Below are 82688 nucleotides of genomic sequence, written 5' to 3' on the forward strand. Positions count from 1 at the left end.
GCCGTCGGAAAGCTGCTTCGGCATGAAGCCTTCGATGATGCCGATTTCCTCACGCTCCTGCTGGGCGAGTTCGACGCGGCCGGCGGCCTCATAGGTCTCGACCGATTCGCGGCGCTGCTTGACCATCTTGGCCAGGACTTCGAGGATCTCGGCCTCGCCGACACCGGCATCGCGCCCCTCGGTGCGGCCGGCGATGTCGCGGTCCTTCAGTGCCGCCTGAATCAGCCTGAGCGTCGACATGCGCCGCTTGTCCTGGGCCTTGGTGGCCTCGGTCAGGCCCGCCTTGATGCGGTCGCGCAAACTATCGCTCATCCGGTCGCTCCGTGGGTCGCGGCCCGCAGCACAAAGGCCGGGGTCAGAATCGGCGCCACGCTAAACCAATCGCTCCGGCAGCGCAATTCAATGATGCGTCGCCGCATGACTTATAACTTGCTGATTTTATTGTGTTATTTCGGGCGCGCCTTGCCTTGACGGAAATCCGGCGATCCCTTAGTGTCCGCCAAATTCAACGGGAAACCGAGTCTGTCGCCGGGGGCGTCCGCCCCCTGCCCGCTTGCGGGCAAGCCGAAGGCAGGCGCGTCCTCCCCTGGAGAGCCAGTATGAAGGTGTCGACGAAAGCCGCCACGGAACGGCGCGCGCCCGAGGGCCCGCAAAGTTCCGGGGAGGAGTCGGCATGAACACGCGGGCGCCCGAAGCAAAGAGCCAGACCATGAGCGACGCCGAAAAGCCGACCGCCCTCCTGATCCTGAAGGACGGGACAGTGCTTTCGGGCCGCGGCATCGGCGCCACCGGCGAAGCGGTCGGCGAGGTCTGCTTCAACACCGCGATGACCGGCTATCAGGAAATCCTGACCGACCCGTCCTATGCCGGACAGATCATCACTTTCACCTTCCCGCATATCGGCAATGTCGGCACCAATGACGACGACATCGAAACGTCGAACATGGCGTCGGCGTCCGGCGTGCGCGGCATGGTGATCCGCGCCGACATCACCAATCCGTCGAACTACCGCGCGGCGAGCCATCTCGATCAGTGGCTGAAGGTGCGCGGGATCATCGGCCTTTCCGGCATCGATACCCGCGCACTGACCCGGCGCATCCGCGAAAAGGGTTCGGTCGACGGCATCATCGCGCATGACCCTTCCGGCAATTTCGACGTGCCGGCGCTGCTCGCAAAGGCGCGCGGCTGGCCGGGGCTTGTCGGCATGGATCTGGTGAAGGACGTCACCTGCGGCCAGTCATATAAGTGGGACGAGGCGCGCTGGGTCTGGGGCGAGGGCCACAAGCAGGCAACGGGCCTGAAGCACCACGTCGTCGCCATCGATTACGGCATCAAGCGCAACATCCTGCGCTGCCTCGTCAGCGCCGGCTGCAAGGTGACGGTGGTGCCGGCCGAAACCAAAGCCGAAGACATTCTGGCACTGGCGCCCGACGGCGTCTTCCTCTCGAACGGTCCGGGCGACCCGGCCGCAACGGGCGAATATGCGGTGCCCGAAATCAGGAAGCTGGTGGCGAGCGGCAAGCCCGTTTTCGGCATCTGCCTCGGCCACCAGATGCTGGCGCTGGCGCTCGGCGCCAGGACCGAAAAGATGCATCAGGGCCATCACGGCGCCAACCATCCGGTCAAGGACCACACGACCGGCAAGGTCGAGATCACCTCGATGAACCACGGCTTTGCGGTGGCGCGCGAAAGCCTCGGAAGCGATCTCGAGGAAACCCATGTCTCGCTGTTCGACGGCTCGAATTGCGGCATCCGCCTGAAAGGCAAGCCCGTCTTCTCGGTGCAGTATCACCCCGAGGCCTCGCCCGGCCCGCAGGACTCACATTATCTCTTCGACCGCTTCGTCAAGTTGATCGAGGAGGCACGCGGTTAATCCATGCCCAAACGTACCGACATAAAAAGCATCATGATCATCGGCGCCGGGCCGATCATCATCGGTCAGGCCTGCGAGTTCGATTACTCGGGCACACAGGCCTGCAAGGCGCTGAAGGACGAGGGCTACCGGATCATTCTGGTCAACTCGAACCCCGCCACGATCATGACCGATCCGGAACTGGCCGACGCGACCTATATCGAACCGATCACGCCCGAGATCGTCGCCAAGATCATCGAGAAGGAGCGCCCCGACGCGCTGCTGCCGACCATGGGCGGGCAGACCGCGCTCAACACCGCGCTGGCGCTGGCCGATATGGGCGTGCTGGAAAAATTCGGCGTCGAGATGATCGGCGCCAAGCGCGCGGCGATCGAGATGGCCGAAGACCGCCAGCTCTTCCGCGACGCGATGGACCGCATCGGCCTTGAAAGCCCGCGCTCGCGCGTCGCCCACAATATGGAAGAGGCACTGGCGGCGCTTGAGCTTGTCGGCCTGCCGGCGATCATCCGCCCCTCCTTCACCATGGGCGGCACCGGCGGCGGCATCGCCTATAACCGCCAGGAATTCGCCGACATCATCGAAAGCGGCCTCGACGCCAGCCCCGTCAGCGAAGTGCTGGTGGAAGAAAGCGTGCTCGGCTGGAAGGAATACGAGATGGAAGTCGTCCGCGACAAGGCGGACAACTGCATCATCATCTGCTCGATCGAGAATATCGATCCGATGGGCGTGCATACGGGCGACAGCATCACCGTTGCCCCGGCGCTGACGCTGACCGACAAGGAATACCAGATCATGCGCAATGCCAGCATCGCTGTGCTGCGCGAGATCGGCGTCGAGACCGGCGGCTCCAATGTGCAGTTCGCGGTCAACCCCAAGGATGGCCGCCTCGTCGTCATCGAAATGAACCCGCGCGTCTCGCGCTCATCGGCCCTTGCCTCCAAAGCGACGGGTTTTCCGATTGCGAAAGTCGCCGCGAGGCTCGCCGTCGGCTACACGCTGGACGAATTGCAGAACGACATCACGAAAGTCACGCCGGCAAGCTTCGAGCCGACCATCGATTATGTGGTGACGAAAATCCCGCGCTTCGCCTTCGAGAAATTCGCCGGCGCCGAAAAGCTGCTCGGCACGGCGATGAAATCGGTCGGCGAGGCGATGGCGATCGGCCGCACCTTCCAGGAGTCCTTGCAGAAAGCGCTGCGCTCGATGGAAACCGGGCTAACCGGGCTCAACGAAGTCGTCGTGCCCGGCATGGGCGAAGGCGACGACAAGAACGCGATCCGTGCCGCGCTCGGCCGCCCGACGCCCGACCGCCTGCTGGTGATCGCGCAGGCGCTGCGCCACGGCATGAGCCACGAGCAGATCCATGCGGCCTGTGCCTACGATCCCTGGTTCCTCGAACAATTGCAGGGGTTGATCGACGCCGAAGCGGAGGTGCGCGCGAACGGCATGCCGAAGGCGAAAGCCGATATGCGGCGGCTGAAGGCGATGGGCTTTGCCGATGCGCGGCTTGCCGAGCTTTGCGGCATGGAAGAAGAAGCGGTGCGCGCCGCGCGCCGCGAGATGGGCGTGCGCCCCGTCTACAAGCGCATCGACACCTGCGCCGCCGAGTTCGAAAGCCTGACGCCTTATATGTATTCGACCTATGAGACCGATTTCGACGGCAAGGCCGATTGCGAAGCCGCGCCGACCGACCGCAGGAAGGCGATCATTCTGGGCGGCGGCCCGAACCGTATCGGCCAGGGCATCGAATTCGACTATTGCTGCTGCCATGCCGCTTTCGCGCTCGACGAAATCGGCATCGAAAGCATCATGGTCAATTGCAATCCGGAAACGGTGTCGACCGACTACGACACCTCGGACCGCCTCTATTTCGAACCGCTGACAGCCGAGGACGTGCTGGAGCTGATCGACCTCGAAATGTCGAAGGGGACGCTTGCCGGCGTCATCGTGCAGTTCGGCGGCCAGACACCGCTGAAACTCGCCGGCGATCTCGAACGCGCGAAAATTCCGATCCTCGGCACCTCGCCCGACGCCATCGATCTTGCCGAAGACCGCGACCGCTTCTCGGTGCTGCTCGGAAAGCTCGGCCTGAAGCAGCCGCCCAACGGCATCGCGCGCTCGGCAGACGAAGCCAAGGCGATTGCCGAACGCATCGGCTATCCGGTCGTCATCCGCCCCTCCTATGTGCTGGGCGGGCGCGGCATGGAGATCGTGCGCGACGCGGCGCATCTCGACCGCTACATCACCGAGGCCGTGATCGTCTCGGGCAAGAGCCCGGTGCTGATCGACTATTATCTGCGCGACGCCATCGAGGTCGATGTCGACGCGCTCTGCGACGGCAAGGATGTCGTCATTTGCGGCATCATGGAGCATATCGAGGAAGCGGGCGTACATTCGGGTGACAGCGCCTGCTCGCTGCCGCCCTATTCGCTGAAACCCGAAACCATCGCCGAGATCGAACGGCAGACGCGCGAGATGGCGCTGGCGCTGAATGTCGGCGGGCTGATGAATGTGCAATATGCCATTCAGGACGGCACGATCTATGTGCTGGAAGTCAATCCGCGCGCCTCGCGCACCGTGCCCTTCGTCGCCAAGGTGATCGGCGAACCTGTTGCCCGGATCGCCGCCAAGGTGATGGCCGGCAAGAGCCTCGCCAGCTTCGACCTGAAGCCGAAAGTCGAAGGCCGTGTCGCGGTCAAGGAAGCGGTCTTCCCCTTCGCGCGCTTCCCCGGCGTCGATACGATTCTCGGGCCGGAGATGCGCTCGACCGGCGAGGTGATGGGCCTCGACAAGAGCTTCGCGGTGGCGTTTGCCAAGAGCCAGCTCGGCGGCGGCACCAAGGTGCCGGTCGAAGGCACCGTCTTCGTCTCGGTCAAGGACGCCGACAAGACGAAAATCATCGCGCCGGCAAAAAAGCTGATCTCGATGGGCTTCAAGCTGGTGGCCACCGGCGGCACCCGGCGCTATCTGGCCGAACAGGGCATCGAGGTTGCCACCATCAACAAGGTGCTGGAAGGCCGTCCGCATATCGTCGACGCGATCAAGAACGGCGAGGTGGCGCTGGTTTTCAACACCACCGAAGGCGCACAGGCGCTGACCGATTCGATGTCGCTGCGCCGCGCCGCGCTGATGATGAAGGTGCCTTACTACACGACGGTTGCTGGCGCCCGCGCCGCCGTCGAAGGCATCGAGGCCATTCGCAAGGGCAAGCTGGAAGTTGCCTCGCTACAGTCCTACAATATGGGGCGAAACACCGCGAAATAATGCGCGCAGGCGGCGGTGGGCATAAAACGCATTTGACCTTTCCCGCCACGCTGACCCACAATCGGCTCCTGTCACCCGCCGCTTGGGGCGCCCTTCGGCGCCTGGCGGGATTTTTCATGATGCGGACCGCACCCGCCCGAACTGAAATTCCGGGCGGGGCAAACTTTGAGAGAGATCGTCGAGCGAGATGGAAAAGGTTCCAATGACTTCCGAGGGCTACAAGGCCCTGGAAGAAGAGATCAGGTTTCTGAAGTCCGTGGAGCGGCCGCGCATCATCAAGGCGATCTCGGAAGCGCGCGCCCATGGCGATCTCAGCGAGAATGCCGAATATCATGCGGCGAAAGAGCAGCAGGGTCTCAACGAAAGCCGTGTGGCCGAGCTCGAGGACAAGATGTCCCGCGCCGACATCATCGACGTGACGAAACTCTCCGGCGATACGGTCATGTTCGGCGCCAAGGTAAAACTCGTCGACGAGGACAATGACGAGGAATCGACCTATCAGATCGTCGGCGAGCTTGAAGCCGATGTGAAGAAGGGCCGCATCTCCATCACCTCACCGCTGGCGCGCGCGCTGATCGGCAAGTCGGTCGGCGACAGCGTGGAAGTGGTGACGCCGGGCGGCGGCAAGAGCTACGAAGTCCTGAAGATCAGCTTCGGGTAAGCGGCGCCTATTCCTCTTCCAGCGCTTCGAGCGGCACACCCGGCAGATGTTTCGACTGCCGGATGGTGAGCGAGGTGCGCACGCTGGCGACATTGGACGCCGGCGTCAGCTTCTCGGTCAGGAAGCTCTGGAAGGTGGAGAGGTCGGGCGCCACGCATTTCAATATGAAGTCGATCTCGCCGTTGAGCATGTGGCATTCGCGCACGAGCGGCCATGTCGCGACTTCGGCCTCGAAGGCCTTGAGGTCGGCTTCCGCCTGACTGTGCAGCCCCACCATGGCAAAGACCGTCACCTCGAAACCGAGCGCCCTTCCGTCGAGTTCGGCGTGATAGCCGCGAATGAGGCCCGCCTCCTCCAGCGCCCGCACGCGTCTGAGGCAGGGCGGCGCCGAGATGCCGACACGGCTGGCCAGTTCGACATTGGTCATGCGCCCGTCGGCCTGAAGCTCGGCCAGGATTTGCAAGTCGATCTTGTCGAGCTTGGCCCGCTTCATGGGACACCGGAACCTTGATGTTTCAATGGGCCTTACCTACTCTCACATCGACCCAATTTCAGCAATAAAATTACTCAACGGCGCATGAATATGACCGAAAACCCGCCTTACCCGTCTGGCGCGACGTCGCCCGGAAGGGAGGGGTTCACCTGCTGGGTGCTGACCAGCGGCATTGCGGGCTGCGAGGTGCAGACGCTCGGCGTCGCCGAAGCGCTCGGCCTCGCGCCGACGGTCAAACGGGTCGCGCCCGGTGCCCCCTACCGCTGGATTGCGCCCTGGGGACCGGCGGCGCCGGACGCCAGCATCGCCCCGCCCTGGCCGGACCTGCTGATCGCCGCCGGCCGCCAGTCCGTGCCTTACGCGCGCATGATCCGCAAGCGCGCCGGCGGCAAGACCTTCGTCGTCATGCTGCAGGACCCGCGCGTTTCGCCGACGCAATTCGATTTCGTCTGGGCACCGGCGCATGACCGCCTCGAAGGTGAGAACGTGCTGTCGACGCTGACCTCGCCGCATCGCCTGACGCGCGAAAAGCTGGCCGCGGAAGCAGCGCGCATCGCGCCCGCCGTTGCGCATCTGCCGCATCCACGCATCGCCGTCCTGCTCGGCGGTAAAAGCCGGGCCTATACCTTTTCCAAGGACGCGGCAGCCCGCATCGGCACGCAGCTCGCCGACCTTGCCGACCGCTTCCATGCCGGGCTGATGGTCACGCCATCGCGTCGCACCGGCGCCGCGCAGACCCGGATCGTGCGCGAAAAGCTCGACGGCAAGGCCGCCATCATGTGGGACGGTACGGGTGAGAACCCCTATTTCGGTTTTCTCGGACAAGCCGATGCGATCATCGTCACCAGCGATTCGGTCAACATGATCGGCGAGGCCGCCTTCACCGGAAAGCCTGTCCATGTGATCGAGCTTGAAGGCGGATCGCCGAAGTTCCGCCGCTTTCTCGACGGCATCTACGCCTCCGGCGCGGCGCGGCCCTTTGCCGGGACACTCGAAAGCCGGGCCTGCACGGCGCTGGACGCCACAAGCGAGATCGCCGACGCGATCCGGCACGCGCTGGAAACGCGACACCGATCCGCACCGCGATGATCGCCGCCGGAAGCGCCGCGCCCGCCTACAACCTGTCGAGCCGGATCGTATCCGGGTTGACGGTAGCCGCCGCCAGCAGATCGGCCGTGTAGGACATCGTGGCGTCCTTCGCCGCTTCCTGCGCCTTCATCAACCCGTAAAGCGACCAGGCATTGTTCGGGTGGCGGACCAGCGCGGCGCGGAACTGCGCCACGGCGGCTTCCGGCTCGCCCGCTTCGAGAAGCACCGCGCCGAGCGTCTGCTCGACCGGGTAGTACCAGTAAGGCGGCTCCGTATAGGCGAGGCTGTTCTGAACCGCGATCGCTTCTTCGAGCTTCGCGCGGGCGGCGTCGAGCGCGCCCTCGCGCCGGTCGATGCGGGCGCGCAGCACCAGTTCCGAAAGATACAGGATGCTGGCGGCCGGCACGCCGTCGGCCGCCAGCTCCTCCATCGCCGCATCGCCGCGAAGGGCGGCGATGGCGTCGGCATTGCCGCGCGCCGCCGCAAGATCGTCCGCATGCGCCGCGGCAACACCTTGCACGTAGTGCTGGATGCCCCGGACAAAGGGTAGATCGTCAGGCGCGGCCGGAATGGCGGCAATTTCCTCAGGTGAGCCGAAGTCGAGCAGCGCGTAATAGGGCGCGACCTTGACCGGCTGCACCAGTGCGGCCGTCTTCACCGCCTCGAAGGGAATAAGCGCGTCGAGCTTGTGCGCATATTCGAGCGCCGTCTTGCCGTCGCCCGCCATCTGCGCCGAGACCATCACGAAATGGACGTTGTGCGGATAATAGCCATAGCGGTAGAGGGGCGAGCCTTCGGTCTTCGACAGATAATCCTCGTCGACGGCCACCGCCCGCACATTGGTTTCAAGCGAGTCGAGATAGCGGCCGATGCGGAAATAGATGTGCCCCGGCATGTGAACGAGATGTCCGGCGCCGGGCATCAGATCGGCCAGACGGTCGGCGCCCGCTTCCGCCCGTTCGGGCGTGGCGGACGCTTCCATCAGGTGGATCTGCATATGAATGGCGCCGGCATGATCGGGGTTGGCGGCCAGCACGCCGTCGATGGCGGCAATCGCCTTCGCGATATGCGGCTTCGGCGTCCGGTAATCGCGCTCCCAGTAATCCCAGGGCGAGAGGTCCATCTGCGCTTCAGCAAAGAGCGTCGCGATGTCCTGGTCGTCGGGGAATTGACGATGCACGTCTTCCATCGCCGCGGCATATTGCCGGTCGAGTTCCGCCCTCTCGCCTTCGCGCGCGTAACGCAGCGCCAGCGCCTCGATCAGCGCCTGTTCCCTGGCTGACGCGGCACCGGCAAGCGCCTGCGCCTTGCCGATCGCCGCAAGTGCGGGGTCCTCGGCGTCGGCGCCCATGCGGGCATTGATGTTGGGTCCATGCGCCTTGGCTTCGCCCCAATAGCAGAGCGCGCAAGAGGGATCGAGCCGCTGCGCCTCGCGGAACGCGCGGATCGCTTCCCAATGATTGAAACCGTAAAGCAACGCGAAGCCCTGATCGAAATAGGCCTGCGCCTCGGCACTTTCGGTCGTGAGCTGAAAAGAGCGGTCGCCGAGCCCCGGCCAGAGCGGCGCGCGCTCCTTTTCGGCGGACGGCGCGGCCTGCGCCGCCGTCGCCAGCGCGAGCTGGAAGGACGGCTGGAAATAGGCGCCGCGATACTGCCCGGTACGTCCACACTGGTTTTGTGCGATCAGGCGCGGATCGAACAACATCGCAAGCTCGGCTTCGGCCGGCACGGTTTCCTGCATCGAAGCGCTCGCGAAGAACACGAAACCCGCAGCGGCGGCGGCGCCAATAGCGACGAAAGACGACATTCTGGCCATGGCTCTTCACCCCTTTTTTCTGAACGGCATTTGTCTGCGCGCTATCTGCCCGAACCGCACCCGAACGGCAATCGAGCGCACGAAACAATAACGTCATGAGCAAGAGAAAGGGATTTTCGATCAAGAGCCGGTCCCTGTCATCGGCTTAGGCGCGTTGTGTGAACCGGAGTCCTGACAACATGTCGCAGTGCAGCATTCCGCCTTGCATATGTTTTATAATGCGTCTAAATAACGGAAAAGCCGGTTCCACCGGCCGCGACCCACCGCGTGCAAAGGAGTTCCCCATGGCCGTACTCGTCGGCAAACAGGCCCCCGACTTCACCGCCGCCGCCGTGCTGCCCGATGGCGATATCGTCGAGGATTTCAACCTACGGGCCTATCTCGACGGCGCCTATGGGCTGGTTTTCTTCTACCCGCTCGATTTCACTTTCGTCTGCCCCTCCGAGATACTTGCCTATTCGAATCGCGTGCCGAAATTCGAGGCGATGGGTGTGAAGGTAATCGCCGTCAGCGTCGACAGTCAGTTCACCCATGCCGCCTGGCGCAACACCGCGCCGAACGATGGCGGTCTTGGGCCGGTAAAGTTCCCGATGGTCGCCGACATGACCAAGCAGATCGCACGCGACTACGACGTGCTGATCGAAAAGGACGGCGTGGCGCTGCGCGGCACCTTCCTGATCGACCGCGAGGGCGTCGTCCGCCACCAGCTCGTCAACGACCTGCCGCTCGGCCGCAATGCCGACGAGGCGCTCAGGATGGTCGATGCGTTGCAGTTCCACGAAGAGCATGGCGAAGTCTGCCCGGCCGGCTGGAACAAGGGCGACGAAGGCATGAAGGCCGACGCCGCCGGCGTCGCCAGATATCTCGGCGCCCACGCCGAAGCCCTCTGAAGCCCGGCCTTTTGGCGGGCCCGCCCAACCCCTATATAGTGGGGACGCGGGCCCGCCGCCCGAACCGTCAATCCCCCGAACCGATACGGAAACCACATGGCCGAAAAGAAACATGCAAAAGTCCTGATCGTCGGCGGCGGCGCGGCCGGTTACACGGCAGCAATCTATGCCGCGCGCGCGATGCTGGAACCGGTGCTGATCCAGGGCATCCAGCCGGGCGGCCAGCTCACCATCACCACCGATGTCGAAAACTATCCGGGCTTCGCCGAGGCGATCCAGGGCCCCTGGCTGATGGAACAGATGGAGGCGCAGGCGCGCCATGTCGGCACCGAGATGGTCGCCGACACCATCGTTTCGGCCGACCTGTCGAAGCGGCCCTTCACGCTGAAGGGCGACAGCGGCACGGTCTATACCACCGATGCGCTGATCATCGCGACCGGCGCACAAGCCAAATGGCTCGGCATACCCTCGGAGCAGAAATTCCAGGGCTTCGGCGTTTCGGCCTGCGCCACCTGCGACGGCTTCTTCTATCGCGGCAAGGAGGTGCTGGTCGTCGGCGGCGGCAATTCGGCCGTCGAGGAAGCATTGTTCCTGACCAACTTCGCCACCAAGGTGACCGTCATCCACCGCCGCGACAGTTTCCGCGCCGAGAAGATCATGCAGGAGCGCCTGTTCAAGCATCCGAAGATCGAGGTGATCTGGGATTCGGCGATCGACGAAATCCTCGGCACCGACAATCCGCCCGGCGTCACCGGCGCGCGCATCCGGAACGTCAAGACCGGCGAGACGCGCGAACTGAAGGCAGACGGCGTTTTCATGGCGATCGGTCATGCGCCGGCGACCGAGCTCTTCAAGGGCCAGCTCGACATGAAGCCGGGCGGCTATCTGAAGACGGTGCCGGGCACGGCGACGACCAACATCGCCGGCGTCTTCGCGGCCGGCGACGTGACCGACGACATCTACCGTCAGGCGGTAACGGCGGCCGGCATGGGCTGTATGGCAGCGCTCGAAGCCGAACGCTGGCTGGCCGCTCAGGAAGCCCACGCCGAAGCCGCCGAGTAACGTCCGGCGCGTCCGGCCAGACGCCGCGACATCAAGCCTCCAACCAGATCAACGCCACCCGGACACCGATTCGGGTGGCGTTTTCGATGCCGATTTTCACTTTTCAAAACCCTCCGCACAGGGATAGTCTTCCGCGCCACCCCTGCCGCGAGGAAACACAAATGGTCTCGGAAGTCGCCTGGCCGAAAAAAGTCCGCGAGTTGCACAGCAATCACTTTCAGTCGACGGTCTGGAATGATTTCAAATTCCGGGACGACGACATCATCATTTCGACCTATGGCAAGGCCGGCACAACCTGGACCCAACAGATTGTTGGCCAGCTGATCTTCAATGGCGCCGAAGACGTCCCGGTGAACGAATTGTCGCCATGGCTCGATTTGCGCGTACCGCCGCCCGAGATCAAGCTGCCGCTGATCGAGGCGCAAACGCACCGCCGTTTCATGAAGACGCATCTGCCTGTCGATGCGCTCGTCTATTCACCACAGGCCAAATACATCTATATCGGGCGCGATGGCCGCGACGTCCTCTGGTCGATGTATCATCACCATGCCAGTGCGAACGATGCCTTCTATGAAGCATTGAACGAAACGCCCGGGCTCGTGGGCGAAAAGCTCGGCCGCGTCACCACGGATGTGAAGACCTATTTCGACACATGGATCGAGAAGGACGGCTATCCTTTCTGGTCCTTCTGGGAAAATGTGTCGGGCTGGTGGGCGATCCGGCATCTGCCGAATATTCTCTTCGTGCATTTCGAAAATCTGAAACGAGACATGCCGTCTGAAATACAGCGGATTGCAGCATTTCTCGACATTCCGATCGATGAGGCCAGATGGCCGGCGATCCTGGAGCATTGCACCTTCGATTACATGAAGAAACACGCGGACAAGAGCGCGCCGCTCGGCGGCCTGCTTTGGGAGGGTGGCGCGACGACCTTCATCAACAAGGGCACCAACGGCCGCTGGCGCGACGTACTGAGCGCAGAAGAATGCGCCAACTACGAAGCGCTCGCACGGGAGAAGCTGGGCGAAGAATGCGCGCACTGGCTGATGACTGGCGAAGGACTGAACCTCGTCAACGCGGCTTAATCGACAGTCAGAGAATCCAGCAGGGCGCTCATATCCCAAATGACATGGGCGCCTTCGCGTTTAAGCGCCGACGCATCGGTCATGGGATCACCCGCATAGCCGATGGCGGGCATCCCCGCTGCAACCGCCGCCTGCACGCCTGGCAGGCTGTCCTCGATCACAAGGCAGTTTTCCGGCGTGTGTCCCATGCGCGCGGCGGCGTGCAAAAAAAGATCAGGCGCGGGCTTGCCGTGGCGTACTTCCTCCGCGCTGAACAGCACCTCGTCGACCAGCGGTAGGAGCCCCGTCGCCCCGAGCGTGAAGCGCATCTTCTCGAACTTGCCGGACGACGCGACGCAATAGGGAACGCTCTTCTCGCGTAAATACCGCAGCACATCTGCGGCGCCCCGCACCGGTTCCAGTCCCTCCGCGAAAGCCTTGAATGTCTCTTCGCGAATATAGGCAGGCCAGTGCTCGCCGAGCGGACGGCCTATGGCCGTTTCGACATGTGCCATCACCGCCTCCATCGTCTTGCCGACGAAGAGGCGGCGCGTTTCCTCATAGGAGGCATGAAATCCGTCTTCGGCCAATACGCGCGCCAGCAGCCGGTTCGACACTTCTTCGGTGTCGACCAGCACGCCATCGCAATCGAAAATGATAAGAGAGGGAGAAAAGGAAAACGCCATGACCGGGTTATACCCGCGATCATGGCGCTTTCGGCATCAAATTTGATGACGGGTCGTTACAGCCTTATTCGAGGATGCTGCGCAGCATCCAGGCATTCTTCTCGCTTGCCTGCATCCGTTGCACCATCAGATCGGCGGTCACTTCGTCGTCGGCCTCGCCGGCCGCCTTGAAGAGATCGCGTGCCGTCTTCGCGACCTGCTCGTGGCCCTTCACCAGATTCTTCACCATCTGGTCGGCGCTCGGTACGCTGTTGTCCTCGTGCAGCGAGGTCAGCTTGCCGAATTCGCCATAGGTACCCGGCGCATATTCACCCAGCGCCCGGATGCGCTCGGCGATCTCGTCGGTCGCCGCCCATAGCTCACGATACTGCTCCTCGAACATCAGATGCAGCGTGCGGAAATGCGGACCGGTCACGTTCCAGTGGTAATTGTGGGTCTTGAGATAGAGCGTGTAGGTGTCGGCCAGCACGTGCGAGAGCCCTTCGGCGATCTCGTTCCGATCCTTCGCTGCGATGCCTGTGTTAACTTTCACAATACGCCTCCTTTCGTTGGGTACCCATGTCATGTATTTCAATAACAACGAATTACAAGTTTTTTTATATTACTTCTAATGTGAAATCTGCCGTATTCAGGCGACATGGCCGTTAACCCTGCTCTAGAGTGTGAAACCGCCGACCCACCCCCCAGGAGGCAGCCGATGGAGACCAATTTCCGCTTTCTTGACACCAAGCCGATCGAACTCGACCGACGCCAGCTCGTGAGAGGTCTCGCCGCCGGATACGTCGTCGCGCTGACCGGCTGCGTCGACAACCAGGCGCTCGGGCGGCAGCAATTGCTGCTGGTTTCCGAAGCACAGATGAGCCAACTCTCGGCATCCGCCTGGACGCAGCTCCGCCAGCAGAAAAAAGTCTCGACCAACAAAGGGCTCAACACGCGCCTGCAGACGGTCGGACGAAAGATCGTCACCGCCGCCAACCTTCAGAACCAGCCATGGGAGTTCACGGTCTTCGAGGGCAAGGAAGCCAACGCGTTCGTCTTGCCGGGGGGCAAGGTCGGATTCTATGAAGGCATTTTCAAGAGCATGGAGAACGACGACCAGCTCGCTACCGTGATGGGTCACGAGACGGCACATGTGACGGCCCGCCATTCGGCCGAACGTTATAGCCAGCACATGGCGGCTGGTGTCGGCATGCAGGCGGCGCAGATCGGATTGCAGAGCGCCAATGTGAGCAATCCGGCCGCTATCGCCGCCATTCTCGGCGCCGGCCTGCAGTTCGGCGTGCTGTTGCCCTATTCGCGCCAGCACGAACTCGAAGCCGACCGGCTCGGAGTCGGCTACATGCAGAAGGCCGGCTACGATCCGCGCCAGTCGCTGCGCTTCTGGCAGAACATGTCCAAGCAGCGCACCGGCCAGGCGCCGCCGCCGGAACTGATGTCGACCCATCCCTCCGATGCCACACGCATGGCCGCGCTGCAGGCGCAACTGCGGCAGATGGGCTATCAGGTGTAACAAAAAAGGCCCCGCGCAAAACGCGGGGCCTTCGATTTCGGCGGCGGCAACGTCTAGCGCAGGTTGCCGCAGAAGCGCTGGATGCGTTCGCAGGCCTTGACGAGGTTTTCGGTCGAGGTCGCGTAGGATATGCGGAAGAATGGTGCGAGGCCGAAGGCTTCGCCGTGTACGACGGCAACGCCCTCTTCTTCCAACAGCGCCTCAACAAAATCCTGATCGGTCGAGATCAGTTTGCCTTTTGGCGTCGTCTTGCCAAGGCATCCTTCGCAGGATGGATAGACATAGAAGGCGCCTTCGGGCGTCGGGCATTTGATGCCCTTCGCCTGGTTGAGCATCGAGACGACGAGATCGCGCCGTTCCTTGAAGCTCTGCGCACGCTCGGCAATGAAATCCTGCGGCCCGTTGAGCGCCTCGACGGCGGCCCACTGGCTGATCGACGTCGGGTTCGATGTCGACTGGCTCTGGATCGTGGTCATCGCCTTGATCAGTTCGATCGGACCGGCGCAATAGCCGATGCGCCAGCCGGTCATCGAATAGGCTTTCGAAACGCCGTTCATCGTCAGTGTACGGTCGTAAAGCTTCGGCTCGACCTCGGCCGGCGTCGCGAATTTGAAGCCGTCATAAGTCAGATGCTCGTACATGTCGTCGCTCAGCACCCAGACATGGGGATGCCTGACCAGCACATCTGTCAGCTTCTTCAGCTCGTCCCATGTATAGGCAGCACCCGTCGGGTTCGACGGCGAGTTGAAGATCAGCCACTTGGTCTTCGGCGTGATCGCCTTTTCGAGTGCCTCCGGCTGCAGCTTGAAGCCTGTCGCCATTCCCGCTTCGGCGAAAACGGGCGTCCCGCCCGCCAGCAGCACGATGTCGGGATAGGAAACCCAATAGGGCGCCGGAATGATGACTTCGTCACCTGGGTTCAGCGTCGCCATCATCGCGTTGTAGATGATCGGCTTACCGCCGGGCGCGACGAAGCATTGAGCGGGCTTGTAGTCGAGCCCGTTCTCGCGCTTGAACTTGGCCGCGATGGCCGCCTTCAACTCGGGAATGCCGTCAACCGCCGTGTACTTCGTTTCGCCGCGCCGGATCGCCGCGATGGCCGCTTCCTTGATGTTGTCGGGCGTGTCGAAATCGGGCTCGCCCGCGCCAAGGCCGATGACGTCGACGCCGGCGGCTTTCAGGTCGCGCGCTTTCTGGGTCGCGGCAATGGTTGCCGACGGCTTGATGCGCGAAAGCGAGTCTGAAAGGAAGCCCATGACACAGTCTCCATAGGGGCGGTTGGTCCGAAAAGCGGCTGCAACCTATGCCGCTCCGGTTGCCCGCGCAACCGCCTTCCTAGGCCCGCAGCCAATAAAGCACCAGCGCGACGAGAAGCAGCGCCGAGCCCGCGACGTCGGCTGTCGCGACCTTCGAAATCCAGCGGCTCGGATCGTCCTGCAGCCGGGCGAAAGCCACGAAGGAGAGCATGCTGGCAAAGCCGAGAACGAAACCGGCCGGTTGCAGCTCGCGGCGAAACGCCGCCACGATCAAAAAGAGCCCGACCAGCCCCAGCATGACCGCGCGGTGCTGCATCAGGGTCAGCAGATTGGCGTCGGTGAAGGTGAGGCCGTAGAGCCCGCGAAGCTGCTTCGCCCCCAGCATGCCGACAGCGGGATAGGCGTTCAGCAGCCCGACAAGCACGAAGATGACGCCGATGACGATTTGGGACATTTGTTTCTCCTGCTCAGAGTTTCATGGCGGCTGCAAGTGCCGGATCGCCGCCCTCGCGGGCGAGACCGGCCACGGCACCGGCGCGGTCCGCCTCCGCCATGTGCTGGCCGAGCTTCCACTTGCCCTCAAACCGCGCCACCGGCATCTCAAAGACAACAAGCGCATTCAGCAGCTTGCCAATCTCGCGCTCCGACAGGCCGTCGACGGACCACGGCGCGGAACGCTTGCTCTCGAAGCGCCCGGTCAGCGCCGCAATCGCGGCCCGCGCGGCATTGGCATCGTCGACAATGTGCGGCACACCATAGGCATGCACGGCGATGTAGTTCCATGTCGGCACACGTCCTGGCGTCGCATACCAGGCAGGCGAGATATAGCCATGCGGCCCCTGGAACACGGCCAGTGCCTCCCGCGCGCCGTCGAACGCCTGCCAATGCGGGTTTGCGCGGGCGACATGACCGACAAGAACCGCCTCGTCGCCGCGCCGATCCAGCAGGAACGGCAGATGCGTGGCAAAAGGCGCGCCGCCGTCGCCTGACGTCACGAGCAGTCCGAACGGCTCGCGCTCGATCAGCGCAACGCATTCGCCCCGGTCTGCCTGCTCAAAACGTGGCGGCACATACATCGTTTCTTCTCCTAGGAGCTCGGAGCGACGGACATGTCGCGCACCGGTTCGCCGAAAACCATCTGCATCGGCACGACGCCGGCCCAGACCGGCAGGTCCATGTCTTCCGGATCGTCGAGCGGCCCGCCGCTGCGGACCTTGGCCGCAACCTCGATGAGCGGCAGCCGCAACACCTGCGTGGCCTTCAATTCCTGCGTATTGGCCGGCCGCGTCTCGGATGGGCGGCCCTGCCGGACACGCGCCGTGAACAGGTCCAGCGCACGCGGCTTGTCGGCCTCCGCCACCGTCTCGGCCACACCATGCGCCATCACCGAGCGATAATTCATCGAGTGGTGAAAGGCCGAACGCGCCAGCACCAGCCCGTCGATCAGCGTGACGGTCAGACAGATCGGCGCGCCGCCGCCGATCATCCGCATCAGCCGGCTCTTGCGCGATCCATGGATCAGCACGGCGTCGCCGTCGCGGACATAGACCATCGGCAGGGCGACGGGCCCGGCCTCGCCCATGAAGGCCACATGAGCGACATAGCCAGCATCGAGAATGCCGTGCACCGTTGCGCGGTCATAGGCCGCCCGCTTCGGCACCTGCCGCACCCGGTGCGCCGCCGAGGTTTCATAGTCGCTCATTGCGTGTTCCTTTCAGACGTCCAGCGTCCGCTTCGGCCGCGCCAGAAGCTCGCCACCGCAATTGGGACAGGTATGTCCCATCGTCTCGGCACAGGGCGGACAGAAGGTGCATTCGAAACTGCAGATCTCGGCCGCGCCGTCCTTCGGCGTCGGCGCCTCGCATTTCTCGCAGGCGGATTTCATGTCGAGCATCGCGTCCTCCTCTCGATTCCGGCCCGCACCATTTGCCGAAATTGGCCCTATCAAAAGGTCCATTTGGTAAAATATGATAGGTCCATTGAATCACGGAGGATCGCACGATGCCCGCAAGCCCTCTGCCCCTCGGCACGCTGGCGCTCGACAACGACGCCGAGGCCCCGCTCTATCGCCAGCTCTACGACGCGCTGCGCGACGCCATACTCGACGGGCGGCTGCATCCTGGTGCGCGACTGCCCTCGTCACGCACATTGGCTGGCGAACTCGGCGTCGGCCGCAACACGGTGCTGACCGCCTACGACCAGCTGACGGCCGAGGGCTATCTGGAGGGACAAGTGGGCGCCGGCACCCGCATCGCCGCCGTCCTGCCCGACAGCCTGTTGCAACTCGACCGGCAGGCGCGCAGACCCGAGCCGGGACGGCCCGCCCGCAACACACGCGGCCTCTCCGAGCGCGGCCGCGCGCTCTCCGCAACGCGCCGCCTCGCGCCGACCTACAAACGCGGCGAGGGCCGCCCCTACCTGCATGGGCTGCCGGCCATCGACCAGTTTCCGAACCTGCTCTGGAGCCGCCTGCTGGCCCGCCATGCCCGCGACCCGCGACGCGGCAATCTGGGTTACGAGGTCGGCATCGGCCTGCCAGCGCTGCGCGAGGCCATTGCCGCCTATGCGGGCGCGGCGCGCGGTGTCGTCTGCACGGCGGACCAGGTGATCGTGACGGTCGGCGCACAAGGCGCGCTCGATATGGCCGCCCGGATGCTGCTCGACCCCGGCGACCCGGTCTGGATCGAGGATCCGGGCTATCTCGGCGCACGCGGCGCGTTGATGGGCGCCGGCGCCACACTGGTCCCCGTGCCCGTCGATGCCGAGGGCATCGATGTCGAGGCCGGCATCGCCCGGCACGACGCGCCACGCCTGATCTATGTGACCCCGTCCCACCAGTTTCCGCTCGGCGCGACGCTGTCACTACAGCGCCGCCTCGCGCTGCTCGACCATGCGCGGCAATCCGGCGCCTGGGTGCTGGAAGACGATTATGATTCGGAATACCGCTATCAGGGCCGTCCCATCGCCTCGCTGCAGGGTCTCGACCGGGCCGGCACCGTCATCTATATGGGCACATTCGCCAAGACGATGTTTCCGGCCATCAAGATCGGCTACCTGATTGTCCCCGAACATCTGGTCGATGCCTTCGGCACCGCCATCCGCATTACCGGTCATGTGCCGCCGTCGACCATTCAGGCGGCGCTGGCCGACTTCATCGGCGAGGGCCATTACGGCAGCCATGTGCGTCACATGCGGACGCTTTATGCCGGACGGCGGGCCTTGTTGCTTGAGGCGCTGGGCAACGACCTTGTACCCTGGCTCGAAGCGGCGCCCGGCGAAGGTGGGCTGCAACTCTCGGCCTTTCTGGCCGACGGCGCCGACGATGCGGCGATGGCCCGCGCCGCCGCCGAGGCCGATATTCACGTCAGTCCGCTCTCGCTCTACAGACTGGAATCCGGACGGCCGGGCCTTTATATGGGCTACGCCTCGGTACCCGAGGCGGAGATCGGCAAGGCCGCGACGCGCCTCGCCGAGGTGCTGACAAGGGCCGGCTGCCCCCGGCGCCCCTGACGGAGAACCCCATGCGCCTCTACCAGATGCAGGACAGCGGCAATTGCTACAAGGTGCGGCTGCTGGCCCACCAGCTCGGCCTGCCGCTCGAACTTGCCGATGTCGACATCCTGAAGGGCGAGAGCCGGACCGCCGACTTCCTCGCCCGCAACCCCAACGGCCGCGTACCGACAGTGGAATTCGACGACGGGCGAACGCTGCCGGAATCGAACGCCATCCTGTTCTATCTGGCGGAAGGGACCCGCTTTCTGCCGGACGACCGCATGGCCCGCGCGCAGGCGCTGCAATGGATGTTCTTCGAGCAATACAGCCACGAGCCCTATATCGCGGTCGCCCGCTTCTGGCAGTCGATCAAGCCGGGCGGCTACGAAGAGAAGAAAGACAGCTTCCCCCTCTGGCACGAACGGGGCTATCAGGCGCTCAGCGTCATGGAACGCCACCTCGCCGATCATGACTGGTTCGCCGGCGGCCGATACTCCATCGCCGATATCGCGCTCTACGCCTACACGCATGTCGCCCATGAGGGCGGCTTCGACCTCGCGCCCTGCAAGGCAATCGGCCGCTGGATGAACCGCATACGGAGCGCGCCCGGCCACGTCCCGATGGACTGGCGGCCCTGACAAAACGGGGCCGCCACAAAATGGCCCCAAAATGGCTCGCCTCCCGTCGACTTTCCGAACCCGAACGGCCCTATTTCCCCGCGACACTTTGTCCGCCTGAGGAGGATTTGCCTCCGAACATCAGCATGTAGCGGGGAGCAAATCATGCCACACACATCGCGCCGCACCGCGTCCGCCGGATCACGGCCGGACCGGTCTCAACCATTTGCCCTGTTTCTCTTCGTCGTTTGCGTTTCTCTCTTTGTCCTTGTCAGTTTTTCCCAGCATCAGGCTCGCGCCGACAGCGCGGGCCTTGTTCGTATGGCGGATGTCGAAAGCGGCGCGCTGTTGCTGAACTCCACGGAGCCCGGGAAATATGTGCCAGCCCCGTTGCTCGCAACGGACGTGCAAATCGACGTCACCGGCCCCATCGCGCGTGCGCGGGTTACGCAGCACTTCATCAATCCGGGCGATGGTTGGGTCGAAGGCAAATATATCTTTCCGCTGCCGGAGAATGCGGCCGTCGACACACTAAAAATGGTAATCGGAAACCGCGTCATCGAGGGGCAGATCAAGGAAAAACAGGAAGCACGACAGGCCTATGAAGAGGCCCGTGCCGAAGGCCGGCGCGCCAGCCTGGTCGAACAACAGCGCCCCAACGTGTTCACCAATTCCGTCGCCAATATTGGTCCGAAGGAAACGATCGTCATCCAGATCGAGTATCAGCAGACGGTGCGTCAGGACGCCGACGCCTTCTCGCTGCGCTTCCCGATGGTCGTCGCGCCCCGTTACATACCGATGAACGCCACGCCGCAGCTTGTCGACTTCAAGCCCGGCGACGGCGGCTGGGGCGAAATATTGCCGCCCGAAGAACCGCTCGATCTCGAACAACCGCCGGTGCTTCACCCCGATATGGGAAAGATCAACCCGGTAAGCCTTGCGATTTCGCTCGACGCCGGTTTCGCGCTCGGCTCGGTCGAGAGTGCGCATCACGAAATCGCGCTGATACGCGATGGTCCGCGCAAGGCGAAATTGACGCTGGCCGAAGAACTGACGCCAGCCAACAAGGACTTCGAACTCGTGTGGAAGCCGGTTGCGGCATCCGCACCCACCGCCGCGCTCTTTCGCGAACGCGTCGGCGACGAGGACTACATCCTCGTCATGCTGACGCCGCCCGCCGGCCAGACATTGCCGAAAGCAAAGCCGCGCGAGATCATCCTGGTGATCGACAATTCCGGCTCGATGTCGGGCCCGTCGATCGTCCAGGCCAAACAGAGCCTTCTCTGGGCGCTGGACAGGCTGACGCCCGCCGACACCTTCAATGTGATCCGCTTCGATCACACGATGACGGTCCTGTTCCCGCAAGCTGTCGCGGCACATGGCGAGAACCTCGACGTGGCCCGCCGGTATGTGCGTGGGCTGTCCGCGCAGGGCGGCACCGAAATGCTGCCGGCGCTCAAGGCCTCGCTCATCGACCCCAACGCAACCGATAATTCGCGGCTCCGCCAGGTTGTGTTCCTGACCGACGGCGCGATCTATAACGAGCGCGAACTCTTCACCGAGATCACCAACAATCTCGGACGGTCGCGCATTTTCACGGTCGGCATCGGCTCGGCCCCCAACAGCTACTTCATGGCCCGCGCCGCCGAAGCCGGACGCGGTACCTTCACGCATATCGGCAGCGAGACGCAGGTCGCCGAGCGCATGAGCGTACTCTTCGAAAAACTGCAGAATCCGGTAATGACCGACATCGCGGCAAGCTGGCCCGACGGGCGCAACACGCAAAGCTGGCCGAACCCGGTGCCCGATCTCTACAAGGGCGAACCGATCGTGCTGTCGGCCCGCATGCCGAAGGCGGAGGGAACGCTGACGCTGAAGGGCGAGCTCGCCGGCGCACCCTGGGAAATACGACTACCGCTCGACGCCGGTGAAACGCGGCCCGGCATCGGCAAGCTCTGGGCACGGCGCAAGATCGAACAGCTCGAGGCCGACGCCCGCATCGAGGGCGACTGGCAGAAGCATGACGACGGCATTCTGAAAACCGCGCTCGGCCATCATCTGGTCAGCCGGCTGACGAGCCTGGTCGCGGTCGACGTGACACCGGCGCGCCCCGACGGTGAAGCGCTGACCAGGCACGACATGCCGGTCAACCTGCCGGAAGGCTGGGACTACGAAAAGGTCTTCGGCGGCGAAGCCATGCCGACGGCGAAACGCGCCGCCCTCCATGCCGCGCCGCCGCCAATGCTGGCGATGGCCGCCATGGCGCCGGCCGCCGAAACCATGGCGCCCGGCCTCGCCCTGCCGCAGACATCGACCGACGCGGCTTCCTTGATCCGTGGCGGACTGCTGGCGCTGATGCTCGCCACCTTGCTGGCCGCCATGCGCTGGCTACAGCGGCAATGGGCGCATACGGCCTTGCCGGGACGGCGGCTATGAACGCGATCTCGAAAAAAGCGGCGGCCCTGTTCTGGGCCGCCGCGATCGCGCTCTGTCTCGGCGTCGGTTTCTATCAAATCGGCCAAGGGCTTTACATCAAGGCAAAGGCCGAGGTAGCGCAGATTCTGCTGGAACGCGCCTGGCAACGGACACTGACCAATGGTCACCCGCACAAGGCATGGCCATGGGCCGACGCCTGGCCAGTCGCCAAACTTGAAGTCCCGACGCTTGGCAAAAGCCAGATCGTGCTGTCGAACGCAAGCGGCGAAGCGCTGGCATTCGGACCCGGACATTTACTCGGATCGCCCCTTCCCGGCGCTGGCGGAACCTCCGTGATCGCCGGTCACCGCGATACGCATTTTTCGTTTCTGCGCGATCTCAAACGTGACGATACCGTCACTCTCACAACCTCCGACGGCGTGACGCTGCGTTATTCCGTGGGCGGTATCGAAATCGCCGACGCGCGGCACACACAAATAGACCCGGGTGCACAAATGGGCATTGCACTTGTCACTTGTTATCCGTTCGACGAAACGGCGCGCGGACCCTTGCGTTACATCGTTTTTGCGGGGCCGAAACCTGATACGATTTAAAATCAGAAAAGTTTGATCCAATGCAGCGCGTCATCCGTATGGATGGGTTTCGAATGATGCATGTGTCCAAGGCAAGACGGCGGTTTTCCCAATTCTACTTGACCGGTGAGGTGCAATTTCGCCGTATAAGTATTGGGGGTATGCGTCGGCCGAGTATCGGCACATGGAAGGTGGATTGCGCTTGGGATTGGAAAACTATCGAAGAACGATTAGCGAAACAAAGCACGCGGCGATCCTGAATGCCGCTCGGGAAAACTTCCTCAAGGGCGGATACAGCCGCGCTGCGATGGCGGAAATCGCGCGCGATGCGGACGTCTCGACGGCAACGCTCTACAAACATTTCGCGTCCAAGGAAGCTTTGTTCACGGCGGTCGTCGAGGCCGTCTACGACAACATGAATGCGCCCACTCTCGGCAATATCGAAGGGGCGACAGCGCGCGACGCGCTGACGAAAATATGCAACGTTTATGCGGCGCAGCAGTTCGAAGGACAAATGAACGGTATGCTTCGGATCGTGATCGCCGAAGTACCGTCATCGCCAGAACTGGCACGCAAGGTTTTCGAGCGCGGTGTTTCGGCGCGGTACAAACAGTTCCAGCAGGTGCTCGATGCGCTTGTCAAGCGTGGCGACTTTAAACCTCACGACACCGAGACGGGCGTACGAATGCTCGGCGGCATGGTGAAGGAGTTCATCGTCTGGCCCGCTCTGTTCATAAGGGAGTTCCAGAGACCGAACGACATCGACAGCAAGATAGAATCCTGTGTCGACGCGTATTTCAGGATGTACGAACGAATACAGAGATAGCCGGAAACGACGGGGGAAAAGAAAATTGAGTTTGGATACGCACAGGCGAAATGTCAGCGACAAGAAGCGCGCCGCCATTCTCAAGGCTGCCCTCGATAACTTCCTTCGAAACGGATTCAGCCGCGCCGGCATGGCCGACATCGCACGCGAAGCGGATGTTTCGACGGCGACGCTCTACAAGCACTTCGATTCAAAAGAATCCCTCTTTGCGGCAGTGGTCAAGCAGGCGGCGCGAAGTGTCGGTGACTATTCCGGCCTTGTTACGCCGGACGACAGCGCCCGCGATATCCTTCGAAAGCTGTGCAAGGCCTATCTGAGCGTGCAGTTCGAGCATAATGCAAACGCACTGATGCGCATTGTAATCGCGGAGGTTCCGGGTGCACCGAAACTCGCTGCCGAGATGTATGAAGTGCTGGCAAACCGGCGCAACGACAGCGTGATGGCGGTGATGGATGCGATGATCGAGCGTGGCATGCTGAAACCACACGACGCGGCCTTCAGTGCCCGGCTGGGCAGTGGCATGTTGAAGGAACTTTTCGTCTGGCCGGCGCTTTTCGAGGCCGACTTCCAGCTTCCGCCCGACGCCGACACGAAAATCGATATGTGCGTGAACGCCTTTCTGGAACTCTACGGTGCCTGACGCGTTCTAGCGCGTCGCCAGAAAGGCATAGCGGTTGACGCTGAGAAAGAACTCGCCTCGCTCGATCAGCCGCAGTTGATCGTCATACCATTCTTGAACGTCAGCCTCCGAAAGCCCGTACTTCGCGCCATTGCCGCGCGCATAACCGTGGATCGCGCGCATGATGCCCGCCGCATAGGACACCGGCTGCCAGAAGGCGGCAAACATCGGCACGATCTCGACCCGCGCAACGGTGAAGCCCGCGCGCCGGAACAACGGCCCGAGCTTCGCCGGCAAATGCGGATCGGCAAGATGCCCGTCCCAGCAGTCGAGAATGCGGGCCATGCGCGCCTCGTCGGAAGAATGCCAGACAATGCTGCGCCAGTCGGTGTCGAGAACCAGTGCCCGTCCGCCCGGCCGCAGGACACGATGAAGTTCCGCCAGCGCCTTCGGCATGTCGGCGACATATTCATAGACCTGCGTCGACACCGCGGCATCGAAGGAACCATCCGCGAAATCGAGCGCTGTCGCCTCGCCAACGACGCATTCGGCCTGCGGCAGCGCCGCCAGCCTCGTGCGCGCCATCGTGATCATGGCCGGCGCCATGTCGAGACCGACGACCCGGCCCGTATCGCCGACCAGCCGCGCCAGATCCTGCGCCAGCAGTCCCGGCCCGACGCCGATATCGATAATTCGCTCGCCAGGCTTCGGCGACAGCATGTCGAGCACACGGGCCCGCTGCCCGACGACATCGGGCGTCAGATACATCGCCTCGACGGCCTTTGCCGCCGCTTCGTCGAATTCGATCATCTGGCTCACGTGTCGTCCTTCTCCCTGTGCGCCGTGATCGCGCGAGCCACGATTTCCGGCTGCGCGAGATCGGCGATCAAATACCGTTTTCCATCGCGGAGCGTCAGGGCCAATGCGCCGCCGCCAAAAACCCGCTGTGCAACCGCCGGTCGCACCGCCGCGCCAGCCACGTTTTGCAACGGCACCAAGAGCGCGCGGCGCCATGGAAATCCCCACTGTGCATCAAGCCGATCGCCCGCGACCGCGACGCGGAGGGTCCGCGCACGCAGGAAGGCGTGGAGGAGCAGCAAAGGCACCACCACGGCCTCGATCGCCAGCGCAATGCTGCGGATCGCGGCAAGCGGTGGCTCGCGCGTGTCGGCCCAGACATAGACGCCCGTCCAGATCGCCGCGACGACCAGCGAGGGCAGGTAAATGGTCCAATGGGCGCGGGAAAGCACCGGCGGGGCGGAGGAGTCGATCATGCCTGGCAGGATTGCAGATGGTCCAGCCGATGGGAAGCGCCGGAATCCGCGGGATTCCGAATGACCGCCGAATTGCCGGGTGGCCATGCCTCATCTGCGCTATACTTATAACTGGCCGCGACGCGAGATTTGTGCGGGCCCTCAAGACGACGCCCGCATCCCCGACGGCACAGACGACGGGAGGAAAGATGACCGGCATTGTTCGCAAGACCGACGACACGAGACAGGGTGAGACGGGACATGGCGTGCGTTATGTTCTCGGCTTCTCGCTATTCGCTGCCTGGGCGGCGCTGAGCCTGATCGTTATTTTCAGCTAGCCGGCGCTCTGGCGAATCCGCGCGCCGCGCCCCATATTGGGGTCATGGCGCGTGACAAGTTCAAATCATTCGGTCGGGGGTCTGAACGTCCCTTGCCCGCGAAAGGCTCTTCAGGCTTTGCCGAGGCGCCCGGGGCTGCGTTTGTGCCCGCGACGGCCGCGCCCGACAGCGAGACATGGGCCGGCGCGCTGCAAGGCGACCCGGCCAACTGGCCGCTTTTCGAACCGCACCGTCCGGAGCGCCCGGCAAAGTCGGAAGGCGGCCGGCCGCTGAAACTGGTGTCAGAATACGAGCCGGCCGGCGACCAGCCGACCGCCATTGTCGAGCTGGTCGAAGGCATCAAGCAGGGCGAGAACGACCAGGTGCTGCTCGGCGTCACCGGCTCCGGCAAGACCTATACGATGGCGCAGGTGATCGCCCGCACCCAGCGGCCGGCGCTTATCCTCGCGCCCAACAAGACTCTGGCCGCCCAACTTTACGGCGAGTTCAAGAGCTTTTTTCCGGAAAACGCAGTCGAGTATTTCGTTTCCTACTACGACTACTATCAGCCCGAAGCCTATGTGCCGCGCACCGACACCTATATCGAGAAGGAAAGCTCGATCAACGAGCAGATCGACCGCATGCGCCACGCCGCGACGCGGGCGCTGCTTGAACGCGATGACGTGATCATCGTCGCCTCGGTTTCCTGCATCTACGGCATCGGCTCGGTCGAGACCTATTCGGCCATGACTTTTTCGGTGAAGCGCGGCGAGCGTCTCGACCGCAAGCAGCTGATCGCCGACCTCGTGGCGCTGCAATACAAGCGTAACGACCAGTCCTTCGTCCGCGGCACCTTCCGTGTGCGCGGTGACACGATCGAAATCTTCCCCGCCCACTACGAAGACCGCGCCTGGCGCGTCTCGCTGTTCGGCGACGAGGTCGAGGAGATCGCCGAATTCGATCCACTGACCGGCCAGAAGAGCGGCAAGCTCGACGAGATCAAGCTTTACGCCAATTCACATTACGTGACGCCGCGCCCGACGCTCAATCAGGCGATGGAAGAGATCAAGCATGACCTTCAGGTCCGCCTGCAGGAACTGAAAGGCCAGGGCAAGCTGCTGGAAGCGCAGCGCCTCGAACAGCGCACGCAATTCGACATCGAGATGATGGAAGCGACCGGCAGCTGCGCCGGCATCGAGAATTATTCGCGCTACCTGACCGGCCGCAAGCCCGGCGAGCCGCCGCCCACGCTTTTCGAATATCTGCCCGACAACGCGCTGGTCTTCGCCGACGAGAGCCATGTGACCGTGCCGCAGATCGGCGGCATGTTCCGGGGCGACTACCGGCGCAAATCGACGCTGGCCGAATACGGCTTCCGCCTGCCCTCCTGCGTCGACAACCGGCCGATGCGCTTCGAGGAATGGAACGCGATGCGGCCGCAATCGGTCTTCGTGTCGGCGACGCCCGGCCCTTGGGAGATGGAACGCACCGGCGGCATCTTCGTGGAACAGGTGATCCGCCCGACCGGCCTGATCGACCCGCCGACCTTCATCCGCCCGGTCGCGACGCAAGTGGACGACCTGATCGCCGAATGTCACGAAGTGGCGGCGAAGGGTCAGCGCGTGCTGGTGACGACGCTGACCAAGCGCATGGCCGAAGACCTGACCGAATATATGCACGAGCAGGGCATCCGCGTGCGCTACATGCATTCCGACATCGACACGCTGGAACGCATCGAGATCCTGCGCGACCTGCGCCTCGGCGCCTTCGACGTGCTGATCGGCATCAACCTGCTTCGCGAAGGCCTCGACATCCCCGAATGCGCGCTGGTGGCGATCCTCGACGCCGACAAGGAAGGGTTCCTCAGGTCCGAAACCTCGCTGATCCAGACCATCGGCCGCGCGGCGCGCAACATCGACGGCCGCGTGATCCTTTATGCCGACAAGGTGACGGGCTCGATGGAACGCGCCATCGCGGAGACCAACCGCCGCCGCGAAAAGCAGACCGCCTACAATATCGAAAACAACATCACGCCGGAAAGCATTCGCCGCAATATCGGCGACATTCTCGAAAGCGTCTATGAGCGCGACCATGTGCGCGTCGATACCGGCGAGGCGGACGAAGCTTTCATCGGCCACAATCTGCGCGCCCACATCGCCGAACTCGAACGCAAGATGAAGGACGCCGCCGCCGATCTCGAATTCGAAACGGCGGCGCGCCTGCGCGATGAGATTAAACGGCTGGAAGCGACCGAACTCGCGATCGCCGACGATCCGATGGCGCGGCAATCGGCGGTCGAGGACAGCGTTGCGAGAACGACGAAACCGAAAGGTCGGTCAACGTCAGGCAAGCCGGGGACAAGGGCGGGGAAATATAAGAGGCGGTAGAGCGATGCGCCAAGAAGAACGATACTGGGACCATATCCTCGCCGTTCTCATTGTACGCGGAGGCACCGCGCCCGCAGGCGATGTTATTGCAGCGGTCGCACGGCGGGCAGGGCTGACTGCCGCAGATATGCGACCAACCAACGCCGACGGAAGGCCCAAGTACAAGTGCCACATCGAAGCCGCCAAGCAATACCTTCGACATAGTGGACTGGTGGTGAGTTCAGGTCGCGGAACATGGAGCATTACAAGCAAGGGAAAGAGTTCGTATCCGTTGTCCGGGAAACGACACATAGCGATCAAGCGATCCGGAAACGCGCACTGGTATTAGCCCTCCCTCACACCCCCATCAGATACTCCACCAGATCCTTCGCATCGAAGACCAGCGAGATGATCATCGTCGCCAGCGCCGCGACGAACCAGACGCCGTAGACGCTCTTCTTGTCGATCTGCCCCCAGCGGCGGATGAAGAGCACCGCGACTGGCGTCCAGAAGACGAGATGCGTGACGCCCCAGAGCTTGTTCCAGCCGACCGTCATGCCGAGGCCCATCGTCGCGACGATGGAAAGGAAGAAGGCCAGCAGCAGCCACCGCGCTTCGGAACGAAAAAACGAGAAAACAAGGCTGCCGACGCCGAGCACGGCCAGCATCCAGTACATCCAGTACTGCACCCATTGCGGCAGCGCCGCCACATAGGCGTCCTGCGCCGCCTGCGCGGCGATGAAGGCGTCCAGAAAACCTTCCATGACTTTCGTCCTCCGCTTGTTATCGTTCGGGGTGGCATATCGAACGCCCGGTCCGGCGGCCGCGCAAGTCAAGATTTCGTCAGCGGCCGATGCCGGAAGAGAGGCGCCGAAAGGGAGAGGCATGGAGAAACCGAAACGACGGACGCTCTCGAACCCCGAACGGGCGGCCGGCAAGTGCCGCTGCGGCGCGGTGCGCTTCGATATCCTGGTTCCCGCCCTCTGGGCCTGGCACGATCATTCCGCCGCCACCCGCGCGACAACCAGCGCCGCCGCCATGTGCTGGGTCGGCAGCTGGAAGAAACGCTTCCGTCTGCTCGAAGGCGAAGACGAGGTGACCCGCTGGGAGGAACCCGGCACCGCCCGCAGCTTCTGCGCCCGCTGCGGCACACCCCTCTTTTATGAGCGCGACCGCTCCCGCCACGTCATCAACATTCCCCGCGCTCTTTTCGAGAGCCGCGTCGGTCGCGAACCGCGTTACCATGCCGGGCTGAAAGAGATGCCCGACTGGGCCTATCTCGGCGAAGCGCTGGCACCCCTCAAGGGCTATCCGGGCATCATGGTGGAGCGGAAAAGGAAGAAAAAGCGAGCCCCTTAAGGCATGTTCTGACCTGCACGCTTTTGCCATATTCGGCCTCTATCCTGCCGCCGAGAACAAGATCACTCATGGAGACTGAATCATGCGCGCGATACTCGCGATCCTTGCACTGACGATCCCGCTGGCCGTCGCCCCGGCCTTCGCGGAGGGCGATGGCGAGCGTTCGGTCGTGGGTCAGGCGGTCGATGGCGTCAAGGAAGGCGGCCGCACCATCGGCCATGGCGCCCGCGATGCGACCAAGGCCATCGGTCATGGCACGCGCGACGCCACAAAGGCCATCGGTCACGGCACCCGCGACACAGTCCATGCGGTCGGCGACACGGCGGACGAAGTCACGACCGAGATCGGCCACGGCACGCGCGACGCCGCGAAGGAAACCGGCAACTTCTTCACCCGCATCGGCCATGCCTTCCGCGACGGCTGGAACGATCTGACGAAGTGAGCCGGCCCGTGACCACCACCCTCCTCCTTGGCGCCACCGGCATGCTGAAGGCTGCGGCAAGTCACGCCGCCTGGCAGGCGGAAGAATGTGTCCTCGTCTCGCGCAACGCCGGTGTTTTTTCCTTCGGCAACGCCGCGCTCGATGCAAGGCTCATCCGCCTGTCGCTCTCCTATGAGGACGAGCCCGCCTTCCTCGGCGCACTCGCCGACTACGCGCCGTTCGATCTTGCGCTGACATGGATCCGTCCCCGCGCCGAATTGCTGCGCGCCGCGCTCGACGCCCTCATCGCGCCGGGTGGGTTGCTGGTCGAAGTGATGGGCTCGCGTTCGATCCTGACGGGCGAGAGCGGCGCGCCCTCCATCGCGGCATTGCGCGCCGAGGTGCTGGCGCATCAGCCCGACATCACCTATGCACAGGTGATCCTCGGCTTCGTGCATGAGGGAAAAAATTCGCGCTGGCTCGATCACGAGGAAATTTCGGCCGCCGCCATCGCCCAGATGGAAATGCCCCTCCCCCGCCGCATCGCCGGCACGCTGGAACCCTGGGACGAACGTCCACACTGACGCTCAGCGCGCATACCAGCCGAACGGGCGGAAGGCGAAATGCAGCGCAACGCCCAGCCCCGCAAACAACAGCGCCACGAGAAGCCGCACCCAGATCAGGCTGAAGCCGATATGCGTCGGGAAGACATGCGTCTTCGAAACCGAAGCCTCTTTCAGATGGCGGATATTCTCAGCGTCCGGCCCGGTGATCATGTCAAGCATGTCGCGCATCGAGCGGTAACGCACGATGGCGACGAAATCCCAGGGTTCAAGCCCGGCCGGCTCGATGAAACGCGCGATCGGTCGCGACATGAAGATGGGATGCCCGGCGCGCTTGAACAGCTCCGGCAGGATGACGCGGTTATAGGCCTCGGCGGCGGCCATGTCGGCCGGGTCGTTGACCAGATTGACCATGAAGAATTCGCGCCCGTCATCGGCCCGCGCCCAGGTTTCGATGGTCTGGCGCGCGCCAAGGGAACTTTGATGGTCTGCGGCCATCGCGTCGATCTGCGCCATGAAGCGGTCGACCTCCTCAGCCGACAGCGGCCTGCCCGCGCCGCCATACCAGGCCCAGAAACCGGCATAGAGCAGCACCAATGCGAGAGAGAGAAGACGGGGACCGGTGAGACGGGGCATGGAACGGTTCCTCTTGCGACGGAGGAATCCTAGGGCCGCCCGATTAAATTGGCAATATACGTGTCAAAATATATCTAGTGCCCAGCCGGCGGCGCCGGCAGCCGCATCCGGCCGAAATGTTCCCGCACACGACCGGCAAGCGCCATCAGTCGCGGATCGTGTTTTACCCACCGCTTCAACGCCAGTCCGGCGCGCATTCCCGCCGCAGCAGCAGCGCCGGCAAGGCTCACGCCACCCACGAAATTGCGCATCTTCATCGGCACATCGCAGAAACTCTCCTTGTAGGGAAGATGACCGACCGAGAGATCGTAGACCGTGTCGCCACGCGCGATGCTCGCCTGCAGTAGCTGGAGAAGATGCAGCCGGCCCGGCGAGAGGCGAGCGTACGCACCCGCCTCGTAGGTATGCACCATCAGCGTCGTGCGGCCCTGACGGCGATGGCCGATGCTACCGGAGAGAAACGCGCCGTCGAGCCGCAATTCGGCAACATCGAGGAGCGAGCGCCCGGCCGGCAACGCGGCCAGCGCCAGATAGGCGTCGCGATAGCCGGGCTCGGTGAAGATCGAACGGATGCCCTGCGCGGCAAGCTGCGCCGCCTTGCGGCTCAGGATTTCGGCGGTCATCGCGACGCACTCCTCGGGTGTCTCCGCAAAGCGAAACGTCACCGCGCCGGACGCTTCCAGCTTGCGCATTTTCGAGCGGTCGATACGTCGCGTCTCGGGGCGGTAACGCAGCGCGAATTCGTCGAAGGTTGCCGGCAGATCGAAAACATAGGCGTCGTCGGGCGCCGCCACGCCGCCGAGTTCGACGAAAGGATTGCGCACCGGCGCAAGCGGCGTACCGAGCGCAAGGGGTTGATTGGTAAGCATCGCAAGATCATGACGCGGCAAGGCCCGGGCGATCTGCCGCCACATCGCCGGAAATTCACCGGCCGGCACACGCGCCGCGAAGTCGGGTGCCAGCAGCGGTGCTTTGTAGTCGGCCATGCGGCCGCCCATGAAGACCAGCCGTTTGAGCCCCATGAAACGCTCAATGCCGAGGGGCGCGAGCAGTAGCGGCTCGCCCTGCCGCGACACCACAACGATCGCCGGCGTCGTCCCGGCGCCCGCATGGGCATGCCAGGCTGAAAGCCAGTCAAAGCTCTGAAAGGCGGTGCCGGTGGCCGTCGCCTCGAAAGCGCGCCAGACGGGCTCGGCCGCCTCGAAACTCGTATAGACGGCGACACCCGCCACGCGCGCCAAACGCTCGGGGAAAGACGCGGCAACGCGGCGGCCACGCTGCTGAGGCAGCGCCGCGGGAACCGGTTCCGTCTGATCCGTCGCCAAAGTCATTTTCCGTCCATCGTCCGTTTTCGGCGCAGTCAGTCCCGATTCGGGACACAACTCCACACTCGGCTTGAGCCAAGCAAGCATTCGGCCAGCGCCGGCGTGCTAGGATTGGCCGCTGCAATGCCCGAAGGAGCCCCGTCCATGTTCCCTGCCCTGATGCCCTTCAGTATCGACGGTTTGGCGCCAGAGCTCGGCGCGCCAGCCCCCGAGCGACTGCTCAACGGCAAGCCTGTGAGCCGCACCTGGAACCTCTTTACGGCACCTGACGGCCGGTTCTTTTCAGGCATATGGGAGAGCGAACCCGGCGCATGGCGGATCGAATATACGGAGCATGAGTTTTGCCACATCATCGAAGGTGTCAGCCGGATCACACCCGATGGCGGCCAACCCCTGACCGTGAAGGCCGGCGATGCTTTCGCGATTCCGGCCGGTTTCCGCGGGGTCTGGGAAGTGCTCGAAAGAACCCGCAAGCACTACGCAATTTATGAAGTCTGACGCTGCGTTAACAAACCGATTCTTGTCAGGTGCAGCGTTGCCCCCTATATGCCTCCGATAGCGAAAGAAAACGGGTTCGGGGGCGGACCCGCAACGATCAAGGGGATCAAAATCGGTATCCGGTTGAAAACCCGCCGTCGCGGCGGCTCCATTAATCGTATCTCCTTCCAGGAGCATTGCACCTGATGCTGCAGGATTTTGTCTACCTGACCGGCGGTCTGGTGATCCTGCTTATTTGCGGCGACTTGCTCGTAAGGGGCGCCACCTCGCTGGCTGCGCGCTACGGCGTCTCTCCGCTTCTGATCGCCCTGACCATCGTCGCCTTCGGCACATCGGCACCCGAGTTGCTGGTTTCGGTTCGCGCCGCCCTCGCCGGTGTCCCCGGCATCGCTCTCGGCAACGTCGTCGGCAGCAACATCGCCAACATATTGCTCATTCTCGGTCTGCCGGCGCTGATCTATCCGATTGCCTGCGCCGGTCGCATCATGCCGCACAATATGCTGATCATGATGGCCGCCAGCGTGACGCTGATCGCCTTGTGCTTCATCGGGCCCCTCGGCTTCTGGCAAGGCCTGTTTCTTCTCACGCTGTTGGCGATCTATCTCGTCTATTCGGGCTGGGATGCGCGCATGAACCCGCACGAACCATCGCCTCTATTGGCATCCGCCGACGACGTGCTGCCCGTTCCTGAACATCTCGGCGACCCATTTGCTCAAGACGCGTCATTCGACGCTGCCCGCAGTCTTCCGCATGGCGATTTGCCGCCGCCGCTCCACTCCCGCCGGGTCATCGCACTCAAGATCGTCCTCGGAATTGCCGGCTTGCCGCTCGGTGCGCGCTTGGTCGTCGATGGGGGCATCGACATCGCACAGGTCTTCGGCGTGTCGGACGCCGTAATCGGCCTTTCGCTCATTGCCGTCGGCACATCGCTGCCAGAGCTCGCAACCTCGGTCATGGCTGTCTTCCGCCGCAACGACGAAATGGTGGTCGGCAACATCGTCGGCAGCAACATCATGAACATCCTGGCCATTCTCGGAATCACGGCCCTGATCGCACCGCTGCCGATTGACAAGGACTTTCTGACCTTCCATCTCTGGGTCATGCTGGGCGCGGCGGTCCTGCTGCTGCCCATGGCCATGACAGGCCACAAGATTGGCCGCATCGCGGGCGCTGTATTCCTGCTCTGCTATGGTGCTTATCTTTATGCAATGTTTGCATTTGGCCATGTGCCGCCGACCGTCGAAAACGGACTGAACGGATTCTGAGAAGGCGATCGTGACTGCAAGCAAGGGAACCGCACTCGTCACCGGCGCGGCACAGCGCATCGGCCGCGCCGTTGCACTGGCATTGGCAGAGGATGGCTGGGCCGTCGCAATCCATCATCGCAGCTCCACCGCCGAGGCCGCCGAGGTCGCACGCGAAATCGAAACGAAGGGCGGACGAGCCGGCGTGTTTGCCGCCGATCTTGCCGACATGACCCAAACGCAGGGGCTCATCGCCGTAGCTGCGGCTGCGCTCGGCCCACTGACATTGCTGGTCAACAATGCTTCGCTTTTTGAAAAAGACGAGGCGGCAACGATGACGCCCGAAAGCTGGGCAGCACACATGGACACCAATCTGCGCGCGCCGGCCTTTCTGGCTCAGGCTTTCGCCGCACAGTTGCCATCGGGTGCGGACGGCAACATCGTCAACCTGATCGACCAGCGCGTCTGGGCGCCGACACCCAAATTTCTGTCCTACACGGTCAGCAAGATGGCTTTGTGGGACCTGACTCAGGTGCTTGCCCGCGCGCTGGCGCCGCAGATCCGCGTCAACGGTATCGGCCCCGGACCGGCGATGATCAATGCCCGCCAGTCCGATGCCGATTTCGAGAGACAATGCCGGGCGACGATACTGAAAAGGGGCACGACGGCGGAGGAGATTTGCGCCGCGATCCGGTTTATTGTCGCCGCGCCCGCTATGACCGGCCAGATGATAGCGCTGGACGGCGGCCAGCACCTCGCCTGGGAAACGCCCGACGTCGCCGGCGTTCCCGAATAGAGACCTGGATATCATGACCCAGTCCGACAATGTCACCCGCCTGAAGATCGCCAATGCAGCGGAAGCCATTCGCCATGTCTTTGTCCGTGACTTGCTGCTGGACGCCCATATCGGTGCATTCCGCCACGAGCAGGGCGCGGCCCAGCCGATCCGTGTCAATGTCGACCTGACAGTGTCCGAAGCCGCGCATGGCGACGATCTGGTCAATGTCGTCTGCTACGCGACCGTCGTCGACCGGATCAAGGTGATCGTCGCCGAAGGCCACCTCAACCTCGTCGAAACGCTGGCCGAACGCATCGCCGCCGCCTGCCTGTCCGACGACCGGGTGGGTGTCGCGTTGGTGCGGGTTGAAAAACTTGCGGTGATTCCCGAAGCATCAAGCGTCGGCGTCGAAATCGAACGTGTCCGCCCACGTCCTTGACGCAAGAAGAGCACGCTCAAAAGCGGCAATGGAATCAACATGTTGGACAGTCCAAATGCCGCACACGGAGGGTTTGTGCACAGCACTCCGCTGACCGCTCCGGACGACGCAGATTATGCGCAAGAAACAGGCGCGGCGCCCACGACGCTGGAATAGGTCCAAAAACCCTATATATTCCAAAGACTTAGAAACGGGGTGGTTTTGCCCCCCTGTCACAAATCCTAATTATTACAAGAAGTTGACGTCTCCGAACGTCTCAAAACCGGAAAGAGTCAACACACTTATCCACAGGCACTGCCCGGCCGGCGAGCCCCTGTCGATGCTATACAGACCGAAATGGACGACACCGAACACAAACCCGCCAAGCAGCCCGCCAATCCCGAAACCGGTGCCGGGAGGCATGGCCGTGCCGACAGCGCCGGTGTGGCATTGATCGCGGCGAAAGTTCGGACGCTGCCCGACAGCCCCGGCGTCTACCGCATGTACGACACAGACGGCGAGCTGCTCTATGTCGGCAAGGCCCGGAGTCTGAAAAAGCGGGTCGCGAGCTACACCAAACTCGCAGGCCAGACGAACCGCATCGCCCGGATGATCGCGGCGACGGTTCAGATGGAATTCATCACCACCGCGACCGAGACCGACGCGCTGTTGCTTGAGGCCAACCTGATCAAGCGGCTGAAGCCGCGTTACAACGTGCTGATGCGGGATGACAAATCCTTCCCGCACATCCTTCTGACCGGCGACCACGAATTCCCGCAAGTGCTGAAGCATCGCGGCGCCCGAACGCGGCACGGCGACTACTACGGACCTTTCGCCAGCGCCGGCGCGGTTAATGCCACCCTCAACGCGTTGCAAAAGGCCTTTCTGCTGCGCTCCTGCACCGACAGCGTTTTCGAAAGCCGGACGCGGCCATGCCTGCTGTTTCAGATCAAACGCTGCAGCGCACCCTGCACCGGCGCCATTTCGGCCGAGGCCTATGCAGAACTTGTGGCCGAGGCGCGCGACTTCCTGAAAGGCCGTAGCCGCAAGACACAGCAGCAGCTTGTTCGGTTGATGGATGAGGCCGCCGCCAATCTTGATTACGAGGGCGCCACGGTCTTTCGTGACCGCATCCGCGCCCTGACACAAATCCAGCAACATCAGGGCATCAACCCGGAAACCGTAACCGAAGCGGATATCTTCTCGGCCTGGGCGGAAGGCGGACAGACCTGCATACAGGTCTTCTTCATCCGGGCCGGCCAGAACTGGGGCAACCGCGCCTATTTTCCCCGCCACGACCGTGAACTGCCGACCGAGGATGTCCTCGACGCCTTCCTTGCCCAGTTTTACGAAGACCGTCATCCGCCGCGCCTGGTCTTGCTGAGCCACGATGTACCGGGCAAGGCACTGCTGGCTGAAGCACTGTCGATCCGCGCCGGGCGCAAGGTGGCGGTCGGCGTGCCACGCCGTGGCGAAAAACGCGAACTGGTCGATCATGCCCTCACAAACGCCCGCGAGGCGCTCGGCCGCCGCCTCGCTGAAAGCTCGACGCAGCGCAAGCTGCTGGAAGGTGTGGCCGAGGTCTTCGGGCTCGAACAGGCGCCGGAGCGCATCGAGGTCTATGACAACAGCCACATCCAGGGCACGAAAGCGGTTGGCGGCATGATCGTGGCCGGGCCGGAAGGCTTCATGAAGTCACAATACCGAAAATTCAACATCAAGGGCGCCGACATGGCCGCCGGCGACGACTACGCGATGATGCGCGAGGTCCTGACGCGCCGATTCACAAGATTGATGAAGGAAAATGCCGGCGACGGTTTCGAAGATGACGGACCGGAAGAAACACGCCCGGAAGCCGCATGGCCCGATCTCATTCTGATCGACGGCGGTGCGGGCCAACTGAAGGTCGCGCTTGAAGTGCTGCACGAACTCGGCATCGATCGCGTGACGGCGGTGGGTGTCGCCAAGGGTCCGGAGCGCGACGCGGGACGCGAACGCTTCTTCATGGCAGACCGTCGCGACTTCATGCTCGAACCGCGTAACCCGGTCCTCTACTACCTGCAGCGGTTGCGCGACGAGGCGCATCGCTTCGCCATCGGCAGTCATCGGGCGCGGCGCTCGAAGGCCATCATCGTCAATCCGCTGGATGAGGTCCCTGGCGTCGGCCCGGGGCGGAAACGCGCCTTGTTGAAACATTTCGGGTCGGCGCGCGCCGTCGCCCGTGCGGGCCTCGCAGATCTCGAATCGGTGGAGGGTATCAGCACCGTGGTCGCCCGCGCCGTCTATGACCATTTCCACGGAAATCCTGACGGGACTGCTTGAAAATTGATCACCGGCCCGCGACATTGGCCGTGGGAATGCTAGACTGCGTGCCTCACGAAGTATGGATCCCGAAATGGCGACAAACCTGCCGAACCTGCTTACCTATTTCCGCATCGCGCTGGTACCGGCTGTCGTTGCCTGTTTCTACATACCTGGCGACGCCGGCCACTGGGCCGCGCTGACGCTCTTCATCGTCGCCGGTGCGACCGACTTCTTTGACGGTTATCTGGCCCGCGCATGGGAGCAGCAATCGAATCTTGGGCGGATGCTCGATCCGATCGCCGACAAGCTGCTGGTCGCCGTCGTGCTGATCGCGCTGACGTGGCAGGACGTCATTTCCGGCTTTTCCCTCTGGGCGGCAATCATCATTCTCTGCCGCGAAATACTGGTGTCGGGCCTGCGCGAGTTTCTGGCCGAGCTGCGCGTCAGCGTCCCCGTAACGCAACTTGCAAAATGGAAAACGGCGATCCAGATGGTCGCCCTGGGCTTCCTGCTGGCCGGACCGGCGGGGGACAAGATATTCCCGGGCATCACCGAAATGGGCATCACCCTGCTCTGGGCAGCCGCCATACTGACGCTCTATACGGGCTACGACTATTTCCGCGCCGGCATCCACCATCTGACCGACGAAACCCCGAAGCGGCGTGAGCCGCCAGCCATGACCAAAACGGCGGCCGAACAGGACGGACCGGCGTGAAGCTGCTCTATTTCGCATGGGTGAAACAGAAGGCCGGCACGGGCGAGGAAGAAGTCTCGCTGCCCGCCAATATCCGTGACGTCAATGGCCTGATCGCCTGGCTGAAAACACGCGGCGAAGGCTATGAAGCGGCCTTCGCCGATCTCGGCATCATCCGCTGCGCCGTCGATCAGGCGCATGGCGATTTCGACACGTCGATCGCGGGGGCGACGGAAGTGGCGTTCTTTCCGCCGGTGACAGGCGGCTGAAACCATGATCCGCGTACAGGCCGAGGATTTCGATATCGGCGCGGAGGTGGCGGCGTTGACCGCCGGCCGCACCGACATCGGCGCGGTCGTAACCTTCTCCGGTCTCGTTCGCGACGCCAGCGGTAACGCGCCGGTCACATCGATGGAACTCGAACACTATCCGGGCATGACCGAAAAGGAACTCGCCCGCATCGAGACCGAAGCCCATGAACGCTGGCCGCTGCAGGCGACGCTGATCGTGCATCGCGTCGGCAGGCTGGCGCCCGGCGACAACATCGTCCTCGTCGTCGCCGCCTCGGCCCATCGCGAGGCCGCCTTCGAGGCCGCGTCCTTTCTGATGGACTATCTGAAGACCCGCGCGCCCTTCTGGAAGCGAGAAGAGGGACAGGGCGAGGCGCGCTGGGTGGACGCACGCGAGAGCGATGACCAGGCGGCAACGCGCTGGAAACGGTAGACCTCTTGCGAAAATCGCCTGTTCCATGCTTCCCAGAAGTATATAGACTGGTCTAATTCAAAATTGACCGGGAAGCATCGCCATGACCAGCACCGAACACGCCACCGAGGCCGCGTCCACCCCGCCCCACGGGTTCACCCGCCACTATCGCCGGAGCCCGCTTACCGATCCCTGGGAGCCGCTCTACTCGCGAAACACCGGCGATGCGGTCTTTTTCGGCCTGCATGTCGCCGCCCCGCATACCAACTCGCGCGGCTTCGCGCATGGCGGGTTGATCTCGGCGCTGGCCGACAATGCAATGGGGCTTTCCTGCGGTCTGAAGCTCGAAAACATCGCCGGGTTGGTGACGGTCGGCCTCACGGTCGATTTTCTGAGTACGGCGCGGATCGGACAGTGGCTCGAAATACGCCCTGAAGTCGTGAAAACCGGCTCGACGCTCTGCTTCGCTCAATGCCTGGTGACAGCCGACGACAAACCCTGCGCACGCGGCAACGCCACCTTCAGCATCGCGAAGCGTTGAACAAAAAAGGGCGGCACGCGCCGCCCTTTTTCAAACCGCGATGCGGGCGTTCAGGCGGTCGCGGCCCGGGCTGCAACCTTCGGATTGACGGCCGCCATATAGTCCTCGAAGAGCGTCGCTGAAATGACACCCGGCGTGAACCGATGCGGGCCGATCTCGCCGACCGGTGTCACTTCGGCCGCCGTACCGGTGATGAAGCATTCGCTGAAGCTCGACAGTTCGTCCGGCATGATGTGGCGCTCGACGATTTCGTAGCCGCGCCCCTTGGCGAGCGCGATCACGGTCTGCCGTGTAATGCCATCAAGGAAGCAATCGGGCTTCGGTGTGTGGATAACGCCATCCTTGACGAAAAAGATATTTGCGCCCGTCGCCTCGGCAACATAGCCGCGATAGTCGTACATCAGCGCGTCCGCATAACCCTTGTTCTCCGCCGCGTGCTTCGAGATCGTACAGATCATGTAGAGGCCGGCAGCCTTCGCCATCGACGGCGCGGTCTCCGGTGAGGGGCGCTTGTATTTTGCGATGTCGAGGCGAATGCCGACCTTGCGCTGTTCCGGATCGAAATAGGACGGCCACTCCCACGCAGCGACGGCGAAATTGATGCGGTTCTTCTGCGCGCTGACGCCCATCATCTCGCTGCCCCGCCACGCAACAGGCCGGACATAGCCGTCAACCAGTTTCTGCGCCCGGAGCGCCGAACGGCAGGCCTCGTCGATCTCGTCGATTGAGTAGGGAATTTTAAATCCGAGAATTTCGGCCGACTTGATCAGACGTTCGGAATGTTCGCGCAGTTTGAAAATCTCACCGCCATAGGCACGACAACCTTCGAACACGCTGCTCGCATAGTGCAGGCCGTGGGTCAGCACATGCACTTTCGCATCAGCCCAGGGAACAAGTTCGCCGTTGAACCAGATGAAGCCGTCGCGTTTGTCGAAAGGAATATCTGCCATGACCTGATTTCCTGGTGTTTCCGCATCGCGCGGGCCTTCGCCGTTACCGACCTTCACCCTGCCCTTGCGTCCCCGCATTCCGGGATTTGCCGGAGACAGATTTACGCGGCAATCGTCTAGTATAGTGACGCGAAGATTCGAGGCTTCCAGCCTTGCGTCCATTCTGTCTCAAGCCGTCCGCAACAGGTAGCACTCCGGATAAAATATGTCAACATCACTGACATAAAATGATGGCAACGGTAAAACCCATGGGAAAACCACAGACAAAGCGCCCATCTGCCCCCGAAGGCGGCGCTTCGGCCGCCCCCGGCAGCGGCTCTGCGGACCATCTGACCGAGGCGATCGAACTGCTTTTTTTCGCGTACCGCGATTTTATCAGCGACCCCGACGAAATCCTGATCGAATACGGCTTCGGTCGTGCCCACCACCGTGTGGTGCATTTCGTGGGTCGCAACCCCGGCATTACCGTTGCCGAACTGCTGGATATCCTGCGCATCACCAAACAAAGCCTTGCCCGGGTGCTGAAACAATTGATCGAGCGGGGTTTCATTGAGCAGGAAACAGGAAAGCAGGACCGCCGCCAGCGAATGCTGTTCCTGACCGCGACCGGCCGCGAAATAGAACAGCGTCTGGCGGCGCCGCAAAGGTCACGCGTCGCCAAGGCATTGGAGAAGGCCGGCCCCGACGCGGATCTCGCCTGGCGCACCGTCCTGCTGGCGCTGGTGAACGAGGATGACCGGCCGGAAGTCGAATCCTTGATCGCAAAGACACCCGCACGCTGAGCGGAAACGCCGGGAAGGTTTTCAGGTGACAACGGAAGCGACGACAGACGCCCAGACAAAGGCGGTCGGAAAAACCGGCCCGTCGGACGACGCACCCCATATTCTGGTCGTCGATGACGATCGCCGCATCCGTGAGTTGCTGAAGCGCTACCTTTCCGACAACGGCTATCGTGTAACCGCGGCCGAGAACGCGGCCGAGGCACGCGCGCGGCTGGCAGGTCTGTCATTCGACCTGCTGGTGCTCGACGTCATGATGCCTGGCGAAAGCGGCCTCGATCTGACGCGCGACCTGCGCCGCAATTCGACCGTGCCGATCCTGATGCTGACTGCGCGCGGCGAGGCCAGCGATCGTATCGACGGGCTGGAGCGCGGCGCCGACGATTATCTGGCCAAACCTTTCGAGCCACGCGAACTTCTGCTGCGCATCGGCACAATCCTGCGACGCGCGCAGGCGCCAGGTGCAATGCGGCATGACGAAGTTTCTCTGGGGTCGTGTCGCTTCAACACGACACGAGGCGAGCTTTGGAACGGCGACAGGCAAATCCGGCTGACAACGCGCGAGATTCAGTTGCTGCGCATCTTCGCGGCCAATCCGGGCAAACCCTTGTCGCGCATGGACCTGTGCGACAATGAGGCCGCTGAGCGCTCGATCGACGTTCAGATCAACCGCCTGCGGCGCAAACTCGAAACCGACCCCCGAAACCCGGTATATTTGCAGACCGTGCGTGGCGAAGGCTACGCGCTGATGCCTGACTGACAGCGATCGACATGCAAACCGAGGTTCAGATGAACGCGCAGTCCGAGCGCACAAAAATAGCGCCCATGACATGGCACCCGTTTCAGATAATGAAGAGACTGATGCCGCGCGGTCTTTACGGCCGCTCGCTGATCATCATCATTACTCCAATGGTGTTGCTGCAGTTCGTCGTAACCTACGTTTTTCTGGAACGTCATTGGCAACTGGTAACGCAGCGATTGTCGGCCAAGACCGTTGCGGAGATTGCGCTGATACTCGCCGAGTTCGAAGAAAATCAGACACCTCAGCAGGCCGCCAGGATCGCCGCAAGGGCAAACGCGCATATCGGTTTGCCGATCGCGTTCCTCGATGGCGAAGTCCTGCCCGAAACGCCATCTTCGACAGGCAGTCTGCTGGACAATTCGCTCAACGACGAATTGCGTCTGCGCATTGCACGGCCTTTCTGGATCAATACGTTACAATACGACAAATATGTCGATATCCGCATTGCCTACAATGGCGGTGTCATGCGCATCCTGACACCAGCTTCACATGTTTACGCGTCGAACTGGCATATCTTTCTGGTCTGGATGTTCGGTACGTCGGTCGTGCTGATCATCGTGGCGATGGTCTTCCTGCGAAACCAGATACGCCCCATCGAGCGGCTGGCCGAAGCCGCGGAGTCTTTCGGAATGGGCCGCGACGTGCCGAGCTTCCGGCCGCAAGGTGCGACCGAAGTGAGAAGCGCCGCCCAGGCCTTCCTCGACATGCGCGCGCGCATCCAGCGTCAGATCGAGCAGCGCACTGCAATGCTGGCCGGCGTCAGCCACGATCTCAGAACGCCTTTGACCCGCTTCAAACTGCAGCTTGCAATGCTGGGCGAAGGACCCGAAATCGAGGACTTGCGCGCCGACATCGCCGAGATGGAGCGCATGCTGGAAGACTACCTCGAATTCGCCCGCGGGCACCATGGCGAGACGTCGGAAGAAACCGACCTTGCCGAACTCATCGAGGAAGTGCGGACCGACGCGCAGCGCAAAGGCCACGACCTGCGGCTCGACCTGCATGGCGATCTCGTCTTGCCGCTCCGGCGCAACGCCTTCAAACGCTGCCTCACCAACATCGTCGACAATGCCTGCAGGCACGCCGCGCATGTCTGGGTAACGGCGATCCGCGACACCGATGACGCCGGTGATGGCGGCGGCATCGATATATTTGTCGACGACGACGGCGTCGGCATTCCCGAGGATCAGCTTGAAGAGGTTTTCCGCCCGTTCTACCGGCTTGATGCCGCGCGCAATCTGGAAGACGGCGGCTCCGGCCTGGGGCTCGCAATTGCCCGCGACATCGCGCGCGGCCATGGCGGCGACATTACGCTGGCCCGCAGCCCGATGGGCGGATTGCGCGCCGTCATCCACGTGCCCGTCTGAGAGCGCCGTTTCCAATCGAAACCATCCCAAATTAAGTCAGCATTGTTGACTTATTTTAGGGTGGCCTGTAAATAGTTGTGGCGCTGGAAACTCAATTGAATTGCAGACGGAGTCGGCTCAATGACACTCCCGGACATGGTCGTTCGATGGCAGGCGGCGTGGCAAAGCCTCGATCCGGCTCACATTGAGACCATCTATGCGCCAGACGCCACTCATATGAGTTCGGTCGTCGTCGAGCGGATGAACATCGCCGACGGGACCTTGCGCGGGCACTCGGAGATTCGCGCCTATGCCGAGGTGTCGGCCGGGCGGCTCAGGAGTTTCAAGGCCGAGATTCTCGGTGCGATTTCGGATGAGAAAGACGGCGCCGGCCGTGCCTCAATCGAGTACTGGCGCGTTCTCAATGGTGACGAAAAGGGCCGCAAACGCGTGGTCGAAATGCTCGAATGGAAAGACGAACATATCACCGCCTGCCGTGTGTTTCATTTCTGATGACTCACGCCGCCGCGCCGGCCCCGCGTTCACGCCGGCCGAGGCCGTGCAGCCGTTCGATAAACGCTTCGCCACGTCGCAACCTGCGATCAAGATCGGCCATCGTCTGGGCCTGATCGTCGTCATCTTCAAGCCAGACCCGGAACACGGCACCCCAGACCAACGCAAGCCCCCGCACACGCAAGGCACCCCCCAGGCCTGAACTGTCGATATCGGCCGCTTCAAGCATCCAGCCCAATGATTGCAGCATCGGCCGCATCAGGCCCGCAGCCGCCACCGGATCACGCCCAATATCCCGGGCTATCCGCTTCAGCGCCGGTTTGTAGGCTGTGAGCGCATCGAAGCGCATCATCAGCACATCGAACAACCTGTCCCGTGCTGCCTCGCCCGCGAGATCTTCCTCCGACGCCAATTGCAGCACTTCGGCATCAATGCGCCGGCTGAAAGCGGCGAGAATCTCGCCCTTCGAGCCAAATATCCCGTAAAGCGCCGGCAGGCCGACGCGCGCCGATTTGGCAATCTCGGCCAGCGACAGACCCGTCCAGCCGCGCGACGCCGCAAGCTTGAATGCGGCATCGATGATCTTCTCCTCGGGATCGCGTTTGGCGGCCATTTCGTCGTTCCCTGGAAACACAAGGTGATGTGAAACGAAGATAGGGCGTCGTGCCACGCTTGACGAGACGGCAAAGGCCTATTTGCCGAGGGCACGCGCCCGGTCGCGCGCCGCGAGCGCCGCGCGCCGCAGAAGCGGCGACAAACCGCCCTCGCCCATCAGGACGTCAAGCGCGGCGGCCGTCGTGCCACCCGGCGAGGTCACATTGGCCCGAAGTTGGGACGCCGCCTCCGGCGAACGACGCAGCATTTCGCCGGAGCCGCTCACCGTTTCGCGCGCCAGCTTCATCGCCATCGCCGGTTCGAGGCCCAGCGCCTCCCCCGCCGCCGCAAGGCATTCGACCATGTAGAACACATAGGCCGGGCCGCTGCCGGAAATCGCCGTCACGGCGTCGATATGCGCTTCGCTCTCGACCCAACCAACTTCACCAACTGCGGCGAGAAGCTGTTGTGCCATCTCCCTCTGTGCCGGTGTCGCCCGCTCGTTGGCGCAGGCGATGGTGATACCGCGTCCGATTGCGGCGGGCGTATTGGGCATTGCGCGCACCGCATGCACCTCGGCACCAAGCAGTTCCTTGAGCCGGTGGAGGCCGGTACCCGCGGCAATCGAGATAAACAGCGTTTCGGGATGCACGAGAAGTGAAAGCGCAGGCAGCACCTCGCCCATGGCCTGCGGCTTGACCGCGATCAGCACCACGGCAGGCCGTGCGGCGGCGATGTCGCGTACCGACGCGTTGAGCGTAATATTCCTGGCGGCCACAAGTTGTTCGATCTCGGATGCGGGTGTGGGCTCAAGTACAAAAACCTGCGACGGCGAAAGCCCATGCTCAAGCCAGCCGGAAAGAAGCGCGCCGCCCATCTTGCCCGCGCCCACCAGAACCAGCGGGCGCTCGAGAGAAAGTGTCATGGCAGAAACCGTCATTTGATTGAAGTCGCCGGAACCGGACGAACCGGATCAGGCCCGGCCTTGTGTCTCGAACATGGCCGCGGCGATGGCTTCTTCGGCCGATTTGCCCGCCCACATGACGAATTGCATGGCGGGATAATAGCGCTCGCAGGCCTCGACCGCGAGACGCAGCAACGCCTCACATTGCTCCGGCGTGGCCGCCGCGCCGCCGCACAAGAGCAGACTGTTGCGAAACAGCACAACGCCGTCATCCGACCAGATGTCGAAATGACCGGACCATAGCTGCTCGTTGATCAGTGTCAGAAGATGGCGGATCACCGGCCGCTTTTCGGGCGGTACGCGCAGATCGAGCGCGCAGGCGACATGGAGGCCGGAAAGGTCGTCACGCCAGTTGAGCGAGATCTGATAGTCGCGCCAATCACCTGCCACACAGATATTCAGTTCGTCTTCGTGGCTTCGTTCGAAAAACCAGTCGCGGACGGACGCCACCTGCTCAAGAAGATCGAGGGGATTGCCGTCGAATTCCGCAGTCTCGGCGACTGTGCCTTTCATTCGTTCCCCCGCATCGGATGCCACTGAACGAGGCCGAAACCCCATATCTAGTAGGCGCTCCTGCCTCTACACACGATACCTAACGTGCATGATGCGTTGAGTCGGCGCAACCCTGAGGGACCATTGCCGGGCCGAAATCGAGACAAAAGCTGTGGGAAACCATGGACGCAATCAGACGCCATCGCCAACGGCGCCGCTGGCGGAGAGCTTCGTGGGCTTGGCTTTCTTTGCCGCAAGCGCCGCTTCCAGCACGTCGAGCCGGGCCTTGAGCGCCTCGTTTTCCTCCCGGGCAAGTTGGGCCATCGCCCGCACGGCGTCGAACTCTTCCCGGCCGACCAGATCCATATCGGCAACCAGCCGCTCGGCCTGAGCCCGGATCAGCGTCTCGACTTCGGTACGGACACCCTGTGCTGCACCGGCGGCGTTGGTGAAAAGCCGGCCGAGCTCGTCGAGAATACGATTCTGCGTCTGGGTCATGGGCAGGTCTCCGGTTATGCCTTCGCCCGGAAAGATAACGCCTTGCGGCGCGAATGCGAACCGGACCGAACGACGCGGGCTGCACAAGGCGGTTTCCTTGACATGAAGGGGCCCGGAGGCAAACTAGCGCGCCATCGCCCATCGCAGGGGCCACACCGAGGCCGAATCCCATGCCCTTCCCCGAAATCGACCCGGTGCTGATCCAGATCGGTCCCTTCGCCATCCGCTGGTACGCTCTGGCCTATATCGCCGGCCTCATTCTGGGCTGGCGCTATATCGTCGCCCTGGCTGAAGCGCCGCGCCTTTGGCCCGGCAAATCGCCGGTCACACGGCTCGACGTCGACGACGCGCTCCTTTGGGCGGCACTCGGCGTCATTCTCGGCGGTCGTCTCGGTTATGTGCTGGTCTACAACCCGGGATACTTCTTTCAACACCCGCTCGAAATTCTCTATGTCTGGCAAGGCGGCATGAGCTTCCATGGCGGCGCCTTCGGCGTTCTCGTCGCGATGTTCTGGTTTGCCCGCAAGCGCGGCTTCCCTGCCTTGACGATGATGGACCTGGTGAGTGCGGCCGCGCCCATCGGTCTCTTTTTCGGCCGCATTGCCAACTTCATCAATGCCGAACTCTGGGGCCGTATCACCGATGCGCCTTGGGGCGTGATTTTCCCGGGCGCCGGTCCATTTCCACGTCATCCGAGCCAGCTCTACGAGGCCGCCCTTGAAGGTATTGTGCTCTTCTTCGTGCTGCGCCTGCTGACACATCGCTTCGGCATGCTGCAAAAACCGGGCGTCGTGATGGGTGGCTTCATCGCCGGCTATGGCGTCGCACGCACCATTGTCGAGTTTTTCCGTGAGCCCGATGCGCAGATCGGCTTCCTGTTCGGCCATTGGCTGACAATGGGCATGATACTGTCGATTCCGATGGTACTTGTCGGCGCCGCCATCATCTGGAAATCGGCGACAAGCAAGGCCCCGACACCGAAGCCCAAACGGAAATGAACGCGGGCCACACAGCGCTCGCACGTCATATCGTCCGGCTGATCGAAGAAACGGGGCCGATCCCGCTCTCGCACTATATGGCGATCGCACTCGGCCACCCCGAGCACGGCTATTACATGACGCGCGACCCATTGGGCCCGCGCGGCGATTTTGTCACCGCACCCGAAGTCAGCCAGATGTTCGGCGAGCTGGTCGGCCTCTGGCTGGCCGATGCCTGGGTAGCACAAGCCGCACCTGCGTCCTTCGTTTTGGCCGAACTCGGTCCCGGTCGCGGCACATTGATGGCCGACGCCCTTCGCGCCATGCGCGCCGTCCCCGGAATGACCGAAGCCGCGGAAGTGCATTTCGTCGAAACGAGCCCCGTATTGCGCCAGGCCCAGAAGAAGCGCGTCCCGCAAGCGACATGGCACGAACGCATCGACACATTGCCCGATCAACCACTTTTCCTGATCGCCAACGAATTCTTCGACGCCCTGCCGATTGTCCAGTACCAGCGCACCGGGCGCGGCTGGTGCGAGCGCTATGTGGGTCTTGCGGAAGGTCGATTGGCGCCCGTGCTCGCGCCCGTCCCGCTCGCAAACGACAAGGCGCTGCCCGCCGCCATGCGAGACGCCCCGGAGGGTGCCTTCGTCGAAACCTCTCCCGCATCACTCGCAATTGCCGAAGGCATATCGGCACGCATCGCCGCGCGCGGCGGCGCGGCATTGATCGTCGACTACGGCCATGTCCGAAGCGCTCCCGGCGACACGTTGCAGGCCCTGCGCGGCCATGAATATGCCAACCCCTTCGATGCACCGGGCGAGGCGGATCTGACGGCACATGTCGATTTTGAAAGCCTCGCGCTTGCTGTTGTCGCAGGCGGTGCCGCGGCATACGGGCCGGTCGAGCAAGGCGCCTTTCTGAGGGCACTCGGCATCGAAGCGCGCGCCGCAGCCCTGCGCAAGCAAGCGACCGAGGCACAAGCCCGCGACATCAATTCAGGACTGCAGCGATTGACCGCGCCCGATGAGATGGGCAGCCTGTTCAAGGTGCTCGGTATTGCCCCCCGCGGTACGATACCGCCGCCCGGATTTTTTTGAGGTTGCGCCGATGCTGACCGCGAAACCCCTCGACGTCATCGCCCATATCCGGCACGGTTTTTTCACGCGTGAAGGCGGCGGGTCCAAAGGCATCTATGCTTCGCTCAATTGCGGTCTCGGCTCCGGCGACGACAAGGAGACGGTGCGAAAAAATCGCGCCACCGTTGCCCAGGCGCTGGGCGTCGAACCGGACAATCTGGTCACCGTCCACCAGATTCACAGCGCCGACGTGATCGACGTGACGGCGCCATGGACCTGGGAAAACGCGCCGCAAGCCGATGCGATGGTAACGGCCGCCGCTGGTATTGTGCTGGGCGTTCTGGCCGCCGATTGCGCGCCGGTGCTCTTCGCCGACAAGAATGCCCGCATCATCGGCGCGGCGCATGCAGGCTGGAAGGGGGCGTTGACCGGCGTCATGGAGGCCACCATCGAGGCGATGGAACGGCTTGGTGCAACGCGCGGCCACATCGCGGCAGCGATCGGCCCCTGTATCTCCAGGGAAGCCTATGAGGTTGGCCCTGAGTTCCGAACGCGATTCGTCGAGGCCGATGCCGTCAACGCCAAATGGTTCACGGCCTCCGAAAAGCCCGGCCACTTCATGTTCGACCTGCCCGGCTATGTCGAAGCACGGCTGACCGCTGCCGAAATTGGCGCCGTTTCGATGCTCGGCCACTGCACCTATGCCGACCGCGCCCGATTTTTTTCCTATCGCCGCGCGACTCACCGCAACGAACCAGATTACGGCCGGCAAATATCGGCGATCATGCTGCGACCCGAATAAATGACAGTCCGGTAACGACGGTCCGAATCGGACTAGACTGTCCTCCAGCAGGCGCCCACCATCCGGGCAAGGCATTGGGGCATCCGGCGGTGCTGACGAAAACGCAACCCGAATTCGCGAAAGACGCTTCGGACTGGAAACGGACCGGTGCGCACCGGCTTCGTATCGGCGTTGCCATCGCCATTTTCGCGATGGCGGCCTGCGCAGATGATGCGGCCTCGGACCGCAACGCACGGCCTGCCGAAGCGGCAGCGACAACGGCTGCCCAGTCCAGCCATGGACCCGGCATCGCCATTGCCGCCCTGAGTGGCGCGCCAATGGCGGAGGCGGCCATCTTTGCCGCGCTGCTGAAAGAGGAAGCGGCCAAAGCGCGGCTTCCGGTCGCCGATGGCGAGGCGAGCACCTACGAAATATCGGGCGCAATGGATGCCGGAGAGAATGCCGAGGGTGCCTATGTCGTCACCGTGATCGACGTGCGCGATGCAACGGGCGCGCGGGTCCACCGTGTCGTCAACGAAGAAACCCTGCCGCTCCGCGCCGGAAACGGCGACCCCTGGGCCCATATCGCCCGGGCCGACCTGCGCCGCATCGCCGGTGACGCAGCGGCACGGCTGGCCGTCTGGTATGCAAGCGAAATCGATGCGCAAAGCGGCGCGATGACGAAAGCCGGAAGCGGTGACCGCATCGTCACCGGCAGCATTGCCGCCAGCGCCGCGCAAAGACCGCAGGACCAAGACCGCCTCCCCTTCGACATCATTGTCGGTGCGGCGCCCGGCGACGGCAATGCGGCGCTGACGCGGGCCCTCGACAGCGCACTGGCCCGCCGCGTCCCGACCGCAACTTGGCTGCGCAACGAGGGATACAAGATCGAGGGCAGCATCTTCACTGCCTCGCGCAATGACGGCCGCACCGAAGTTTCAATCCACTGGATCGTGACATCGCTGAGCGGCGAAACGCTGGGCGAAGTGAAACAGCGAAACGCACTCGATGCGGCGAGCATCGCGGGGAACTGGGGCAAGCTCGCCGAGAACGCCGCGGAGGCCGCCGCCGAAGGGGTGATGGCGCTGCTGGCGCCGTCGCCCGGTCGGTCCTGATTGCGCGCGAATGGCCTGAAAACAGGCAGTTTCGGGCCAAAAGTTTGCGTGTTTACAGGGTCGGATCGCCTTGTTACAACGCGCTCGCGCCGTCACCGACCTGTCATCTTTCCGGCAGGGCTGTTGCGGCGATTTGAAGTTCAGGGGCGAAGCGCGGGGATCACGGCATGAAACTGGTCGCAGGCAATTCAAACCGGGCGCTTGCCGAAGCCATCGCCGCCTATCTGAACCTGCCGCTCACCAAATCGGTCGTCCGCCGCTTCGCGGACATGGAAATCTTCGTCGAGATTCAGGAGAACGTCCGCGGCGAGGACGTCTTCGTGATCCAGTCGACTTCCTATCCCGCCAACGACCATCTGATGGAAACGCTGATCATCATGGACGCGCTCAGGCGCGCCTCGGCGCGGCGCATCACCGCGGTGATCCCCTATTTCGGTTATGCGCGGCAGGACCGCAAGCCCGGCGCGCGCACGCCGATCTCGGCAAAGCTCGTCGCCAATCTGGTGACGACGGCAGGCGCCGACCGCGTGCTGACGCTCGATCTCCATGCGGGACAGATACAGGGCTTTTTCGACATCCCGACCGACAATCTTTTCGCCGCGCCGGTGCTGACGCGCGACATCGAGCAGCACTACGCGGCCAATGGCAATGTGATGATCGTCTCGCCCGACGTCGGCGGCGTGGTTCGGGCCCGCGCGATCGCCAAGCGCATCGGCGCCGACCTTGCGATCGTCGACAAGCGCCGCGAGCGCGCCGGCGAATCCGAAGTCATGAACATCATCGGCGATGTGAAGGGCCGCTCCTGCATCCTGGTCGACGACATCGTCGACTCGGCCGGCACGCTCTGCAACGCCGCCGAAGCGCTGCTGAAACAGGGCGCGACCGAAGTTTCTGCCTATGTGACGCACGGCGTTCTCTCCGGCGGCGCGGTCGCCCGCGTCTCGGCTTCGCAACTGAAAGAGCTCGTCATCACGGATTCGATCCAGGCGACCGAAGCCGTCCGCGTCAGCCACAATATCCGGGTCGTCTCGATCGCCCCGCTGATCGGCGAAGCGATGCGCCGGACCGCCGAGGAACGCTCGGTTTCGAGCCTGTTCGACTGACCCGAGCCACACCGGCCCCCTTCCCGCCCCGGTTGAGTTTTGCCCGATTGGCGGCTATAAGGCCCGCAATCCCGCACTTCCACACCCCTGGAGGAGACTTGCGGGTCATCGCGTGGGCCGCTAAGGCCCCGTTTTTATTGGAGAATTTGTCATGGCCGAGACTCTGACGCTCAAGGCCGAGACGCGCGAGAAAGGCAGCAAGGGGGCTGTCCGCTCGCTCCGTCGCGAAGGCCGCGTTCCCGCCGTCATCTATGGCGACAAGAAATCGCCCGAACTGATTGCCATCAGCTACAAGGACGTCACCGCCCTCTACCAGAAGGGCACGTTCATGAGCCACGTGCTCGACGTCGACGTCAATGGCAAGACCGAGCGCGTGATCCCGCGCGACGTGCAGTTCGAACCGGTGCGCGACTTCATCATCCATATCGACTTTCTGCGCCTCGGCAAGAACGCGACCGTCACCGTCGACGTGCCGGTGCACTTCCACAACCACGAAGCCTCGCCCGGTCTGAAAGCCGGCGGTGTGCTGAACATCGTGCGCCACGAAGTCGAACTGGTCTGCCCGGCCGACGCGATCCCGGAACAGCTCGACATCGATCTCACCGGCTACGAGATGGGAACGTCGATTCATATTTCGGCCGTCAAGCTGGCGGACAATGTGAAGCCGACCATCGCCGACCGCGACTTCACCATCGCAACGATTGCCGCCCCTGCCGCCGTCGTCTCGGCCGGCGCCGGCGCCGGTGAGGAAGCCAAGGCTGAGGAAGCGACGGACGCGGCAAAGCCTGCCACCAAAGACGCCTGATCCGCGTGACCTGAAAGGAGCCGGCGATGATCCTGCTCGTCGGTCTCGGCAACCCGGGCGAGAAATACGCCCGCAACCGCCACAATATCGGTTTCATGGCGGCGGACGCGATTGTCCGCCGCCATTCCTTTTCGCCGCTGCGCGCCCGCTTTCAGGGCCTGGTGTCGGAAGGGACGCTCGATGGCGCGAAGGCCATCGTGCTGAAGCCGACCACCTACATGAACGAAAGCGGCCGCGCCGTCGGCGAGGCGCTGCGCTTCTACAAGCTGACGGAAGCCGATGTGATCGTCTTCCACGACGAACTCGACCTCGCCCCGGCCAAGCTGCGGATCAAGACCGGCGGCGGCGCCGCGGGGCATAACGGCATCCGCTCGATCGCCGCCCATATCGGACCCGATTTCCGCCGTGTACGGATCGGCATCGGTCATCCGGGCGAGAAGGATCGCGTGCTGAACGCGGTGCTCGGCGATTTTTCGAAGGCGGAGATGACCGGCTGGGTCGAACCGCTGATCGAGGCGATTGCCGATGCCGCGCCGCTGCTCGCCGAAGGCAAGGACGCGACATTCGCCAACAAGGTCCATCTGGCGCTCAACCCCGAGCCGCCGAAGAAAAAGACCGATGAGACAAAGAACGGAGACGCCTGAGCCATGGGTTTCAAATGCGGCATTGTCGGACTGCCCAATGTCGGCAAGTCGACGCTCTTCAACGCGCTGACGCAGACCGCCGCCGCGCAGGCCGCCAACTATCCCTTCTGCACCATCGAACCGAATGTCGGCGAAGTGGCGGTGCCGGACCCGCGGCTTGAACAGCTCTGCGCCATCGCCAAGAGCAAGGAAATCATTCCGACGCGACTGACCTTTGTCGACATTGCCGGTCTCGTGAAGGGCGCCTCGAAGGGCGAAGGCCTTGGCAACCAGTTCCTCGCGACGATCCGCGAGGTCGACGCGATTGCCTATGTGCTGCGCTGCTTCGTCGATGACGACATCACCCATGTCGAGAACCGCATCGACCCGCTGGCCGATGCCGAAATCGTCGAGACGGAGCTGATGCTGGCCGATCTCGAAAGCCTCGAAAAGCGCGCGACGGCGGCCGAAAAAAAAGCGAAGACAGGCGACAAGGAAGCAAAGCAGCTTTTCGATCTGATGCATGTGGCGCTTGAACTTCTGCGCGAAGGCAAGCCCGCGCGGATGGCGACGGCGCAGGGCAAGATCGCCGACGAGGACATCAAGGCCTGGGAAGGCCTGAACCTGCTGACCTCGAAGCCGGTGCTCTATGTCTGCAACGTCGAGGAAGCGTCCGCCGCGACCGGCAACGAATATTCGAAAGCCGTCGAGACGCGCGCCAAAGCCGAAGGCGCGCAGGCCGTCGTCATCTCGGCGCGCATCGAGGAAGAGATCGCGCAACTGCCGGCCGGCGACCGCACCGAATATCTCGAAACGCTGGGCCTTTCCGAGCCCGGCCTCGCGCGTCTGATCCGCTCCGGCTATGCACTTCTCGATCTGATCACCTATTTCACCGTGGGTCCGAAAGAGACGCGCGCCTGGACGATCACCCGCGGCACGCGCGCGCCGGCAGCGGCCGGCGTCATCCATACCGACTTCGAAAAGGGTTTCATCCGTGCCGAGACGATCGCCTATGACGAATATGTGAAACTGGGCGGCGAACAAGGCGCGAAGGATGCCGGCAAGATGCGTCTTGAGGGCAAGGAGTATGTGGTGCAGGACGGCGATGTGATGCATTTCCGCTTTGCCAATTAGGAACCGGAAACGGCATTTTCGCACGCCCCCGAAGGGCGGGGATAACCCGGTTTGTGACAGCGAAAATCGACTGCAGACCCCCCTCTGTCACAAAACTGTCAAAAAACTGTCACAAATGGAAAATGACGGGGCGACAAAAAAAGTAATCCCCGGTTTCGGACGGCGGTGAAAATCGCGCCGAGACGATTCTGGAGGCGGGAACGAAAAACTTATCCCCGGGGGCCAGCATGGCGGCATGCGCGCCGCGCGATTCGGCGGGTGAAAAAAACTTACCCCCGGGGGTCGCCGTCGACGCCCAAGCCCTCCAGGGGCAGGTGGGAACACAAACCAGCGCCGCGCAAGAATATGTTCCGTATAAAGACAACAGGCATCCCATGACCCAACCGAAATATTACTGGGAGGACTTCCGCCTCGGCGAGACGGTCGAGTTCGGCGAGAAGCATGTGACGAAGGAAGAGATCGTCGAATTCGCCAGCGAGTTCGACGCGCAGCCCTTCCATCTTGACGAGGAAGCGGCGAAGGCGTCGATCCTGGGCGGGCTCTGCGCCAGCGGATGGCACAGCTGCGCGATGATGATGCGGATGATGTGCGACGGCTACATTCTCGAAAGCGCCTCGCTGGGCGCGCCGGGCGTCGACGAGGTGCGCTGGAAGAAGCCGGTCTATGTCGGCGATGTGCTCCGTGTGCGGCGGACCTGCGTCGAACGCCGCGCCTCGAAAAGCCGCCCGGAAATGGGCCTGACCAAATTCCATATCGAAATGCTGAACCAGAAGGACGAGGTGGTACTGACCTCGGACGGCTGGGCGATGTATGGCCGCCGTCATCCGGGCGCGCCTGTCGAGGGGAGCGCCTGATGCCCTGGTTCGAAGACATCGCGATCGGCGCCCGGCTCGACCTCGGCGCCTATACATTCACCGAAGCGGAAATCATCCGCTTCGCGACCAAATACGATCCGCAATATTTTCACATCGACGCGGAAGCGGCGAAGGCCGGCCCCTTTGGCGGGCTAACGGCGAGCGGCTGGCACACGACCGCGACCTGGATGAAAATGATGATCGCCGCGCGGACCGGCCGCGAGGAACAGCCCGACGAGACGGGCCGCAAGCCCGCCGGCGGCCCCTCGCCCGGCTTTCTCGAGATGAAATGGCCGAACCCGGTGCGCGCGGGCGACACGATCACCTATTCGTCAACGGTCGTCGAAAAAATCGAAATGAAATCGCGGCCAGCTTGGGGCATCATCCGGAGCCGGAATGTCGGCACCAACCAGCGCGGTGAAACCGTGCTCGACTTCATCGGACAGGGCATGGCCGAACGCCGCGGCGACGCGGGTTGAGAACAGAAAATTCAAGGGAGGCAGCAATGGCACGCAAGGGCAAGACGATCACGCTGAAGAGCGGCGACGGCGCCGAAATTCTTTGCTACCACGCCAAGGCCGAAGGCACGCGTAAAGGCGGGCTGGTGCTGATCATGGAAATCTTCGGCGTCACCGCGCATATCAAGGATCTCTGCGACGAGTATGCGGCGCGCGGCTATGACGTGCTGTCGCCGCAGCTTTACGACCGCCAGGTGAAGGATTTTCAGGCGAGCTACGCCCAGGAAGACATCCAGAAGTCGCTGGAACTGCGCGCCAACAATCCTTACGAGAACACCGTGCTCGATGCGCAGATGTGCATCGACAAATTGCGCGCCGACGGCAGCGCCAAGGTCTTCATCACCGGCTATTGCTATGGCGGCACGGTGAGCTGGGTCGCCGCCTGCCGCGCCGAGGGGCTCGATGCGGCGTCCTGCTATTACGGCGGCGCGATCAAGGACTATATCGACGAGACGCCGAAATGCCCGACCATTTGCCATTTCGGCGAGAAGGACAAGGGCATCCCGATGGACGACGTGCGCCGCATCGAGGCCGCGCATCCGCAAGTGAAGGTCTATGTCTACGACGCCGACCACGGCTTCAATTCCGACCGCCGCAACAATTACGACAAGGCGTCGGCCGAACTGGCGCTGAAGCGGACGCTGGAATTGTTCGAGCGGGTGTGAGGGGGGCGGACGCTTTTGGGTTTGCCGGACGCAACTTATTTCAGGTCGTCATTGCGAGGAGCGCAGCGACGAAGCAATCCAGAAGCCGCAAGCGCAGCATTTGCCGCGCCTGGATTGCTTCGCTACGCTCGCAATGACGAGTTAGGGGGGATGGAATGCGTTATTCAGCTTTTGTCCTGCTTGCGGCCTTTGCCATCGGATGCACCGACGCACGCGCGGCCAATCCCTATGAGGTTTTCCGGTTAGGGATGAGCGAGGCGGACGTCGTTGCGGCCGCCGAGGCACATGGCGGCAGCGTCGTCGACCCAACCAAGATCGTCCCGCAAGACGCCGGCAGGAAGCCGCCAGACTTCGGCAGTTTTCAGATGCTCGTCGGCGGCATTCCGACAGGCACTATGGGCTTGGGAATGTTCGTGCTCGAGAACGGCGAGTTGAAATCAATCATGTTCGACTACAATTTCAAGTCGCCGAAGCCCCGGATTTCTCAGGACACATGCGACACGATGTTCGCGCATATCCGTCAGACCATCGCGATGGCCCATGGGCAACCCGCCTCCGATGAGGTCGAGGTAGAGGATGACATACGCGGACACCTGCTGACCTGGCAGCTCGAAGAAGGCACGCTCTGGGCCTATCAGCGCATGCATGGCACGGCGGCCCCGGAAAAAGACCCCTATTGCAGCGACGTCGTGACGACGGCTTTCGCCGGTACGGACGAGGCATGCGAAGAATTTTACGCGCGGTTCTTGAACGCCATGGGCCTTCCGGCCGATAGCCTGGTGACAGCGGCACCCATCCGGCAATGACGATGTGGAGAAACACCCTGCACACCGTCGCCCTCACTCTTTTCGCCATCGGCTCGGCCAGCGCTCATGCCGCCAATCCCTATGAGGTTTTCCGACTGGGGATGACGGCGGACGAGGTCAGAAGCATTTTTGCCGAGCATGACGGAGAGATAATCGAGGAGAGCAACGACAACGAACTCATGCTTGGCCGCATGCCCTCACGCGAACCGGCAGCTGCGACCACCCTCGTTTTCAGAGATGGGCGTCTCCGCCTCGTCATTGCCAATTATGACCCCGTGATCCGTTTCGACGAACCCAAGATGACGACCGGGTGGTGCGAGGAGAATTTCGTGTCGATTCGCGCCGGGATGGAAACGGTATTCGGAAAGTCGGAACCGCTCGTCTGGGACGAGTCTGACGCCGATGTCCGGTCCGCGGTTGTGAAATGGAAAAGCGCCCGGGGCTTCGTAATGGCCGTCATGTCGCTCAATAACGAAAGCTGCGTGGATTTGTACGCGCTGCTATTCGATGGTTCCGAGGAGGAATTGATGGAAGGGATAGAGCGCCGGTAGTGTCCAGACGCGAAGGTCTATGTCTACGACGCCGATCACGGCTTCAATTCCGACCGCCGCAACAATTACGACAAGGCATCTGCGGAACTGGCGTTGAAGCGGACGCTGGAATTGTTCGAAGGGGTGTGAGGGGGGCGGACGCTTCTCCTTCCCACCCTCCCCCTGTGGGAGGGTCGAAATTTTCGAGCGCTAGCGAGACAAATTTCGGGGAGGGGTGAAGCGTTGCGCCTATGAGCACATCGCAAGCACCCGAACCCGCCGCAGCCGCCCCTACCCCTCCCCAAACCGCTTGCAGCGGTTTGACCCTCCCTCAGGGGGAGGGTGGGAAGAGAGTGAAGGCCCTACCCCCTCGGCCCGTAAGTCCTGAACTTCTCGACATTCACCGCCATCTCATCATCCGACAGCAAGTCCGGTTCGCAGAGTTGCAGCGCGCGGCAATATTGGGCGGCCAGCGTTTCGACTTCATGGGCGAGATGCAGCGCATCCTCGACGGTCCGCCCGAAGGCGATCTGGCCGTGATGGGCGAGCAGGCAGGCGCGGCGCGCGTCGAGCGCGGCGACCGCATGGGCGGCGAGTTCGGCGCTGCCGAAGGTCGCGTAAGGCGCGCAAGGGATGTCGCGGCCGCCGGCCACCGCCACCATGTAGTGGAAGGGCGGGATCTCGCGCTTCAGCACCGCCAGCACGGTGGCGAAATCGGAATGGGCATGGACGATGCCGCCGGCTTCCGGATGCGCGGCATAGATGGCCGCATGCATCCGCCATTCGCTGGAGGGTGGGAAGGTGCCCGACAGGATGCGTCCGTCGAACGCAATCTCGGCGATGTCGGCGGGAAGAAGATCGGTATAGGGAACGCCGGACGGCGTGATGAAGATACGGTCGCCCGCCCGCGCCGAGACATTGCCCGACATGTTGGGCGAGAGGCCGGTCCGGGCGAGGTCCTGCGCCGCATCGACGACGCGCTGCCGCAGCCAGGCCTCGTCGGTGCCGCCCGCGTCCCGCTCAGCCATCGCGCCGCTCCGGATAAAGCCCCAACAGCCCCTCGCGGCTCGCCGCGCAGACGCCGCGCTCCGTCACGAGGCCGGTGATGTAGCGCGCGGGCGTGACGTCGAAGCCGTAATTGGCGGCGGGGCTGCCCGGCGCCGCGATTTCGACGGTGACGATCTCGCCCGCCGCTGTGCGGCCGGTCATGTGGGTGACCTCGCGGGCATCGCGCTCTTCGATCGGAATTCCCGCCACACCGTCCTCGAGCGACCAGTCGATGGTGGTGTGCGGCAGCGCGACATAGAAGGGGACGTCATTGGCATCGGCCGCCAGCGCCTTGAGATAGGTGCCGATCTTGTTGGCGACATCGCCGGTCGCGGTGGTGCGGTCGGTGCCGGTGATGCAGAGATCGACCTGGCCGTGCTGCATCAGATGGCCGCCGGCATTGTCGGGGATGATGGTGTGCGGGACGCCATGGCCGCCGAGCTCGAAGGCGGTGAGTGCGGCGCCCTGGTTGCGCGGCCGCGTTTCGTCAACCCAGACATGGACCGGGATGCCGGCATCATGCGCCATGTAAATCGGCGCCAGCGCCGTGCCCCAGTCGACACAGGCAAGCCAGCCGGCATTGCAATGGGTGAGAATGTTGACCGTCTGGCCGGGTTTGGCCTCGGCGATGCCGCGGATCAGGCGCAGGCCGTTCTCGCCGATCCGGCGGCAGATCTCGACATCGTCGTCGCAGAGTTGCGCGGCGCGGGCATAGGCCGCCGCGGCCCGGGCATTGGCGCCGAGCGGCGCCACGGCGGCGCGCATTTCGTCGATCGCGTATTTGAGATTGACGGCGGTCGGCCGCGTTGCGCCGAGCAGGACGCAGGCCGCTTCCAGCGCGGCGTCGGAGGGATCGGCGCGCAGCGCGAGGCAGATGCCGTAGGCCGCGGTGGCGCCGATCAGCGGCGCCCCGCGCACATTCATGTCCTTGATCGCGCGGGCGCAGTCGTCCGCCGTTTCGAGGCGGATGAGCGCGAATTCATGCGGCAGTCTGGTCTGGTCGATCACCTCGACCGACCAGTCGTCATCGGCGACCCGGATGGTGCGGTAAGGGATGCCGTCGATCTTCATGATCTCGCTCCCGGCCGGTGTCGGTCAGTGGCCTTCGAAGGAACAGAGCGACAGCACCTCGATGTCGAGCGCTTCGAGGCGCTGGCGGCCGCCAAGTTCCGGCAATTCGATGACGAAGCTCGCCGCCGCGACCCGGCCGCCCGCCCGCGCGATCAGCTTGACCGAGGCCTCGGCCGTGCCGCCGGTCGCGATCAGATCGTCGATCAGCAGCACCCGCGCGCCGGCATCGATGGCGTCGGTATGGATTTCGACCGTGTCGGTGCCATATTCGAGATCGTATTCCTGGGAGATGGTGGCGAAGGGCAGCTTGCCCTTCTTGCGCACCGGCACGAAACCGAGATTGAGCCGGTGGGCGACGGCGCCGCCGAGAATGAAGCCGCGCGCCTCAATGCCGGCGACGATGTCGAAAGTGGCGCCGTCATGCAGCGCCACCAGCGCGTCGACCGCATTGCGGAAGCCGACCGGGTCGCCCAGGAGCGTTGTGATGTCGCGAAACAGGATGCCGGGCTTCGGATAGTCCGGAATGGTGCGGATGAATTGTTTCACGTTGCTGTGTCTCCGTTTGATCTTGTTTAGTCGTCTGCTGGCGAGCCGTTCACGCCGGATTACAAACTTGTGTCACCCCGGCGATCCCGGCGCCTGTCCCGGCAAAGGCCGGGATCCACAAGCAGCAGCGGCAAACGACGAGGTGAAGGAAAGAAGGGTTCACGCGGAGGCGCGGAGGCGCGGAGAAGGGGAGAAAGCAAGAAAGTTTCAAGCAGCGGCACAGGGAACGTTTTCTGGCGCTTCGCGCCGAAGGCGCAATAAACTATCTCTTCTCCGCGGCTCCGCGCCTCCGCGTGCAAAATCTTCACCTTGCCATGGACTGCCCATGGACCCCGTCTTTCGCCGGGGTGACACCTCTGGATTTGGCTGCGCTCTTTCAACATCTTCACCCCTTGAGCACCCGTCCGGCGACCGCGTCGAGCCTGGCGACCAGCGCCGGATCGCGCTTGTCGGGTGCGGTGATCAGCGCCGTGTCGAGGACGCGGTCGAGGCCCTGCGGCGAGGGCTGGCGCTCCGGGCCGAAGCTTGTCGCCACGGCGCGGATGACGGCGCGGGCGTGCCCGGCATTTTCCTCCAGCACGCGGATCACGTCCGAAACCTCGACATGGGCATGGGTCGGATGCCAGCAATCGAAGTCGGTGACCATGGCGACCGTCGCGTAGCAAATCTCGGCCTCGCGGGCGAGTTTCGCTTCCGGCATGTTGGTCATGCCGATCACCGAGCAGCCCCAGGAACGATAAAGCTCGCTCTCGGCCCGGGTCGAGAATTGCGGGCCTTCCATGACCAGATAAGTGCCGCCGCGCTTGTGGCGAATGTCGTGTTGCTTGCAGGCGGCCTCGATGTGATCGCCGAGGCGCGGGCAGACCGGATCGGCCATCGAGACATGGGCGACGAAGCCTTCGCCGAAAAAGCTTTTCTCGCGCGCGAAGCTGCGGTCAATGAACTGGTCGACAATGACGAAGGTCCCGGGCGGCAGCTCTTCCTTCAGCGAGCCGACCGCCGAGACCGAAATGATGTCGGTGACGCCGGCGCGTTTCAGGGCGTCGATATTGGCGCGGTAATTGATGCTGGAGGGCGAATGCGGATGGCCGCGGCCATGGCGCGGCAGGAACACCATCTCGATCGTCTTGCCGTCGCCGATGGGCAGCTCGCCGAAATGCAGTTCGTCGGAGGCCGCGCCCCAGGGCGTGGCGATGCGTTCCCAGCGCTCGTTGCGCAGCCCCGGAAACTCATAGACGCCGCTGCCGCCGATCACGCCGAGTACGGTTTTGGTCACTGGTCTCTCCCGCTTCTCTTACCGTCATGGCCCGGCTTGTCCGGGCCATCCACGTCGTGGCGCCGGAGTAAGGACAGAAAGACGTGGATGGCCCGCATGAAGCGGGCCATGACGACCGGGGGGTTATGCGTCCCCCATATAACAAACCAGCGCGCCTGCGCCATGAAAAAGGGCCCCGAGAGGGACCCTTTTCCGTCAATTTCGTGTGACGCGCCTCAGTGCTGGTCGGACCAGACCTTGCGCATCGAGAACCAGAGGAAGCCGCTCAGCAGCACCAGATAGATCATCACCTGGAAGCCGATGCGGTGACGCTGTTCGAGCTTGGGCTCGGCGGTCCACATCAGGAAATGGGTGACGTCGCGGGCCATCTGGTCGACCGTGTTGGGCGTGCCGTCTTCATAGTCGACCTGGCCGTCCGACAGCGGCTGCGGCATGGCCAGCACATGGCCGGGGAAATAGGTGTTGTAGTGCAGGCCCGGCAGCACCTCGAAGCCTTCCGGCGCCTCGGCATAGCCGACCAGCAGCGAGTGGAGATAGTTGACGCCGTCCGGCCGCGCCTTGGCGATGACCGAGAGATCGGGCGCCGGTGCGCCGAGCGCGGCGGCGGCGGCTTCCGGATTGGGATAGGGCGAGGGGAAGCGGTCCTTGGGCTCGCCCGGCCGCTCGAACATCTCGCCCGAATTGTCCGGCCCGTCGATGACGACGATGTCGGCCGCCAGCGCCTTGACCTGGCCTTCGCTGAATTCCGGCCCGCCCGGCTCCATCAGATTGCGGAAGCGGACGAGTTCCGCCGAATGGCAGACGGCGCAGACTTCCTTGTAGACCTTGTAGCCGCGGCGCAGCGCGTCGCGGTCGTAAACGCCGAAGACACCCTCGAAGGACCATTCGAGCTGGATCGGCTTGACGGCATCCGCCGCCTGGGCGGGGCCCGCCAGCAGCGGCATCCCGATCGCGGCGGCGGCCGCCAAGGCCAGAAGGCCGGTCTTGCGGGAGATTTCGATCATCTTGTTTTTCACTTGTCCGTTCTCCCTCAGCTCTTTGCCGGTTCGGACCCGAGCACGGAAGCGGCAATGCTTTCGGGCAACGGTTTCGGCTTCTCGATCAGCCCCAGCACGGGGAAGAGAACGAGGAAGTGCAGGAAGTAATAGGTGGTCAGGATGCGCGAGAGATCGGTGACGTCGAAGCCGCCCTCGCCGACCGGGATCAGGATCTTGTCGGGCGACTGGCCGCCGCAATAGCCGAGGCCGATGCAGACCACGACGAAAATCCAGAAGAACTGCTTGTAGAGCGGCCGGAACCGCGCCGAACGAACCTTCGACGTGTCGAGCCAGGGCAGCACGAAAAGGATCGCGATGGCGCCGAACATCAGCACCACACCGCCGAGCTTGTCGGGCACCGCGCGCAGGATCGCGTAGAAGGGCAAGAGATACCATTCGGGCACGATATGGGCCGGCGTCTTCATCGGATCGGCGATGATGTAGTTGTCGGGTTCGCCGAGACCGTTGGGATTGAAGAAGACGAAATAGGCAAAGAGGATCATGAAGATCGACAGGCCGAAGGCGTCCTTCATCGTCGCATAGGGCGTGAAGGCCACCGTGTCCTTTTTCGGGTCCTTGACCTCGATGCCGGCCGGATTGTTCTGCCCCGTCACATGCAGCGCCCAGACGTGAAGGATGACGACGCCGGCGATCAGGAAGGGGAAGAGGTAATGCAGCGAGAAGAAGCGGTTGAGCGTCGGATCGCCGACCGCGAAATCGCCCCAGAGCCAGGTACGCAGCGCCTCGCCGACCAGCGGAATGGCGCCGAAGAGATTGGTGATGACGGTGGCGCCCCAGAAGCTCATCTGGCCCCAGGGAAGCACGTAACCGAAAAAGGCGGTCGCCATCATCAGCAGATAGATCAGCACGCCAAGGATCCACAGCACTTCGCGCGGCGCCTTGTAGGAGCCGTAATAGAGACCGCGGAACATGTGGATATAGACGGCGATGAAGAACATCGAGGCGCCGTTGGAATGCACATAGCGGATCAGCCAGCCATAGTTCACGTCGCGCATGATGTGCTCGACGCTGGCAAAGGCCAGTTCGGTCGTCGGGATATAGTGCATGGCGAGCACGATACCGGTGACGATCTGGACCGCGAGGCAGAAACTCAGCACAGCGCCGAAGGTCCACCAATAGTTGAGGTTCTTCGGCACCGGGTAATCGACGAAGCTGTCATTGACAAGCCGCATGACGGGCAGGCGCTCGTCCATCCAGCGCGAGAAGCCGTTGCCGGGCGTGTAGGTGCTTTGATGGCTCATCTTTATGCCCCTCAGCCGATCATGATTCTGGAGTCGGACAGGAATGCGTAAGGCGGCACCTCGAGATTGGTTGGCGCCGGGCCTTTGCGGATACGGCCGGAGGTGTCGTAGACCGAGCCGTGGCAGGGGCAGAAATAACCGTCGAATTCACCGCGATAGGAAAGCGGCACGCAACCCAGATGCGTGCAGACGCCGATGACGACCAGCCACTTCTTGTCGATCTCGCCGGACGGGCCGGGCCGCAGGCGGGCGACATCGGATTCGGGATCGGGCAGCGTCGCCACATCGACGCTTTCGGCCGCCGCGATTTCCGCATCCGTGCGATGGCGGATGAAGACCGGCTTGCCGCGCCACTTGAAGGTGCTTTCCTGACCGACCGGAATGTTCGAGATGTCGACCTCGATCGACGCCAGCGCCAGAACCGAGGCATCGGGGTTCATCTGGTCGATCAGCGGCCAGATGGCATAGGCCGCGCCGACGGCGGCGAAGGATCCGGTAGCTACATAGAGAAAATCGCGCCTGGTCGGCTCGACCGCGTGGGTTTGTGCCACGGTTCAGGTCTCCTCGTTGAAGTGCAGCAACGGGGTGGAAGATACCCGCTGCTTCGAGCGAAAGACCGACGAATCCCCTGCTTTCGCCCCATGCATTGCGTGGTTTTGTGGCATCCAATCAGGCCATTGTCCAGCCCCGCCCACCCTGTGGCAGGATGACGCATCGCCGCATGCCGAATTGACGCAATCGGCGCCGTTGCGGCGCGTTCCATCCCTCTGTTCAAAGGTCTCCGATGCGCCTCGCGCTCTATGAACCCGACATCCCGCCCAATGTCGGAACTTTGCTCCGGCTCGGCGCCTGTCTCGGCATTCCGGTCGACATTATCGAGCCTTGCGGCTTTCCCTGGTCGGACCGCGACCTCAAACGCGCGGCCATGGACTATGGCGCGCTGGCCGAGGTGACGCGGCATGCCTCATGGGACGATTTTCGTCGCACGCAGCCTCACACATCGCGGCTGGTGCTGCTGACGACCAAAACCCATAATAATTTTGTGGACTTTCGCTACCGGCCCTCGGACATCCTGCTGGTCGGCCGCGAAAGCGCCGGCGTGCCGGACGAGGTGCATGCGGCAGCGGATGGCCGCGTGACGATCCCGATGCGGCCCCCTGCCCGCTCGCTCAACATGGCGGTGGCGGCCGCGATGGTGCTGTCGGAAGCGCTGCGGCAGACGGCGGGCTTCCCGGCCGGGTTCCCGGCGGCTAAGTAAGAGCGGTCAATTGTAAAAAGAAGAGACGATGTCCGAGAGCAACGGGAAGACCACCGAAGAACGCAAAGCGCGCGCCGCCAAATGGTTTCGCGCATTGCGCGACCTGATCTGCGCCGAATTCGAGAAGCTGGAGGACGAGCTGACCGGCACCTTCGCCGATCGTCCGGCCGGCCGCTTCGTCCGCACGCCCTGGCAACGCGGCGACGGCGCGAAAGACGAAGGCGGCGGCGAGATGTCGGTGATGCAGGGCCGCGTCTTCGAAAAGGTCGGCGTCCATATCTCGACCGTCTACGGCGAATTTTCCGAAGACTTCCGCAAGCAGATGCCGGGTGCGGAAGAAGACCCGCGCTTCTGGGCGAGCGGCATTTCGCTGATCGCCCATATGCAGAACCCGCGCGTGCCGGCCGTGCACATGAACACGCGCCATGTGGTGACGACAAAGGGCTGGTTCGGCGGCGGCGGCGACCTGACGCCGGTGCTTGACGGGCAGCGCCGCGCCGATCATCCCGATACGGTCGATTTTCACGCGGCGATGAAGCGCGCCTGCGACAGGCACGACGCGGATTACCATCCGAAGTTCAAAAAGTGGTGCGACGAATATTTCTTCCTGCCGCATCGCAACGAACCGCGCGGCACCGGCGGCATTTTCTACGATCACCTGAATTCCGGCGACTGGGACAAGGACTTCGCCTTCACGCAGGATGTGGGGCGGGCTTTCCTCGACATCTATCCGGCGCTGGTGCGCCGCCACATCAACGAGGCATGGAGCGAGGCCGAGCGCGAGGAACAACTGATCCGGCGCGGCCGCTATGTCGAATTCAACCTGCTCTATGATCGCGGCACGACCTTCGGCCTCAAGACCGGCGGCAATGTCAACGCGATCCTCTCCTCGATGCCGCCGACGGTGAAGTGGCCGTGAGGTTGGAGAAAGCAGGAACGAACAAAAGGTAGATGCTGTCCCGGCGATAAACACCGGGACAACACATCAGCGCGCAATCAGCTTTGCGAATTCCGGTTTGGAAACGGCGCTGTTGACAAGGCGCTGAACGGCAGGCGTCAGTGCCTGCGCGGTCTGCGTGCAGGCCGTCATCGCGTCGAAACCGCTCGGAAAATCATACCGGGCATCCGCGGTGAGGCTCGACCCGTTGTCCGGATTTCTGAGGGTCACGCGCAATATCCACCAGCCATTCGTCAAACCCGAGGTGGACGAGAACTCGGCATGCGTGAGCTCTCCCTGAAGAACCGTGTCGGACCCGTGAATGGCGGCAAACTTGAATTCATCGTTGAACGAATCTTGAACGAACTGCGCGATCGACCTGTTGCCGGACGCCGTGATCGGCCCCATCAATCTGCAATTGGCGCTGAAGTTACTGGTGTCGCTCAGTGAGCCTACGCTGACGGAGACGCCCTCATGCTTGCGCAGAGCGACGTTGTTGTCCGCATAGGGTGCATAGCTTGTAGGTGTCATGGTCGAACAGCCGGCAAGCGCCACAGCGACGACAACGGCACAAACAGTCCCGACAATCCTCTTCATATCCACCCCCCTGAATGCACGAATTCCCGCTTCGGGAACAGCGCGGTAAAACCTTGCCCAGCGAAGTTTAGGAAAATAGAAAGCCGGAGGCGAGCCAAAAAATTGTTCCGCAGCCGGATGGCCGCCAAGGCAGCCACGGTGGAATTCTCGGAGACTGACATGGCGAAGGGCGAGACGGCGGCGGAACGCTTCGTGCGGCTGAATAAAATTCCGGGCACCTTCCGCGAGATCGACGTGCCGAAAGACCGCAAGACCTCGGCGCTCGAGATGGCACAGGCCGGCGGGCTCGATCCGGCGCGGCTGTTCAAGACGCTGATTGTCGAGACGGATGAGGGGAAGTTCGCCGTTGTCGTGGTGCCCGCCGATCGCGACCTCGACCGCAAGGCGCTGGCGCGTGCGATGAACACCAAACGGATCGACCTCGCGCCGCAAGACAAGGCCGTGAAACTGACCGGCTATGCGATGGGTGCCGTGAGCCCGCTCGGGCAGAAGAAAACACTGCCAACCTTCATCGATGAAAGCGCAAAGGGTTTCCCGACGATCTTTGTCTCGGGCGGCGCCTACGGCCTCGAACTGGAAATCGCGGCCGACGCGCTCGCCGCGGCAGCCGGCGCGACCTTTGCGGCGATCTGCTAGACCGCCTTCGAGTGGCGCGCTTCGCCCTGGCCCAGATAGCTGTCGAAGACGGCGCAGACGGCGCGCACCAGCGGGCGCCCGTCCTGGGTGACGGCAAGCCGCGCGCCCTCGCGGCGGACAATGCCGTCGGCCTCGAGCGGCGCCAGACTTGCGAGTTCGGCCGCGAAATCCTCCGCCCGCGCGCCATGCAGCGCCGCCACCTGATCGAGATCGACCGCCATGTCGCACATCAGCCGGTCGATGACGGCGCGGCGCAGCCGGTCCTCGCCCGTCACCGCAACGCCGCGCGTCACCGGCAACTCGCCGGCCCGGACGCGGGCCTTGTAGCGGTCGATGGCCAGCTCGTTGGCGACATAGCCCTGCGGCAGCGCGCCGATGGCGGACGCACCGAAGCCGATCAGCGCCGGCGCCGCATCGGTCGTGTAGCCCTGGAAATTGCGCTGCAGCCGGCCGGCGCCGAGCGCCTGCGCCATCGCATCGTCGGGCAGCGCGAAATGATCGAGCCCGATCGCCACATAGCCGTGGCCCGCAAGCCGCGCCGACGCCGCCTCATATTGTGCCCAGCGCTCGGCGATGCCCGGCAATGATTCGTCCGGGATCAGCTTTTGATGCGGCTTCATCCACGGCACATGCGCATAGCCGAAGAGCGCGATGCGGGCAGGCCGGAGACCGGCCGCCTTGTCGACCGTGTCGATGAGGCTCGCGACCGTCTGATACGGTAGCCCGTAGCAGAGATCCATGTTGATGGCGCCGATGCCGGCCGCGCGCAGCCAGCCGATAACCCGCGCCGTCACGTCATAGGGCTGGATGCGGTTGATCGCCCGCTGGACGCGCGGCTCGAAATCCTGCACGCCGACGGAGGCCCGCGTGACGCCGGCCCGCGCCATCGCGGCGACATAAGGCGCGTCGGCCGTGCGCGGATCGAGTTCGACCGCGATCTCGGCGTCGAGCGCGACATTGTAGTATTCGCGCAGATGAGCCAGCGTGCGGCCGAAATCGGCGGGCGTCAGCAGCGTCGGGCTGCCGCCGCCGAAATGGATGTGACTGACCAGCATCCGCGCCGGCAGATGCCGCGCGACCAGGCGCGTCTCGGCAAGCATCGCCTCGAGATAGTCGGCGACCGGCGCATATTTCCGCGTCGCCTTGGTATGGCAGCCGCAGAACCAGCACATCTCGGCGCAATAGGCGACATGGAGATAGAGCGACAGCGGCAGCGCCGGATCGAGCTGGCTGAGCCAGGCCCGATAGCGCGCGCCATCGACCGAGGGACCGAAATGCGGCGCCGTCGGATAGGAGGTGTAGCGCGGGACCCGCAGGTCGTATCGGTCGATGAAATCGCTGCGCATGGCATAAAGGCTAGGCGCCGGCGCATGGCCGCGGCAATCCGCGCAAATGCCGCAGCCGGGCGGCAGATGGTCGCGGCGGCGCTATTCTTCCTCGGCGATGACCGCCTTCAGCATCTGCTGCAGCGTGCCCTTCGAGGCGAAATCCCAGTCGCCGCCATAATGGATGTCGTCGACCGCCCAGCGCCCGTTCGCCGATACGAGGACGACACGGTCGGTCCATTGCACCGGCTGCTCGGGCGCGTCGTGAACCAGCAATACATCGCAAGCAACCGTCTCGCCATCGGCTTCGCATTTGCCGATTTCATAGCCGGTCGCGCCTTCGAAGAGCGAGGAGAAGATGTCGCCCTGCAGATAGGGCGGCTCGGAATTGTCGGTCCGTTCGGTGTGGCGCCGCTCGGCCTCGGCGGCCTGCGCCAGCAGACTGTCGAGCCCGGGCGAGATGACCGGTCTGAGCCGCGTGCGGAAATCGCCTTCCGGCACGCCGCCCGCACGCTCGCTGAGACGAATGTCGTAGAAGACCGCCGCAGCCCTGGCCGCATCGTTCTCGGACGCGCCGTCGCCGCAAGCGGCTAGCGGCATCAGCAACAGAAACGAAACAAAAAGGACGCGCATGATCGACCTCCCTCAGTAAATCGTTGCCTGCACAATCGCTTTCAGCCGTTCGATGATCGAGAACTCATCCTCGATGAAATCGCTGTCGATCCACCATTCCTCGACCTCGGCGCGCACACGGCCGATCTCCGGACCTTCGGGCACGCCCGAGGCCTTGATCATCTCGCCGGTCAGCGGCAACACCGGCCGCTCCCAGCTATCGGCCATGGCGAGCAGCGCCCGCCACTGGAAAGCGTTGTGGCCGCGCTTGTCGTCGGCCCAGCCGAGCGAAACGCGATCCTTGAAGAGCTCGATACCCATTGTGTAGAGCGCGCGGCGCACCTCGCGCATCGACAGGTAGCAGACGATCCTGGTGGTGTCGGTCAGCATGCGCGTCAGCCGGTCGCGCTCGCGGTTGGAAAGACGCAGGCGCGCCGCCAGCGCCGCGACGCCGGCCGCATCGAGATCGAGCATCGAACCGAGACGCAGCACCGGATCGGCCTCACGCAGGAACAACTGCGTCGCCTCGATTTCAACCAACTTCTCGAAACGGTCCAGACGCGTTGCCTCGGGCAGCACGATCGACAGAAGACCGGTCGCCGCCATCTGCCGGAACGCGGCCGCGCCGTTATCGGCTGCCGCAATTTTCAGCAACTCGTCGCGCACCCGCTCGCCCGAGAGCTGCTTCAGGCCCTCGCCTTCCCCGGCACAGGCGCGCAAACCCGCCGGATCGGGTTCGCCCTTGCCGTACCAGGCATGAAAGCGGAAGAAGCGCAGAATGCGCAGATAGTCCTCGCGGATGCGCTCATGCGGATCGCCGATGAAGCGGATGCGCCGCGCCGCGATGTCGGCGCGCGCGCCCAGTGGATCGTGGATCGTGCCGTCGGCATCGCAATAAAGCGCATTGATGGTGAAATCGCGCCGCTTCGCGTCGGTCAGCCAATCGCCGGTGAAAGCGACATCGGCGCGGCGGCCGTCGGTCTTGACATCGGCCCGGAGCGTCGTGATTTCGACACGGCGGTTCGCGGTCACGGCCGTTATCGTGCCGTGATCGATACCGGTCGGCACCGTCTTGATGCCCTTGGCGCCAAGCAGCGCCATGACGCGCTCGGGCGTTTCGGAGGTGGCGATGTCGACATCGGAAACCGGCTCGCCCATCAGCGCGTTGCGCACGCATCCGCCGACGAAGCGCGCGACGCCGCCATCGGCCGCCAGCGCCGCCAGCACCGCCTTTGTGTCGGGCGCGTTGAGCCATTCGGCCCGGACCAGTTGTTTCTCGGCATTCATCCTGCGTCGCTCCGCAAATTCTTTTCATGTCCCGCAGATATAGGATGCGCGGGCCCGCCTGTCTGCCCCGGCGTTTCAGCCCGCCTCGGCACCATAAAGGCGGTCATACATGTTTTTCAGCATCCCGGCCGTCGCCCCCCAGATGTAATGGCCATTATAGGGCATCGCGTAATATTCGCGCCGCTTGCCCCGCCAGACGGCACTGTGGCGCTGGTGATTGGCCGGATCCATCAGGAAGCCGAGCGGTACCTCGAAAGCCTCCGCCACCTCATGCGGCGAGATCGTCAGGCTGAAGCCCGGCGTGACGAAGGCCACCACCGGCAGGATGCGGAAGCCGGTGCCGGTTTCGTAGGCGTCGAGATAACCGGCGACGCTGACATGGGACCGGTCGAGCCCGACTTCTTCCTCGGCCTCGCGCAAGGCGGCCTCGGCCGGGGTTTCGCCGGGATCGATCTTGCCGCCGGGAAAGGCGACCTGGCCCGAATGGGTGCCCAGATGCTCGGCGCGCCGCGTCAGCAGCACATGCGGCCCGTGCAGATGCTCGATGACCGGCACCAGCACGGCGGCGGCACGCAAGCTCGGCCGCTCCTCGGGCTCGACCCAGACATTTTCGTTGAGGTCGTGGTCACCCCGGAGGCGGCGGCCAGGAATGCCTTCGGGCGCCAGCAGGGCGCTGACGGGCGGCGGCTCCCGGTCGGTGCGGGAAAGAATGCGGGTGCGATAGTTAGTTGACAATGAACAACTCGTATGACATATAATTTGTTCACAACCTATATGAACAAATATCTCCAGCGAGGAGACCGGCGATGACAGAAGCTAACATGGATAGGATGGAGGCAATCACGAAGGGGCTTCCGACCAAATCCGCGAAGATCAGAGCTCTGACAGATGCAGGCGGCTTTAGCCGACGTCAGATAGCCGATTTTCTTGGGACAATCCCCCAGCATGTCCGCAATGTTCAGGTGCAGACCACGAGGAAAGCGGAAGCCCTGCCCCAATCGACCCATGTCGAGGTGGGCGCCGGCGGTCGCGTTGTGATTCCCGCATCCGTCAGGGAAGCCATGGGCATAAAGGAGGGCGACCGGCTCGTCGCGCGCTTCGCGGACGGCGAACTCAAACTGATGAGCAAGCAACTCGCCTTGCAGCGCGCGCAGGAAGTTGTCCGCAAACTTGTTCCTGCTGGTGTGAGTCTGGTCGACGAACTGATCGCCGACCGTCGCCGCGAAGCGGCTGAGGAAATGACCGACACGCGAAAGGCAGGCAAGAATGGCTGAGGTGGTTCTGGATGCATCCGTGCTGCTTGTCTCAATACTGCGGGAGCCGGGACACGAGAATATCGCGCCGCTTCTCGACCGCGCCAGAATGTCGAGCGTCAATCTTGCCGAAGTCGTGACCAAACTCACCGCATACGGCCTCTCGATCGATGCGGTCCTCGATCTGGTTGACGATATGGAAATGCAAATTGAACCGCTCGACAAGGGACGCGCCGTCGCAACAGGCTTGCTGACAAACAAGACATCCAGGGCGGGACTGTCGCTCGGCGACCGCGCCTGCCTATCGCTCGCCGGAGAACTGGGGCTGACGGCAGTGACCGCCGATAAGGCGTGGGCCAAGGTCGATGTCGGCGTCGAGGTGCAGACAATCCGCTGACCGTCCGGCCTAGAACGCCATCTCCTCGGCCGGCATGAAGGGCCAGAAGGTGCCGCCAGACCAGACGCCGAACCAGCGCCGGCCCTCATGTTCCTCCTCGACGCCGAGTTCGACCAGATCGTAGAAGACGGCGCGGTTGATCAGCGCTTCAAGCCGCGCCCGCACATGGACATAAGGTGCCGGCTCGCCGGTTTCGGCGTCGATCACAAAACGCATCGGATGCTCGGCGCCGGCGGTCGCGTCGTCGCCGACATTGGTGGTGAAGGTCAGGACCTGGCCGCGACCCTCGCCCTCGACTTTCATGGCAACGGCCAGGAACGGTGCGTCATCGACCGTGATCCCGACCTTCTCGACCGGCGTGACCAGATAGTATTTCCCGTCCTCGTCATGCCGGAGCACGGTCGAAAACAGCCGCACCAGCCGCGCCCGGCCGATCGGCGTTCCCATGTAGTACCAGGTGCCGTCGCGGCCGATGCGCATGTCGAGATCGCCGCAGAAGGGCGGGTTCCACTTGTGGACCGGCGGCAAGCCGCGCGCCTTTTTGCCCTCGGCCTCGGCAACGGCAAGGCCCTTCAACCCGCCCGGCGCGCCGCCGGCTTCGGATTTTTCAGGCTTCCCCGAGGTCTTTCCGGTCGCCCCGGCCATATTTCTCTCATCCTCTCGACAACTTGCATTCGATTTGCTGCCGCAAACCGGCGATTCCGGCCATATTATCGTCACGAACGCCCGCGCCAATGGCGGCCCGGCGCAAAGCGCGACATGCGGCACACACGGTATATGTAGGTCAATGCAGACACTCAGTGAAGCCGGCGGCACTGCCGTCGAGGAAATCGAGGCCACCGGCGCAAAAATCGCGGCGGCGCGCGAGGCCATCGGCGAGGTCATTTACGGCCAGGAACAGGTGATCGACCAGACGCTGGTGACGGTGCTGGCCGGCGGCCACGCGCTGCTGGTCGGCGTGCCGGGCCTTGCGAAAACGCTGCTTGTCCACACGATGGGCCAGGTGCTGGGCCTGGACGACAAGCGCGTGCAGTTCACGCCCGACCTGATGCCCGCCGACATTCTGGGCTCGGAAGTGCTGGAAGAGAGCGGCCAGGGCCACCGGAGCTTCCGATTCATCAAGGGGCCGGTCTTCTGCCAGCTGCTGATGGCCGACGAAATCAACCGCGCCAGCCCCCGCACCCAGTCGGCGCTGCTGCAGGCGATGCAGGAAAAGCAGGTGACCGTGGCCGGCGTCCGATACGAATTGCCGGCGCCCTTCCATGTGCTGGCAACGCAGAACCCGCTTGAGCAGGAAGGCACCTACCCGCTACCCGAGGCGCAGCTCGACCGCTTCCTGATGCAGGTTGATGTCGAGTACCCGAACCTCGAAGCCGAGCGCCGCATGCTGCTTGCAACGACCGGCGAGAAAGTCGTCTCTGCGCGCGCCGCCATGAGCGTCGAAGATCTGATGGCCGCACAGCGCCTGGTGCGCCGCGTGCCGGTGGGCGAGAGGGTCGTCAACGCCATTCTGGAACTGGTGCGCTCCGCACGGCCCGAAGAAGGCGCGTCGAGCGAAGTCGAGCGGCATGTCGCCTGGGGTCCGGGGCCGCGCGCCAGCCAGGCGCTGATGCTGGCGGTGCGCGCCCGCGCGTTGATCGACGGGCGCTTCTCACCCTCGATCGAAGACGTGACGGCGCTCGCCGCACCCGTGTTGCGCCACCGCATGGCCCTGAATTTCTCGGCTCGGGCCGAAGGCGTCACGGTGTCGGGCGTGATCGACAGGCTCTGCCGCAATTTCGGCTGAATGTGAGTGAGAGCGATGCGCCTTCCCCGATCACCGGCTGCCCCATCGGGCGCGACCGGCCTGCGCGAGCAGGCCGAGGCGCTGGCCGAGGTCATGCCGCCCCTGGCGACGGAAGCCGAGCATGTCGCCTCGACGGTCGCACAAGGCGTCCACGGACGACGCCGCGTCGGCATGGGCGAAACCTTCTGGCAGTTCAGGCGCTTCCGCGAAGGCGACACGGCGTCCTCGGTCGACTGGCGGCATTCGGCCCGTTCGGCGCATCTCTTCGTGCGCGAGACGGAACGCGAAGCAGCCGAAAGCGTCTGGATCTGGCGCGACGGTTCGGCCTCGATGGACTACGCTTCCGACCTTGCCCCGTGCACAAAAAAGGATCGCGCAACCGTGCTGGCGCTGGCGCTCAGCTCGCTGCTGGTGCAAGGCGGCGAAAGCGTCGCCTTGCTGGGTGGTGGCTTCGCGCCAATGAACGGTCGCGCGGCGCAACGCCGGATGGCCCATGCGCTGCTCGATGCGCCCGTTGACGGCGAAGCGATGAAGTTTGAAAGCCTGCCGCCACCCGAACATCTGCCGCGCTACGCGCAGATTGTTCTGATCGGCGATTTTCTCGCGCCGGCCGATGACATCGTCGCCCGCATCAGGGGTTATGCGGCCGAGGGCGTGCGCGGCCACCTGATTCAGGTTCTCGATCCGGCGGAGGAAGACCTGCCGTTCTCGGGCCGGACGGAGTTCGAGGGCGTCGAGGAAGAGATGCGGTTGATGGTCGGGCGCGCACAAAATCTGCGCGAAGCCTATCGCCAACGCCTCGATATTCACCGCAATCGCATCATGGACGTGACGCGACGGATCAATTTCACCTTTGCGACACACCGCACCGACCGTGTCCCGCAAACGGCGTTGCTGGCCCTTTACAGTGCCCTGTCCGGCGCCATCGAGGCACGCAAGCCGCCGCGTCCGGGCCTCTGATCATGCTGCAACTCGGCCCCCTCGCCTTTGCCGCCCCGTGGATGCTCATCGGCCTCGCCACACTGCCAGCCATCTGGTGGCTGCTGCGCATCAGCCCGCCGCTGCCCAAGCGCGTCCGTTTTCCGGCGATCCGGCTGCTGGCCGGCCTTGCCCGCGAGGAGGAGACGCCGGCGCATACACCGCTCTGGCTGCTGATTCTGCGCCTGACCATCGCGGCGCTGATTGTGCTGGCGCTGGCCGAACCGCTATGGAACCCGGCACAACGTATCGCGGGTTCGGGGCCGCTGCTGATTGTCGTTGACAATGGCTGGACCGCCGCCGCCCGCTGGAGCGATCGTCGCGCCACCATGGACGGATTGATTGCCGATGCCGGACGCAACAACCGGCCTGTTCTGATTGTCGGCACCGCGCCCACCGTCAGTGCGCCCGAACTCAATTTCGAAGCGGCCGACGATGCCGCCGCGCGCGCCCGCGCCATGCAGCCGCAGCCGATCGCGCCGGACAGAGCCGCGCTTGCGGCGCATCTCGAAGCCGCCACCACGCTCAATGCCAGCAACATCCGGATATTCTGGCTCGCCGACGGTATCGAGCATGGAGAAGGCGCCGCCTTTTCACGGCGCCTCGCGGCAATCGCCGGCGACAACGGAGTGACCTTGATCGAACCGTCAGCCGATTCGCGCGCTTTGGCGCTGCTGCCGCCGCAATCCGAAAGCAATGCACTTTCCACAACAATCATCCGCACGGAACAAGGCAGCGGGGCTGCGGGCAGCGTTCGTGCATTGAACGGGGAAGGCAACATTCTCGGCGAGGCGACCTACAGCTTCGTGGCAGGCGAGACGCACGCCGAAGCCAAATTCGATCTGCCGCTGGAATTGCGGAACCGCATTGCCCGCCTCGAAATCGCCGGCGAGACATCGGCCGGCGCGGTCGTGTTGACCGACAGGAGCTGGCGGCGACACAGCGTCGGCATCGTCTCCGGCGCTTCGCAGGAGGAAGCACAGCCGCTCTTGTCGGACATTTATTTTCTGCGCCGCGCCATCGCGCCTTTTGCCGAACTGCGCGACGCCACCGGCGGCGAAGAGGGCCATATCGCGGCACTGCTCAACACGCCGCTATCGGTGCTCGTTCTGGCCGATCTGGGTACGCTGTCTGCCACCGACTATGAACGCGTTCGCCAATGGGTTGAGGCAGGCGGAATGCTGATCCGCTTTGCCGGACCCCGCCTTGCCGAGCAAAGCGACGATCTGGTGCCGGTGCCGCTCCGGAGCGGCGGCCGCGCCCTGGGCGGCGCCTTGTCATGGAGCGAGCCACAGCGCCTCGCACCCTTCGAACCCGGAAGTCCGTTCTACGGCATCGACATGCCCGACGACGTAACCGTCTCGCGGCAGGTGCTGGCCGAGCCCACGCCCGATCTCGACAGCCGGACATGGGCGCAGCTTCAGGACGGCACACCGCTGGTCACGGCATCGAAGCGCGGCAACGGCACCATCGTGCTCTTTCATGTGACCGCCAACAGCGACTGGTCGAATCTGGCGCTGTCCGGACTCTTCGTCGAAATGCTTCGGCGTACCGTCGCACTTTCGCAAGGTTTCGCGACCGCCACCGGTGAAGGATCCGAAGGGCCGCGCCGCGACTACGAATTGCTGAGCCCGGTTGCAACGCTGGACGGCTTTGGCCGCCTCGGCACCCCACCCGCGACGGCGATCGCCATTCGGGCGACCCAGTTCGATGAGACCGTGCGCGGTCCCCGCCACCCGCCCGGCCTTTACGGTGCGGCCGACGCACCGCGCGCGTTGAACCTCGGAACACCGGCACCGTCGCTGATGCCGCTGATCGACACGCCCGGCGTCGCCGAGCGGCGCGGCTTTGTGGGCAATACCGAAATGCGCCTTGCGGCGCTCGCCTTGATGCTGGCGCTGGCGCTTGTGATCCTCGACACCGTGGCCGCGCTCTGGATGACAGGTCTCTTCGAGGCCGAAAAGATCAGACGCCGCCGCTTTGCCACACGTATCCTGCCTGCACTTGCCGGCCTGATGCTGCTTCTTCCGGCTCCCGACGCGCATGCGCAGGACCGTGCGGACGAATTCGCTCTTGCAGCCTCACTCGAAACGCGGCTTGCCTGGGTAATTACAGGCGATCGCGATGCCGATGCGGTCAGCGCGGCCGGACTTGCGGGCCTGAGCCGGATATTGCGTGCGCGCACGGCGTTCGAACCCGGCGAACCAATGGGCGTCGACATTCTGCGCGACGAGCTCGCGTTCTTCCCGGTCCTTTACTGGCCGATGACCGTGAGCCAGGAAAACCTGCCGCCGGAGGCTCTGGCGAAGATCGATACTTATATGAAGAACGGCGGCACCATTCTGTTCGACACCCGCGATCAGGACCGGGCCATCGTCGGAACGCTGACACCCGGCACGATGACGCTGCGCCGCCTGCTCGGCCAACTCGATCTGCCGGCCATCGAACCTGTGTCCGCCGATCACGTGCTGACCAAGTCCTTCTACCTGATGCACAACTTTCCCGGCCGTTGGGACGGCGGCCAGATCTGGGTCGAAGCCACCTCCGGCGGCAACGCGGGCCGAACCAATGACGGCGTGTCGACTGTCGTCGTCGGCTCCAACGACTACGCGGCCGCCTGGGCGCGCAACGCAGCGGGCCGACCGCTCTACCCGGTCAGCCCCGGCGGCGAACGTCAGCGCGAAATGGCCGACCGGTTCGGCGTCAACCTCGTGATGTATGCGCTGACCGGCAACTACAAGTCCGATCAGGTGCATGTGCCGGCCCTTCTCGAGCGTCTCGGTCAGTAGGGGGCACAGATGGCATGGAACATCGTTTTCGAACCGCTTGTACCACTGCTGCTGGTCGTGCTGCTGACATTGCCCGGTGTCGCCGCGCTGGCTTATGCCGCCTGGCGCGGCGCACGCGGCGCACCCTGGCGCACGGCGGCCCTTGCGATCCTTGTGCTGGCGGTTCTGAACCCGACCATCCGCCAGGAAGACCGCGAGGCGGTGCCCGACATTGCCGCCATCGTGATCGATCGCAGCCAGAGCCAGGATATCGGCAACCGCCCCGGCGAGACCGATGCGGCGTTCGCGATCCTGCAGGATCGCCTCGCACGCGAGGATGGGATCGAGACACGTGTCGTCTCCGTCGCGAGCAATCCCGGCGACGAGGAGGGCTCGGCGCTCTTCACAGCGCTGGAGCGGGCCCTTGCCGACGTACCGCGCGAGCGCATTGCCGGCGCGATTTTCATCACCGACGGGCAGGTTCATGACGTACCGGCGAGCGCCGCCGCACTTGGCTTCGACGCGCCGGTTCACGCGCTGATCGTCGGCCGCAAGAACGAGCGGGACCGCCGGTTGCGCGTCATCGAAGCGCCACGCTTCGGCATTGTCGACGAACCGGTAACACTCTCCTTCCGCGTCGACGAAACCGCAGCGGATGAAGGCGCGACGGACGGGACCGCGACCGTCACGGTCTCGGTCGACGGCGTTCCCGAGATGGTCATCGAAGCGGCTGTCGGCGAACAGACAGATGTATCACTGGCATTGAAACATGGCGGCCCGAACGTCATCGAAATCGATGTCGCCGAAGGACCCGATGATCTGACGATGCTCAACAATCGTGCCGTCGTCGTCGCCACGGGCATTCGCGACCGGCTGCGCGTGCTGCTGGTGTCGGGCGAACCGCATCCGGGCGAGCGCACATGGCGCAATCTGCTGAAGGCCGACCCGTCGGTCGATCTCGTGCATTTCACCATCCTGCGCCCGCCCGAAAAACAGGACGGCACGCCGACCGACGAGTTGTCGCTGATCGCCTTCCCGACACGCGAACTCTTCGACGAGAAGCTCGACCAGTTCGACCTGATCATCTTCGACCGCTACAAGCGGCGCGGCGTGCTGCCGATCGCCTATTTCCTCAACATCGTCGACTATGTCGAGAATGGCGGCGCCTTCCTCGCCGCTTCGGGTCCGGCATTCGCCACCCCCTATTCGATTTACCGCACACCGCTTGCAACCATCCTCCCTGCACAACCGACCGGCGAAACGACCGTTGGCGGCTTCCTTCCGCGTGTCACCGGCACCGGCGCCCGCCATCCGGTGACGGCGGATCTGCCGGGCGGCGAATCCGAGCCGCCAGCCTGGGGCCGGTGGTTCCGCACCATCGACGTCGATGTCGGCCAGGGCAAGGTGCTGATGGAAGCGCCGGGCGAACGCCCCCTGATGGTGCTCGATCATGCGGGCAAGGGACGCGTCGCCCAGATTCTTTCCGATCACATCTGGCTCTGGTCGCGCGGCTACGAGGGCGGCGGTCCGCAGGCGGAGCTTTTGCGCCGTCTCGCCCACTGGTTGATGAAGGAACCCGATCTCGAAGAAGAAAAACTTTCGGCCTCCGTGCAACGCGACATGCTGACCATCGAGCGGCGCACAATGGACGACGTGGCAACGGCTGCAAGCGTGACGGCGCCGTCCGGCGCCGTTACCGAAGTCACGCTCAACGAAACCGCGCCCGGTCGCTTTTCCGCGACGGTGCCGGTGCGCGAACTCGGTCTCTACCGCGTTTCTCAAGGCGACCTGAATGTGGTCGCAGCATCCGGACCGCTGAACCCGCGCGAGTTTTCCGATGTCCGCGCCACCGACAGCCTCATGCGACCCATCACGCGGGCGACCGGCGGCGGTGTCTGGTGGGTCGGTGAAGGTGCAAGCGCGACGCCCGGTATCCGTGCCGTTCGCGCGAACCACGCGGCTGCAGCGGACGGCTGGCTCGGTCTCCGGCGCAACGAGAAATATCTGGTCCATGCGGTTCGCCAGACGCCGCTGCTGGTCGGGCCGCTGGCCTTGCTGCTGATCCTCGGCGCGCTGGCGCTGGCCTGGTGGCGCGAAGGGCGCTGAAGCGCCGGAAATTGCCCTTTTGACGCTTGCAGCTTCCGGTGATAGCGCCTAGTTTCCCGATGTTATATTATTACATATGTTGATCTTTGCTGGAGATGCCGGTGGCCGACCATCGCCATGAGCCTGCCCACGCGCCGGAAAGCTGGGGGCGCGTCAGTGCCTTCGGAACGGGCCTCGCGGCGCGGCTGGCGGTTGCCGGCGCGGGCATCGTCGTTCTGTGGCTGGCGGTTTTCTGGGCGCTTGCACGATGAACGCGCTTGCCCTTCCCGTGCCTGCCATCGAACTGGAAGACCTGACGGTCGCCTATGACCGCGAGCCGGCGGTGCATCACCTGACCGGCAGCTTCGCACCCGGCAGCCTGACCGCGATTGTGGGGCCCAACGGCGCCGGCAAATCGACGCTGCTGAAAACCATCGCCGGCCTGATCGCGCCCGACGAAGGCGTTGTGCGCATGAACGGGCTGACGCGACGCGGCGTCGCCTATCTGCCGCAACTCGCCGAGATCGACCGCAGCTTCCCGATCGACGTCATCGACGCGGTGTCGCTGGGGCTCTGGGCCGAAATCGGCCTCTTCGCCACCATTACCGGTGGCCTGACCGCGCGCGCCGAAGCGGCACTCGCCGCCGTCGGCCTTGGCGGTTTCGAGAACCGGCAGGTCGGCAGCCTCTCGGCCGGACAATTCCAACGCGTACTTTTCGCGCGGCTGATGCTGCAGGATGCGAGCGTCATCCTGCTCGACGAACCCTTCGCCGCCATCGACGAACGCACCGCCGCCGAGCTGATGGACCTCGTCGATCGCTGGCACGGCGAAGGCCGCACCGTGATCGCCGTCTTGCACGATATCGAACGCGTCCGCGCGGCCTTCCCCGACGTGCTGCTGCTGGCGCGCGAGCCGATAGCCTGGGGCCCGGCCGGCGACGTCCTGACGCCCGAGAACCTGCGCCGCGCCCGCTACATTTCCGACGGCTGGAGCGACGCAGCATGATGCTCTATGCGGCGCTGATCGAACCTTTCGTCGAATACGGCTTCATGCGCCGCGCGCTTGTTGCCTGCTTCGCGCTGGCGCTGGGCGCCGGCCCCGTCGGCACCTTTCTGGTCTTGCGCCGCATGAGCCTGATGGGCGACGCGATGGGTCATGCGATCCTGCCCGGCGCCGCCATCGCCTTTCTCGTCGCCGGCCTCTCGCTCTGGGCGATGAGCCTTGGCGGCTTCATCGCCGGTCTGACGGTGGTGCTGCTGGCCGGCATCGTGTCGCGCGTGACGGCGCTGCGCGAGGATGCAAGCCTTGCCGGCTTCTATCTGATCAGCCTCGCGCTCGGCGTGTTGATTGTCTCAATGCGCGGCTCGAGCGTCGATCTGCTGCATGTGCTGTTCGGCACGATCCTTTCGGTCGACGACGCGGCGTTGCTGCTGGTCGCCGCCATCGCCAGCCTGACGCTGGTAACGCTGGCGCTGATCTACCGGCCACTGGTCATCGAATGTTTCGATCCGGCCTTCCTGCGCGCCACGACCGGCGGCGGCACGCTCTGGCATTTCATCTTCCTGACGCTGGTGGTGCTCAATCTCGTTGCCGGCTTTCAGGCGCTCGGCACGCTGATGGCGCTGGGGCTGATGATGCTGCCGGCGGCAGCCGCACGCTTCTGGGCCGGCGCCGTCTGGTCGCTGGCGGCGCTGTCGATTGCGATGGCCTTTGCCTCGGGGCTGATCGGCCTGCTGATTTCCTACAATTTCAGCCTGCCCTCCGGCCCCTCGATCATCCTGACCGCTGGCGGTTTCTATCTCGGCTCGATCCTGCTCGGCACCCGCGACAGCCTGCGCACGCGCTATTTTCCGCGCGCGCATTTCCACGAATGAGAGGAGATGGACGATGAAGAAGCTTCTGACATGCCTTGCCCTCGTTTTCGCCGTCGTCGCCGCACCCGCCGCGGCCGAGCCGCTGAAAGTGGTGGCGAGCTTCAGTATTCTCGGCGACATGGTGACGCGCATCGCGGACGGTCGCGTTGAACTCACTGTGCTGGTCGGCTCGGAAGGCGATGCCCACACATTCGAGCCCGGCCCCGCGCATGCAGCCGCACTGGCCGATGCAAACCTTCTGGTCGTCAACGGCCTCGGCTTCGAACCCTGGATGGTGCGCCTCGCCGCCGCCGCGAAGAGCAAGGCGGCCTATGCGGTCGCCAGTTTCGGCATCAACCCGCGCGATCTGGAAGAAGACCACGTCGATGACCACGGTCAGGGGCACGACGAGAAAGGCTATCCGTCCGTGCCGCACGACTTCGATCCGCATGGCTGGCAGAACGCGGCAAACGGCGCGATCTATGCGCGCAATATTGCCGAGGCGTTGGCGAAGGCCGACCCGGCGAATGCAGGTGCCTATGAAGCGAACGCCGCCGCCTATATCGCCGAACTGAAGGAACTCGACGCCTGGGTGCGCGCCGAGATCGGCAAGGTGCCGGCGGAAAAGCGCAAGGTCATCACCACGCATGACGCTTTCGGTTATTTCGGCGATGCCTACGGCGTCGAATTTCACGCCCCGCTGGGCTTTGCCGGCGGCGCGCAGCCAAGCGCCCAGGCGCTGGCGCGGCTGATCGACCAGATCCGCGCCGAGAACATCAAGGCGCTCTTCATCGAAACCATGTCCGATCCGCGCATGATGGAAACCATCGCGCGCGAAACCGGCGCCGAAATGGGCGGCGCGCTTTATTCCGATGCGCTGTCGGGCGCGGACGGCGCGGCGCCGACCTATATCGACATGTTCCGCCACAACGTGCCGCTGCTGGTCGCGGCAATGCTGAAGAACTAGGTTCTGTACTCATAAAGGGATTCCGCTGACAGGCGAAGCGTGATTCACTTTCTCTCTCGGTTTTCTGGGAGGGAGAGATGGGACGGTTCGATCTGAGCGATGCGGAATGGGCTTTAATCAAGCCTTTGTTGCCGAA

The 82688-nt window shown here is 63.6% G+C and carries 91 protein-coding genes and 2 pseudogenes (1 of these 93 running past the window's edge); 60 read left to right on the plus strand and 33 right to left on the minus strand.

The genetic code is table 11. From position 1 onward, the window contains the following. On the minus strand, positions 1–312 hold the 5' portion of the coding sequence (locus tag Q7V31_RS13315) for a GatB/YqeY domain-containing protein (RefSeq protein WP_304735006.1). Its footprint begins 153 nt before the window's first position; 312 of the gene's 465 nt are visible here — the first part of the coding sequence; the start codon lies at positions 310–312; its stop codon lies off the left edge, out of view. 361 nt (positions 313–673) lie between these two features. Here Q7V31_RS13315 and carA point away from each other — a divergent pair, with 361 nt between their 5' ends. The 3 genes from carA to greA all read left to right on the plus strand — a co-directional run bounded on the left by carA (position 674) and on the right by greA (position 5798). Beyond that, a complete protein-coding gene (gene carA, locus Q7V31_RS13320; protein ID WP_304735007.1) occupies positions 674–1873 on the plus strand; it encodes a glutamine-hydrolyzing carbamoyl-phosphate synthase small subunit in 1200 nt (399 codons plus the stop codon). Positions 1874–1876: 3 nt separating this feature from the next. Then, positions 1877–5137, plus strand: a complete 3261-nt coding sequence (gene carB / locus Q7V31_RS13325; protein ID WP_304735009.1) for a carbamoyl-phosphate synthase large subunit — start codon at positions 1877–1879, stop codon at positions 5135–5137. A 187-nt stretch (positions 5138–5324) separates the two neighbouring features. After that, positions 5325–5798, plus strand: coding sequence for a transcription elongation factor GreA (gene greA, locus Q7V31_RS13330; protein WP_304735010.1), 474 nt, complete (start codon positions 5325–5327; stop codon positions 5796–5798). Between the two features lie 7 nt (positions 5799–5805). Here the strand turns inward: greA and Q7V31_RS13335 are convergent, their stop codons facing one another. Then, positions 5806–6291, minus strand: a complete 486-nt coding sequence (locus tag Q7V31_RS13335) for an Lrp/AsnC family transcriptional regulator (protein WP_304735011.1) — start codon at positions 6289–6291, stop codon at positions 5806–5808. Positions 6292–6381: 90 nt separating this feature from the next. Between Q7V31_RS13335 and Q7V31_RS13340 the strand changes: the two genes are divergently transcribed. Continuing rightward, positions 6382–7380: a mitochondrial fission ELM1 family protein gene (locus Q7V31_RS13340; protein ID WP_304735012.1), complete on the plus strand. Its 999-nt coding sequence runs from the start codon at positions 6382–6384 to the stop codon at positions 7378–7380. 25 nt (positions 7381–7405) lie between these two features. Here the strand turns inward: Q7V31_RS13340 and Q7V31_RS13345 are convergent, their stop codons facing one another. Next, positions 7406–9196: a hypothetical protein gene (locus Q7V31_RS13345; protein ID WP_304735014.1), complete on the minus strand. Its 1791-nt coding sequence runs from the start codon at positions 9194–9196 to the stop codon at positions 7406–7408. Positions 9197–9480: 284 nt separating this feature from the next. Here Q7V31_RS13345 and Q7V31_RS13350 point away from each other — a divergent pair, with 284 nt between their 5' ends. The 3 genes from Q7V31_RS13350 to Q7V31_RS13360 all read left to right on the plus strand — a co-directional run bounded on the left by Q7V31_RS13350 (position 9481) and on the right by Q7V31_RS13360 (position 12233). After that, positions 9481–10086: a peroxiredoxin gene (locus Q7V31_RS13350; protein ID WP_304735016.1), complete on the plus strand. Its 606-nt coding sequence runs from the start codon at positions 9481–9483 to the stop codon at positions 10084–10086. Positions 10087–10182: 96 nt separating this feature from the next. Further along, complete coding sequence (gene trxB, locus Q7V31_RS13355; protein WP_304735018.1) at positions 10183–11148, plus strand: thioredoxin-disulfide reductase; 966 nt, start codon at positions 10183–10185, stop codon at positions 11146–11148. Positions 11149–11309: 161 nt separating this feature from the next. Next, positions 11310–12233: a sulfotransferase domain-containing protein gene (locus tag Q7V31_RS13360; protein WP_304735020.1), complete on the plus strand. Its 924-nt coding sequence runs from the start codon at positions 11310–11312 to the stop codon at positions 12231–12233. On the opposite strand, the gene Q7V31_RS13365 is transcribed toward Q7V31_RS13360, so the two are convergent. Further along, complete coding sequence (locus Q7V31_RS13365) at positions 12230–12898, minus strand: HAD family phosphatase (RefSeq protein WP_304735022.1); 669 nt, start codon at positions 12896–12898, stop codon at positions 12230–12232. The genes Q7V31_RS13360 and Q7V31_RS13365 overlap by 4 nt on opposite strands. Before the next feature lie 64 nt (positions 12899–12962). Next, on the minus strand, positions 12963–13430 hold the full coding sequence (locus tag Q7V31_RS13370; RefSeq protein WP_304735024.1) for a Dps family protein: 468 nt from the start codon (positions 13428–13430) through the stop codon (positions 12963–12965). Between the two features lie 165 nt (positions 13431–13595). On the opposite strand from Q7V31_RS13370, the gene Q7V31_RS13375 reads away from it, so the two are divergent. Then, positions 13596–14408, plus strand: coding sequence for a M48 family metallopeptidase (locus Q7V31_RS13375; RefSeq protein ID WP_304735026.1), 813 nt, complete (start codon positions 13596–13598; stop codon positions 14406–14408). A 53-nt stretch (positions 14409–14461) separates the two neighbouring features. On the opposite strand, the gene Q7V31_RS13380 is transcribed toward Q7V31_RS13375, so the two are convergent. From Q7V31_RS13380 to Q7V31_RS13400, 5 genes and pseudogenes are all read right to left on the minus strand, one after another. Next, entirely contained in the window at positions 14462–15664 is a 1203-nt protein-coding gene (locus tag Q7V31_RS13380) for a pyridoxal phosphate-dependent aminotransferase (protein ID WP_304735028.1), read from the minus strand. A gap of 79 nt (positions 15665–15743) precedes the next feature. Then, positions 15744–16118: a hypothetical protein gene (locus tag Q7V31_RS13385; protein WP_304735029.1), complete on the minus strand. Its 375-nt coding sequence runs from the start codon at positions 16116–16118 to the stop codon at positions 15744–15746. Positions 16119–16131: 13 nt separating this feature from the next. Continuing rightward, the gene (locus tag Q7V31_RS13390) at positions 16132–16740 is read right to left on the minus strand and encodes an FMN-binding negative transcriptional regulator (protein ID WP_304735031.1); all 609 of its coding nucleotides are present in this window, start codon (positions 16738–16740) and stop codon (positions 16132–16134) included. Positions 16741–16751: 11 nt separating this feature from the next. Continuing rightward, complete coding sequence (locus tag Q7V31_RS13395) at positions 16752–17366, minus strand: pyridoxamine 5'-phosphate oxidase family protein (RefSeq protein WP_304735032.1); 615 nt, start codon at positions 17364–17366, stop codon at positions 16752–16754. A 27-nt stretch (positions 17367–17393) separates the two neighbouring features. Then, positions 17394–17558 (minus strand): annotated as a pseudogene (locus Q7V31_RS13400) (DUF1272 domain-containing protein); the annotation flags it as partial. Positions 17559–17665: 107 nt separating this feature from the next. Here Q7V31_RS13400 and Q7V31_RS13405 point away from each other — a divergent pair. From Q7V31_RS13405 to Q7V31_RS13430, 6 genes are all read left to right on the plus strand, one after another. After that, positions 17666–19174 (plus strand): PLP-dependent aminotransferase family protein, encoded by a 1509-nt coding sequence (locus tag Q7V31_RS13405; RefSeq protein ID WP_304735034.1) that lies wholly within the window; start codon positions 17666–17668, stop codon positions 19172–19174. Between the two features lie 11 nt (positions 19175–19185). Continuing rightward, a complete protein-coding gene (locus tag Q7V31_RS13410; protein WP_304735035.1) occupies positions 19186–19794 on the plus strand; it encodes a glutathione S-transferase family protein in 609 nt (202 codons plus the stop codon). 300 nt (positions 19795–20094) lie between these two features. Beyond that, positions 20095–22209 carry a marine proteobacterial sortase target protein gene (locus tag Q7V31_RS13415; RefSeq protein WP_304735036.1) on the plus strand — a complete coding sequence of 705 codons (2115 nt, stop codon included), beginning with the start codon at positions 20095–20097 and terminating at the stop codon, positions 22207–22209. After that, positions 22206–22802: a class GN sortase gene (locus Q7V31_RS13420; protein WP_304735038.1), complete on the plus strand. Its 597-nt coding sequence runs from the start codon at positions 22206–22208 to the stop codon at positions 22800–22802. The genes Q7V31_RS13415 and Q7V31_RS13420 overlap by 4 nt, the downstream gene beginning before the upstream one ends. 163 nt (positions 22803–22965) lie before the next feature. Further along, positions 22966–23607: a TetR/AcrR family transcriptional regulator gene (locus Q7V31_RS13425; protein ID WP_304735039.1), complete on the plus strand. Its 642-nt coding sequence runs from the start codon at positions 22966–22968 to the stop codon at positions 23605–23607. Positions 23608–23632: 25 nt separating this feature from the next. Beyond that, a complete protein-coding gene (locus tag Q7V31_RS13430; protein WP_304735040.1) occupies positions 23633–24247 on the plus strand; it encodes a TetR/AcrR family transcriptional regulator in 615 nt (204 codons plus the stop codon). 6 nt (positions 24248–24253) lie between these two features. Here Q7V31_RS13430 and Q7V31_RS13435 read toward each other — a convergent pair whose 3' ends face one another. Continuing rightward, complete coding sequence (locus Q7V31_RS13435) at positions 24254–25036, minus strand: class I SAM-dependent methyltransferase (RefSeq protein ID WP_304735135.1); 783 nt, start codon at positions 25034–25036, stop codon at positions 24254–24256. A 5-nt stretch (positions 25037–25041) separates the two neighbouring features. After that, the gene (locus Q7V31_RS13440; protein ID WP_304735042.1) at positions 25042–25587 is read right to left on the minus strand and encodes a PH domain-containing protein; all 546 of its coding nucleotides are present in this window, start codon (positions 25585–25587) and stop codon (positions 25042–25044) included. Positions 25588–25688: 101 nt separating this feature from the next. Here Q7V31_RS13440 and Q7V31_RS13445 point away from each other — a divergent pair, with 101 nt between their 5' ends. The 3 genes from Q7V31_RS13445 to Q7V31_RS17370 are packed head-to-tail and all read left to right on the plus strand — an operon-like array spanning position 25689 to position 28511. Further along, positions 25689–25817 carry a hypothetical protein gene (locus Q7V31_RS13445; protein WP_304735043.1) on the plus strand — a complete coding sequence of 43 codons (129 nt, stop codon included), beginning with the start codon at positions 25689–25691 and terminating at the stop codon, positions 25815–25817. A 44-nt stretch (positions 25818–25861) separates the two neighbouring features. Next, a complete protein-coding gene (uvrB, locus tag Q7V31_RS13450) occupies positions 25862–28183 on the plus strand; it encodes an excinuclease ABC subunit UvrB (protein ID WP_304735044.1) in 2322 nt (773 codons plus the stop codon). Between the two features lie 4 nt (positions 28184–28187). After that, positions 28188–28511: a winged helix-turn-helix domain-containing protein gene (locus Q7V31_RS17370; RefSeq protein WP_370690662.1), complete on the plus strand. Its 324-nt coding sequence runs from the start codon at positions 28188–28190 to the stop codon at positions 28509–28511. Positions 28512–28518: 7 nt separating this feature from the next. On the opposite strand, the gene Q7V31_RS13455 is transcribed toward Q7V31_RS17370, so the two are convergent. Next, entirely contained in the window at positions 28519–28926 is a 408-nt protein-coding gene (locus Q7V31_RS13455; RefSeq protein ID WP_304735046.1) for a hypothetical protein, read from the minus strand. A 121-nt stretch (positions 28927–29047) separates the two neighbouring features. Between Q7V31_RS13455 and Q7V31_RS13460 the strand changes: the two genes are divergently transcribed. The 3 genes from Q7V31_RS13460 to Q7V31_RS13470 all read left to right on the plus strand — a co-directional run bounded on the left by Q7V31_RS13460 (position 29048) and on the right by Q7V31_RS13470 (position 30526). Further along, positions 29048–29521: a GFA family protein gene (locus Q7V31_RS13460; RefSeq protein ID WP_304735047.1), complete on the plus strand. Its 474-nt coding sequence runs from the start codon at positions 29048–29050 to the stop codon at positions 29519–29521. 82 nt (positions 29522–29603) lie between these two features. Further along, on the plus strand, positions 29604–29963 hold the full coding sequence (locus tag Q7V31_RS13465) for a hypothetical protein (protein WP_304735048.1): 360 nt from the start codon (positions 29604–29606) through the stop codon (positions 29961–29963). A gap of 8 nt (positions 29964–29971) precedes the next feature. Beyond that, positions 29972–30526 (plus strand): hypothetical protein, encoded by a 555-nt coding sequence (locus tag Q7V31_RS13470; RefSeq protein ID WP_304735049.1) that lies wholly within the window; start codon positions 29972–29974, stop codon positions 30524–30526. 3 nt (positions 30527–30529) lie between these two features. On the opposite strand, the gene Q7V31_RS13475 is transcribed toward Q7V31_RS13470, so the two are convergent. After that, entirely contained in the window at positions 30530–31141 is a 612-nt protein-coding gene (locus Q7V31_RS13475; RefSeq protein WP_304735051.1) for a hypothetical protein, read from the minus strand. A 74-nt stretch (positions 31142–31215) separates the two neighbouring features. Beyond that, entirely contained in the window at positions 31216–32472 is a 1257-nt protein-coding gene (locus Q7V31_RS13480) for a GNAT family N-acetyltransferase (RefSeq protein WP_304735052.1), read from the minus strand. Positions 32473–32610: 138 nt separating this feature from the next. Here Q7V31_RS13480 and Q7V31_RS13485 point away from each other — a divergent pair, with 138 nt between their 5' ends. The 9 genes from Q7V31_RS13485 to Q7V31_RS13525 all read left to right on the plus strand — a co-directional run bounded on the left by Q7V31_RS13485 (position 32611) and on the right by Q7V31_RS13525 (position 39645). After that, positions 32611–32964 carry a cupin domain-containing protein gene (locus Q7V31_RS13485; protein WP_304735053.1) on the plus strand — a complete coding sequence of 118 codons (354 nt, stop codon included), beginning with the start codon at positions 32611–32613 and terminating at the stop codon, positions 32962–32964. 185 nt (positions 32965–33149) lie between these two features. Then, the gene (locus tag Q7V31_RS13490) at positions 33150–34229 is read left to right on the plus strand and encodes a calcium/sodium antiporter (protein WP_304735054.1); all 1080 of its coding nucleotides are present in this window, start codon (positions 33150–33152) and stop codon (positions 34227–34229) included. Between the two features lie 10 nt (positions 34230–34239). Beyond that, positions 34240–35004 (plus strand): SDR family oxidoreductase, encoded by a 765-nt coding sequence (locus Q7V31_RS13495; RefSeq protein WP_304735056.1) that lies wholly within the window; start codon positions 34240–34242, stop codon positions 35002–35004. A gap of 13 nt (positions 35005–35017) precedes the next feature. After that, complete coding sequence (gene folB, locus Q7V31_RS13500; protein ID WP_304735057.1) at positions 35018–35425, plus strand: dihydroneopterin aldolase; 408 nt, start codon at positions 35018–35020, stop codon at positions 35423–35425. Positions 35426–35761: 336 nt separating this feature from the next. Continuing rightward, positions 35762–37726 (plus strand): excinuclease ABC subunit UvrC, encoded by a 1965-nt coding sequence (gene uvrC / locus Q7V31_RS13505; RefSeq protein WP_304735058.1) that lies wholly within the window; start codon positions 35762–35764, stop codon positions 37724–37726. Between the two features lie 61 nt (positions 37727–37787). Then, positions 37788–38423: a CDP-diacylglycerol--glycerol-3-phosphate 3-phosphatidyltransferase gene (gene pgsA / locus Q7V31_RS13510; RefSeq protein ID WP_304735060.1), complete on the plus strand. Its 636-nt coding sequence runs from the start codon at positions 37788–37790 to the stop codon at positions 38421–38423. Further along, positions 38420–38671, plus strand: a complete 252-nt coding sequence (moaD, locus tag Q7V31_RS13515; RefSeq protein WP_304735061.1) for a molybdopterin converting factor subunit 1 — start codon at positions 38420–38422, stop codon at positions 38669–38671. The genes pgsA and moaD overlap by 4 nt, the downstream gene beginning before the upstream one ends. A gap of 4 nt (positions 38672–38675) precedes the next feature. Beyond that, complete coding sequence (gene moaE / locus Q7V31_RS13520) at positions 38676–39125, plus strand: molybdopterin synthase catalytic subunit MoaE (protein WP_304735062.1); 450 nt, start codon at positions 38676–38678, stop codon at positions 39123–39125. A gap of 82 nt (positions 39126–39207) precedes the next feature. Further along, on the plus strand, positions 39208–39645 hold the full coding sequence (locus Q7V31_RS13525; protein ID WP_304735063.1) for a PaaI family thioesterase: 438 nt from the start codon (positions 39208–39210) through the stop codon (positions 39643–39645). 50 nt (positions 39646–39695) lie between these two features. Here the strand turns inward: Q7V31_RS13525 and Q7V31_RS13530 are convergent, their stop codons facing one another. Then, the gene (locus Q7V31_RS13530; protein ID WP_304735064.1) at positions 39696–40595 is read right to left on the minus strand and encodes a branched-chain amino acid aminotransferase; all 900 of its coding nucleotides are present in this window, start codon (positions 40593–40595) and stop codon (positions 39696–39698) included. Between the two features lie 248 nt (positions 40596–40843). On the opposite strand from Q7V31_RS13530, the gene Q7V31_RS13535 reads away from it, so the two are divergent. The 4 genes from Q7V31_RS13535 (at position 40844) to Q7V31_RS13550 (ending at position 44035) form a co-directional block, all read left to right on the plus strand. Then, positions 40844–41377 carry a MarR family winged helix-turn-helix transcriptional regulator gene (locus tag Q7V31_RS13535; RefSeq protein WP_304735065.1) on the plus strand — a complete coding sequence of 178 codons (534 nt, stop codon included), beginning with the start codon at positions 40844–40846 and terminating at the stop codon, positions 41375–41377. Positions 41378–41402: 25 nt separating this feature from the next. Next, positions 41403–42134 carry a response regulator gene (locus tag Q7V31_RS13540; protein ID WP_304735066.1) on the plus strand — a complete coding sequence of 244 codons (732 nt, stop codon included), beginning with the start codon at positions 41403–41405 and terminating at the stop codon, positions 42132–42134. 101 nt (positions 42135–42235) lie between these two features. Further along, on the plus strand, positions 42236–43543 hold the full coding sequence (locus tag Q7V31_RS13545; protein WP_304735067.1) for an ATP-binding protein: 1308 nt from the start codon (positions 42236–42238) through the stop codon (positions 43541–43543). A gap of 120 nt (positions 43544–43663) precedes the next feature. Next, positions 43664–44035 carry a nuclear transport factor 2 family protein gene (locus tag Q7V31_RS13550; protein ID WP_304735069.1) on the plus strand — a complete coding sequence of 124 codons (372 nt, stop codon included), beginning with the start codon at positions 43664–43666 and terminating at the stop codon, positions 44033–44035. Between the two features lie 4 nt (positions 44036–44039). On the opposite strand, the gene Q7V31_RS13555 is transcribed toward Q7V31_RS13550, so the two are convergent. From Q7V31_RS13555 to Q7V31_RS13570, 4 genes are all read right to left on the minus strand, one after another. After that, entirely contained in the window at positions 44040–44648 is a 609-nt protein-coding gene (locus Q7V31_RS13555; RefSeq protein WP_304735071.1) for a TetR/AcrR family transcriptional regulator, read from the minus strand. 78 nt (positions 44649–44726) lie between these two features. After that, positions 44727–45554 carry a pyrroline-5-carboxylate reductase gene (gene proC / locus Q7V31_RS13560; RefSeq protein ID WP_304735072.1) on the minus strand — a complete coding sequence of 276 codons (828 nt, stop codon included), beginning with the start codon at positions 45552–45554 and terminating at the stop codon, positions 44727–44729. 48 nt (positions 45555–45602) lie between these two features. Then, positions 45603–46106 carry a YbjN domain-containing protein gene (locus Q7V31_RS13565; RefSeq protein ID WP_293507617.1) on the minus strand — a complete coding sequence of 168 codons (504 nt, stop codon included), beginning with the start codon at positions 46104–46106 and terminating at the stop codon, positions 45603–45605. A 171-nt stretch (positions 46107–46277) separates the two neighbouring features. Then, positions 46278–46583: an accessory factor UbiK family protein gene (locus Q7V31_RS13570; protein ID WP_304735075.1), complete on the minus strand. Its 306-nt coding sequence runs from the start codon at positions 46581–46583 to the stop codon at positions 46278–46280. A 170-nt stretch (positions 46584–46753) separates the two neighbouring features. Here Q7V31_RS13570 and lgt point away from each other — a divergent pair, with 170 nt between their 5' ends. From lgt to Q7V31_RS13640, 14 genes and pseudogenes are all read left to right on the plus strand, one after another. After that, positions 46754–47581, plus strand: a complete 828-nt coding sequence (gene lgt, locus Q7V31_RS13575) for a prolipoprotein diacylglyceryl transferase (RefSeq protein ID WP_304735076.1) — start codon at positions 46754–46756, stop codon at positions 47579–47581. Beyond that, complete coding sequence (locus Q7V31_RS13580) at positions 47578–48660, plus strand: class I SAM-dependent methyltransferase (RefSeq protein ID WP_304735077.1); 1083 nt, start codon at positions 47578–47580, stop codon at positions 48658–48660. The genes lgt and Q7V31_RS13580 overlap by 4 nt, the downstream gene beginning before the upstream one ends. Before the next feature lie 10 nt (positions 48661–48670). Further along, positions 48671–49441 (plus strand): peptidoglycan editing factor PgeF, encoded by a 771-nt coding sequence (pgeF, locus tag Q7V31_RS13585; RefSeq protein WP_304735079.1) that lies wholly within the window; start codon positions 48671–48673, stop codon positions 49439–49441. A gap of 89 nt (positions 49442–49530) precedes the next feature. After that, complete coding sequence (locus tag Q7V31_RS13590; RefSeq protein ID WP_304735080.1) at positions 49531–50535, plus strand: hypothetical protein; 1005 nt, start codon at positions 49531–49533, stop codon at positions 50533–50535. A 167-nt stretch (positions 50536–50702) separates the two neighbouring features. Then, entirely contained in the window at positions 50703–51638 is a 936-nt protein-coding gene (locus tag Q7V31_RS13595) for a ribose-phosphate pyrophosphokinase (protein ID WP_304735081.1), read from the plus strand. A gap of 151 nt (positions 51639–51789) precedes the next feature. Then, the gene (locus Q7V31_RS13600; RefSeq protein ID WP_304735083.1) at positions 51790–52443 is read left to right on the plus strand and encodes a 50S ribosomal protein L25/general stress protein Ctc; all 654 of its coding nucleotides are present in this window, start codon (positions 51790–51792) and stop codon (positions 52441–52443) included. 26 nt (positions 52444–52469) lie between these two features. Continuing rightward, entirely contained in the window at positions 52470–53087 is a 618-nt protein-coding gene (gene pth, locus Q7V31_RS13605; protein WP_304735084.1) for an aminoacyl-tRNA hydrolase, read from the plus strand. Positions 53088–53090: 3 nt separating this feature from the next. Continuing rightward, positions 53091–54200 (plus strand): redox-regulated ATPase YchF, encoded by a 1110-nt coding sequence (ychF, locus tag Q7V31_RS13610; protein WP_304735085.1) that lies wholly within the window; start codon positions 53091–53093, stop codon positions 54198–54200. Positions 54201–54574: 374 nt separating this feature from the next. Continuing rightward, positions 54575–55054: a MaoC family dehydratase gene (locus Q7V31_RS13615; protein ID WP_304735087.1), complete on the plus strand. Its 480-nt coding sequence runs from the start codon at positions 54575–54577 to the stop codon at positions 55052–55054. Continuing rightward, positions 55054–55533, plus strand: coding sequence for a MaoC family dehydratase (locus Q7V31_RS13620; protein WP_304735088.1), 480 nt, complete (start codon positions 55054–55056; stop codon positions 55531–55533). Before Q7V31_RS13615 ends, Q7V31_RS13620 begins: the two co-directional genes overlap by 1 nt. Before the next feature lie 26 nt (positions 55534–55559). Beyond that, entirely contained in the window at positions 55560–56237 is a 678-nt protein-coding gene (locus Q7V31_RS13625; protein ID WP_304735089.1) for a dienelactone hydrolase family protein, read from the plus strand. A 155-nt stretch (positions 56238–56392) separates the two neighbouring features. Further along, positions 56393–57043: a hypothetical protein gene (locus Q7V31_RS13630; protein WP_304735090.1), complete on the plus strand. Its 651-nt coding sequence runs from the start codon at positions 56393–56395 to the stop codon at positions 57041–57043. Between the two features lie 2 nt (positions 57044–57045). Then, a complete protein-coding gene (locus Q7V31_RS13635; RefSeq protein ID WP_304735091.1) occupies positions 57046–57594 on the plus strand; it encodes a hypothetical protein in 549 nt (182 codons plus the stop codon). An 18-nt stretch (positions 57595–57612) separates the two neighbouring features. Then, positions 57613–57723 (plus strand): annotated as a pseudogene (locus Q7V31_RS13640) (dienelactone hydrolase family protein); the annotation flags it as partial. Between the two features lie 212 nt (positions 57724–57935). Here Q7V31_RS13640 and Q7V31_RS13645 read toward each other — a convergent pair. The 7 genes from Q7V31_RS13645 to petA form a co-directional block, all read right to left on the minus strand. Then, positions 57936–58601 (minus strand): class II aldolase/adducin family protein, encoded by a 666-nt coding sequence (locus tag Q7V31_RS13645; RefSeq protein WP_304735092.1) that lies wholly within the window; start codon positions 58599–58601, stop codon positions 57936–57938. Further along, positions 58594–59691 carry an S-methyl-5-thioribose-1-phosphate isomerase gene (mtnA, locus tag Q7V31_RS13650; RefSeq protein ID WP_304735093.1) on the minus strand — a complete coding sequence of 366 codons (1098 nt, stop codon included), beginning with the start codon at positions 59689–59691 and terminating at the stop codon, positions 58594–58596. The genes Q7V31_RS13645 and mtnA overlap by 8 nt, the downstream gene beginning before the upstream one ends. A gap of 24 nt (positions 59692–59715) precedes the next feature. Next, the gene (locus tag Q7V31_RS13655) at positions 59716–60258 is read right to left on the minus strand and encodes an adenine phosphoribosyltransferase (RefSeq protein ID WP_304735137.1); all 543 of its coding nucleotides are present in this window, start codon (positions 60256–60258) and stop codon (positions 59716–59718) included. A gap of 364 nt (positions 60259–60622) precedes the next feature. Beyond that, entirely contained in the window at positions 60623–61513 is an 891-nt protein-coding gene (locus Q7V31_RS13660; RefSeq protein WP_304735095.1) for an S-methyl-5'-thioadenosine phosphorylase, read from the minus strand. A gap of 215 nt (positions 61514–61728) precedes the next feature. Next, positions 61729–62529 (minus strand): cytochrome c1, encoded by an 801-nt coding sequence (locus tag Q7V31_RS13665; protein WP_304735096.1) that lies wholly within the window; start codon positions 62527–62529, stop codon positions 61729–61731. A gap of 14 nt (positions 62530–62543) precedes the next feature. Then, positions 62544–63812, minus strand: a complete 1269-nt coding sequence (locus Q7V31_RS13670; RefSeq protein ID WP_304735097.1) for a cytochrome b N-terminal domain-containing protein — start codon at positions 63810–63812, stop codon at positions 62544–62546. Positions 63813–63823: 11 nt separating this feature from the next. Continuing rightward, positions 63824–64363, minus strand: coding sequence for a ubiquinol-cytochrome c reductase iron-sulfur subunit (gene petA, locus Q7V31_RS13675; protein WP_304735099.1), 540 nt, complete (start codon positions 64361–64363; stop codon positions 63824–63826). A gap of 233 nt (positions 64364–64596) precedes the next feature. On the opposite strand from petA, the gene Q7V31_RS13680 reads away from it, so the two are divergent. Both Q7V31_RS13680 and hemF read left to right on the plus strand, forming a co-directional pair. Continuing rightward, the gene (locus Q7V31_RS13680; RefSeq protein WP_304735100.1) at positions 64597–65070 is read left to right on the plus strand and encodes a tRNA (cytidine(34)-2'-O)-methyltransferase; all 474 of its coding nucleotides are present in this window, start codon (positions 64597–64599) and stop codon (positions 65068–65070) included. A 28-nt stretch (positions 65071–65098) separates the two neighbouring features. Next, positions 65099–65989 (plus strand): oxygen-dependent coproporphyrinogen oxidase, encoded by an 891-nt coding sequence (hemF, locus tag Q7V31_RS13685; protein ID WP_304735102.1) that lies wholly within the window; start codon positions 65099–65101, stop codon positions 65987–65989. Between the two features lie 66 nt (positions 65990–66055). On the opposite strand, the gene Q7V31_RS13690 is transcribed toward hemF, so the two are convergent. Further along, a complete protein-coding gene (locus Q7V31_RS13690) occupies positions 66056–66604 on the minus strand; it encodes a hypothetical protein (protein WP_304735103.1) in 549 nt (182 codons plus the stop codon). Positions 66605–66763: 159 nt separating this feature from the next. On the opposite strand from Q7V31_RS13690, the gene Q7V31_RS13695 reads away from it, so the two are divergent. After that, entirely contained in the window at positions 66764–67240 is a 477-nt protein-coding gene (locus Q7V31_RS13695) for a YbaK/EbsC family protein (RefSeq protein ID WP_304735104.1), read from the plus strand. Here the strand turns inward: Q7V31_RS13695 and hemN are convergent. From hemN to Q7V31_RS13715, 4 genes are all read right to left on the minus strand, one after another. Beyond that, positions 67237–68586, minus strand: coding sequence for an oxygen-independent coproporphyrinogen III oxidase (gene hemN, locus Q7V31_RS13700; protein ID WP_304735105.1), 1350 nt, complete (start codon positions 68584–68586; stop codon positions 67237–67239). The two genes, Q7V31_RS13695 and hemN, sit on opposite strands and share 4 nt — an antisense overlap. Positions 68587–68667: 81 nt before the next feature. Then, complete coding sequence (locus Q7V31_RS13705) at positions 68668–69198, minus strand: hypothetical protein (RefSeq protein ID WP_304735107.1); 531 nt, start codon at positions 69196–69198, stop codon at positions 68668–68670. Between the two features lie 12 nt (positions 69199–69210). Then, positions 69211–70464 carry a CCA tRNA nucleotidyltransferase gene (locus tag Q7V31_RS13710; protein WP_304735109.1) on the minus strand — a complete coding sequence of 418 codons (1254 nt, stop codon included), beginning with the start codon at positions 70462–70464 and terminating at the stop codon, positions 69211–69213. A gap of 75 nt (positions 70465–70539) precedes the next feature. Continuing rightward, complete coding sequence (locus tag Q7V31_RS13715; RefSeq protein WP_304735110.1) at positions 70540–71199, minus strand: CoA pyrophosphatase; 660 nt, start codon at positions 71197–71199, stop codon at positions 70540–70542. Positions 71200–71270: 71 nt separating this feature from the next. Here Q7V31_RS13715 and Q7V31_RS13720 point away from each other — a divergent pair, with 71 nt between their 5' ends. Both Q7V31_RS13720 and Q7V31_RS13725 read left to right on the plus strand, forming a co-directional pair. Further along, the gene (locus tag Q7V31_RS13720) at positions 71271–71738 is read left to right on the plus strand and encodes an AbrB/MazE/SpoVT family DNA-binding domain-containing protein (protein ID WP_304735111.1); all 468 of its coding nucleotides are present in this window, start codon (positions 71271–71273) and stop codon (positions 71736–71738) included. Beyond that, positions 71731–72114: a PIN domain-containing protein gene (locus Q7V31_RS13725; protein ID WP_304735113.1), complete on the plus strand. Its 384-nt coding sequence runs from the start codon at positions 71731–71733 to the stop codon at positions 72112–72114. The genes Q7V31_RS13720 and Q7V31_RS13725 overlap by 8 nt, the downstream gene beginning before the upstream one ends. Before the next feature lie 9 nt (positions 72115–72123). On the opposite strand, the gene Q7V31_RS13730 is transcribed toward Q7V31_RS13725, so the two are convergent. Further along, positions 72124–72759: a DUF1285 domain-containing protein gene (locus tag Q7V31_RS13730; RefSeq protein ID WP_304735114.1), complete on the minus strand. Its 636-nt coding sequence runs from the start codon at positions 72757–72759 to the stop codon at positions 72124–72126. 142 nt (positions 72760–72901) lie between these two features. On the opposite strand from Q7V31_RS13730, the gene Q7V31_RS13735 reads away from it, so the two are divergent. The 8 genes from Q7V31_RS13735 to Q7V31_RS13770 all read left to right on the plus strand — a co-directional run bounded on the left by Q7V31_RS13735 (position 72902) and on the right by Q7V31_RS13770 (position 82552). Next, complete coding sequence (locus tag Q7V31_RS13735) at positions 72902–73900, plus strand: MoxR family ATPase (RefSeq protein ID WP_304735115.1); 999 nt, start codon at positions 72902–72904, stop codon at positions 73898–73900. A 15-nt stretch (positions 73901–73915) separates the two neighbouring features. Then, a complete protein-coding gene (locus Q7V31_RS13740) occupies positions 73916–74860 on the plus strand; it encodes a DUF58 domain-containing protein (protein ID WP_304735116.1) in 945 nt (314 codons plus the stop codon). Between the two features lie 2 nt (positions 74861–74862). Next, a complete protein-coding gene (locus Q7V31_RS13745; protein ID WP_304735118.1) occupies positions 74863–77667 on the plus strand; it encodes a DUF4159 domain-containing protein in 2805 nt (934 codons plus the stop codon). Positions 77668–77676: 9 nt separating this feature from the next. Continuing rightward, positions 77677–79752, plus strand: coding sequence for a hypothetical protein (locus Q7V31_RS13750; protein WP_304735119.1), 2076 nt, complete (start codon positions 77677–77679; stop codon positions 79750–79752). A 101-nt stretch (positions 79753–79853) separates the two neighbouring features. Beyond that, positions 79854–80003 carry a hypothetical protein gene (locus tag Q7V31_RS13755; RefSeq protein ID WP_304735120.1) on the plus strand — a complete coding sequence of 50 codons (150 nt, stop codon included), beginning with the start codon at positions 79854–79856 and terminating at the stop codon, positions 80001–80003. After that, positions 80000–80737 (plus strand): metal ABC transporter ATP-binding protein, encoded by a 738-nt coding sequence (locus Q7V31_RS13760; RefSeq protein WP_304735121.1) that lies wholly within the window; start codon positions 80000–80002, stop codon positions 80735–80737. The genes Q7V31_RS13755 and Q7V31_RS13760 overlap by 4 nt, the downstream gene beginning before the upstream one ends. After that, the gene (locus tag Q7V31_RS13765) at positions 80734–81606 is read left to right on the plus strand and encodes a metal ABC transporter permease (protein ID WP_304735122.1); all 873 of its coding nucleotides are present in this window, start codon (positions 80734–80736) and stop codon (positions 81604–81606) included. Before Q7V31_RS13760 ends, Q7V31_RS13765 begins: the two co-directional genes overlap by 4 nt. 13 nt (positions 81607–81619) lie before the next feature. Next, a complete protein-coding gene (locus Q7V31_RS13770) occupies positions 81620–82552 on the plus strand; it encodes a metal ABC transporter solute-binding protein, Zn/Mn family (RefSeq protein ID WP_304735123.1) in 933 nt (310 codons plus the stop codon). Positions 82553–82688: the final 136 nt, after the last annotated feature.

Source organism: Parvibaculum sp. (genome assembly GCF_030651915.1).
Classification (GTDB): domain Bacteria; phylum Pseudomonadota; class Alphaproteobacteria; order Parvibaculales; family Parvibaculaceae; genus Parvibaculum.

What these genes read in the sequence shown, in the direction of transcription:
- carA (WP_304735007.1), top strand. Translation starts at nt 674, where the DNA reads ATGAACACGCGGGCGCCCGAAGCAAAGAGCCAGACCATGAGCGACGCC.
- carB (WP_304735009.1), top strand. Translation starts at nt 1,877, where the DNA reads ATGCCCAAACGTACCGACATAAAAAGCATCATGATCATCGGCGCCGGG.
- greA (WP_304735010.1), top strand. Translation starts at nt 5,325, where the DNA reads ATGGAAAAGGTTCCAATGACTTCCGAGGGCTACAAGGCCCTGGAAGAA.
- Q7V31_RS13335 (WP_304735011.1), bottom strand. Translation starts at nt 6,291, where the DNA reads ATGAAGCGGGCCAAGCTCGACAAGATCGACTTGCAAATCCTGGCCGAG.
- Q7V31_RS13340 (WP_304735012.1), top strand. Translation starts at nt 6,382, where the DNA reads ATGACCGAAAACCCGCCTTACCCGTCTGGCGCGACGTCGCCCGGAAGG.
- Q7V31_RS13345 (WP_304735014.1), bottom strand. Translation starts at nt 9,196, where the DNA reads ATGGCCAGAATGTCGTCTTTCGTCGCTATTGGCGCCGCCGCCGCTGCG.
- Q7V31_RS13350 (WP_304735016.1), top strand. Translation starts at nt 9,481, where the DNA reads ATGGCCGTACTCGTCGGCAAACAGGCCCCCGACTTCACCGCCGCCGCC.
- trxB (WP_304735018.1), top strand. Translation starts at nt 10,183, where the DNA reads ATGGCCGAAAAGAAACATGCAAAAGTCCTGATCGTCGGCGGCGGCGCG.
- Q7V31_RS13360 (WP_304735020.1), top strand. Translation starts at nt 11,310, where the DNA reads ATGGTCTCGGAAGTCGCCTGGCCGAAAAAAGTCCGCGAGTTGCACAGC.
- Q7V31_RS13365 (WP_304735022.1), bottom strand. Translation starts at nt 12,898, where the DNA reads ATGGCGTTTTCCTTTTCTCCCTCTCTTATCATTTTCGATTGCGATGGC.
- Q7V31_RS13375 (WP_304735026.1), top strand. Translation starts at nt 13,596, where the DNA reads ATGGAGACCAATTTCCGCTTTCTTGACACCAAGCCGATCGAACTCGAC.
- Q7V31_RS13380 (WP_304735028.1), bottom strand. Translation starts at nt 15,664, where the DNA reads ATGGGCTTCCTTTCAGACTCGCTTTCGCGCATCAAGCCGTCGGCAACC.
- Q7V31_RS13385 (WP_304735029.1), bottom strand. Translation starts at nt 16,118, where the DNA reads ATGTCCCAAATCGTCATCGGCGTCATCTTCGTGCTTGTCGGGCTGCTG.
- Q7V31_RS13390 (WP_304735031.1), bottom strand. Translation starts at nt 16,740, where the DNA reads ATGTATGTGCCGCCACGTTTTGAGCAGGCAGACCGGGGCGAATGCGTT.
- Q7V31_RS13395 (WP_304735032.1), bottom strand. Translation starts at nt 17,366, where the DNA reads ATGAGCGACTATGAAACCTCGGCGGCGCACCGGGTGCGGCAGGTGCCG.
- Q7V31_RS13405 (WP_304735034.1), top strand. Translation starts at nt 17,666, where the DNA reads ATGCCCGCAAGCCCTCTGCCCCTCGGCACGCTGGCGCTCGACAACGAC.
- Q7V31_RS13410 (WP_304735035.1), top strand. Translation starts at nt 19,186, where the DNA reads ATGCGCCTCTACCAGATGCAGGACAGCGGCAATTGCTACAAGGTGCGG.
- Q7V31_RS13415 (WP_304735036.1), top strand. Translation starts at nt 20,095, where the DNA reads ATGGCGGATGTCGAAAGCGGCGCGCTGTTGCTGAACTCCACGGAGCCC.
- Q7V31_RS13420 (WP_304735038.1), top strand. Translation starts at nt 22,206, where the DNA reads ATGAACGCGATCTCGAAAAAAGCGGCGGCCCTGTTCTGGGCCGCCGCG.
- Q7V31_RS13425 (WP_304735039.1), top strand. Translation starts at nt 22,966, where the DNA reads ATGGAAGGTGGATTGCGCTTGGGATTGGAAAACTATCGAAGAACGATT.
- Q7V31_RS13435 (WP_304735135.1), bottom strand. Translation starts at nt 25,036, where the DNA reads ATGATCGAATTCGACGAAGCGGCGGCAAAGGCCGTCGAGGCGATGTAT.
- Q7V31_RS13440 (WP_304735042.1), bottom strand. Translation starts at nt 25,587, where the DNA reads ATGGCCACCCGGCAATTCGGCGGTCATTCGGAATCCCGCGGATTCCGG.
- Q7V31_RS13445 (WP_304735043.1), top strand. Translation starts at nt 25,689, where the DNA reads ATGACCGGCATTGTTCGCAAGACCGACGACACGAGACAGGGTGAGACG.
- uvrB (WP_304735044.1), top strand. Translation starts at nt 25,862, where the DNA reads ATGGCGCGTGACAAGTTCAAATCATTCGGTCGGGGGTCTGAACGTCCC.
- Q7V31_RS17370 (WP_370690662.1), top strand. Translation starts at nt 28,188, where the DNA reads ATGCGCCAAGAAGAACGATACTGGGACCATATCCTCGCCGTTCTCATT.
- Q7V31_RS13455 (WP_304735046.1), bottom strand. Translation starts at nt 28,926, where the DNA reads ATGGAAGGTTTTCTGGACGCCTTCATCGCCGCGCAGGCGGCGCAGGAC.
- Q7V31_RS13460 (WP_304735047.1), top strand. Translation starts at nt 29,048, where the DNA reads ATGGAGAAACCGAAACGACGGACGCTCTCGAACCCCGAACGGGCGGCC.
- Q7V31_RS13465 (WP_304735048.1), top strand. Translation starts at nt 29,604, where the DNA reads ATGCGCGCGATACTCGCGATCCTTGCACTGACGATCCCGCTGGCCGTC.
- Q7V31_RS13475 (WP_304735051.1), bottom strand. Translation starts at nt 31,141, where the DNA reads ATGCCCCGTCTCACCGGTCCCCGTCTTCTCTCTCTCGCATTGGTGCTG.
- Q7V31_RS13480 (WP_304735052.1), bottom strand. Translation starts at nt 32,472, where the DNA reads ATGACTTTGGCGACGGATCAGACGGAACCGGTTCCCGCGGCGCTGCCT.
- Q7V31_RS13485 (WP_304735053.1), top strand. Translation starts at nt 32,611, where the DNA reads ATGTTCCCTGCCCTGATGCCCTTCAGTATCGACGGTTTGGCGCCAGAG.
- Q7V31_RS13490 (WP_304735054.1), top strand. Translation starts at nt 33,150, where the DNA reads ATGCTGCAGGATTTTGTCTACCTGACCGGCGGTCTGGTGATCCTGCTT.
- folB (WP_304735057.1), top strand. Translation starts at nt 35,018, where the DNA reads ATGACCCAGTCCGACAATGTCACCCGCCTGAAGATCGCCAATGCAGCG.
- uvrC (WP_304735058.1), top strand. Translation starts at nt 35,762, where the DNA reads ATGGACGACACCGAACACAAACCCGCCAAGCAGCCCGCCAATCCCGAA.
- pgsA (WP_304735060.1), top strand. Translation starts at nt 37,788, where the DNA reads ATGGATCCCGAAATGGCGACAAACCTGCCGAACCTGCTTACCTATTTC.
- moaE (WP_304735062.1), top strand. Translation starts at nt 38,676, where the DNA reads ATGATCCGCGTACAGGCCGAGGATTTCGATATCGGCGCGGAGGTGGCG.
- Q7V31_RS13525 (WP_304735063.1), top strand. Translation starts at nt 39,208, where the DNA reads ATGACCAGCACCGAACACGCCACCGAGGCCGCGTCCACCCCGCCCCAC.
- Q7V31_RS13530 (WP_304735064.1), bottom strand. Translation starts at nt 40,595, where the DNA reads ATGGCAGATATTCCTTTCGACAAACGCGACGGCTTCATCTGGTTCAAC.
- Q7V31_RS13535 (WP_304735065.1), top strand. Translation starts at nt 40,844, where the DNA reads ATGGGAAAACCACAGACAAAGCGCCCATCTGCCCCCGAAGGCGGCGCT.
- Q7V31_RS13545 (WP_304735067.1), top strand. Translation starts at nt 42,236, where the DNA reads ATGCCGCGCGGTCTTTACGGCCGCTCGCTGATCATCATCATTACTCCA.
- Q7V31_RS13550 (WP_304735069.1), top strand. Translation starts at nt 43,664, where the DNA reads ATGACACTCCCGGACATGGTCGTTCGATGGCAGGCGGCGTGGCAAAGC.
- Q7V31_RS13555 (WP_304735071.1), bottom strand. Translation starts at nt 44,648, where the DNA reads ATGGCCGCCAAACGCGATCCCGAGGAGAAGATCATCGATGCCGCATTC.
- proC (WP_304735072.1), bottom strand. Translation starts at nt 45,554, where the DNA reads ATGACACTTTCTCTCGAGCGCCCGCTGGTTCTGGTGGGCGCGGGCAAG.
- Q7V31_RS13565 (WP_293507617.1), bottom strand. Translation starts at nt 46,106, where the DNA reads ATGAAAGGCACAGTCGCCGAGACTGCGGAATTCGACGGCAATCCCCTC.
- Q7V31_RS13570 (WP_304735075.1), bottom strand. Translation starts at nt 46,583, where the DNA reads ATGACCCAGACGCAGAATCGTATTCTCGACGAGCTCGGCCGGCTTTTC.
- lgt (WP_304735076.1), top strand. Translation starts at nt 46,754, where the DNA reads ATGCCCTTCCCCGAAATCGACCCGGTGCTGATCCAGATCGGTCCCTTC.
- Q7V31_RS13580 (WP_304735077.1), top strand. Translation starts at nt 47,578, where the DNA reads ATGAACGCGGGCCACACAGCGCTCGCACGTCATATCGTCCGGCTGATC.
- pgeF (WP_304735079.1), top strand. Translation starts at nt 48,671, where the DNA reads ATGCTGACCGCGAAACCCCTCGACGTCATCGCCCATATCCGGCACGGT.
- Q7V31_RS13595 (WP_304735081.1), top strand. Translation starts at nt 50,703, where the DNA reads ATGAAACTGGTCGCAGGCAATTCAAACCGGGCGCTTGCCGAAGCCATC.
- Q7V31_RS13600 (WP_304735083.1), top strand. Translation starts at nt 51,790, where the DNA reads ATGGCCGAGACTCTGACGCTCAAGGCCGAGACGCGCGAGAAAGGCAGC.
- pth (WP_304735084.1), top strand. Translation starts at nt 52,470, where the DNA reads ATGATCCTGCTCGTCGGTCTCGGCAACCCGGGCGAGAAATACGCCCGC.
- ychF (WP_304735085.1), top strand. Translation starts at nt 53,091, where the DNA reads ATGGGTTTCAAATGCGGCATTGTCGGACTGCCCAATGTCGGCAAGTCG.
- Q7V31_RS13615 (WP_304735087.1), top strand. Translation starts at nt 54,575, where the DNA reads ATGACCCAACCGAAATATTACTGGGAGGACTTCCGCCTCGGCGAGACG.
- Q7V31_RS13620 (WP_304735088.1), top strand. Translation starts at nt 55,054, where the DNA reads ATGCCCTGGTTCGAAGACATCGCGATCGGCGCCCGGCTCGACCTCGGC.
- Q7V31_RS13625 (WP_304735089.1), top strand. Translation starts at nt 55,560, where the DNA reads ATGGCACGCAAGGGCAAGACGATCACGCTGAAGAGCGGCGACGGCGCC.
- Q7V31_RS13630 (WP_304735090.1), top strand. Translation starts at nt 56,393, where the DNA reads ATGCGTTATTCAGCTTTTGTCCTGCTTGCGGCCTTTGCCATCGGATGC.
- Q7V31_RS13635 (WP_304735091.1), top strand. Translation starts at nt 57,046, where the DNA reads ATGTGGAGAAACACCCTGCACACCGTCGCCCTCACTCTTTTCGCCATC.
- Q7V31_RS13645 (WP_304735092.1), bottom strand. Translation starts at nt 58,601, where the DNA reads ATGGCTGAGCGGGACGCGGGCGGCACCGACGAGGCCTGGCTGCGGCAG.
- mtnA (WP_304735093.1), bottom strand. Translation starts at nt 59,691, where the DNA reads ATGAAGATCGACGGCATCCCTTACCGCACCATCCGGGTCGCCGATGAC.
- Q7V31_RS13670 (WP_304735097.1), bottom strand. Translation starts at nt 63,812, where the DNA reads ATGAGCCATCAAAGCACCTACACGCCCGGCAACGGCTTCTCGCGCTGG.
- Q7V31_RS13680 (WP_304735100.1), top strand. Translation starts at nt 64,597, where the DNA reads ATGCGCCTCGCGCTCTATGAACCCGACATCCCGCCCAATGTCGGAACT.
- hemF (WP_304735102.1), top strand. Translation starts at nt 65,099, where the DNA reads ATGTCCGAGAGCAACGGGAAGACCACCGAAGAACGCAAAGCGCGCGCC.
- Q7V31_RS13690 (WP_304735103.1), bottom strand. Translation starts at nt 66,604, where the DNA reads ATGAAGAGGATTGTCGGGACTGTTTGTGCCGTTGTCGTCGCTGTGGCG.
- Q7V31_RS13695 (WP_304735104.1), top strand. Translation starts at nt 66,764, where the DNA reads ATGGCGAAGGGCGAGACGGCGGCGGAACGCTTCGTGCGGCTGAATAAA.
- hemN (WP_304735105.1), bottom strand. Translation starts at nt 68,586, where the DNA reads ATGCGCAGCGATTTCATCGACCGATACGACCTGCGGGTCCCGCGCTAC.
- Q7V31_RS13705 (WP_304735107.1), bottom strand. Translation starts at nt 69,198, where the DNA reads ATGCGCGTCCTTTTTGTTTCGTTTCTGTTGCTGATGCCGCTAGCCGCT.
- Q7V31_RS13710 (WP_304735109.1), bottom strand. Translation starts at nt 70,464, where the DNA reads ATGAATGCCGAGAAACAACTGGTCCGGGCCGAATGGCTCAACGCGCCC.
- Q7V31_RS13720 (WP_304735111.1), top strand. Translation starts at nt 71,271, where the DNA reads ATGACAGAAGCTAACATGGATAGGATGGAGGCAATCACGAAGGGGCTT.
- Q7V31_RS13725 (WP_304735113.1), top strand. Translation starts at nt 71,731, where the DNA reads ATGGCTGAGGTGGTTCTGGATGCATCCGTGCTGCTTGTCTCAATACTG.
- Q7V31_RS13730 (WP_304735114.1), bottom strand. Translation starts at nt 72,759, where the DNA reads ATGGCCGGGGCGACCGGAAAGACCTCGGGGAAGCCTGAAAAATCCGAA.
- Q7V31_RS13735 (WP_304735115.1), top strand. Translation starts at nt 72,902, where the DNA reads ATGCAGACACTCAGTGAAGCCGGCGGCACTGCCGTCGAGGAAATCGAG.
- Q7V31_RS13740 (WP_304735116.1), top strand. Translation starts at nt 73,916, where the DNA reads ATGCGCCTTCCCCGATCACCGGCTGCCCCATCGGGCGCGACCGGCCTG.
- Q7V31_RS13745 (WP_304735118.1), top strand. Translation starts at nt 74,863, where the DNA reads ATGCTGCAACTCGGCCCCCTCGCCTTTGCCGCCCCGTGGATGCTCATC.
- Q7V31_RS13750 (WP_304735119.1), top strand. Translation starts at nt 77,677, where the DNA reads ATGGCATGGAACATCGTTTTCGAACCGCTTGTACCACTGCTGCTGGTC.
- Q7V31_RS13760 (WP_304735121.1), top strand. Translation starts at nt 80,000, where the DNA reads ATGAACGCGCTTGCCCTTCCCGTGCCTGCCATCGAACTGGAAGACCTG.
- Q7V31_RS13765 (WP_304735122.1), top strand. Translation starts at nt 80,734, where the DNA reads ATGATGCTCTATGCGGCGCTGATCGAACCTTTCGTCGAATACGGCTTC.
- Q7V31_RS13770 (WP_304735123.1), top strand. Translation starts at nt 81,620, where the DNA reads ATGAAGAAGCTTCTGACATGCCTTGCCCTCGTTTTCGCCGTCGTCGCC.